This window comes from Cellulophaga baltica, from assembly GCF_900102165.1.
Classification (GTDB): domain Bacteria; phylum Bacteroidota; class Bacteroidia; order Flavobacteriales; family Flavobacteriaceae; genus Cellulophaga; species Cellulophaga baltica.
This window is the reverse complement of record NZ_FNBD01000002.1, coordinates 230686-346028: the sequence shown is the minus strand read 5'-3', so window position 1 is coordinate 346028 and position 115343 is coordinate 230686. Positions and strand designations below refer to the sequence as shown.

Genomic DNA, 115343 nt, shown 5'->3' with positions numbered 1-115343 from the left:
GCTTACGGGAAGGTATGTGAACATTTTGAATAAAATTGTTGCGAGAAGAGTTTTGACTTTTGGGATCTTAATAGCATTTTGTGTTGGGGTATTTGTTACAAACGAAGCACTACCCGCTGGTTTTATTCCAAATGAAGATCAGGGGATGATTTATGCGATAATCCAAACCCCACCAGGATCTACCCTAGAGCGAACAAATGATATTGCTAGAAAATTACAGAAGATATGTGAGGAAACAGCAGGTGTAGAATCTGTCTCTTCTTTAGCAGGATATGAAATTATGACAGAAGGGCGTGGTTCAAATGCAGGTACTTGTTTGATTAACCTTAAGCCTTGGTCTGACCGGGAGCATTCCGTACATGAAATCATGGAAGAGCTAGAAGAGGAAACTAAAAATTTGGGTGCAGTCATTGAGTACTTTGAACCACCAGCTGTACCAGGTTTTGGATCTTCAGGAGGCTTCTCAATGCGTTTGTTAGATAAAACCAATGGTACGGATTATCAAGAGTTTGATAAAATCAATAAGAATTTTATGGATGCGCTAGCTAAACGGGAAGAACTAACAGGCTTGTTTACCTTCTTTTCCGCGAATTACCCTCAGTATGAGTTAAAAATTAATAATAAAATTGCCATGCAAAAAGGGGTTTCTATTGATAAAGCAATGGAGAACTTAAACATTTTGATAGGTAGTACTTATGAACAAGGGTTTATCCGCTTCGGAAGATTTTTTAAAGTGTATACACAAGCAGCTCCAGAATACAGAGCATTACCCTCAGACCTTGAAAAATTATTTGTAAAGAATGAAGAGGGAGAAATGGTTCCGTATTCTGCATTTATGACCATGGAAAAGCGTTTGGGACCAAATGAAATTACACGTTATAACTTATATAACTCAGCATCAATAAACGGACTTCCTTCCAACGGATTTACCACTGGCGATGCTATCACTGCGATAAAAGAAGTAGCCAAAGAAACACTGCCAAGAGGCTATGATATTGCTTGGGAGGGCTTGTCGTATGATGAGGCGCAGCGAGGGAACGAATCACTTTATATTTTCATGGTAGTTCTAATCTTTGTATACTTTGTTCTTGCCGCTCAATATGAAAGTTTTTTACTTCCTTTTGCGATTATTTTATCACTTCCTGTTGGTGTTCTAGGTTCATTTGTATTATTGAAGACTATGGGGTTAGCCAATGATGTCTATGCGCAAATTGGACTTATTATGTTAGTTGGGCTTTTGGGGAAAAACGGAGTGCTTATTGTGGAGTTTGCAGTTCAGAAAAGGCGTCAAGGAAGTACAATTCTTGAGGCTGCCATTGAAGGAGCAAGAGTAAGGTTTAGACCAATTTTAATGACTTCTTTTGCTTTTATAGCAGGATTGATTCCTTTAGTTGTGGCGCATGGCGCGGGTGCAATTGGAAACAAAACTATTGGTGGTTCTGCCATGGGAGGTATGTTAATGGGGACTTTTATCGGCGTTTTAATTATCCCAGGATTATATTACATATTTGCAACTATGGCAGACGGAAGAAGTTTAATTAAAGGAGAAGCTACGGAGCCTGTTTCAGAAGAATTTATTAGAGAGAGTGAAGCCGGAGGTAAGACAAAAGCAACACTTCGAGAAGTAAAAAAATTATTGAAAAAATTAACCAAAAAAAATGAGGATGAAATTTAATAAAAGCAAGCTCATAGGCTATAGATGGTCCTCTTTGGTAGGTCTTTTAGCACTAGTAAGTGTCTATGCTTGTGTACCAACGAGAACGCTAAAAGAAGAGGATACCAGCGTTCCAGAACAGTATGCAAATCAACCTATAGATACTGTAAATACCGCTAAGATGAAATGGCGCGAATTTTTTTCAGACCCTTATCTAATTTCTTTAATAGACACAGCATTGGTGCATAACCAAGAGTTAAATATCATGCTTCAACGCGTAGATATGTCTAAAAATGAAATAAAAGCGCGAAAAGGGGAGTATTTGCCTTTTGTCAATTATTTTGGTGGTGCTGAGGTTGAAAAAGTAGGGGAGTACACGCGTAATGGCGCTGTCGAAAAAAACCTTGATATTAGAGAGGGAGAGGAGTTTCCAGAACCGTTGACCAACTATGCTTTTGGTCTAAAAGCTTCTTGGGAAATTGATGTATGGAAGAAGTTGCGCAATGCTAAAAAATCTGCTGTTTTTGAGTATTTATCTACTGTAGAAGGTAAGAATTTTATGGTGACGAGTTTGGTTTCAGAAATAGCTAATTCTTATTATGAGTTACTCGCCGTTGATAGTCAGTTGGCCATAATTGATCAGAATTTAGAGCTTCAGGAACATGCGCTTACTATGGTTAAGCTTCAAAAGCAAGCAGCAAGAGCCACAGAGTTGGCGGTCAAAAAGTTCGAGGCTGAAGTTTTAAAAAATAGAAGCCATAGATTTGAACTAAAGCAAGAGATCGTAGCGATAGAAAATAAGATTAATTTTCTGATGGGTAGATCGCCACAAACGGTAGCTCGTAGTTCTGGAGATTTTGTCACGACATCTGTTGATGCTATGTATGCAGGTGTACCTTCTCAGTTACTTTTAAATCGTACCGATGTTCGCCAAGCAGAATTAGAATTAGAGGCGGCTAAATTAAATATAAGCGTAGCAAAAGCTAATTTCTATCCTTCATTTGATATAACAGCAAGTTTAGGTTTAGAGGCTTTTAAACCGAAGTATTTAAATACAACTCCAGAATCTCTTTTGTATTCTGTTGTGGGTGATGTTGTAGGACCTTTAATTAATAGAAATGCGATTAAAGCGGCATATAAAAATGCTAATGACAAGCAGATACAAGCAGTTTTTGAATATGAAAAAGCAATCTTAAATGCCTATATAGAGGTTTCAAATGAACTTTCTAATATAGATAATTTAAAGAAAAGTTTTGATTTAAAAGTAGGCCAAGTAGATGCGTTAACAGAGTCTATTGATATTTCCATACGTTTGTTTCAGTCCGCTAGAGCAGATTATATGGAGGTGCTTTTAACGCAGCGTGATGCGCTAGAGGCTACTATTGAGCTTATTGAAACTAAAAAAGATCAATTGATTGCACAGACCACGATGTATAAAGCACTAGGTGGCGGCTGGAATTAACGCTTAAAAAATTGTTTAAATGCCGTGAAAAAGCCTGTAAAGAAATTTACAGGCTTTTGTTTTTTAGGATGCTTTTGATCCAACTGTTTTTTTTATGACACACATTATATCGTCATCAGCTAATCGTGAAGCATTTAATCTTCCAATTATAGATTCTGTTTCTAGATATTCAAATAGTGCATCAGAGACATAAGGCTTTAAGTGATTGATGTTTGTCCTATTTGATAGTATTACTTCTCCGGTATGCTTATTAATTACGCTATAATAGTAGTTAAATAATTCCATAACTTATTTTGTTTTATTTTGGATGCAACTGACATGTTTTTAGAACTATAAAACTAATAATAGATTATTTTTTAAATGAACTCAAATGCTAAAAAATAAAACTCAAATCACTTTTATAGCTTTGTTTAAGTACTTTTAGAGAGGTGATTGAAATAGTCTATTGACGTTTATTTATAAGTTACAATGTATGTTTGTTTTCCTGGTAGAATATATATCCTCATTTTTGCGTTGTACTAAAGCACTAAAATTATTTCGATTAGGGGATAATTTTATAGAACGCCGATTAAGTTAAATTAAACACTACAGTTGTAAAAAATGGAAAATTTTAAGCATATAAAAGTAACAACAACTTCTTCTCTGCAGAATGTTGAAATAGTAGAATACTTGGAACCTATTTCTGTAACTATCGTTATTGGGATGAATTTCTTTGAAGATGTACTAACAGGATTTCGGGATGTTATTGGAGGTAAGTCTAATACGTATACCAAATCATTAGAAAAGATTAATGAAGAAGCTATTATAGAACTTAAAAGACGTGCCCATTATTTAAATGCCAATTACGTTATTGGTCTCAGTATTGACAATGATGAGATTTCTGCGCAATGAAAATCAATGTTGATGGTTACAGCAATGGGTACAGCGGTAAGAGTTGCCGGAAAGGCTAAGAATATCATAAAGAATTCAACATCCATAAATTTAGAAGCTTTTGAACAATTGTCGTTAAAAGCGCAACTCCTGTAAAGTGCAGAGAAAGACGAATTGATTTTAACTGAAAACAAGTGGAATCAAATTATAGAAAATCAAGTGTCAGAATTAATTCCTTTTCTTTTGACCAAGCTCACCAATAACTTAAGCCAGTTTGATGTCAAAGAAAATATTAAGTTATTTTTTGATACGCTTGAAAGAGAAGACACGATTACCCAGATTTTTGATTTCTTAGAACGCAATGAAGATAGAGATTTGGAGTATGTACTTGAAGTAATACAAGAATTGCATATGGTAGATTATGATAAAAACTTAAAACTACTGACGAGCAAGAAGCGGTATTTAAATATTTTGGGCGCTTCCATTGCAGGAATGCATAAGAAGGCCTATTATACATCTGATCTAAAATTGATAGAAGAAACTATTTTGGTGCTCGAGGAGAAATTTCCTGTTACAGCTAGCTTTATGAGATCTAAAGAATCGTTTTCAGATAAAGAAATTGATGTTTGGAAATGTGAATGCGGCACTGAAAATAATTTGGAAAGAGAAAGCTGTAGAGCCTGCAAAACAGATATTCATGGATTAAAAGATGCTACAATTAATCTAAAGGAAATTAAAGAAAGCTTAATTTATAAATTAGCTATTTTACAGAAAAACTTTGCTCAATAAATGGTATTACAATGAAATATTTTTTAATTATAAGTCTCTTATTATCAATTTTTTCCTGCAGCAGCGAAGAAAACACTAGATCTGCTGATCCTGAAGATGACACGGGCACTCCGCTAATAAGTAGTGCTATTCCTATTTACAACCAAGCATACCAAGAAAATTTTGAAGCAGATAAGATTAGTACTATTTTAGACAATGCCAAAAATGGATACGTTTTATTAGATCCTTTTCAAGAAGAGGTAACGGATCATGTAGCTGCGATACAGGCAAACGGTAACCAAGTAGGCGCTTATATCAGTATTGGTACGGGTGAAACTTATAGAGATGACTATGAACAAATAAAGCCTTACTTAGTAGCCACTCCTTGGGGTGAATGGCCCGATGAGTTCTTTGTAAAAGAAACTACAACTGGAGTACTAGAAGTAATGAAGGCGAGAACAGATAAGATTGCTGCTTGGGGGTTTGACTGGGTAGAGTTTGATAATATGGACTGGGCTTTTGATGATGAAGCTAGAACCACTTATAAAATAACAGCATCAAAAAGTGAAGCTATTGTTTATTACCAAGAGTTATGTGCTTATGTGCATTCAAAAGGAATGAAATGTATGGCGAAAAACAGGGTAGAAGATGCGGCCGATTTTGATGGTGTCCTGTATGAATCTTATACCGATGAAAAAAATTGGTGGGATCAATCTGGAGCACAAAGCTTTTTAAATGCGGGAAAATTGGTGATTATTAATCATTACAATGAGAAATCTTGTGGAGAAGTGTATTCTGAATATAAGGGCATTTATAATGATAACCTTTCCTTTATTTGTGAGGATGCCATATTAAAAAAGTATGTTCATTATAATGAGTAGGTGAGCCTATGGTACTCCTATAAAAAAATCCCAGTAAATTTAAGTTTGCTGGGATTTTTTATAGGCTATTATGGCTAGATCTATCACCATTTACGTCAGTTTTACTATAAGTTACTACAGATGAAGTTCGTATGATTTCTAGTGATTAGCACATAAATACATGTTAATTAGGGAGTTGTATGCTGGTAAATAACATATGAGTCTCAAAATTAATAGTGCTAAATTAATATATTTATGCTAATTTGGTATATATGAAAATTGAACTATGTCCTAATTGTGGGTCAGACCATAAAATTAAAAGCGGAATTGTCAATAATAGGCAGCGGTATAAGTGTAAACAATGTAGTTATTTCTTTTCTGTAAATAAGATAGGAAAGAAGATAGATGATTATTACATAAACAAGTCGCTTCAGTTGTATTTAGAGGGATTGTCATATCGGGAGATAGAACGTATTCTTGGGGTGTCTCATGTTAGTATTATGAACTGGATCAAGAAGTATAATATTAAACGTCCTTACAATTCTAGCTACCACCCTACCTATAAAATATTAAATGCAATAGAGCTAGGTAAGTACTTTCTAAATGCTGAAAATATTAAGGGGGCAGGAGTCGTAGTAACAGAGTTAGGAGATAAATTTATGCTTATAAAATGGGAACGTTTTAAGGATTAAGTATAGCTATTTAACAAAATAATATATTATTTTTTTGTTAACAAATTGTTTTTAGGAGATTAGTGGTGCACACAAAACCAATTATTCACTTATTAATCAACGTAACAATGGGAAAACAAACACTAATATGGATAGGGGTATTTCTCGCCTCCTTTCAGATTATAAATGCCCAAGGCTCTCCTGATTATACCGGAGGTCTTAAATTTAAATTTAATGAGGATGGCTCAAAATATATGAGAGTTATTTCCTGGGCACAAGTACAAGCCAATTATAATACGGAGGATACTTTTGATGCCAATGGTAATGAGAATAGTCGTCTAAACTTCAATCTACGACGAGCACGTGTATTAATGTTTGCACAAATCAATAAAGATTTTTTAATCTTAACGCATTTTGGACTCAATAGTTTAACAAGCACTACCCTAAGTCCTACAGGAAAAGGAGATGGTTCTCAACTATTTTTTCACGGAGTTTGGGCACAATATACTATAGGCGATGATCTAACGCTAGGCGGAGGCTTGCACTATTTTAATGGTATTTCAAGATTAAATAATCAGAGTACCTTAAACATGATGACGATGGATAACCATCGTCAAGCTTGGGCAACTATTGGGTTATCAGATCAGTTTGCACGTCATTTAGGATTTTTTGCCAAAGGAAATTTTGATCGGTTGCAATACCGGGTGGCAATCAATGATGCTTCGGCCTCTTCTCTAGATTCACGAACTGCGGCGGTAAATAGTTCTGCGGTTTATAACGGGCGTGCTACTTTGGGGTCTAAAGATGCTGGTAAAGCCTATGCCGGATACTTCGATTATCATTTTTTGGATCAAGAATCTAACTTCTTGCCCTATAAAGTAGGAACGTATGTGGGAAGTAAAAAAGTGTTCAATATAGGAGCGGGCTTCTTTCTACATCCGAAGGGATCTGTTATAGACAATGGTACTATAGCCGCTCCTAATTTAGTAGGAGAAGATGTCTCAATTTTCGCGGCAGATGCTTTCTATGATGCGCCAATTGGCGAAGATGGTAGTGCGGTAACTGCTTATGCAATGTTTCAATCTAGTGATTACGGAAAAGATTATTTATTCAGTGCCTATGGCACAGGGAATATGCTTTACGGGCATGTAGGTTACGTTTTCAAAGGAGACATTACAAAGACAAGGTACCAACCTTATTTAAGCTATGGCACCCATAGTTATGATGCTGTAGAGGACAACCGAAATACCTTTGGTATTGGAGTAAATGCTTTTATGAGTGGTCACAACTCAAAATTAACTTTAGAATATCAAAATCAAAGTTTTGGCGCAGTAGATTCTAATATTATATCGCTTCAAGCGATGATTTACCTATAAAAATAAAAATTATGTCTGATAAACAAAAAAACGCAACAGCGTACTGGAAAGAAAACCTGCGGTACCTAACTATTCTATTATCCATTTGGTTTTTAGTTTCCTTCGTTTTTGGAATCTTAATGGTCGATCAATTAAACGAGATAAAAATGGGAGGCTTCAAGCTAGGGTTCTGGTTTGCACAACAAGGGTCTATTTACGTGTTTGTTGTACTCATATTCGTCTATATACGATTGATGAATAAGTTGGATAAAAAATACGGTGTTGACGAATAAACTAACTAAAAAAACAAATATATTATGGGAATACTAACTTGGACCTGGATACTCGTAGGGATCACTTTTGCACTTTATATCGGGATTGCAATTTGGGCTAGAGCAGGATCTTCAAAAGAATTTTACGTTGCAGGAGGTGGTGTGCCACCAATTATCAATGGTATGGCAACTGCAGCCGATTGGATGTCTGCAGCATCATTTATATCATTAGCAGGTATAGTCTCCTTCGGGGGCTATGATGGCTCTGTTTACCTCATGGGGTGGACCGGTGGGTATGTGCTTTTAGCTTTGCTGCTCGCGCCTTATTTAAGGAAATTTGGAAAATTTACAGTACCAGATTTTATTGGAGATCGGTATTATTCTAATGTAGCCCGTATCGTGGCTGTCATTGCGGCTTTAATAGTATCATTTACCTATGTTGCTGGTCAAATGAGAGGGGTGGGCATTGTTTTTTCAAGATATTTAGAAGTAGATATTGAGACTGGTGTTTATATTGGTATGACTATCGTACTCTTCTATGCAGTACTTGGTGGGATGAAAGGAATTACCTATACTCAAGTAGCGCAATATTGTGTTCTTATTTTTGCGTTTATGGTTCCAGCAATTTTTATTTCGTTTGAAATGACGGGAAATGCTATTCCCCAATTAGGATTTGGTGGTACAGGTGATGATGGCGCTTACCTTTTGGACAAATTAGATGGTTTACATGCAGAACTAGGTTTTAGTGAGTATACTACAGGAAGTAAATCTATGATAGATGTGTTTGCAATAACACTAGCCTTGATGGCGGGTACGGCTGGTTTACCTCATGTTATTGTCCGTTTCTTTACAGTACCTCGGGTAAAAGATGCACGGAAATCTGCAGGTTGGGCTTTATTATTTATTGCAATCATGTATACTACAATTCCGGCTGTAGCGGTGTTTGCAAGAGTTAATCTTATAGAAACAGTTAGTAATAAGCCATACGACGGATTGCCAGAATGGTTTGCAAATTGGGAGAAAACGGGACTCTTGAAATATGAGGACAAAAATAATGATGGTGTAGTTCAATATGTGGCAGATAAGAATATAAATGAACTTACTATTGACCGTGATATAATGGTACTCGCAAATCCTGAGATAGCAAAATTACCCAATTGGGTAATTGCATTGGTAGGAGCAGGAGGATTGGCTGCAGCATTATCTACAGCGGCAGGTTTATTATTAGTAATAGCATCTTCTATTTCTCATGATTTATTCAAGAAAATTTTGATGCCAACAATTAGTGAAAAAGGTGAGCTTATTGCTGCGCGTCTTGCAGCTACAGTTGCAGTAGTAATTGCAGGTTATTTTGGGATCAATCCTCCAGGATTTGTTGCTGCTGTCGTCGCATTAGCCTTTGGTCTTGCTGCCGCCTCATTCTTTCCGGCAATTGTATTAGGAATCTTCGATAAACGTATGAATAAAGAAGGGGCCATTGCAGGTATGGTAATAGGTTTGGGCTTAATGCTATTTTATATGCTGAAATTTAAATTTGGAATCTTTGATGGAGGTAAAGAAGCTGTTGATAGTTTAAAATCTAGTTGGTGGTTTGGTATATCACCTGAAGGATTTGGTACGGTCGCTATGTTCGTAAACTTTGTCTTCTCTGTTGTGATCTCGAGAATGACACCTGCGCCACCAGAAAATGTTCAGGATATTGTAGAAAATATTAGAATACCTTCTGGGGCGGGAGAGGCTTCTGGACATTAAAAATAAATACTCTTTTATGCATGAGATATCGTTTGAATAGCGGAAGGGTATTAAATTAAAATTAGTTAGTTAACCTAAAATCAGCATTGCAATTTTTGTGATGCTGATTTTTATTGATGTAATAAAATGATTTTTTTTCACTACTTTATACACGGTAAACAGCCTAGTGTATCAACTAATAACTAAACATGAAGAAACGTCATGAACAAAAACTAGTCGTCCTCTCGATTGCTTTATTTCTACTATTTAATGTACCCTTTGTCTTAATTTTTAATTTTGAAGGGGCGTTATTTGGTATTCCTACGTTTTACTTTTCAATGTTTTCTATTTGGTTACTTTCTATTGTAATTTCAGGAATTGTTCTAAAGCGATACTATGAATAATTACTTGTTAATCATTATTATCGTTGTGTATTTAGCAGTGCTGTTTTTCATTGCTTTTTTGGCGGAAAAGAAGAAAAAAAGCAAATGGGTAAACAATCCCTATGTGTACACTTTGTCTTTAGCTGTTTATTGTTCTGCTTGGACGTACTATGGCAGTATCGGGATTGCGGCCAATTCTGGAATTGATTTTCTGCCAATTTATTTAGGTCCTGTTATTGCTGCACCTTTATGGATTGTAGTGCTTCGTAAAGTAATACGAATTTCTAAGCAAAATAAAATCTCTTCCATAGCAGATTTCATTTCTCTGCGGTATGGGAATAATAGGTTTCTGGGAGCTCTAGTTACCTTGGTTTGTCTTTTTGGTACCATTCCATATATTTCGTTACAACTAAAAGCAGTTTCAGAAACCTTTGAAATTATGGGCGATAATTTTCCGCATGTTTCAACAAATATTTTTAATGATTCTACCTTTTATGTGGCGCTACTTTTAGCCATATTCGCAACGTTTTTTGGCACACAAAAAGCAGATGCGTCAGAAAAACACACTGGAATCATTGCGGCAGTAACTTTTGAATCGGTATTAAAATTAGTGTTCTTCTTAGTTATTGGTGTTTATGTAACCTTCTATTTATTTGATGGCACCACCGATATTTATACGCAAATAGCGACTAGAGCAAATTTTAAAGAACTAACCGGTCTCTCAGGATTGGAAGAAGGGTTTAATTGGTTTTTTATGATTGGATTGTCATTTATGGCCATCTTTTTATTGCCTAGACAATTTCAGGTTTCAGTATTGGAAAATACCAGAGAAAAATATTTAAAAAAAGCGATCTGGTTATTTCCACTTTACCTGCTGTTGTTTAACATATTCGTAATTTTCATTGCTTGGGCGGGAGAGATAACTTTTGGAGGCACTGCGAATTCAGAATATTACACCTTACTTTTACCTTTAAAGAATGGCAATTCATTTCTAGCCACTTTAGTATTTCTTGGAGGATTCTCTGCAGTCATTTTCATGGTGGTGGTTTCTACATTAGCACTCTCCACAATGGTGAGCAACAATTTAATTATTCCGTATGGCTTTTTAGATAAATTCATTAGAAATCAAACAGAACGGAATGCGAAGTATATTAAGAATATTCGTCGGATTTCTATTTTTACCATTATTATCATAGCGTATTTCTTTTATGTCTCTTTTTCGAGCGAATTATCGTTGTACGCCATAGGGCTAATTTCATTTGTAATTATAGGACAACTGGCGCCTTCTTTTTTTATTGGATTATTTTGGAACCGTGGTTCTTCTAAAGGGGCTGTAATAGGAATTATTGTTGGTTTTCTTATAACCGTATATACCTTAATACTTCCATTTACGATATCAGCAACGGGACGTGAGAATTTTACAGAATTAGGATTATTTGGTATTAGCGCCCTTAAGCCATATGCTCTTTTTGGAATTGATTTTTTGAGTCCGCCAGCACATGCTTTTTTTTGGAGCATGCTAGTTAATTTACTCTGCTATCTCGTGTTTTCAATTATGACGAAAGGGAATTATCGAGAGCGTAATTATGCGGAAATGTTTGTAGATAGTAACAATTTTACCGCCTTACAAGACAGTGCATTGGTTTGGAAGGGAGAAGCCTACGTAGCAGATATAAAAAATGTCCTTATTCGGTTTTTAGGAGAAACTAAAGCGGCTAGAGCCTTAAAATTATTTTTCACAAAGTATAATTTACCATTAGATACGCAATTAGCAGATGCTAGACTGATCAATTTTTCAGAAAAACTTTTGACGGGAAGTATAGGTAGTGCTTCTGCTAAAATATTAATTTCTAGTGTGGTTAAAGAAGAGCAAATAAGTTTAGTAGAGGTGCTAAAAATTTTAGAAGAATCTAAGAAGAATATCGTAAGTAATAAAATGCTTCTTGAAAAATCAGACGAGCTCTCGCAATTATCTTCAAAATTAAAAGATGTAAATGAAGAGCTTGTAGTTAAGGATAAGCAAAAAGATGAGTTTTTAGATACGGTAGCACACGAGTTAAAAACGCCTATTACAGGTATTAGAGCTGCTACAGAACTTTTAATGGATGAAGAGGATGATATGCCAAAGGAAATTAAAAAACAGTTCCTGAATAACATCCTTCAAGATTCAGATAGGCTAGGGCGACTCATTAATAATATTCTGGATTTTGAAAAGATGGAGACAGGGCGACTTAAATTAAATAAAGGTTCTCTGGATATTCAACAAACCATGAGAACGGCAGTAGAACGCACGCAACATATTGCAGCTAAAAAAGGAATCAAAATAAACATAAAAAATGTACATCGTTTTTATTTGAATTGTGATGAAGATAGAATTATTCAGGTGTTGTACAATTTGCTTTCAAATGCTTTGAAATTTTGTGAGCCAGAATCTGGACACATTGAAATAGATTATAGGCTAGGCAACGAAGTGCTTGAGATTGTGGTAAGAGACAATGGAAAGGGGATACCTCTTGAAGATATCGACTTTATTTTTGATAAATTTTATCAATCTCAACATCAAAATACTATTAAGCCAGAAGGCAGTGGATTAGGCTTAGCGATTACCCGACAAATTATAGAAAAACACGGTGGAAAAATTTGGGCCTCTAAACATATAAAAACAGGTGCAGAACTTGTTTTTACGTTGCCAATTAGTTAACTTGGTTACAGATTTTATGAAGTACAAGATTTTAATCGTCGATGACGAACCAAATATAGTAATGTCACTAGAATATGCCTTTAAAAAGCAGGATTTTGAGGTGTTTATAGCTAGGGATGGTAGTGAAGCATTAGAACTATTGAAACTTAGCACGCCAGATATTGTGTTGCTAGATATTATGATGCCAAATGTAGATGGGTATCAGACGTTAAAACATATAAAAAGTACCGCTAGTTTAGAAGCTACAAAAGTAGTTTTCTTAACAGCAAAAAATAAAGCTTCGGATATTGAAAAAGGATTAAATCTAGGAGCTGATAAATATTTAATTAAGCCTTTTTCAGTAAAAAAAATAGTCGCAGAAATTCTGCAACTTTTAACTTAAAAGCAGTCTTATAGGTCTTCTTTAAATGTTGGTTTTGTGTGCAAACAAACAATGTTTAACTAAAATTTTAAGACGTGAAGTATCAAATAAAACCACATACATCAGATATTCTTATTACGATTTATGTAGTAATCACTTTGTTCTATAGAATAAAGTTTGAAAACGAAGCAGGCGTAACGGCACTACAATCTCTTGTAATCGGTCTATGCCTTATTGCTATGCCTTGGTCTCTTATCAAACTAAAGATCCTTAATCCCAAGTGGTTCGGCCTATTTAATCCTAAAAAATCAGAGCTCTAATTTTAGGGGGAATGTGTTAGTTGTATAGCTTATTTGCTAATGCTATATGGTCAAAAAATACAATGTTTACCCCATCATCTATTTAGATCTAGTGATGAAGCCTGCTCAGGCTGTTTTATGTCAAGGAGGTTGCGTTGAACTAGACATCACCTATTATCAAAATAAAATCAATTTCCAGAATTCTAAATTCTAGAATTTTAATTAAAAATTTATCCGTCATGAGTAATTATCATATAAAACATTTAGAAGAGTATTATCAAGTTTACCGAAAGTCTGTACGTAATCCGGAATCTTTTTGGGAAGAAATAGCAGAAGAACATTTCTTATGGCGTAAGAAATGGGATACGGTGCTAAGCTGGGATTTTAAGAAACCAGAAGTAAAATGGTTTGAAGGTGCTAAATTGAATATAACCGAGAATTGTATTGATAGGCACCTAGCAACGAGAGGAGATAAAACAGCTATTCTATTTGAGCCCAATGACCCAAAAGAAGCTGCACAACATATTACGTATAAAGACTTGTATCATCGGGTCAATAAATTTGCTAATGTTTTAAAGGCGAAAGGAGTTACAAAAGGAGATCGCGTCTGTGTTTACCTGCCTATGATTCCAGAATTAGCAGTGGCTATATTGGCCTGTGCACGGATAGGCGCCATACACTCGGTGGTTTTTGCAGGCTTTTCGTCTATAGCCTTAGCAACAAGAATTAATGATGCGGATTGTAAGATGGTTATCACCTCTGATGGGTCGTACCGTGGTGCTAAATCTATTGACTTAAAAGGGATTGTAGATGAAGCTTTAGAAGATTGTAAAGGGGTTAATAAGGTATTGGTAGTAAAACGTACTAAGTCTGAAATCATGATGAAAGCAGGGCGTGATGAATGGCTTCAGCCTTTGTTGGACGATGCTTCCGATGAACTTGTGGCAACTGTTATGGATGCCGAAGATCCTTTATTTATCCTATATACTTCAGGTTCTACAGGAATGCCAAAAGGAATGGTGCATAGCACTGGAGGATATTTGGTGTATACGGCATATACCTTTAAAAATGTTTTTCAATATAGAGAGAATGATATTTACTGGTGTACAGCAGATATTGGCTGGATCACAGGGCATAGTTATATTGTGTACGGACCCTTAGCAAATGGTGCAACCACGGTAATGTTTGAAGGAGTACCTAGTTATCCTGATTATGGACGCTTTTGGGACATTGTAGAAAAGCATAAAATTACGCAATTCTATACGGCTCCTACAGCAATAAGGGCTTTGGCAAAAGAGGGGGTGACTTATATAGATACGCATGATTTGTCTTCCTTAAAAGTATTAGGTACGGTAGGAGAGCCTATAAATGAAGAGGCGTGGCATTGGTATGATGATAATGTAGGTAAAAGAAAGGCTCCAATTGTAGATACGTGGTGGCAAACAGAAACGGGAGGTATTATGATTACTCCAATTCCATTTTGTACGCCTACCAAACCAACTTACGCAACCTTACCCTTTATAGGAATTCAACCAGCACTCATGGATGAAAATGGTAAAGAAATAAAAGGAGATCAGGCGGATGGTCGTTTGTGTATAAAATTTCCTTGGCCGAGTATTGCAAGAACTATTTGGGGCAATCACCAGCGGTATAAAGACACTTATTTTTCTGCCTATGAGAATATGTATTTTACGGGAGATGGAGCTCTCAGAGATGAGGTCGGTTATTATAGAATAACAGGGCGTGTAGATGATGTTATTATTGTTTCAGGACATAATTTAGGAACAGCACCTATAGAAGATGCTATAAATGAGCATCCTACGGTTTCTGAAAGCGCCATCGTAGGATTTCCTCATGATATCAAAGGAAATGCATTATATGGATATGTAACCTTAAAAGAAACAGGAGAAAGCAGGAATCATGATAATTTAAGAAAAGAAATAAATCAAATTATAACAGAGCAAATAGGACCCATTGCCAAACTAGATAAAATTCAGTTTACAAATGGTTTACCTAAGACCCGATCTGGAAAAATTATGCGTCGTATTCTAAGAAAAATAGCGGGTAAAGACACTAGTAACTTGGGCGATACAAGCACTTTACTAAATCCGGAATGTGTTCAAGAAATCATGGACAATGTACTTTAAACATATCTAAATGTAAAAAGCCCAATAAATTTAAAATTTACTGGGCTTTTTTTTTGTGGAGCCGGGGAGAATCGAACCTTGCTCTTAAAATGCCTATTGATAGGGGTTTTCTGAGGGTTGATTTTTCATGCTCACCGAATAGGTAACTATTTATTTAAACAAACAGAAAAAATATTTCTTAAACTAGTCTCATAGTTTTCAAAGTGTTTTTTTTAACAAAATCAATCACTTTTGTTAACGAACTAATAACATACAAAAAGTTACAAATAGTAAAATATTCAGGAATATTGTCTTTATATTTTTACTATGAGTAAATAAAACCCAAATGTCAATTATCATTTCAAAAATTCAACTTAGATTTTTCCTTAATGGTGCTTTCGCATCTTTTGGCCTCTACTTTTGCATGTATGCATTTAGAAAACCTTTTACCGTCGCTACTTTTGACGGGCTATTTTTTTTGGGGATAGATTATAAGATAGTTCTGATTTTGGCTCAGGTAATTGGGTATATGTTCTCTAAATTTTTAGGGATCAAGGTGGTGTCTGGTTTAAAGCCCGCGAACCGCTCAGGTTATTTAACCTTTATGATTTTGTTTGCAGAGCTTACCCTTATTTTATTTGGTCTAGATTCAAGTCCATATAATTTTATTTTGTTCTTTTTTAACGGTCTTTCTCTTGGTATGATATGGGGTATTGTTTTCTCTTATTTGGAAGGACGGAAAATGACCGAAATTCTTAGTATCATTTTATGCTCAAGTTTTATAGTGTCTAGTGGTACTGTAAAATCTGTTGGCTTATGGCTTATGAATACTTACGAAATTTCCGAATTCTGGATGCCTGCCGTTACAGGTGGAATATTTTTAGGGCCATTTTTCGTTTGTTTGTACTTCTTAGGGAAATTACCCACTCCTACAATGGAAGATCAATTGTTGCGTAAAGAGCGTAAACCTATGACCGGGAGTGACCGTAAAAAACTATTAATTCAGTTTCTTTTCCCTATTATTATTTTAGTTATTTTCTATACAGCTCTTACAGTTTTACGTGATTTTCGAGATAATTTTTCTAGAGAATTATGGGACGGTATTGGTTATGAGGGTGATGCTTCCATATATACATTATCCGAACTTCCAATTGCTTTTTTAGTCTTACTCATTTTAGGTTTTTTTGGCATAATTAGAAGTAATTACAAGGCATTTATTGGATTTCATTATATTCTTATTTTAGCTAGTATACTGATCGGGTTTTCAACCCTATTATTTCAGCAAGGATTGCTATCGCCCATTTTGTGGATGGTTTTAATTGGTTTTGGACTTTATGCCTGTTACGTGCCCTTTAATTGTATTTTTTTCGATAGAATGATTGCAACCTTTAAAATAGAGGGTAACGCAGGCTATTTGATTTATATTGCAGATTCGTTTGGGTATTTGGGTAGTATGGTTGTTTTACTTTATAAGAATTTTGGACAATCTAATAGTTCTTGGTTGCAATTCTTTATCGTTTCAACCTACTGTATTGCTATTTTAGGATTAGGTATCTCTATGGTGTCTATGCTTTATTTTCGAAAAAAATATCGGACTATCAACTCTAGTTTTGAAATTAAAACCCCAGTAATAAATGGCTGAAATGAAATATGACCTGGTTGTTATAGGAGGTGGTGTTTTGGGAACGTTCCATGCTTATCACGCTTTAAAAAAGGGTTTAAGAGTTGCGTTGTTAGAAAAAGATGTTGTACCCCAAAGTGCTACGGTGCGTAATTTTGGTCAGGTTGTACCCTCTGGGATGAACACCAAATGGCAGGCTTACGGACGTAAAAGTTTACAGATATATAAAAAAATACATTCTAAATACGATATTACAGTTAGACAGGAAGGCTCTATTTACCTCGCTTCTAACGAGGAGGAATCTCAATTGTTAGAGGAGCTTCATAATATTAATCGAGATAATGCCTACACCTCTATCTTATTTACTAAAAAAGAATGTTTAAAACGCTATCCTGGCTTGAATGAAAACTATGTAAGGTCTGGTTTATTTTTTCCAGACGAAATAATCATTGAACCTCGTACGATGATTGTTAAGCTACATAAATACCTGATTAATAAAGGCATGGATATTTTTTATAATACTAAGGTCTTAGAGTGTAACACCTTGGTTGGTAGCGTTGGAATCCAGATTGCAGATGGGCGTCTTTTAATGTCTTCAAAAGTAATAATTTGTAATGGTAATGATTTTAAAACTCTATATCCAAAGCTTTTCGCTTCGAGTGATTTGGAAATTTCAAAACTACAAATGATGAAGACCAAGCCACAAGGAAATTATAAAATAGCGGGTTCCATACTTACGGGACTTTCTATAAGACGGTATGAGGCATTTGCAGAATGCCCTTCTTATATCAACATCAAATCAAAGGAGTCCATTGATAGTCCCGAAAAAAAGTGGGGAGTGCATATATTGTTTAAACAAGCTAAGGACGGAGGTGTTATCTTAGGAGATTCCCATGAATATGCAGATGTTGAAAACAGTGAGCAGTTAGGTTTTGACCTAAATATGGATATTGATAATTTTATAATAGAAAAATCCAAAGAGATATTTAACTTACCGACTTATGAAATAGAACACCGTTGGTACGGAATGTATTCCCAGAGTAAAAACTCAGATATTTTTGAGGCTACCATTGATAGGAATATTCATATTATTACCGGTATAGGAGGAAAAGGAATGACTGGTAGTCCAGGTTTTGCTAAACATAACATTAACCAAATATTTAATTTTTAAAATGCAAAAAATTACATTGGCCGTATTTGATATGGCAGGAACCGTTGTAAATGAAGATAACATAGTATACAAAACTTTACAAAAGGCCATTAATGAAAGCGGATATGATATTTCGTTGAATTATGTTTTGGAACATGGTGCTGGTAAAGAAAAACATCAAGCCATACAGGATATCCTAAAAGCTGAGGGCAATAAAACGGACCTTGAATTTTCTATTTCTATTTTTGAAAATTTCAAAAAACTGCTAAATCAAGCCTATGAAAACTTACATGTTACTAGTTATAGTGGTGTTGAGGAATTATTGGATTATTTAAAGAAAAATGGGGTAAAGCGAGCTTTGAATACCGGATATGATACTGATACGGCAAACTTGCTATTAGGAAAAATGGGCTGGGAGCTAGGAAGTCAATATGATGTATTAGTAACTTCAGATGATGTTACTTTGGGAAGACCCCATCCGGATATGATTTTAAAAGCAATGGAGCTTCTTGGGGTTACGGATTCGGAAATGGTTCTAAAAGCTGGTGATTCTATTATCGACATAGAAGAAGGTAAAAATGCAAAATGTGGAATTACGGTAGGGGTGACCACAGGTGCGCAAACTTTTGAACAATTGGCAAGCGCAAGACCTACTTTTGTTCTGGATGAATTGTCTAGACTTAAAGACTTGATTGCGGTAGTATAATATGGTCTAAATAAAAAAGTACAGCACCAACATCTTCGCCATGTTGGTGCTTCTATTTATAGGTACATGGGGTATTCGGCCGTCGAAGAAGATGGAATCTCCCTCCTTTAAAAGTACTTCTTCATTATCTATAATGTAATAACATTCGCCGGAGAGCATGTATTTAAATTCAAAGGCATCTGTAACGACTTTTTCTCTTTTAGAATTTGGGTGTACCTTTAACAACACTGCTTCAAAACCTAAAGAATTGACCTGTTTTCCAAAAATATAGGCGTAAGAAAAACCAACGGCATCATCTTCTTTTTCAATCGTCGTATTTTCTTCACTTCGCGAAACTATATAATTAGAACCGTTTGTTTGGGGCATACCACTAAAAAAATCGGTTACCTTTACATCCAACGAATTAATTATTTTTAGAAGAACTGGTAAGGACGGAATGGTTCTTCCGTTTTCAATTCTGGAAATAAGTCCTGCGGTTACACTAGCTCTTGTAGCAATTTCACTAATAGTTAAACTTCCGTTTTTACGAATTTCCTTGATTCGCTTTCCTATTCCAATGAGGTAATCTTCCATTAATATCAATTATCCTACAAACATAACACAAAATTAATTTGTGCGTTTAATAGCGATGATACCTTGGTTAACAGCTAGTTTTGAAATGGTTAACATAAACCTAACAATTTGCATATTTGTCAATAATAAAAATCTAACTTTTATCTAACCTTACCCCTCTATTGATAGTGATTACTTAATATAAATAGTGCAAGACATTAACTTTTCATTTAGATATTTGTTTCGTAATAATGAACCAAAGTTTACAAATACGAAAAAATGAAAAAAACACTATTTATGACGCTACTTACTTTTGTAGTAAGTCTGTTGGCACATTCCCAAACTGTTTTTACAGGAACTGTGCTCGATGAAAATGAAGTTCCATTACCTGGAGCAACAGTTATGGTAAAGGGAACAAAGAGTGGGGTTGTCACTGATTTTGATGGTAACTTCAGTGTTGAACTAAACAGTTCAGATGACATTTTAGTGGTATCTTATATTGGGTACATTAAGCAGGAGTTTGAAACTGCAAACAAGCTTAAAGGTACTATATCTCTACAGCCAGATTCTCAACAACTAGACGAGGTAGTGGTAACGGCTTTAGGTATTGAAAGGGAAAAAAAGTCTTTAGGGTATGCTTCTCAAGAATTGGATAACGATGAGGTTGTTCAAGCAAGAGAACCGAACTTATTGAATAGTATGTCGGGTAAAGTTGCTGGTCTGCAAATTACAAACAGTCCTACAGGTTTAGGTGGGTCTGCAAGAGTTTCGATACGTGGTGATGCTTCTTTGAACATTAATGGAAACTCGCCATTGTTTATTGTAGACGGTACACCTATTAGTAACGAAATTGTAGGTTCTAATGGGTCTGGAACGCAAGACGTAGATTATGGTAATGGTGCAGCGGAAATCAATCCTCAAGATATTGAGTCTATTAATGTGTTAAAGGGTCCGGCAGCGGCCGCACTCTATGGTTCAAGGGCCGCAAATGGCGCTATTATTATTACAACGAAAAAAGGTAAATCTCAAAGTAGTAAACTTGGTATATCGTTTAATACGGGTATTACTATCGAAAATGTAATGATGTTGCCAGACTGGCAAAATGAATATGGTCAAGGTAATAACCAACAGTTTTCTTTTGTAGATGGTAGTGGATCAGGTATTGCCGATGGTGTTGATGAAAGCTGGGGACCAAGATTAGATACCGGACTTATGATTGCCCAATTTGACTCTCCTAGAACAGACGGTACTCGTGGTGGTGATACTTTTATAAGTGATGCCGATATCATTCCTACTCCTTGGGTATCTCAACCTAATAATACCAAAGATTTTTTTGAAACGGGCATCACTAAAACAAATAGTATTTCTATTTCTAAAAGTGGAGATATGGGTAATATGAGGTTGTCTTTTCAAAATTTAGATCAAGAGGGTACGCTTCCGAATACAGATTTGAGAAGAAATACATTAAGTTTTTCGGGTACTATGAATGTGTCTGATAAAGTAAAGGTGAACGCCAATATAAATTATGTAAAGACCGATAGTGATAATAGACCAGCTGTTGGTTATGGTACTGAAAGTATCATGTATCTTTTTATATGGTATGGGCGTCAACTAAATACAAATAATCTTAGAGATTATTGGCAACCAGGTTTAGAGGGTGTTCAGCAGTTTAATTATAACTACAACTACCACGATAACCCATATTTTACAATGTACGAGAATACGAATGCTCAAGACAAAGACCGTATGTTCGGCAATGTGAGCTTGACGTATGACATTAACGAGAATTGGAAGTTGTTATTACGTAGTGGACGTGATTTTTATAGAGATTTTAGAGTTCGTAAAAGAGCTTTTAGTACGCAACGATTCCCTTTTGGAACCTATCAAGAAGATAATATATTCTTTGAGGAAAGTAACTCAGATTTCTTGTTGAGTTATGATAAAGATTTTGGAGAAAAATTCAATATTAATATATCTGGAGGTGGAAACCAATTACGCCAAAGTCAAGATTTCACTAAAAGTGTAGCTCCACAATTAATAAACCCTGGCGTGTATTCGTTTAATAATAGTAGACAGTCAGTTCTGGTGAGTTCTAACAATAGCGAAAAACGGATCAATAGTTTGTATGGCTATGCAAGATTTTCATATGATAATATACTGTTTATGGATGTTACTGGTAGAAATGACTGGTCGAGTACTTTACCAGAGGGTAACAATTCTTATTTCTACCCATCGGTAACATTAAGTGCAATTGCTAGTGATATGTTTACAATGCCAGAATGGGTTTCTTTTGCTAAAGTAAGAGCTGCTTATGCAGAGGTGGGTAACGATACAGACGCCTATAGGTTACGTAGTTTTTATGAAAATGAAACTGCTTTTGATAGTTCTATACCCATTTTAACTGAATCATCTTTGATACCTAATGCAGATTTAAAACCAGAAATTACAGGTTCTTATGAATTTGGCTTAGACCTTCGTTTCTTTCAAAGTAGAGTAAATCTAGATCTTACGTATTATGATAGTGCTACTAAAAACCAAATTATTAATATTAGTACAGACATTGCTAGTGGGTATAGTAGTCAGTTAATTAATGCAGGAGAGGTTCGTAATTATGGTTTTGAGGCTATAGCCAATTTTGTGCCAGTATTAACAGATAATTTTAAATGGAGCTCAACTTTCAACTTTGCAAGTAATAAGAGCGTGGTGACCGATTTAGGTGATGATATTCAATTTACTTTAACAGAAGCGAATGGGGCATATATTCAGGCTCGAGAAGGGGGATCTATCAGTGCAATTTACGGCAGAGGTTTTCAAAGAGTAGAAGATGAGGATAGCGAATATTTTGGTCAAATGATTATAAATAGTCAAGGTATTCCAGAAGAGACCGATGATTTGGTGTATCAAGGAGATTATGCTCCAGATTTTACATTAGGTATGCAAAATACCTTTAAATATAAAAATGTTGATTTAGGTTTTTTAATTGATACGAGACAAGGTGGTATTGTAGTTTCTAGAACCAAGACTATAGGTAGTACTTCTGGTCAGTTGCAAGAGACATTAGTAGGTAGAGAAACAGGAATTGTTGCAGAAGGTGTTGTAAATACAGGTACAACCGATAGTCCGGTGTATACTCCTAATACAGTAAATGTTGATGCTAGAACATTTAATTATGGATATTATCAAAGAGATAATGTAGAGGCGGCAAAATATGATGCGTCTTACACCAAATTACGTGAGGTTTCATTAGGGTATTCTTTTCCAGAGAAAATGATTCAACATTTACCTATTACCAGTGCACGTGTTTCTATTACCGGTAGAAACTTGATTTTATGGACAGATAATCCTCATTTTGATCCAGAAACGGTAGGGGTATCGGGAGGAACATTACAACCGGGTATAGAGAATATGTCATACCCAAGTTCACGTTCATTTACCTTCAATTTACAGGTTAATTTCTAAAAGGAGAAGAAACTATAAAATTCAGAAATCATGAAGAAAACACTATTAATCATATGCTCCTTAGTTCTAGCATTAAGCTGTACTGAGGATTTTGAAACAGTCAATACAAATCCTAACTATGCTACTACTGCTGAGCCAGAATTACTACTGCCAGGCGTACAAAGAGAAATGGCTTACAATTGGGGTGACCAAGGTTGGGAAGAAGGTTTTACCGTAGTACAATACGCGGCAAGACTACAATTTACTAGTGGAGATACTTATAATTGGTCTCCAACAAATGACCCTTATGATAATGCCTATGCTTCTTTACGTGATGTAGAGAATATTATAAATGCAACAATAGATAATGAAGAAGCTCAAAATTACTACGGTGTTGCCTTGGTTATGAAATCTTGGATCTATTCTTATGTTACCGATGCTTATGGAGATGTTCCTTATTCTGAAGCTACAAATGGTATTGAAGATGGAAATGTGACTCCTGTTTTTGATGCTCAAAGTGCTATTTACACAGGTATGTTGGCAGATTTAGAAACAGCCAACACCGTTTTGACCAATGCCGATAATATTTCAGGTGATATTTTTTACGATGGCGATATTGTGAAATGGAGAAAATTTGCAAATTCACTTAGACTGCGATTGTTAATGCGAATAAGTGATGTTGATAATGCAACAGCGGTTGCTGGTATGACCCAAATTACTAGTAACCCTTCTATGTATCCTATTTTTGAAAGTAATGACGATATGGCTTTAGTACAATGGAATTCTGATAACCCACAACCTAAATATGATACACGTAGTGGTAGTTTTGATGAGGTTCGTTTAAGCTTAACCTTAGAAACAAGACTAAAAGAATTGGAAGATAATAGGTTATATGTTTTTGCACAGCCGACCACCAATTCCGGAATGGGTATTTTTTCTGAAGATTTTGATGATTATGTAGGAATGCCAAACGGCTTGGATGATGAAGCAGCCTTAGGATATAGTCCAACAGGGAATACTGATGAATCTGGTTCTAATTTTATTTCAAGATTAGGTATATTATTAGCATGTTATGCCTGTAATACTACTGAGGCATCAGATACAGCTTCACAGACCATTATTATGAGTTATTCTGAATTGCAATTTATTTTAGCTGAAGCAGCAGAGAGAGGGTTTATCTCTTCTGGTGATGCAGCTACTTACTATGAAAATGGAATTAGAGCTTCCTTTGTATATTATACGGAAAGAGTTGCTGCTGGCGGATGGTCTGATATTGCTAATGCAATGCAAGCGACTGATTTGGATGCTTATGTTACTCAAGAAAAAGTAGCATATGCCGGTACTGACGATGAAAGGCTGGCTAAAATTGCGCTTCAAAAATGGATTTCACTTTTTTACACAGGTTTTGAAGGTTGGTCAGATTGGAGAAGAACTAATATGCCTGAGGTAATTCCTGGTCTAGATGCTGCTAATGACGGTTTAGTTCCGGTTCGTTTTCAATACCCTAACGATGTAAAGTCTACAAATAGCGAAAATTATAATGCAGCAGTGCAGCGCATGGGAGCCGATAATATCAATACCAAACTTTGGTGGGATGTTGATTAACCGACAAAAAATAATTGGTATCATGTTGACCATAGGAGCAATGCTCTTATGGTCTTCTTGTTCGATGGCCAGAAAAGACGCGAACAGCTCAGATCTTAATATAAATCATGTTATTGTCATAGGATTTGATGGTTTAAGCCCAGACGGATTAAAGAATGCAAATACACCAACATTTGATAGGCTTATTAAAGAAGGCTCTTCAACCATGCATGCCCGTGCAGTTTTGCCTAGTAGTTCCAGCCCAAATTGGGCATCCATGATTATGGGAGCAGGACCAGAACAGCACGGTATTACATCGAATGCTTGGGATCGCGATAATCTTACCCTACCAGCGGTTACCCAAAGTGAGCAATTTATTTTCCCTACCATTTTTCAATTAGTAGCCGATCAACGGGATTCGGCAGAGGTTGGCGCTATTTATCATTGGGGAGGATTTGGTAGGTTGTTCGAGAAGGATGCCGTGAACTACGATATACATTCTATAACCGAGGAGGAGACCGCTGTGATTGCATCGAATTATATTACGGATAAAAGGCTCGATTTTACCTTTATTCATTTTGACCACATAGATCACGCAGGTCATGAATATGGACATGGATCTCTAGCATATTATGCCTCCGTCGAGAAAGCCGATTCATTATTGGGTGAGTTAATGGAATCACTAAGTGAATCTAGAATGGCAGAAAATACCTTGGTGATTATAAGTGCAGATCACGGGGGCGTTGGTAAGGGCCATGGCGGTGAGTCGCTACAGGAAGTGGAAATTCCATTTATACTTTGGGGTAAAGGCATAAAGAAAAATTATAATATCAAGTATCCCGTATATCAATATGACAATGCAGCTACGGTTGCATTTGCCATGGATATCAAAACACCACTGGCTTGGATTGGCAAACCGGTAAAAGAGGCATTTGAAGGCACAAGTGTTGAAGATACATATCCAACTTTGGTGCAATTGAACAAACCAACTTTTGTTCCTTCTTCAAAAGGTTATGCGACTCAAGGCGGATTGTTTAATGATACTGTAGAACTAATTTTGAAGAACCCTAATAATGAGGGAGTATTAAAATATACTCTGGATGGTACTTTGCCTACGAATGAATCCAAAACTTTTGAAGCTGAAATCCCAATTACTGAAAATACAGTGGTGAATAGTGCCATTTTTAGTAATGGAAAAATGAGTAGTGGAGTAGCCGAGGGCTTTTTTAGAATCAAATCAAAATCATTGGAAAAGCCCGTTTCTGTTGAGGTCTTTTATAGGGATGATTTATCGTTTCTACCCGCATTGGGCAGTAAAAAAGCAAATGTTGAGCGTAGTACCTTTGAAATAACCTCTGAAGAAGTCAAGGAATTGATAAAGTCGAATACGGTATTCCGTTTTAAAAGTGGTCTACAGATTGAAGAAAACGGTAGCTATCAATTTTCAACTAGATCAGATGATGGTAGTCAATTGTTCATAGACGGGGAGCTGGTCGTAGATAATGATGGTGACCATGGCGTTCGGGAGAAAAGTGGTACTATAGAATTGTCTAAAGGAAAACACTTTGTTGAGGTGCTTTGGTTTAATGGTGGCGGAGACGGATGGTTAGATGTGTATGTACAAAGTGAAAAAATGCCCAAACAGATACTTTCCACGAACTTATTAAGAATGTAGTACCGTGAAGATAATAAACAGTTTGATTTTAATTTTGTTGCTTGGTATGATGACTGCTTGTCTTTCGCAAACAACGGACGAGCAGTTACCGCCATGGAAACTTGGTATGTTGGATATTCACCACATCAACACCGGTAGGGGAGATGCCGCTTTTGCCATTTTACCCGATGGCACTACCTTGTTGATCGATGCAGGTGATATGTCAGATACTCATCCGCGGACCTTATCTGTTCGGAATGCAAAACGAATGCCTAATGCTAGTAAATCTGCGGCGGGTTGGATTGTGGATTATATTGAACAATTTTTTCCGAAGGAAAATAATAAGGAATTGAACTATGCCTTGATTACGCACTACCATGATGATCATTTTGGGGAGTTGGACAGTCTTAGGCCAAAAGCAATGGAAGGAGACTTTTATCTGACGGGTATTACGGAAGTAGGTCATTTTGTTCCTATTAAAAAAATGCTCGATCGTGGCTTTTCATATCCAATTGACTTTACAAGTGAAACTATCCAAAACCAAGACCGTTTTAAAAGAGATGCTTATGGAATGATTCCTACCCTAAAAAATTACTGGAGCTTTTTGGAATATCAGCACGAAAAAATCGGATTAGTTCATGAAAAGGTCATTTCTGGTAAAAAAAATCAGATTAGCTTGGTATATAATCCGCAGACTTATCCGGATTTTTCAGTACAAAATATAGCCGTAAGCGGCACGGTTTGGACCGGAGTTCATTCCGATACCTTAGCACTATTGAAGCCAGGGGAATATCCGGGAGAAAACCCATTAAGCATTTGTTTGAAAATAAGTTATGGAGAGTTTGACTACTTTACGGGTGGCGATATTAGTGGTATAGATGAATATGGAGGTACAGATATGAATTCTGTAGAATCACAAATTGCTCCTATCATAGGTCCGGTGGATGTTGCTACATTAAATCATCATGGGAATCGTGATTCCCAAAATTTGGATTATGTACGTACAATTCGCCCACGGGTATGGATTCAACAAAATTGGTCGTCCGATCACCCCGGCGAAGAGGTACTTAGAAGAATAACCTCTGAAAAACTGTATCCTGGAGAACGGGATATTTTTTCTACCGTAATGCTACAACCACTGAAGGATGTAATTGGTGGTCGCTTAAATCAATACAAAAGTCAGAACGGACATATTGTTTTACGTGTGCATCCTAAGGGAGACTCGTTTGAGATTTATATATTGAATGACGCATCCGAAGAACGGGAAATTAAAGCTAAATATGGACCCTATGAATCAAGATAAGGACGCATTTAAAGGACATAATCAGAACAAAAGCACAGAAGGCGATATCAATGGCACTCCGGCCAGACAGGAATGGGAAGCAGGTATTACTGATGCAAAAACGAAAAAATTACTTAAAAAAGATGCCCGTTATTTCTTCCATCAAGCGTTATCCACTCCTTGTTTAGATGTGTTGGGCGATTGCAACGGAGCTTATATCGAAAATATATCTGGCAAGAAATATTTAGATTTTCATGGTAACAACGTGCATCAATTAGGGTTTTCACATCCAAAATTGGTGCAACGCTTAACAGAACAATTACAGGGTTTGACCTTTAGTACCCGACGATATACCAATGAAACCGCCATTAACTTTGCGGAGAAATTGGCGTCCTTACTTCCGTCTGATTTAAATCGGGTTTTAATGAGCCCTAACGGTAGTTCAGCCATTGGTATCGCATTAAAATTGGCGCGCGCCATCACCGGTAAATTTAAGGTAGTTTCTTTTTGGGATTCTTTCCATGGAGCGTCATTAGATGCCATAAGTGTTGGAGGGGAAGCGATATTTCGAGAATATATGGGGCCAATGATGCCTGGTGTGGAACGCATACCACCGCCGGTTACCTATCGAGGAATTTTTGAAGGGAACGAAGCCAAATGCTTGGAGCATTTGGAATATGTGTTTTCCAAAGAAGGTGATATTGGTGCTTTTATGGCAGAAACAGTCCGTAATACAGATGTACAATTACCTTCTAAGCAATTTTGGGTGTCCGCCCGTGCCCTTTGCGACAAATACGGCGTAGTTCTAATTTTAGATGAAATACCTATTGCATTGGGCCGTACCGGTAGAATGTTTGCTTTTGAGCATTATGGTATTGAACCGGATATTCTTTGTTTGGGAAAGGGATTGGGTGGAGGTATCATACCACAAGCAGCTATTGTGACACGAGACAGCTATAATAAATTCCCGGATATCTCCCTAGGCCACTATACCCATGAGAAAAGTCCTTTAGGCGCAATGGCGGGATTAACCACTTTGGAGATTTTGGAAGAAGAAAAAATTCTTCAAAAAGTAACCAGTGATTCTGTAGAGATGTGCTCGGACATGTCCGTTCTTAGGGATAAGTATGAAATTATAGGTGATATTAGAGGTAGAGGATTGCTATGGGGCATTGAATTGGTAACGAGCAGAAATACGAAGGAAAAGGCAATTAATGAGGCAGAAAAAGTCATGTACGAATGCTTAAGAAATGGATTAAGTTTTAAGGTTTCAGCAGGTAATGTGCTTCAACTGGCCCCGACCTTGACTATTTCTAAAGAGGAATTAAAACAAGCAGTCAATATTTTAGACAGGGCAATAGCCAATGTCTGTAATTAAACAGAACCAATGAGAAATAAAATTATTTTTAGTTTTTTGAGTAGTATGCTCACCACACTAGGTTTAGCCCAAGACAAGGAAACCTTATTTTTGGTACAGCCGTATTTACAAAATGCCAATCCCAATGAAATGACCATTATGTGGGAAACCACCATGGGTGAAGAAAGTATAGTAGAATATGGGGAAACCACTACGTTAGGTAAAAAGCAAAACGGTAGGGCAGAAGATGTCAATTTTACGGATACTCGTATTCATGAGGTAAATCTTACCGGTCTTAAACGGTTTACGAACTACTATTATAGGGTGCGGACAGGGAAATTGGTATCCGATATTTTTCAGTTTAAAACACCTCCCTTTGCGAGCGATCATAAGTCGTTCAATCTTTTGGCGATGAGCGATATGCAGAAGGATAATCAAAACCCCGATAAATTCATGGAAATTGTAAATAAAGGAATCATCCCGTATTTAAAACAGGAATACGGCAATAATCTGCCAGATGATTTAGCCTTGGTCATGATTCCCGGAGATTTGGTACAGCGGGGTTCTACCTACGAGCAGTGGCAAAATGATTTTTTCAGCCCTGCCCAGCAATTATTTTCAGAAGTTCCGGTGTATCCTGTACTAGGAAATCATGAGGGGAATTCCACTTTTTATTTTAAGTATTTCAGTTTACCAAAGAACGGCACACCTGCTTATGCCGAGCATTGGTGGTATAAGGATTATGGGAATACGCGTATAATCGGATTAAATTCTAACGAAGGGTACAGGGATATTGGGGAGCAATATGTTTGGCTAGAGAAAGTTTTGGAAGAAACGGCCAAAAATGAGGATATCGATTTTGTTTTCGCGCAATTGCATCATCCGCATAAATCGGAATTATGGATACCTGGAGAGGAAGCATCTACCGGAAAAGTGGTGAAAATGCTGGAAAATTTCACGACCGAGACTGGAAAGCCCAGTTTACATTTCTTCGGACATACACATGGCTATTCTCGTGGGCAATCAAAAGATCATAAACATTTATGGATCAATGTAGCGACCGCTGGTGGCGCTATTGATAATTGGGGTGAATTTGAAGGCAGGGATTATGACGAGTTTACCGTAACACAGGATGAATATGGTTTTGTAATGGTCGAAGTCGATGGTAGCAAGCAAAATCCTAAATTCACTATAAAAAGAATTAGCCGTGGTAATGAGGATATCTTCAGGGAGAACGAACAAACAGATGAAATTACCATTTACGCGAATAAGCATTCTCCAGAAGTGCCAAAGCCTATTTTTCCAATAAATGAGATTATTGATTTTGATGGAGTTTTGTTAAAGGCGAGTCCGTTTGAAAGTACATTTAATGATGCTTATCATGCGGCTTCCAACTGGCAAATTTCCACCACTGAAGATTTCTCTGCCGTAGTTCAAGATAGTTGGAAACAGTCTGAAAACTGGTATTACCTAGAAAACCGTCAAAAGGGGTATGACCTAACGGATGAGCCAACTAAAAGATTACAACCCAATACCACCTATTTTTGGAGGGTACGCTACCGTGATCAACATTTAAACTGGAGCGATTGGTCCACCATACAAACATTTAAAACTAAAAATTAGAACCTATGAAAACAGTATTAAAAATTTCACTTCTTATGCTATTGCTGACTTCGTCAGCTATAATGGCCCAACAGGACAAAAAACCAAAAATATTTTTGATCACTTTAGACGGGGTAAGGTGGCAAGACGTTTTTACGGGAATAGACACGGTGTTGTTGAACAGTCCTTATGCACAAGATAAAAATTTGCTAAAAGAAAAATTTGTAGGCAATTCAGAGGAGGAGAACAGAACCTTATTAATGCCTTTCTTTTGGAATACCATTGCCAAGGAAGGACAATTACACGGTAATAGAAATAGGGGAAGTAAAGTCAATTTGACCAATACCATGGCCTTTTCGTATCCTGGCTATAACGAGATTTTGACGGGGAAAGCGGATGATGTGAACATCAATAGCAATGACAAAATCTATAATAAGAATATCACCTTGTTGGAACTTGCAAATAATAGCAAGGAGTATAAAGGTAAGGTAGCCGCCTTTGGTAGTTGGGATGTTTTTCCTTTCATCATAAACGATAAGCGCAGTGGCGTTCCAGTAAATGCAGGATATATGGATGCCACAGGCGATTTAAATGAAAAAGAACAGTTTCTAAACGAAATTCAACGTCAAGCACCAGTAATTTGGGAGAGTGTGCGGTTAGATGTATTTACCCATCATTTTGCCAAGGAATTCATTAAAAAGAACCATCCGGAATTGGTCTATATCTCCTATGGGGAAACTGATGATTTTGCTCATGGGGGTCTATTTGATTTCTACACAAAATCAATGCGTAACACAGATGCTTTGATCGAGGATTTATGGAACTATGTACAGAACGATTCTTTTTATAAGGATAATACCTATTTTATTATTACTACCGATCACGGTAGAGGTGAGGGGACTGAAGTAGGTTCTAAATGGACAGGTCACGGAACCGATGTAGCAGGAGCGAATCAAACCTGGATCGCTATTTTAGGTCCTGATGTAAAACCTACGGGAGAGGCCAACGACGATCAACTGTATACCAATCAAATTGCACCTACGATTATGGGAATATTGAATTTGAAAGCTGACTCTAAAACGATGCCCGGAAAAGCTTTGAATTTAAAGTTTCCTTGATATTTAATTAAACTTGAATTTAATAAATGAACGCATCTTTGCCTATAGTTTGAGTTAGTTGGATAACCGGTACATTTTGTCTCATGTATCGGTTATTTTTTTGCATTTTATCCACTATTGAAATGTCCTAAGAGTTTCCTAAATATTAAATGGTTACAATAAAAACAGCTTGATTTTTAATGAATTCGAACTTCTTTGTCAATTTCTTATAAATAAACGGTTAACGTAGTGGATAAGAAGTAATATATTTTATTTTTAAGGATTCGGTTTTCGTAATTCTCTTTAATAAAAAGGTATGAAGGTCACAGAAGAAAAAATGAGTTCAAAAAAATTAGGGGTTTTTGCTATTTGGGCCATTGGCGTTGGCATGGTGATTTCTGGGGAATCCTTTGGGTGGAACTTAGGTTGGGCCATAACCGGTCCCTTATGGTTTTTTGTGCCGGTTGCGGTTGCAGCTTTGATGTATTTTGGATTGGTTCAAAATTTAATCGAATTGGCTTGTGTTTATCCAATGGCTACCGGGCCACATACCTATGTTGAAAAGGCCTTTGGTAAAAAATGGGGAAATTTTATAGGCTTGGCCATCCTGTTTGAATTTTTGTTCGCCACACCCGCAATAGCTAGTTCTTTGGGGGAATACCTCGGGTTTTTAGTATACGATTTACCTATGTCGCCTTGGATAGCCACAGGTTTTCTGTTGTTTTTTTCTATCATCAATCTTTTTGAAATGCATATTGGAGTGCGTTTTTTAGTGGTATTGACCTTATTGGCGATAGCGGAATTATTTCTTTTTCAGGGCGCTGTTTTGAGCTCTTTTAAGTTTGATAATTTTGCAAATTCAGGAGTGGGAAGTTTGGACTTGCAAGGCTTTGTTGCTGCAATTCCCTATGCGGTATGGTTGTTTTTGGCCATTGAGGGTATATCGCTAATGACCAACAATATAGACCGAATAGGATTCCGGAAAACTATAACTCGAGGCTATAATTTGGCTTTTTTTACGTTACTGACACTTGCCTTGTTGGTCCTTGTTTTAGCTGCAGGCGGGATCGATTGGAGTTTACCAGAGAGTTTAGGGATATTGGAAGAAAATCACCCTATGCCGGCTTCCATGGCTTTGATACTGGGCAAGGAAAATTTCTTGGTGCAATTGTTTACGTTTATTGGATTGTTCGGGCTCATCGCCTCCTTGCAGGGTATCGCTTTTGCGGCTACGACCCAACTGGAACCTTTGTTGCCGGTCGTAAAGAATAAAAAGATTTCAAAAAGGGTTCTAGCTTCCAGTCTGGTTTTTCTGTTTAGCTTAATAGCCATCTGGAGTAGCCAAACCGGATTTTTAATAGAAGTTTCTGTTTTTGGTGCAGTGTGTATGTATTTGGTGGTTAGTGCTTCTCTTTTGAAATTACGAAAAATGGATTCCGTAATTACATTAACAACTTCTGAAAATCTTTTATACAGACACACTGATTTTAATCCCAATTTTTCAGCCTTTAATGCCTGTGTGGCAGTTTTAATTTCCCTGATTTGTATAGGCGCATTTGCGTATTTACAATTTCAGGCTTTTATCATTTTCATTGCTTGTAGTTTGGTCTATGTATTCTTAATCCGAAGGAACTAAAATGGCATATCGATTTACATTGGGAGGCGAGAATTATCGTTTTAATGATTTGAAGTCCGTCATGGCAAAAGCAAGTTCGCACCGATCCGGGGATGTTTTGGCGGGTTTGGCGGCATCTACGAATGCAGAACGCATAGCAGCCCAGTATGTACTGAGTGAATTACCGCTAACCGTTTTTTTGAACGAAGCCATAGTTCCTTACGAAATAGATGAGGTCACCCGATTGATTTTGAACACCCACGATGCCAAAGCCTTTGAACAAATCTCCCATTTTACGGTGGGCGATTTAAGGGATTGGTTCTTACAAGATGCAACAGAAGGTCAAAATATAGCCGTAATCAAAAATGCGCTAACGCCTGAAATGGTAGCAGCAGTTTCCAAATTAATGCGAAACCAAGATTTGATTGCTGTAACCTCAAAAATTGAGGTCGTCACTAAGTTCAGAAATACTTTAGGCTTAAAGGGACATGTATCGGTACGTTTACAGCCCAATCATCCTACTGACGATTTAAAGGGGATTTTGGCCAGCACCATTGATGGTTTATTATATGGCTGTGGCGATGCGGTTATTGGCATCAATCCCGCAACGGATAGTCCAGATGTGACCATCAATCTACTCAATATGTTGGAGGATTTGCGTTTAAAATACGAGATTCCTACCCAAAGCTGTGTACTGTGCCATGTAACCTCTGCTCTTCAGATTATGGAAAAGGCCCCGGTAGATTTGGTTTTTCAGTCCATTACTGGATCACAAAAGGCGAATAGCTCTTTCGGTATCAATTTGAATATGTTGAAGGAAGCGCATGAAGCTACGTTGGCATTGGGACGAGGAACAGTAGGTAATCAATGTATGTACTTTGAAACAGGACAAGGTTCGGCCTTATCGGCAAATTCACATCATGGGGTGGATCAGCAAACGATGGAAGCCAGGGCTTATGCGGTTGCCAGACAGTTCGATCCTTTATTGGTAAATTCAGTCGTAGGTTTTATAGGTCCGGAATATTTATTCAATGGAAAGCAGATTACGCGTGCAGGATTGGAAGACCATTTTTGCGCCAAGGTGATGGGACTACCCATGGGAATGGACGTTTGTTATACCAACCATGCCGATGCGGATCAAGATGATATGGATAATTTACTTACACTTTTGGGCGTTGCTGGATGCAATTTCTTTATGGGTGTGCCGGGAACGGACGATATTATGTTGAATTATCAATCTACCTCCTTCCACGATGCCCTGTACTTGAGAAAGGTATTGGGTAAAAAACCAGCACCGGAGTTTGAAGCCTGGTTATTGAAAATGGGTATTATGGATGAAAAGGGAAGTAAACTTAATATTGGTGAAAACCATAAACTCTTAGCGAATTTATGAGTGATAAAATTGAATTACCGGACCAATGGCATAAGCTAAAGCAATTTACCAAAGCTAGGGTAGCATTGGGGAATGTGGGTACAGGTTTACCATTAACCGTAGTGCTTGCTCTCAAACATGCACATGCCTTGGCAAAGGATGCGATAGTCACCAAATTGGATATCGAGGGCCTAAAAAAAAACTGTGAGGAATTAAATATTCCTTGTCAGGTTTTTAAAAGTAAAGCCCATGATAGGTTAGAGTATTTGAAGCGCCCCGATTTAGGTCGCCGTTTGGATTTGAGTTCCAACAGTATCGATTTTGGGAAGGCGGATATCGTTTTTGTAATAACCGATGGACTTTCGGCCACGGCGGTAAACAAATATGCCTTTGAAGTTTTAGGGATTATCTTATTAGGTATAACGAAAAAATATAAAGTTGCGATTGCTTTGGTAGAACAAGGTAGGGTCGCTATTGGTGACGAGGTGGCAGAACTGTATCGAGCCGATTTTGTAGCTGTATTACTTGGGGAGCGTCCCGGACTTTCCTCACCGGAAAGTATGGGTGTCTATACTACCTATAAACCTAAACTTGGGTTAACGGATGAACGCCGTAATTGTATCTCGAACATACATTCAGATGGATTGAGCGCCATACAAGGGTCAACTTTGCTGAAGTATTTAATCGACCGCTCTTTCGCTTTACAGTTGAGTGGTGTCGACCTCAAGATTGAAATAGGGGATATTCTTGAAAATAAGAAATCGGTGTAAATTAGAAATTCACTTTAATTTCATTGACCCTGTAGATTTGGGTGCGTAAAAGATTTTGAAAAATGTGCACTATTTTTTCTTGATATTCTTCTGGGATTCTACCTCCAATGATCCAATTTTGTCGAAGGAATTTGTTACTCTCCTGATTAAATTCAGCCATTAAGCAATCCAAGGCTTCTTGACGTGTTTTATCGTTCATTTTACTGAACATGGATCGAATGTTCTCTATCATGGTTGTTTTAGTCGTAATCAAAAATAGACAAAAAAAGTTGTTCATCTGGCAATGATTTTTAAGATATGTATGAATATAATACTAACAATTTAAACTTAATTAAAAACGGTTGTGACTTTTAGATTCAATATTTGTACTCTAATAAATGAGTACTCACCAGCTTTGCTTAGGTTCATCATAGGTTATATTTAATTATCTTGTTTTATGAAATCAAAAATTCGTATGGGTCTATTTCTTTTTATTCTAGGGATGTTTACAGTTAATGCACAATCATATAAAGTGCATTCCCACAATGATTACGAGCAGGAGGTACCGTTTTGGAAAGCTTTTTCTGCGGGGGTCTCTATGGTAGAGGCCAACGTTTTTTATGATTGATGGTCAATTGATTGTCGCTCGTGAAAAGGAACATATTTTGCAGGAACGTACACTTGAGCGTTTGTATCGAGATCCGCTTAAAGAATCATTGGAACTCGGTTTAATGTTCGATAGAACATTGCAAGTATTGATAGATGTAAAATCGGATGCAACTACTTCTTTGGATGCTATTGTTCAGACTTTGGAGGATTACCAATCGATTACGGGCAATGAGAAGATTTCTTTTGTTATTTCTGGGAATAGCCCTAAACCGGCCATATATATTAATTATCCGGATTTTATCTCCTTTGATTATCAAAGTTTGGAACCAATTAACGATGTTAAGGTGCTCGATACAATTGGTTTGATAAGTTTAAGTTTCAGAAGTTTTACAGATTGGCACACCATTGTAGCTTGGGGTAAAACTGCTGAAATCGTCGAAAAATTTGTAATTAAAGGTAAAGAGTTAGCCGTTACAGGTAAACTTAGAACCCGAAACTATACTACCGATGAAGGAAGTAATCGCTATGTGACCGAAGTGGAAGCTAGAGAAATACTTTTACTAGGCACTGCAAACGGCAAGTAATTATCTTAGAATTTAAAAGGGCGACCCCGTCCCGAGTTTTCGGGGATACGCCCTTTTTTAATATTCATTATTAACCCTATAAACAGTAAACAATGACAAAGCAAAGAAACGAAATAAAAGAAGGATTACAACATTTTCATGGAACTGAAATGTTCTACCAAATCCCATTATTAAGAACACGTTTTACTGACGGATTGAAATACCTCGCAAATGTAGCAGATTGTTTTTGGCTGATTACGGACACATCAGTAATTGCAAAAAGTCTGATTAATAGAAGTGAATTTATCACCATAGACTTTAAAAGATTGTCAAAGGAAAAGCAAGAAATTTCGGGTTATGAAGCTGAAATTATTTATACCGATGGAAACAATACTATTTTAGAAAAACACCAATATAGCACAACTGATTTTCCACTCGATGAACTGCGTTTATTTTTTGTAAATGATACACTAATGTTACCTAGCGAATATTAAAAAAGTTGGTCATGGTATATCTCAATTTTACAGACCTAAACGAAGAAGCTTAAAACCGAATTTTAACAGCTTCTAAAAAAGATGTGGAACAAAAATTTGGCGATAGTCTTCGAAAATACGTAACTGAAAATTACACTTGTTGGAAACGATGATTGAAGAAGAGGCGATGCGAAATTTATACTCTTATAAATTCATTTTCAATATTTAATTTTTTTGAAATAAGAAACAAGCACCTCTAAATTTTAGAGGTGTTTTTTTATATATTCAATTCCAGTTCAATAAAAAAACGTATCTTTATTTCGCTGAAATTCAGCATACAAATTAAAGTAGGGTTATCCACTTTTCGACTTTCGCCGATAACCGTACCCATCGAAAAATAACATATCGGAAAATTATTTTCCTAAAATGGCAATTGGCTTTTGAGCCAGATTGTATGAAATTTTGTTCGCCTGGGGCGAACGAAAAGGAGTAGCAAGAGGGTAACACGCTACGCGATGTTTAGAGCTCCTTTTTGTTTTTAAAACACTGATTAACAGTAGTTTGAAAATAGTGTAATTTATTACCCTGCTGCAATTTGCGACAAAAGCCTTGTAAACGCCCATTTTTAGGAAAGAATTTGCGACAAATCGGCGAATTATGGACTCATTTATCGGAATTAGATTTAAAAAGGAAACCGCCAAGCGTTTCCAGCAATTTTCAAGAACACATTTCAAATCACATAGCGAGGCAATGGCAACAATGCTCGATTTTTTCTTCTACAACGAGATTTCACCAAAGGAAAAATTAGGTCCGACAGGGCGAACCATCGAAGCTAAACTCTTGAAAAGAATCAATGCGGTTATTGCCATTATGCGCGATATGGAGAAAACCCAAACCAAGCCAACTGTCGCCATGATAGAATCACTTTTTCAAACCGAGATACTTACAAAAAAACCGTTGATTCTAGAGAAGAAATTTCAAGAGGAAAAAAAGGCAGTCCGCTTTCAAGAAAAGCAAAATCCCAACCCTGAAGTTTAAATTTTTGCGCTATGTACATCACCATAACACCCCAAAAATTAGGCGGCAGCTATTCACAAAGTTCAGCAGATTTTGTGGGCTATCTGGAGAAGGAAAATCAAAACTTAGAACAAGAAGAAATGGAACACTTTTTTAACCAATATGGCGATGAAATTTCAGCCGAAGAAGTGGTAAAAGATATCGATGGAAATGGGGCAAAACTCAAAAAAACCGAACCGAAGTTTTATTCCATTACCGTGAGTCCTTCTAAATATGAATTGAACAGATTACAGAACAGCAGTGAAGATTTAAAAAAGTACACACGTGAGCTGATGAAGGATTACGTGGCGTCTTTCAATCGTGAAATCAACGGACGACTAGTGAACATCAATGATATAAAATACTATGCAAAAATAGAACACCAGCGAACCTTCAAAGGCACGGATAGAGAGGTTAAAGAAAATCAACCCTATGCCACCAAAATCCTTCAACTCAAATCCGAAATCCGAAATATCCAGGAGGGGAGAAGCGGTGGAAATATTAAAGAAATGAAAATCCAAATTGAAAGATTAGAAAAGGAAGCACCGCATCAGGAAAATAATAAACGAATCGTACAAGGAATGCCAAAGGCAGGTAACCAGAGCCATATTCATATCATCGTGAGTCGGAAGGATGCTTCGAATACCTTTAGTCTTTCACCAGGAAGTAAACACAAAGCCTCAGAAGTGGAGATGCATGGTAAAAACGTAAAGCGTGGTTTTAATCGGGATCAATTTTTTGAGAAGGCAGAGAAAACCTTTGATAAAACTTTTGACTACCAAAGAAACTTTGCGGAAACCTATACCGCGCGAAAGGAGTTTATAAAAAATCCAAAAGTCTATTTCACATCCCTTATGAAATTACCCACCAATGAAAAAGCTTTGGCGTTCAAAATAATGGGCAAAGCGGGCATTCCAATGGTACCGAGTATACCTGTTACACAAGCACAACTGGCCATGAAATTAGTAAAAAGGCTTAGAAGGGGAGTGGAAGTGGCCATAAAATCGAGTTCCATCGGAATCTAATTTAGAAATATGCCACTAGACAATCTTTTAACGGTGCTTTTGATTATTGGTTTGACCAGTACGGTTTTCTATGGAATGTTTCGCATAACGAAATATGCTTTCGCCATTAACGCCATGCTTTTAGCCCTATTGGTCTTTTATATACCTACGGAATCAGCGTTAGTTTTACGATTACTCTATTTGGGTTGTCCATTGATGCTATTAAATATTGGGCTGTATGTTTTTATGCATAAAACCGAAAATCCAAAAAATGGCAATACCAAATATCAGGTCAACTTTGCGACGACCAAAGGAAACTTCAAATTGGAGAACATTAAACGTGGTGCATCGGTCATAGGTTCTGCAGGAAGTGGCAAGACCGAAAGCGTAGTTTATGGATTTTTGAAGCACTTTCAGAAAGAAGGATTTTGTGGCATTATTCATGATTACAAAGATTTTGAATTGACTGAAATGGCGTATCCACTTTTTAAAGATGGGGATATCCCTTTTAAGGTCATTTCCTTCGATAAAATTATTCATCGAGTAAATCCTATTGCTCCTCTGTATTTAGAGAACGAGGAGAGTGTAAACGAGGTTTCTCGGGTATTGATTGAAAACCTTTTAGAGCAAAGAGAATCTGGAACAACCGGAACATCTAAATTTTTTAATGATGCTGCTGAAGGTTTAATTGGTGGTTTGATTTGGAAACTAAAAACTACCTATCCACAGTTCTGTACCTTGCCACATTTAATAGCCATTTATCAATATTTGGACACGAACAGCCTTATTCAGTTTTTGGAAACGAATACGACCTCAAGAGCTATGGCAGATGCTTTTATTAGTGGAAAGGATTCTGAGCGACAAACGGCAGGTGTAAAGAGTACCTTGGCCAATGCGCTTAAACGCATTAGTACACAACGAATCTTCATGGCTTTGTCGGAAGATGAAGTGCCTTTAAACATCAATCATAAAGACAATCCTACGGTAATTTCAATTGTCAACAACCCGAAATTTGAAACTTCGTATTCGCCTGTCATTGCAACCATTTATGTAATGCAAGACAAGATTCAAAACGATATGATGTATGGTGATAAAGCAAGTAAGGCGATATTGAGCAACCTTTCTTATCAGTTTTTCGGAAAAGTCAATGACCCTGACACCGCTAAATATTATGAACGATTTTTTGAGATTATCAAAGACCCCACTAAAAGCGTGAGTCGAGGATACAATTTAGATTTTGATACACGGGTAACTACTGGAGAAAAAGAGATTCCTAAGATTAGAGCTGATGTGTTCTTTCGCTTAAAGCAAGGTGAGTTTATTACCTATGCCGATGGAAAGGATAAAAAGGTACAATTTAAGTTACAGAATATTAAAAGAGAGCTTCCTAATAAAATTAGGCAGTTTTCCCGGGCGGATTTGGAAGCCAATTTTGAGCGAATTTATGAGGAAGCAAAGTCAATATTCACTGCGTAATGCGCTAAAAAGAAGGATATAATGGACAAGGGTCATAAGAGAAGTTATGCTATTTTAAAAAATCACATATTTAAAGTGAATAGTAAAAAAACATTTCTAGTTTTTGTAATTTTGCTTTAAACTAATACCATGAGTACATCAGAATTAAATAAAACTAAAAAGGAGCTGGTAGGCTGGATTCAGTCTTTGGAGGATGATTCGATTTTAGGATTACTTAGTTCCCTAAAATTATCAAGTGAGGGAAAATCTAAGGACTGGTGGCAAGAAATCACTGAAAGTGAGAGAGTCAATATTCTTAGTGGTATAAGAGATTATCAACAAGGGGAAACTATGAAGTCCAGTGAGTTCTGGAATGAATTATCAAATGGATAAATCGTATCAGGTGGAATGGACAAGGCGTTCTTTGCTTAACGCCATTGCCATTAAAAAGTATTTATTGTCAAAATTTTCAAAGAAAGAGCTTTCTAATTTTGAAAGTGTACTTGGACAATTTGAAATGGCAGTTTCTAATTTTCCTACCTTATATACCGAATCTAAAAGTCAAAATAATTTAAGAAAAGCTATTATTCATACAAACACTACCGTTTATTACATTCTTCAAAAGAACAAAGTGACGGTCATTGCCATGAAAGATAACAGGCAAATTAAAGCTGGCAAATAATGGCATTTCGATAGTAAAACTATATTGGAGTGCTATTAATAGCCAATTAATTTGAAAAACTCGGAAAGTTTTATATTTCTCGCTTCGCAGATTTTGATTAATGTTTCCACTGGAATACGATACTCTTTCTCTCCTTTAATTTTACGAATTGTACTTTCATCAATATCATGCGTAATAGTGAAAGAGTTTTGAGACTTTCCTTCTTTTAGCCAAGAGTGCAACCATTCCATTGTAATATAGCTACATATTTGATTATTGATACTTTTCAAGTAAGCAAAATTGAAAATCCCAAAGGTATTTAGAAATCTTTATCTATCTCAAAATTGAAATCAAATAAATCCCTAGGAGGTATTTGGAATCCTTTTGCTAATTCATATATGGTTGATAATTGAATATTAACTTCTCCTTTTTCATATTTAGCAATATCACTATAATCTAAATTACATCTTTGAGAAAGTTGCCTTAAACTTAAGCTTCTCATTTTACGTAGCTCTTTAATTCTTTTACCAAATAAAAGTTGAAATTGAACTTTGTTTGTTTGATTAACCATAGATAAGCAAATTGGTTAAATTCTAAAAAAATATTGTGGGCTTATTAACCCACAATTCATTTTTTATTATTATATTAGCTCCAGTAATATTAAATTTGCGATTCTTCAAATAAAATATTGAAGCATTCGCTTTGAATCTCGTATCAGAAAACTGGTAATTTTATAGGAACGAGAGGATGAGTAAGATGCTCACGTCTTAGGGCGTGGGCTCACTTATTGTTCCTCGGTATACCAGTACCTCTGATACAGTAAGCTGAGTTCCATGCCTTTATAATTTTCAAAGGTTTTATACTCACTATTTTCTCAGCATTGTTTTTTGAAGTATTGCATGTATCACTTTTAAGCAAAAAAGCGAATGCAAAACACGGTTTGTACATCATTACAAAGAGGTTCATTTCCCTATTTCTATAGGCTGTCCTTGACTGTGTTCGACATTCTTTTTAAGAAAAAGCCTAAAAACCCGATATAACCATTTTATTATGGGAGTAACGCACAGCCAATTTTCGGATAACGTAATACTCTTTTTCTCCCATAATCAACGATTCCAGATTTAATTGAATCCGAACAAATCTATCACTAAGCTAAAGGCTTCACTGCTCTTGTAGCCCTAAACTTCTTGTTTGCTAAAGGAATCAATTTTTCCTAACAAATAGCAGGTTTAAGGAGCATAAGCATGAAAGCTAATTTAGAAATATACACTAAACACCTCAATGCCTATGGTATAAACCAAAAAAAAAACAAACATCTAAAAACCTCCTAGCCAACTTTCACAGGGTCTCTAGGAGGTTATTACTCAATTATTAACCAATTATAACTCAAAAATATGAAAAATAGATTAGTTTTTAAGGCCAGGCGTATAATTCCTACGATATGTTTGCTTTATATGTTCTTAGGAGGTTTACCAATTTCTGCCTTTGCAATATCGTTCAAGAATAACTTAACTGCAGTAGAGACTTGGCAACAAACAACAGTTACAGGAGAAATTACGGATACTTATGGCGTTCCCTTAGCTGGAGTAGCCATCTTCGTAAAAGGAAGTCAGACAGGAGTCGTCTCTAATTTAGAAGGTAATTTCAGTATTGCTACCAATACCAATGATGTTTTAGTTTTTTCTGCGTTGGGTTATGTTTCCCAAAATATAGTCATACAGCAACAAACTGTCCTGCGCGTTCAATTAATTGAGGATGTTACTCAATTAGCGGGAATTACACTTAATGCTGGATACTATACCGTAAAGGAAAAGGAGCGTACGGGAAATATAGCCAAATTAAGCGCTAAGACTATTGAGAAGCAACCCGTGAATAATCCCTTATCGGCTATGCAAGGTCATTTATCAGGAGTCAATATTGTTCAAAATACCGGAGTGCCTGGAGGAGGGATTAGTATTGAAATCAGAGGGCGTAACTTTATTAATGGAGCAACAGAACCACTATATATTGTGGATGGTGTTCCTTATGGTTCTGAATCATTGGCGTCGGGAAGTTTATCTGTTGATATAAACGGAGGTAATATTAGTCCCTTAAATGCTATGAACCCCAATGATATTGAAAGTATTGAAGTATTGAAAGATGCCGATGCGACGGCTATTTATGGATCGCGTGCAGCTAATGGTGTAGTGCTAATCACTACCAAGAAAGGACAAGCAGGAAAGACTAAATACAGCGTAAATATGAGTTCTACACTCGGCGCGGTATCACGTTTTTTAGATCTTATGAATACGGAACAATACCTAGAAGTGCGCAGAGAAGGTATCACTAACGATGGCTTTGGTAGCTTTTTAAACAATGCTGCTTTTGATTTTGTTTGGCCCGATGTGAAAACTTGGGATCAAAATCGCTATACAGACTGGCAAGAAGAATTAATTGGAGGAACTTCCTACCGAAATCAGCTCCAATTGGCTATATCAGGAGGAAGTGAGCAGACTCAATTTTTAATGAGTAGTGCTTATCAGAATGAAACTACAGTTTTTCCTGGGGATGCAGCCTATGGAAAAGTGACGGTAAATACGAATATCAACCACCAGTCTAAAGATACCCGATTTAAAATTAACTTTTCTTCGATATATTCTCGAGAAACGAATAACCTACCAAGAACTGACCTGACAAATAAGGCTTATACCTTAGAGCCAAATGCGCCTTCATTATATGATGAAAATGGAAATCTAAATTGGGAAAATAACACCTTCGACAATCCACTTGCTTTATTAGCGGAACAGTATCAAGTGGATATCAATACGCTTATTGCAAATACTCTTCTATCTTATAAGCTATTCAAAAACATAGAGCTAAAGACTAGTTTGGGTTTTACGACCTATGATCTCGATGCCGATCGAATACTACCCAGTACTGCAAGAAATCCTAGATTTGGTTTTACACCAGAAAGTTATTCTTCTCTTAGTACCAATAGTGGTTCAAGACAGTCGTGGATCATAGAACCGCAATTACATTGGAAACAAGAATGGAATAAGTTTGCCATTAGTGCATTGCTCGGTACCACGTTCCAAAATCAAGCATCAGATCAATTGGTTCTCAGAGGAACGGGATTTCCAAATAACAGTTTAATTAGAAATTTATCAGCAGCCAATCGTATTGAAGTGATTGAAGATAGCGATAGTAACTATAAATATCATGCCTTATTTGGTCGAATTAATTTGAATTGGCAGGGTAAATACATCGTCAATTTGACAGGGCGGCGCGATGGTTCTTCTCGATTTGGACCAGGCAAGCAATTTGGAAATTTTGGAGCACTGGGATTCGCATGGCTATTTTCAGAAGAATCATTATTTAAACAAAGCTCGTTTTTGAGTTTTGGTAAATTTCGAGGTAGTTATGGTACCACAGGAAGTGATAATATAGGAGATTATCAGTATTTAAATACCTATAGTGTTACAGGTTCCGATTATGATGGAGTTACTACGATAGCACCTTCTAGAATATTCAATCCACTTTTTGGTTGGGAAGCAAACAAAAAGCTGGAAGTAGCCATCGAACTTGGGTTCTTCAAGGACAGACTTTTATTCAACAGCTCATGGTATCAAAACAGATCTTCCAATCAACTTGTCGGAATTCCTTTAGCTGCGACTACTGGCTTTAGTAGTCTTACCGGCAATTTTGATGCTACCGTAGAGAATACAGGGTTTGAGTTTGACCTACGAAGCACAAACATTAAAAACGATAATTTTAAATGGGATACTAATTTTAATATAACACTTCCCAAAAATCGATTGGTAAAATTTCCTGAATTAGAGACTTCTACCTTCGCTAACCGCTACATCATTGGGGAGCCAATATCGATCATTCGATTATTTAAATCTTTAGGAGTAAATCCCAATACAGGAATTTATGAGTTCGAGGACGTTAATGGTGATGGTGTAATTACCACTTTAGACGATAGGCAATCCATTGAAGATCTATCGCCTAATTTTTTTGGAGGGATAGGGAATACCTTTAGTTATAAAAATTTTACACTCGATTTATTTTTTCAATTTAAAAAGCAAAAGGCTTTTAATAGCTTCACAACTCAGACTTCTCCTGGTTCCCGGAGAAATGGTTCTGTGAATTTGTTGGATAGGTGGCAAGAAATAGGGGATGAGGTTAGTATAACAAAAGCAACTGCAAGTCTAGACTTTACAAATGCTGCTTCGCGCGAGAATCAGAGATTTAGTACAGCCGCAGTTTCAGATGCTTCCTTTATTCGATTGAGAAACATTTCACTTTCCTATAACATTCCAACAAATGATGCGCATGGACTAAATATAAATATGTATGTACAGGGTCAGAATCTGCTTACCATTACAAATTTTGATGGTCCTGATCCAGAACAGTCTTCCTTACTTATTTTGCCTCCACTTCGCCAAATTACCTTAGGGCTTCAAATAGGATTTTAAAACTAAAAAATTATAAAAATGAAACAAAAAATAAAACAAACAAGATCCAATATTTGGAACATGAGTAGTGTAAATACTGAATTTATTCGATGGAAATTGATGGGCTTTTTAGGCCTGTGTTTAAGCTTTTATTCTTGCACCGATTTTGTGGAGGTGGATCCTCCAAAAAACAACTTGAGTACAAAAACAGTATTCGATGATGCCGCTACTGTAAAATCGGCATTGGCAAATATCTATTTAAAAATGCGTGATGAAAGTTTGGTTTCTGGGAATAATGGGTTAAGTACTTTAATGGGTATTTATACCGATGAATTAGACTACTACCTTTTTGATACCGCCAATAATCAATTGTATCAGCACAATGTGTTAGCATCTAATAGCACAACAAATAGCTGGTGGACTAATGCTTACTCTATTTTATATGCAGCTAATGATATTATAACAGAAGTTGAAAATTCCAAGTTACTTAGTGCCGATGAGAAAGCTGAATTTAATGGTCAAGCCCTTTTTGTTAGAGCATATATACATAGCTTGTTGGCATCGCTATACGGAGATGTTCCTTATATCACAACAACAAACTATTTAGAGAATAATACGGTGTCACGCACCCCCATTGGTCTGGTTTATGAAAATATCATAAATGATTTGAAAGCAGCTGTAAATCTCCTAAAAAATGAGGATGTAACAGGAGAAAAGGTGATACCCAATAAGGCAGTTGCTAATGCGTTGTTAGCCCGTATGTATTTATATACTGAAAACTGGGAAATGGCGGAAAGTACTGCTAGTATCTTGATAAATACATTTTCGTTAGAACCGGATGTTACTAAGGTATTTCTAAAATCTGCTGCGAGTACATTGTGGCAATTTAAGCCTAATGGGATTTCTATTTTAAATACTTATGAAGCTAACCAATTTGTGATAAGATTTATTCCTGGACAAGCTTTTGCACTACATGAAGAACTCTTAGGTTCTTTTGAACCTGGTGATCTCAGACGCTTGAATTGGGTAGGGAGTACTACAAGTGCTGATGGTCTTACCACGCTTCACTATGCCAACAAATACAAATCCATATTTAATGCTACGGTATCTTTAGAGTATTCCATTCTCTTTAGATTGGAAGAACAATACCTTATTCGTGCAGAAGCACAAGCTCAATTAAATAATCTTTTAGGGAGTCAAACAGATTTAAATACGATACGAAATAGGGCAGGGCTTGACGATACGGTCGCTGCTACTAAAGAGGAACTCATAAGCGCTATTTTGCAAGAACGTTTTCTAGAATTTTTTACAGAACAAGGTCATCGCTGGTTTGATTTAAAGCGCACGGGAGAAGCTGAAAACACACTATCAACCATAAAATCTAATTGGAAAAATACGGATATTTTATTACCTATTCCAGATGCAGAAATAGCGGTAAACCCCAATCTAAAACCTCAAAATGTGGGCTATTAATGGAAGCTCATTTGACTTTGAAAAAAAATCAATTATGAGCTACAAAAGAGGAGCCTATAGATACATTTTTCTAATCCTATTTCAAATACTAGGGGGTGGGAGAATAGTAAGTCAAGAAGTGCATTCCAATCGAATGTCAACAATAGGTACCCACCTGCAAGAACAACCGTTTTTAAAAACATATCTGGAAGGAGCGAAGTTATTTTTACAAATTCCCGATGGCATGTTAAATGAGCAAATGCTTCTTGTTCGCCACAATGATGGGTATAAAGTAGTATCCAAGCATGTTGTTTGGACTAAATTTCAAAATTACATTTTATTGGAAACAGTACGTGTAGCATCTTTGAGTGGTGTAAAAATCCCAATCTCAAATAATCCAGCGAGTACGAGCAGTATTTTGGCAAAATTTCCAATTATTAATGATAAGGCCGATCCCCAAACTTCCCTGATCGAGATTTCAGGGTTGCTATTGACTGATCAAATTGACTGGTACAGAAGTAGTCATGAGTCTATTATAAATGATTTAACTTTTGTGAAAAAAGTAAAAAACCTTTCCAATGAAGTTTTAATACAAACCATTTGGGGTGTGGTTAAAGAGCAGTCTAGAATAACTATTCCTGTTGATTTTAGTTTTTTTCGCTTACCAGAAACTATGACCTCACGAAAATTTGATTATCGAATGGGATTTAGAACAGAAAATTATGAAGGAGGTTTGAGCAATAAAACCAGTAATAGTCTTGCGAGCATTACCAGATGGAGATTAGAAAAAAAACATCCAGATAAAGTCTTGAGTGAACCTATAAAACCTATTGTATTTAATTTGTCTCCTGAGATCCCTGAAAAATGGTGGCCTTATTTGCGAAAAGGCATTCTCGCATGGCTTCCTGCTTTTGAGGCAGCAGGATTTAAAAATGCAATAGTCGTTAACAATCCTTCTAGGGAGAACATTTTGAATACTGAATTCAATAGTGTAAATCACTCTTTAGTGCATTGGGGAAATTTTAGAAATGTGAGAGGTTATGAGAGTGGGGGCGGGGCCTCGGTGAATTACGTTATTGATGAACGCTCTGGTGAAATTCTGAAATCTGATATTTTAATGGGTTCAACTTTACAATATCTAATGGATAGTTATTTTATTCGGTGCGCAGCCTCCGATACAAGAGCTCAGCAATATCCATTCTCTGATGAGTTAATAGGGGAACTACTTCAGTCTTTAGTGGGGCATGAAGCAGGTCATTCCTTTGGACTTGTAGATGGTCATTATGGAGAATATGCATATCCCTTTGAAAATATGCGCAATAAGGAATGGTTACAACTAATGGGTCATACGCCAAGTATTATGACTTACGCAAGACATAATAATTTGGTGCAACCAGAAGATGGTATTCCCCCATCCTTATTCATTCAAAAAGTAGGCCCAACGGATTCCTATAGTATTCGTTGGGCCTATACCCCCTTCGAGACTAAAGCTATCGATTTGAATGATAGCGATTTTTTAGAGCGAATTATTAGAGAACAGGATACTGTACCGTGGTATAGACGTAGTATTTCCTTCGCAGAAATAATAGGGCCCGGTGCAACCAATGAAGTAGTTGAGAGCAATGATCCTGTAAGAAGTACAGCTTTAGCCTTGAAAAACTTGGAAAGGACAATGGCGCTAATCCCTAAAGTCAATAAGTTTCAAAATGATTATCAATTAGCAGAACGCTTATATGATAAAGGGCTAGATCTATGGCAAAATCAAATGCGACAAGTGTTATCCTTGATTGGGGGATTTGATATACGCTATAAGGTGCAGGCACAAGATGGTACAATGTACACACCAATTCCATTAGAGGAGCAATATAAGGCCTTAGATTATTTTCTTCTTCATGCCTTTAATCCTCCTAAATGGTTAGCATATCCTGATTGGAAAATTGGACTTGATTATTCTACTTATCCAGATAGACTTACAGAATTACAAATAAATCTTCTTGCCGACTTATTGTCAGCCATGCGAATGAAAAGATTGGAGTATACCGAAGAAAATTTGCAACAGCTAATGCTTTCCGAAAAGGTGATATCACAAATACAGGCAGGTTTATTTTCTGAATTAAAAGAAGGAAATAGGGAAATAGAAAGAAGAAGACAAGAACTTCAACAATTTTATTTGGAACGTATGCTATTCGGAATAGAATATAAAGGATTGCAAAGTATGGGCGATGCAAAACGTTCGGTGTATTCTCAGAAAACTAAAAGTATTTTTAGATATGAATTAGGTGAGTTACAACAATTAATTGTTGAGACATTAGAAATCCAGGAAAATAATAAAGGACACCTTCTCTTATTGTTAAAAACATTAAGCAAACTAGAGTAAGGTTATGACAACTTTATTAGAAGATTTTGAGTTTTAGAAGTAGGTTTTTTTTGAAACTTAATATAGTTGAATTAGTCAAAAAAAGGTGTCCATTTTTTGGACACCTTTTTAGATGAAAAGCGTTCGAGAGATTAATTTCTAATGAACAACTTAATACTCAGACCTTCATCGGCATAGATTGGAAATTCACCGTACATACATTCGATGGTGCCTGTCTGAGGACAATCAGATCCTCCTGGTACAGGTTGAGCTCCTAAAACAGGATGATCGTAATAGGCAGGTGAAGCTACTTCTTCTGATGTCGTAGCGAAGGATAGGCTTATGGCCATTAGAATGGCAAAAGCAGGTAAAATGATTTTAAAAAATGATTTTTTCATGATTTTGTAATTTAAAATTAACGACCTACTCTATGTACAGGTTTTCGGTCTTCCCCTGATACTGCACAGTAATTTTTTAAGAATCAATAGTATTTTGTTTTTTAAAAAGTAATATTCCAAGTATAGCAAGCCCTATAAAAAGAATATTAAACAATAGATGCTCATTCCAGCTAAGGGTAGTTATAACGCCCCCACAAGCACAGGGGATAGCATTGCTAAAGTTTAGAACTCCAAGGATATAAATCGTAAAAAGTACCATCATTGAAAAGCTGAGGTATAGAGCACTTAAGATATACTTTGGAAAAAGAAATAAACCAGCTAGGATGTACTCCGTCAAAGGAATCATCCATACTAATAAGGTAGAATAATTTGACGCAAAAGGAGATTTACTTAATTGAATTTCAAACTCTTGATAAATAAGTAGTTTGCTTGTAGCAGCATACACCCATAGCGCTAGGAACAAAAAACATATTATTTTTAGTACTATATGATAGCGAAAAATAGGAGTAGCCATATCTTTTGATTTGATATGGTAAAGTTCACTACTAAAATTTATTTATTAGGGATAAGTGATTGATTGAAAAGGATTATCTAATAAATAGGGATGAATTCAATATTATTCTTCTGTATTAGTTGATTTTTTTCGAAGTTCACTAGGAGCATATCCATATTTTTTTTTGAACGCCCTTGAAAAATGAGAGCTACTTTTAAAGCCATTTAGATGGGCTATGGATTTTAAAGATTGGTCTGTAAATTGAATCATCATTTGAGCTTTTCTAAAGCGTTCGTTCATTAAAAAACGATGTACAGAGTTTCCATATAATTCTCTGAATCCGTATTTCAATTTAAATTCATTTGTTCCAAGTTGTAGGGCAAATTCTCTTAAGGAAGGGAAGTCAGATTCGAGGTTAGTGAGTATGATATCACGGCCTTTGCGAATTTTACGTATATCCTCAAAACTCAATTTTATTTTTGCTTTTTTAGATTCTGTATTTTCTTGATCAATATATTGTGTTACACTTTTTTTTAGTTCTTTATCTGATGTATCTTGTTGATTGGAATTATGAATGACAGTGATAAGAATTTTAGAGGTTTTACCATGTATACCTTTAAAGGAGGAAACATAAGCTGTTTTCGGAATTTTCAAATCTGACTTCGACTTAAACCTTAGCTCTATAGAAGTATCTGATGACTTTTTACGGATCAGCTCTTCTTGTAAATCCCTCCATTTTTCTTGCGACTGATGATCCAAAAAATAGATAAACTGTTGTCCAATAATTTCATTCATAAGTACAGAAAGAAGGTTACAGGATTGTTGATTAGCCATTTCAATGTAGCCATGTTCATCCAAGATAAAACTCATTTGAACAATATTAATCCTAGGACTATTTATATTTGCAAATCCTTGATGATGAATGGTTTCTTGAATTTCTTCCGCCAACATATTTAGCGAAATACTGATAGCCTCCAAATTGTCATTTTTAGCATAGCGTTCCAAGCGATAAAAGAAATTACCTGACGCCATTTCTAATAGCATAGCGGTAATATTTTTTATTCTTGCTTTTTTACTCAGACTCACAATGACTATTTTAAAACTTATAACTAGAAATTTCCCTAGGACGAATCAAATAAACTTTTTTAGAAATGTTAGCGCTTCATCCATACTTTCACATGATTTATTTGGGATAGGTGGGTTGCTTGTTCGAATATAGAAGTCCCACATTATTTTTGAAACCGGAGGATCTACTATTACCGCTAAGGCCTTAATAAGCGTTGATCCCTCCAGAGCTAAATATGATCTAGCCGCTTTGTTTATTTCTTTAATACCTCTGACATCACACAGTATGGGAAGGGATTGTCCTTCTTGCAAAGTCAAACGGTCTTTGACAATTTGAATAGCAGCGTTTAGATCAATACTAGTTCCTTGATGGTATATAATGTGTAATACATCATCATGAAATCTAAAAGAGGTGTAATCATTTTCAAAATAATTTCGCATAAAATAGAAAACTGGTAAGGTTTATAAATTTACAAAATAATCAATAGTATAATAACATAAGCACGCTTAGAGCTATGTATATATGGTTATTTGCTTATCTATTTAGGATTAAAACTTGACTTTAAAGGATTTTGAATTAGGAATGTTAATTAAATTCTTACAAATGATGGTAAATTATATGACTAAAATTAATAAGTCATGGCAAAAATTCAACACAACAATTTTTTAGACTCAGTTAATGAGGTATTTACAGATGCAGAAAGGGAAGGAGTTCTTCATTTATATGCTGAAGGGGATAGTTTTAATGGAAGAACTATTGGGGTAAAAAACAAGAAGTTATTCCATTTTGGAACGACTGGATATTTGGGTTTAGAACAGGATTCAAGGTTAAAAGAAGCTGCAGTTGAGGCCATTATGAGGTATGGCACCCAATTTCCCTTATCTAAGTCCTACATTTCTAATCCCTTATACCGTCAATTGGAAGAAAAGGTAACTGCAATGTATCAAAACCCTATTATTATCACCAAAAACAGCACCTTAGGACATATGGGCGTTATTCCTAGTGCTGTAGATGATCGAGACGCTATTATACTTGATCATCAGGTGCATTGGAGCGTGCAAAGTGCAGCTAAAGTTTTAAAGAATAGAAGCGTAGCAATTGATATGATACGACATAATGATCTGAATATGTTGGAAGATAAAATCAAATCAAAATTGGATAAGCACAAAAAAATATGGTACATGGCAGATGGTATTTATTCTATGTTTGGAGATTATGCGCCCATGAATGATTTAAAAACTCTTTGTACAAAGTATCCTCAACTACATTTATATATCGATGATGTTCATGGCATGAGCTGGATTGGTAAAAACGGAACGGGATATGCGCTGAACGAGCTTCAAGAGCTTTCAGAGAATGTGTTACTCTTTGGAACGCTAAGTAAAACGTTTGGCGCAAGTGGTGCTGTTTTGGCATGCTCTAATAAAAAAATGTACCACAAAATTAAAAAATTTGGTGGTCCTTTAACATTTTCAGCGCAGTTGGAGCCTGCTTCAGTTGCTGCAGCAAGCGCTTCAGCAGATATTCATTTATCACCTGAAATATATGAACTTCAAGATGAATTAGAAAGCAGAACGCAATACTTTAATAGCTTACTAGAAGAAACAGAGCTACCCTTAGTGGATAAAAATAATTCTCCTGTTTTCTATATTGGAACGGGTATGCCAAAAACAGGCTACAACTTTGTCAATCGAATAATGGAGGAAGGATATTACGTAAACTTAGGATTATTTCCTGCAGTACCTGTTAAAAATACAGGCGTACGTATCACCATTTCAATGCATAACCAAAAGGAAGAAATTAAAGGTTTAGTAGAAGCTATGAAATATCATTTTCCAAAGGCTTTGGAGGAAACTTTTACCAATCCTACTCGCGTTTTTAAAGCTTTCAAATTAGAAATCAACCGACCTTTAGAAAAGCCAAAACAACAATCCTTCCATGTTGAAATAAAAGATTCAATACAGCAAATAGATAAGGGTATATGGAATAAATGTTTTAGGCATCAAGGTGTTTTTGATTGGGACGGACTTAAATTTCAAGAGGAAGTCTTTATAAATAATCAGCAGATAGAGCATAATTGGATTTTCAAGTATGTTATCATTTATGATGATAACCAGCATCCCATAGTAGCGGCATATCTCACTATAGCACTTTGGAAGGACGATATGTTGTCTAAAGAGAGTGCCTCAAAGGGGATTGAAGAGAAAAGGAAAACAAATCCTTACTATCTTACAACGAACGTATTAAGTTTGGGTTCCCTTTTTACGGAAGGAGAGCATCTATATGTAAACGAAAAGCATCCCTTAAGAAAAGAAGCTCTAGATGCTTTTGTACAAAAACTTGAACAGCTTGAACAAGAGTTCAGCACTAAAATGACCGTGCTTCGAGACTTTAAAAGAAATGAACCTTCATACACCTATTTTCAAGGTCAAGGTTTTGTAAGAATACAAATGCCAAGTGCCTGTACTATTGATTTAGTTACACAGGATTCCATGGCCAATTATGTCTCAAAATTATCATCAAGAAACAGACAACATGTTCGAAAAGAAATTCTAGCAGTACAGCCTTTATTACAAGTTAAAGTTGAAACATCCACTTCTCAAAAGCAACTGGAGCAAATGACTCAGTTATTTTTAAATGTTCATCAAAACAATATAGGACTTAATACTTTTACATTTCCCAAAAAACTCTTTCAAACTATGTCGGAGCACTCTTGTTGGGAATTTATTACTGTTCATTTATCAGAAGCTCATGATCTTCTAATAGGTGTAATGTTTTGCTATAAAAATGGAAATCATACCTATGTTCCAGCCTTTGTAGGATTGGACTATGACTATGTAAACAAATATCATACCTACCGCCAATTACTTTTTCAAACTATAAAGAGGGCCCTGGAACTAAAAATGACCAAAATTGATTTGGGAATGACAGCATCTTTTGAAAAAAGAAAGCTAGGGGCTATCATTGAAGAAAAGTTTGCCTACCTACAAACTGGGGATAATTATACTTTGGAACTCTTGGATATTTTAGAATAAGAAAGAAGGGTTAATTGAGTATGCATTAAAAGTGAAATTCCAACAATTGATATTAGATTTTGAAACAAAGTTAAAAACTTTGGAGGCTCGTCATGAACATGTTTTATTCAAGGCAGAAAAAGGTATTGCCCATACGGAAAAATGTATCAAAGTTCTTAGAGAAAGGGTTTTAGAGAAAGGGTTTTTTTCAAAAGCGGAAGAAATCATATTTTTTAAACATATAAAGCCTCAATTTTTTAGTAAACTTATTTATTATGTAAAGTTGTATAATATTGAAAGTAAAAGGCCAAGAAATGGCATTAAATATCAAATTAAGTATTTAAAACATCAAATAAACAAACTTCAGATATTCTTCAATGAGAATTTGGAATTCTATTACTACTACCGACGAGGAGCAACCACGCTAGACGAACATTACTTTATTCGTGGAAAATCTAACATGAGATCTCCAACACAACTAATTCATTTTTTTTCCGATCAGGAGTTCTCAACTTCTCGAGATTCCGCAGTTTCTACTATCATGGCCTTTGAAATGCTCATTGTATATTTAGAGCAAGAAATCGAAAAACTTGAAAGCCTTAGTAAGGCTTCAAAATCAGTACTTTCAAATCATCATTCTAAATTAACTTGGACTGGAAATAAAACGGAACTAATAGAATTAATTTATGCGCTTCAAAGTAGTGGAAGAATTAATAGTGGTAATGCAGATATTAAAGAAATGGCAATCTTATTTGAAAAGATATTCCATTTAGATTTAGGCAATTACTACCATACTTTTACTGAGATCCGTGCCCGTAAATCAAGTAAAACCAAATTTTTAGACCGATTAAAAGAAGGCCTAAACCACCGATTTCATGAACTAGATGAGTAATTCATAGCTGAACCCAAGTTGGGCCTTTCGAAAACATGGCTTTTTAGCATATTTCAAAATTATATTTGAGGCAAATAATACCTTATTTGATCCTTTGAAAAGTAATTTCAATGTTAATTTTGAATAAAAAAATCACCCAACTTGGGGTGAACTATGGATTTTGTTTTGAAAGTGTTTTCCAATTTTGTCTCACGAAAGTCAAATCAAGTTAGAGGCTATCAATTAAAATGGAAAACGATAGTCTCTTTCTTTTAAAACCCGTTTAATTATGCCGACAACAATTATTACCTCAGATGATCTTCGAGAATTTAAAATGGAATTACTCGATGACATTAAAAATCTGCTTTCAAAACAAGCCAATGGAAGTTTAAAAAAATATTTAAAATCTTCCGAAGTCATGGAAATACTGCAAGTAAGTCCAAGCACGCTTCAAACCCTTCGAATTAATGGTACTTTGCCCTATACCAAAGTAGGTGGAATCTTATATTATGACTCGGAAGAAATACATAAAGTAATGACTGCTAACCGCGTGCACAATAGCATAAACTCGTAAATCATGAATTATATAAAGCTACTCAACGCGGCTTTTTTAAAATTCTATTCTGATGATCGCCTAAATCCTTCTCACATAAGCTTATATATGGCCTTATTTCAAGAATGGAACAGTAGCCGTTTCGCTGATGATTTTTTTGTAAGCCGAAGGGATATCATGCAAGCTTCTAAAATAGGCTCAAAATCTACTTACCATAGATGTGTTACGGATCTGCATTCCTGGAATTACCTTACCTATTATCCTTCTAATAATCCCTATAAAGGAAGCAAAATAAAGATGTCCCTTATTGAGACAAGTGATGAACCGGTTACGGGACGGTACAATCCCAAATTAGAACAGGTTGCGGAACAGTACCGTCCCGGAAATGAACCGATAACGGGACAGTACCATCCCATATTGGAACAAGTAGTGGACTCACACCGTCCCATCAGTGGACAAGCATTGGTATCTTATATAAACAATACTAAACAATTAAAACATAATAAAACACCAAAGGGCTGTCAGGCCGTTTTTGATTTTTTTATTGAAAATAGTTTTTCTGCTGATGAAGGAAAAAAATTCTTCGAATATTATGAAACTCGGAATTGGCAAACAAGCAATGGAAAAGAAATTCGAGATTGGCGTTCGTTAGCGACCAATTGGATGGAAAGAGCTGCGGTATTCAACGAAGAAAAGAAAACAAACAACAATGCACTGTCCCAAATCAAGGACAACTTGCGAACCACTAAAAGCAAAGACTATGGACAACCCCTCTAAAATTACCGAAGGTGCAATGGAATATTCTCTTGGGGAGTTTGATGGAAATAGCGTATTCTATGATTTTGAAAAGATCCTGATTTATTTGAATGCAAAAGGAAGAATGCTTTTTGGTCGGCAATTCAGAATCTACGATGAAGACCTAGTGATCATTCGTAAACTTTGCCACTATTTCATAAAAGATTTAGAAAATTGTAAAAAGCACGATATAGACCCTGACAAGGGCATTTTGCTTTCTGGTCCTGTAGGTTGCGGTAAAACAACCTTAATGAAACTTTTGAGACATATTGCGCCAACACAACGCCCCTACGATATTATTCCATGCAGAAATATCACCTTCAGTTTTAATCATCTTGGATTTAAAACCATTGAGGATTATGGGAACACAAAATCTTTCTGTTTTGATGATTTAGGCATTGAGCATCCTGGTCGATTCTATGGCAAGAATCTCAATGTGATGGGAGAAGTTTTATTATCTCGATATGAACTTTACATTCAATCCAAACATAAAATAAAAACACATGCTACCACTAATCTTAGTGCCGATGAATTGGAAAAACAATATGGGAATCGTGTACGAAGTAGAATGCGAGAACTGTTTAATTTGGTGGCTTTTGATAAGGGGGCTGAGGATAAAAGAATTTAAAAATGTTTATTATAATACACAATAACAACTTTTTTGTTATATTTGTGTATTATAATAAACAATATTATGATTGATGCTATTACAATTAAGGATGTCAAATTGCAATTAGGAGAGCTTTGCAAGCAGAAAAGACGAAGTTATGAATTATCTCAAGAAGATCTAGCTGAAGTATTGGATATCTCTCGATATACTATCCAAAAATTTGAGAATGGTAAAAATGCAACATTAGATACCGTATTAAAAATTGCAAATCATTTCGATTTATTGAACAATTTATATCAAGCCTTAAAAGATATTGAAAAGTCTAACGATATAAACTCATTATACTAAAAGATGGCTAAAAATAATATCATAGAAGTCATATTGTTTGGTTTAGAAATAGGAAAACTGGGCTATGATATAGATAAAAGGTCATCCTTTTTTCAATTCAACCCTGAATTTTTAGATTCAAACCAATACATCAGGATTTTCCCCTACATCTTTAAGCGAATAAAAGCAGTACAAGTATTTAATAAATTTGAAGGAGAAACCTTTAGAGGTTTACCACCAATGATTGCCGATTCTTTACCGGATATGTTTGGGAATATCATCTTTAAGGAATGGTTTGAATCTAAAAATAAAGAATTCAAAAAAATCACACCATTAGAGCAGCTTACATATGTGTCAAATCGTGGAATGGGTGCGTTGGAATATCATCCTACAGCTGAAATACCGAAGTCATCAACAATTAATATCAACGAAATTGTTGAGGTATTAAATAAAGTGCTGGATTTAAAAAATGAAACAGCTGCAGAATCATTAAATGATGCAGCGTTATTAAATATTTTCAAAATAGGAACCTCTGCTGGTGGCGCCCGCCCTAAAATTTTAATCTCTGAACATAAAAAGACTGGTAAAATTATTCCTGGAGATATAGAATATTCTAATTTATACAATCACTATTTAGTTAAATTAAGTCTGAATGAAGACTGGGGCTATAACAAAGAAAAGGTAGAATATGCTTACTATTTAATGGCGCGAGAATTAGGAATCCAAATGATGCCTTCAAAGTTGATAGAAAACAAGCATTTTGCAACCTTACGTTACGATAGACAAAATGGAGAAAAGCAGCATGTATTGACGGCATCTGGCTTAACAGGTTGGGATTTTAAAAAACTAGATAATGCCAGTTATGAAAATTTATTCAAGCTAGCTTTGGACCTTAAAGTTCCTCATAAGGATCTACAAGAAATGTTTAAGCGAATGGTATTTAATCTCATCTTCGCTAATATAGACGACCATTTAAAGAACCATAGCTTTATATACAAAAAAGAAACGGATTCTTGGAATTTAGCACCAGCTTATGATTTAACATATCCATTAAATATCAATTTTAATTACAATAACATTTCTAGGGCTTTATCTATCAATAACAAAAGGGCAGATATTTCTTTAGAAGATATAATGATAATTGCAGAAACCTTTGCAATAAAAAACCCAAAAGGAATTGTCAAGGATGTGCAAAATGTAATGAATAGTTGGGATGGATTTGCAGAGGAGTTGGAAATACCAATAAAAATAAGAACTGGAATAAGAAAAGAGTTCAATAAATTAATATAAGATTTAGAATTGACAAAACCAGTAATTGACTTATTTGCGGGACTGAGAGGATTAGGAGAGGAATTTTCAAATGTTCCTTCTGCTAAAAGACGCGTATTCGACATTGGTTAATCTGTAGAAATGGATAACAATGTTCATAAAAGAATATAAGGATAATATCTTTCATTGTCCAGCAGTTTTTATCATTGAGAATGTAAAAGGACTATTAACCACTACAGTATATGGTGAAAAAATATTTGACTTAATAAAAGAGACCTAAGAGACCCTTCAATAGTATTTTCTAAGGCGACTTACCTACAAAATTTATTCCCTTACTTCATACCCTATAGAGTTGGATTATGAAGGGCTGTCCGTTTATAATAGTGATTCTGGCTGCGGAATTAGAATCGAAAATTACGGTGTTCCTCAATAAAGGCGTAGAATCATTTTACTAAGTATTTGAGAGGATATTGGAATTATACCCGACATTCAAGTTAAGCATGATGATTTATTAAAGTTGAAAGAAGTAATGGGTGAAGTTTTATTATCTCGCTATGAACTTTACATTCAATCCAAACATAAAATAAAAACACTTGCCACCACTAATCTTAGTGCTGATGAGTTGGAAAAACAATATGGCAATCGTGTCAGTAGTAGAATGCGAGAACTGTTTAATTTGATTGCTTTTGATAAAGAAGCTTGGGATAAAAGGAAGTAGTAAATTATTCTTCCCAAATAATGCTAAAAGCCTTTCCCTTATATGTTATGCAGTGTTCAAAGAACTTTCTTTGTATGTCGTCATCCTTTACATAATTGAAAATATCAACAGCCCAAATTTCTTCTTTTTTAAATAGACTATCGGTAATATTTAAAAAATATTCTCCCATCACTGTATTTGGAGCTACCTTGTTTTCGTACAATAAGTATTGATAAGGAAATTGTTCACTACAATATTTCCAACATATTTTACCATTTTCCCCGTAGATAATCATTATATCGTGATTCCCAATATCAGCAAATCTAAATGCACAAGCTGTTCTGCTAACGCTGTACTCATCTTTCAAAAAGTCTATCAATCCAATACTAAACTTTTTGCGATAAAAGTCTTTCGAAAACCTTTCTTGGGGCATCAACAAACAAGATGCAAAAAAATCTGCTTCCCGCTCAATTTGATCAAACTGCTTTTGGTTTGTTATTGATGGATGGGGTTTTAACAATCCCTTTTTCAACCCAATTCTATGGGAGTCTATATAGTAGTGTCCAAGCTCGTGAGCCAATGTGAACCGTCCTCTTGCGGAATCAGGTCTATTTCCTAAGTCTGTATTTATATGGATATAGAACTTCCCATTGTCGTAAAAGGTCATTCCATCAAAATTATTCTTGCCGTAACTATCATAAAATACAGACAATTCTTCGTCCTCTAATATTTTCTCAAGTGGCGTAATCTTCTCTGGATACTCCAATGCAATATTTTCTGCTAGTTCCTTTATACTTGGTCTATTCCGAATCACTAGAATCTTTGTTGTGCTTTTTTCTCATTTTATCAATAATATCTTGTGGCAAATCATTATTCCCTTTTCTGGCGACCATTCTTAGACCTTCTATTTCCTCCTCAACATCATTTCCAAACATTGTAATAACCTTTGGTTCTCTATGAAACGTATTATTAATTATGGCAATTGGATCAATCAATTTATCATCCAGTTTATAGTTATAATCTTCAAATAATTTATTGAACCTATCAAGTTCAAGTTCATTACTAGGAAATAGGAAACCTGTTGAACCTAACCAACTGTCCAATTGAGCAATCTCGATTAGTTCTATTTTCTTAGACTTGGCCATTCAAAAAAATGTTTAAATAGTTAGTAACGTGTCTGTGTGCATCTCCGTAGTAGGTGTTCACAGACTTTTGAGTTAAAGAGAGTTTTTCTCTCAACAATTTGGTGATTGGTCTTGGTACCTTTTTACCTTCCTTTATGTAAGCCCTATAAGTAAAGTAAATAATTCGATGCTTCTCTGATAATTGTGTAAGAGCTCTTTCTATCGTCTTCAGTTTCTCGTTAATGACCCTCTTTGCCTCAGAATCTGGCGTATCGAACCTATCCAATAATTCATCAGCGTTAGAGACTAAGCTTAAATCTTCTTCCTCAGTTGGCTCGGCACAACTATTCTGTTCACCATATTTTATTATTTGCGTGTATAAAATTCGATACATCCATAGAAGTATTCCTTTATCCAAATCTTTGGCATTGGACTTCTCCTTATCAAATGTGGGATACTTCCATACCCTAGCAAAAGTACAGTTCGCTATTTCCAAAGCAACCACTTCACTATATCCATATTTATTGCAGTAAATCTCAGACTTGCGTTTTAAATCCTTACCAAAACGATAGCAGAATTGCACAAAAGCCAATTGAGCTTCAGTAGGAAATCCTTCTTTAAAAGAAATGTACTCCAGCAGTTCAATGCTAGGCATTTTCTCAAAATCTATCTCTTGATTCGTATCTGTATTCATCTATATACCAAAACGGATATATCTATTAAGGTATATGAGTGTATGGCACACACAAACCTCGGTTTAAATAAATTAAAGTGCTAGTAAATAATTAATGGGGAGATTCAAATATAACGAAAATCCTTACCATACAAAAATAAAAATTATGGCAAAAGATTCATCTGGTAAAAAGTTCAATAGAATACCTGAACACAAAAGAAAAGTTGACGGTAAAACCATAACCGTCAAAGAACACATTAGAAGCAATAGAAAAGACAGCAAAGGAAAGTAAAGAGCGGAACTCCACAGCTCAGAATGGAGATTGTTAAACTCAAAATTGTAAAAAAAGATGGCTACAAATCCACCAAAAGACAATTCAAGAAAAGGTGCTGTTAGAGATCGTTCCCAGACCTACAACCCAAAAACTGACACTTGGGTAAAACGTGATTCCAACACTGGTAGGTTTATGGACGGAAAGACTTCTAGCAATACTCCTTTCAAGGGCGTAAGAAAAGAAAAATAAGCTCACTCCCCAGGGCTTGACGTTGGGGCATTATATAATTTAAAATTCTTTTATGAATTCTATAAATCTTTCAGACAGAGGGTTAAGTATTTGCCATAAGAATAATTGTGTGAACATTAAGGGCAATTTGGCTAAAGCAATTGCTTTTGGGCTTGCAACAATTATTGTTATAGGTGGTATAGCTGCAATTTTGAAGCAACCTAACTGATAATGTAATTATGGTGGCTTTATATTGATTGAGTCACCATAATTAATATGAGTCAACTTTTTTGCACAATAAAAGTAGTTGTTGGCTTTAGAAATTTATTAAAACTCTTAAATAAAAAATTATGAATGAATCGTACAAAAATGAAATCAACGAGATACTAGAAATTCTCGGAGAGAATCTGGACATTTCTGAAAGTCAATACAAAGCCGCTGTAAAAAGTTATGAAGCTGTTGGGAATTGGCTCTCTAAAGAAGGTTCCATATTATACCCATACTCCCCAAGAATAATTCCCCAAGGATCGTTTATGCTTGGCACTATCACTAGGCCTATAAACGACGAGGACGACATAGACATCGACCTCGTTTGCAAATTGAATGGGAAGCCATCCCATTGGACTCAAAAACATTTGAAAGTTGCAGTTGGTGACAGGCTCAAAGAGCATTCAGTCTACAAAGAAATGCTGGAAAGTCTAGACGGGGGAAGAAGATGCTGGACGCTCGAATATTCTGATGAAGCCAACTATCATTTAGATGTTCTACCATCTATTTCCGATAAAAACTTTACTGTTTTGCTTAGTGAATCTTTCAATAATTATCAGAATCTAGACACCGATAAATTGGCAATCCGGATAACAGATAAAGAAGACCTTTTTTATTCCTTGATGACCGATACTGAATGGTGGAGGAAATGCAATCCGTTTGGCTACGCCAAATGGTTTTTTCAAAAGGCCATATACAGTTCAAAACGAATGTTCGCACTTAGCGAATCCGTTGATCCAGTACGACCATTTCAAAAAGAGAAAATGCCACTGCAAAGGGTAGTTCAACTTTTAAAGCGACATAGGGATATAATGTTTTCTTCTGACGAATTTGATAGTGAAAACAAACCCATTTCCATTATAATTACCACTTTAGCAAGTAGAGCATACGATAAAAGCGAAAATATTGTTGATGCTTATGTCAATATTGTAAGTAAAATGCGTAGTTATATTGAAACCAAGTACAACGCTAAAACTGGAAAATATGAAAGATGGGTAAGTAACCCTATAAATAACGAAGAAAATTTTGCTGATAAATGGACTGATGTAGTTCAAAAAGAAGAATATTTCTATGCTTGGTTGGATAAATTAGAAGAAGATCTAGCTACAATTCAATATGGTCAAAATAAAGGTCTTTTCAGTTTGAATGAATCATTATCGGCACAATATGGTAATAGGGTCGTCAATAAGGCGTTTGCTGAGTATGGCGAAAAAAACAAGATTTTGCGTGAGAATGGACTAAGAAAAATGGCAGTTGGGACAGGAATGCTAGGGAGTATCGGTAAGTCAATACCCAACCATAACTTCGAGGGTAATAAATAAAAAATGAGTAGTAGGTATTTCAAGTCGAATGGCAAAAGAACTCTTAAAGGGTTACTCTCTTCCGAACATCTTAAAAAGATCAAAGTAGATTTTCCAGAAGTTAGAGTTGTCAAAAACACTTGGAATAGCTTTCAAATTATTTTAGAACTCCAACCTACGACAATAAGTGAAAAATATCAGCTTATGGTTATCTATGAACAAAACAGATGGGTTAAAGTTTTTGTGGTGAATAAGGAATTAAGGATTGCCGCGAATAGGTCAAAGCTACCACACGTTTATAACAGTAAGGAGCAACAGCTTTGCTTGTACTCGCCCAGCAAAAAGGAATGGGACGGATTTAGCTGCATTGTAGACACAATCATTCCTTGGGCAAGTGAGTGGCTTTACTATTATGAATTGTGGCTATCTGAAGGCAAATGGTACGGTGGCGGCCACAATGAATACCCCAATGAGGATAATACAGAAATATTAAAAAATGAATAAGAAAAAGTTTAAAATATTATCGATTGACGGAGGTGGGATAAAAGGAGTCTTCCCAGCAATGTTTTTGATGCTTTTAGAGGACGAGCTAAAAAATCGTTCGGATGGCAAAACCAAAATCTATCAACATTTTGACCTGATAACAGGTACATCTACCGGTGGTATTATTGCTATTGCTTTGGCATTAGGCATTTCTGCAAAGGAAATCTATAATTTATATTTGGACAATGCAAAAGAAATATTTGGCAATAAAAAACCTTTCTTTTTTGGGCAAATCCGAAATTCGGCTCACGAGCGGAATTTTCTTGAAACGTTAGTTCGTAATAAATTCAAAGAAGTAAACAGTGGAAATGACCCAAGGTTAAAAGACTGTAAAACTGACATCTGTATTCCTATATACGATTTGATTCAAGGTAATCCCAGTGTGCTTAAAACTAAGTATCATCCAGCATTTGAACGGGATTATCACATTCCTGCATACCAAGCAGCAATGGCCACTTCTGCCGCTCCTACATATTTCGACCCCTACACATCTGATTATATCGATTTGAATGGAACCAAAAAAGATTTTTCAAACAAAGTTGATGGCGGTGTGATGGCCAATAATCCGACATTGGTTGCTTTATTAGAAGCTACTAAGGCTTTTAAAGTTGAGATGTCACAACTGGAAATACTCTCTTTGGGTACGGGCTATAAAAAATTTACAGATGGTAATTCTAGGAAAAAGTGGGGGCTTTATTATTGGATGAGAAAAGATAAACGCCAGAGGCTTATTGATTTATTTATGCAAAGTCAATCTCAACTCGTTGCAAACTATATTAGTCTTCTGTATCAGGGAATTGATAAAAGAGAAAAAGACAATCCTAATTTTGTCTATGATAGAATTGATGTTCAGCTTAACGAGGATAACTTTATTGATATGGACGAAAGCGATAAAGCCAAAATTAAAAACTTCGCTGAGTTGGCATCAATCGAGTTCCAACATAATAGGAGTTCAATTATTAAAAAACACTTTTATTAGGCTAGAATTTTGTAGTCTATATTTTTTTAATGGAAAGTAGCAATTCATTTAAAAGGCTAAGCAAGAGCCGCCTCATAATAATGAAAACTTTTTTGAATAATTCTTTCATCTTTTTTGATGTAATTGATGTTTAATGAGGTAAGCCAATATTTTATTCTGATTTGAATAAGTTAAATAGCGTGATTCATCTTCATTGGATAGAAACCCCAATTCTACCAATACCAAAGGACAATAACCAACAATTTCCCGCAACACCTGAAAATTCGCAAACTTCACACCCCTACTTTCAAACCCTAATTGCTTTTTAATCTGGTTCTGCAATTGATAGGCAAACCAAACAGACTCCTTTGAATTTCTAGATTCGTTCCTGCCAACATATACCTCAATCCCTCTAGCATTCGGATTATGAGAATGATTACAGTGCAAGGAAATAAACAAATCAGCATTAAGTGCCTTGGCCAGTTTAGTCCTATCCGATAAGGAAATAAGCGTGTCGCTATAACGGGTCAAGTAAATATACAATGGTGTTTCTGAATTTTTATTAAGTCTTAAAATTTCCAAGGCAATATCCAATACCACATCTTTTTCCTTAATGCCATTTATGCCGATGGCACCGGAATCTTTTCCTCCATGCCCAACATCAATCACGATTCGTTTTTGAGCATCAATTTCTTGCCCAAAAATGACACACATTTTCAAGAGCAAAATCACAAAACTGACGTTTTTGAGCAGATTTTTCATTTTCAATTTTTGAGTTATTAACACCTTCATACAAAAATCCCATAGAATTTGATATCAAATAGTGGCAAAGAAATTCAAACAGAATTAAATGATATTTTATTCACAATTATTTGATAATCAATTATTTGTGAACAAATATATGTAAATTTCGAATAACGAAAACACATCAAAATTTTAAACTTTTCCGTTATGAAAAAATCAATCTATTTAGCCACTTTCCTTTTACTGGTTTCATCTTCGTTATTTGCTCAAATTGGAGGTATCGAAGATTCCGTTAACGATGTTTCGGATACCATAAGAACCATCTTCCCTATTATTCTCGGGGTCATCTTCCTCATCGGTTTCCTTTTTAATGCAGGACATTTCTTTGGCGAGAATGCCGACCTAAAAAAAGGGATAACAAGGGTTCTTGTCTTCGTCCTTATTGCAGGTGCAGTTGTCGGCATATTTACATATCTGATTTCAATCGTAGTCTAACCCTCTAAGAGGGATTTATTTTCTAAACAATATGAAAAAGTTCGAGCCTTATAAAAACATTAGGAAAAAGGCAGTCATTTTTGGGCTGCCCATTTCCCTGTTTGCCCTGATGATGATGTCCATACTCGCTTCGCTAATGGTTATCATCTTCTCGTTCAGTTTTGGAATAATTATAGGTGTTGCCATTTTCAACGCTGCTTTATACATCGCGCTCACGAGAATTAGCAATAATCCACAACTGTTTCAGGTGGCAAAAGTATTCCCACAAATTATAAGTAATAAACAAAACTCTGGCTTCGATTATGAACAAGATTAACCTTTCAGCATATCAACCTATAGCAGATATTCAGGATAATATTGTGTTTGCCAATAATGGCAATGTGGTTTTGTGCTATAAAGGGAATCTACCGGAAATCTATTCGCTTTCTGAAAATGATTTTGAGGATATGCACGGTGCTTGGTTTCAAGCCTTAAAATCATTACCAGTTGGTACAGTAGTTCATAAACAGGATATATACCTGAAGAAAACCTACACATCGGAACAATTACCAAATAGTACCTTTTTAGAAAAAGCCACGCACGAGCATTTTAAAGGTCGCGGACATATAGAACATAAGTGTTACCTGTTTTTTACTTTGACAAAGAACAAGGCACTCAACAACTCAAAATATGTGAATCCGTTTCGTAACGTTTCAAAAGGAATCGTGCAGGAACTAGATGATAACGTACAACGGTTCGTCAACTCGGTTAGCGATTCGGTTTCCTTCATCAATAACAGTCGTAAAATGGAATTCCTTCCGATGGATGCAAAGGAAATCCAACATTTAACCAAGAGCTATTTCAATGGCTTCAATGATGGGTTTGATACCGATATCATACTAGATAAAAAAAGCGTCACTATTGGCGAAAACCATTTTGATGCCCTTGCCATCAATAGCGAACTGTGCTTTGGCGAAAGTGTACAGAGTAGCAAGACCAATGAGAAATTCACATCTGACGATTTTGTGTTTCATCAAGGGTTTATTGATGGCTTAGGGCTTACGCTTAATGAGAATCACATAGTCAATCAAATTCTATATCTAGACGACAAACAAAAGTGGCGCAAGCTGCTTGATAAGAAAATCGAGGAATTGAACAAGAGTTCCAATTTCGGTTCACAGAATAAAGTGGTACTTGGGAAGATTCAGCACATTCTCGACCAAATCAACGCAGATGATAATGCACGAATAATCCGTGGTCATCTAAACATTGTCTATTGGTCTCGGGAAGCCCGAGAACTAGAAAAGATTACTTCTAAAATAAAGACTGTATTTAAAGAGCTAGATATTATACCCTATTACCCTAGAGGGGAAGAACGTAAGAATTATATATTGAATAGTTACTACTGCTTCTCTTCAAATTTCTCGAATAACGATTTATATGTGACAGATTTAAAACACGCACTTTGCTTGTTTATCAATAACACCAATTACAAATCGGATGCTACCGGCATCATCTTTAATGACCGTGAACATAATATTCCAGTTTTAAAAGATGTTTGGGACGAACGGAAGAAACGTATCAAGGCACGAAACTTTGCCATTTTCGCACCAACAGGTGAGGGAAAATCCTTTTTGGCCAACAATATTCTGCGTCAATATTTTGAAAGTGGTGTCCGTTTGGTCATCATCGACTTGGGTGGTTCATACACCAAATTTGCAAAACTATATCCTGAGAAATATACCGTACTCCGTTATGAAAGCGGAAAGAACTTAGGTATCAATCCTTTTTACATCAGCGATGTAAAAGATTTGACACCGGAACGGTTGGAAGACTTGTCCGTTTTCCTATTTGAACTGTTCGCTTCAGATTTAAAAGTGACCAAGGCACAGTCTGTTTCTGTCAAGAAAATACTGAAACATTATTACGATAGTACATCGGAAAATCACTCATTGGATGGTTTTTACAGCTTTATAGAAATAAACCAAAAAGACCTTCTAAACACTCTAAAAATCCATCCCGACTACTTCAACGTCACAAGCTTTTTGCACGTAATGTCCGAATATGTCGGCGATGGTCTATACAGCTTCTTGTTTGAGGTAAGCGAAGACCAGACCTATAAGATTGAGGACAAACGATTGATTGTTTTTGAACTGGATGAAGTAAAGGACAATAAGGAAATCCTGTCTGTGATGTTGAAACTGATTAAGTCCGCTATCCAAAGAACCATTTGGAAAAACAGAGCTGAAAAAGGCATTATCCTGTTCGATGAGTTTGCCAAACAACTGAAGTTTGATAATGTTTTGGAAAGTGTGGAATTCTATTATCAAGCCATTCGTAAACAAAACGGTGCGATTGGGATTATTCTACAATCCATAAATCAGCTTCCGAACAATTCTACTTCTGCGAGTATTCTTGAAAACACACAGGTTATATATAGCCTAAACAATGAAAAAGGCTATGACGAATTAGTCAAAAGACTCAACTTATCTAGCCACGATTTGAACCAATTAAAGTCCATCAAAAACAACCTTTCTGGACCACGTAAGTACACCGAAATGTTTATTAAAATAGGAAAAGAAAGTAACATTTTCAGGCTAGAAGTTCCAAAGGAAGTCTATGCAGCTTACTTGACCGATGGACAGGAAAATGAAGACATAATGAAGCTCTACAACGAGCATCATAATATGGAAAAAGCAATAATTCAATTCACATCTAAAACATAATAATATGAAAACAAAAATCTTAGTACTCGCAATGGCATTACTGTTCAGCTTAAATATCAAAGCACAGGGAATGCCCACTTATGACAATACAAATTTTGTCAGTTTGATAAAACAACTTGTAGAATCTGGAAAGCAGACGGCTCAAATGATTAAGTCAGTGCAGTTCTTAAAAGATGCAAAGGAAAGCATTGAGAAAGTGTCAAGTGTGGTGCAACAACTTAGAGCGGTTCAGGAAATTGCACAAAATAATCAACGCCTTATAAATGTAATGCAAAACGATTTACAGGATATTTTAAACTCGCCTTACATCAAACCAGAGGAAGTCACACGAGTTGCGGAATCCTTTAGTGCCATCATTGAAAATTCTTTAGACACCATGGATTTCATTGATGAAATTTTATCGAGTGACTATTTAAAAATGACGGATGCTGAGCGTGCTGAAATATTGAAAGAAAAAGAATTGGAATCCAAAGAAATGGTGTCCATTATCACTACCAAAACAAAGCGCTACAGGGATATTATTTCTTTTAGAGAAATGCAAGATAAAATCAATAATCGCGAAACAAATTATTAATAAATGACAGCAACCATATTTTTAGGGATTGGACTGGAATACATCGATGCGGTGTTTCAAACCATACAGAACAGCAGCTTCTCGCAATACACTATTGCTGGAATGAAAACGCTTGCTGTATTGTTCTTTCTGGTCAATATTCTTAAAAAGTATAACGAAGGTATTGCGGACAAAGACGGTTACACTTGGGGATTAAGTCCTGGGGAACTCACGAAGAATTTTGTAGTTGTTCTTCTGGTCATATTTTCGACACAAGTACTCGGCTTCTTCGATAGCATCTTGGTTTCTATAGAAGCACAATATCGTGGTACAGCACCTGCTTTATTGCCTTTACAGATGCAAGATATTCCTATTGAAGAAGATGTGAGTATAATAGAAGTAGCACAAGCGGCTATGACACTATTATACGAAGCTCTGGTAACACCACTTTACGGATTCAAAATATTTGCATTTATCATAAGCCTCTTTCTTTGGATTTTGGATTTATTTATCTACCCATTATTCCTTGCAGAACGCTACTTTTTATTGGGCATAATGCAAGCTTTCTTTCCGTTGGTTATAAGCTTAGCCGTTTTTGAAAAGTTCCGTTCTCTGGCCTATAATTTCTTTAAGCTGTATGCTGCAGTTTATATGCTTGTACCGGCCTTCTTTTTAGTAAATGTATTTGTAAATGCGCTCTACACTGAAATAAATACCAACTTCTGGATCAACCTTTTTGGTACTGACTTTGGCCAAGGATTTTTTGCACCTGTGGTTCAGCTTGGGTCGGTTGGTTTCATTGTTTTTCTGAAATTCAAATTATATAAACGCGCTACATCTTTCACGCTCAGATTGTTTACTAGCTAATTCCAATGAAAATGAAAACACCTTATAAAAATATTTATTCAGTCTTAAAATTGAACAGGTTTATCGTGTTAGCAGTTGTCATTTTTGCAATGTTATCCAGCACTTTTTCAGTATGGATGGCTTTTACTACGAATAAAAATGCGCTCAATAGTGCATTTGCCATTAATACCGATGGCAGCATTATTCCATTAAAATTGGTCACCCAAAAAGCGAATTTCAAGGTAGAAGCTTTAGCGCATTTAGACCTTTTTCACAACTACTTCTATAACATTGACGCCAGTAATTATGAACGGAACTTGGAAAAGGCGCTATGGTTGGGCAATAGTTCTGTAGACAACCTCTATCGCCAGAAAAAAGCAGATGGTGTCTATAATCGATTATTACAGTATTCCTTAGTTCAAAAGGTATTAAGTATCGATTCAAGAATAAATGAAACTAATGGCTCGTATAGTTTTATAACCACTACCCAATTTGAAATCAATAGAGGTTCTGTCATCGACACCTATGAATTGGTTTCCTCAGGTAGCCTAATTGTGGTAGACCGAAACTTTCCTAATAATCCACATGGACTATTGATTACCGATTTCTTCGAGAACACTTTAAAAAAATTAAACAATGAAAGCCCATAATGGGCATTTAAAAGCCCACTCTTATGAAATGAGCTTAAACGGTTTTAGATACCTATCTAAAAGTTGAAAAGCGAATTACATATGACCATTAAAAAACAATTAAAAAGCATCAGATGAAAATAGAAAAGAATAAAATAGTATTTGCAGCAGTATTGGCTGTGATTTTCATATTCCTGATTTCATATTCCGTGTTGGTAATGGGCGATGATGAAAGTGAAAATGAAAACCTTGAACAGACCCTGATACCCGATTTAGAAGAAAATCAAAAGGAATATGATTCTAAACTGGATGCCATCAATGATTTGAAAGAAGTGCGTGAGAATAACGCACCTAGCATTTATGATGAAAAACTGATTGATTCCTTAGGGTATTATGATCCAGATTTGCCGGAACGTGAAAAAGAGCGCATCGTGGACAGTATTTATTCTGCAGGAAGAATTCAATATTCAGAAAAGAAATACCAAAACTTCGGACAAAAGAAAACAACCCTTAAGATTATCCCGAAAATTGATTCCCTAGATATCCAGAGAGAACAGAAAATTCAGGCGAAAGAATTGGGACTAGAACATCAGTTGTTCTTTGCAGCTTCTCCTAAATCCAATGAAATTTCCAATGTTGGCACTATAGATAAAACCATTTATGCCGTGGTTGATGGCGACCAGACCGTGAAAGCGAATTCGAGGTTGCGAATGCGCCTGACCAAAGCGGCAACCATAAACAATAAAAAGATACCTAAGAATACCTTTGTTTTTGGTTTTGTAAGATTTCAGCCTAATCGTGTCTTGATCCAAATTGAAAATATCAGCCATAATCCTTCCAAGTTAAAAGCATTCGATTTGCAGGATGGAAGTGAAGGCATCTATATCGAAAACAACTTTCGGGCAGAAGCTACTAATGAAGTTCTTGACGAGCTAATTGGTGATATCAATATCCCAAGTGTTCCACAAGTTGGCGGAATTACAAAAATACTCAAACGTAATAACCGAAACGTAAAAGTGACGGTGCTAAACAATTACAGCCTTATTCTAAAAGCCGATAATCATCAATAACTAAAAGATACTATCATGAAAACTTATATTATAGCCATAATGGCTTTTTGTACAAACCACATTATGGGGCAACAGCCACTCGATACCATTTACGCCAACGATACTAAAAACGTAGCCCTATTTTTTCCAGAACCCATACGACAAGGAATAACGGGTTCGGATAATTTTGTCTTTACTTATAATCGAGAAAGAGAACAGTATTTTGGACTGCTACAAGCGAAGCCTGGAAAAGAAAGCAATCTATTGGTAATCAATAATAATGGTTCTATTTTTTCATATATCGTACGATATAAAGCACAACTTTCAAAGTTGAACTATTTCATTCCTTTATCAAATAGTATTGGGAACGAAAGGCCAAATGTGACCGATCCGATTCAGGTTGAAACCTCTAAAAAAAGTATAGATAACAGAACATATTATTATCAAAAATTCTGCTCATACCTTTTGGACAGAACGCAGCATATTGGTCGGATTAATCATCAAAACGAAGGTGTTATTCTAAGTGTTGAGAATATTGTATTTGATAAAGAAGAACTTTACTTCGTTATTCAGATTGAGAATAATTCTACGTTGGATTACGATTTGAATTTCTTAAACCTTTCAGTCGAAACAAGACAAAAAGGAAAAAAGAAATCGCTGCAGCGCTTGTATCAAGAACCTATTTACACGCACAATCTGCCTAGTAAAGTAAAAGAAAATGAAATAGTACGATTCGTTTACGTGTTGCCCAAATTTTCATTGTCCAATGAGCGTAGGGCAATTTTAGAATTGAACGAAAAAGTTGGCGAGCGCAATATTGAATTGAAAATATCGCATCGATTTATTAATAATCCTAAGTAAGAATATTTGAAAAGGATAGTCATTAACTCTCGAATAGCTGTATGCAAATCTTCTTTAGAAGAAATATGAATATCTGAGTTCATCGCACTTTTTTTACTTCATTTTAATTTTAAGTAGCATTTGATTCCCATCTAAATGCTCCATCCATCAATTCCATTTCACTTCTTTTTAAACCTATTTTTGCCTCGTTATGTTTCCAATTTTTGACCACCTCTAGAACTTCAGAAAGTATAGTTTTCATTTCACTTTCGCTTAAGCGAAAATACACTAACAAAGGTTGGTTTTTTTAAAGCTGCCCAATCTGCAAATACATAATATGTCAAATTTATTTTCACCATCTTTCTTATAATAAATCAAGGTCTTGTAGTTTTCTTCCAAATTCATCATCCACAGCAAGCTTTTTAAAATCATCTTCCAAATTCAGAACTCTGAATACATTAAAATAGGAACCAATGGCAACCGTAGGGTCACCCTTTTCTATTCTGTAAAGAGTAGACCTATTAATACCAGCACGCTCGGAAACCGTATTGGTTGTAAGTTTTCTCCGCTTTCGCCCCAACTTTATGTTTTCGCCCAACTGCTCAAATACTTTCTGATACTTCGGTAGGAGAATTACTTTTTTAGAGTTCATAATAGTGTATAATTACCGCAAATTTGCCATTATTGTGGATAATATGCAACATTTTTGTTCTGTATGCAATCTAGAAGAGAATTAAACAAACAATATCGTTACGCAAAAAAGTTATATTACAAGACAGTTAATACATTCAATGGTTCAATAGTCATTGGTGAAGCTTTATTAATAAAAAGTATTGTTAATGGATTCCACATATGATATTAAAGAAAGATCAGTTACTCAACGGCTGGCTGTTTTTTTAAGCCAAATTTTCAAGTTTTTTCCTTAAAACACCCATATCTTCTTTGATTTTAGAATTAATAACTTGTGCATAATGTTGGGTAGTCCGCAAATTTTTATGCCCTAACATTTTGCCTACGGTTTCAATAGGGACGCCATTAGAAAGTGTCACTGTTGTAGCAAAGGTATGGCGAGCTAAATGTGTTGTTAAATTTTTTGTAATACCGCAAAGGTCAGCAATCTCTTTTAAATAAGCGTTCGACTTCTGATTACTTAAGACTGGTAAGACACATTCCTTATTTACTACTTTTGGATGATCTTTATATTTTTCCAAAATATGAAGCGCATTTGGGAGTAGCGGAATACTAAATTTAGCATTGGTTTTCGTGCGTTTTGCTTCAATCCAAAGATTACCGTCTACGTTTCTGACTAAATTATCATGATTCAATTTCTGAACATCGATATAAGCTAATCCTGTATAGCAACAGAAAACGAACATATCACGAACTAAATCAATCCGTGGCCAGTTAATTTCAAGATTAATCAACCTTTTTAATTCTTCAGAAGTTAGGAATTCACGATCAACCCATTTAAACTTAACCTTGTAATTATAAAAAGGATCTCTTTCTATCCAGCCGTTGGCAACTCCCAATCTTATTATTTTTTTGAAGTTGTTGATATATTTTAAGGCACTGTTATGATTACAGTTTTTTATAATTTTCATAAAGTATTCAAAACGCGTAACAAACTTTAAGTCTATATCCTGTATAGGTAAGTCCTCTTTTTTGTATTCAGATCTTATAAATTCTGAAATATGGTTTCTTGTAGTGAAATAACGCTTCCATGTGCCAATAGCAAACTCTTTATCTACTAATTTTTTCATTTGGCGATTATGCTCATCAAAAACTACTAAAAGCATTTTAACCTCTCTATCCTTGCCTTGATAAATGTTTTTAATGTCTACGGCTGTAAATGGTTTTCCTTCTTCAATTAAAATATTATAAATTCGATTTACCTTATTGCGAACAGTATTCAAATACTGATTTAAAGTTATCGAATCCATTCCAGTACCGCGCATTTTTGAGGTCTTAGCACTCCATTTTTCAGGATCTATCTTGCGTGAAATACTTAATTCGCTCCTCTTTCCATTTACCGTTAAGCGCAAGTATATTGGGACTTTTACGCCTTTTTCGTGATGTTTTCCTTTGAGGTAAAATAGTTGTGAAAAAGAATTACTCATTTTTAGTACCTTTTTAATTCCCAATAAAGATATATAAAAGAAAAATAATATTTATATAATTAACATATAATCAGATGATTACATGGAAATCGGTGAGTAAAAAATAATAAATTAATACTCACCGATTAAGTCTCCTTTTAGATGGTATTATTTAATGGTTAACAATACTATTTAAAATGAAAAACCCTGTAAATCATATGATTACAGGGTTTTTAGTTTTAATTGAATCAATCTAGTGGAGCCGGGGAGAATCGAACTCCCGTCCAAACAAGCAATTACAATGCTTTCTTCATGCTTAGTTTTCAATTGATTTTCGATGCACAACCGACTGAAAACCGCCTATTGTACACTTAGCTTCTAAAATTTTTGTGATACTACCAAAGCAATAGTACCCTTGTGTTGACATTTCTGGTGCTCCTAATAGAATCGCCGCCAACAAGGGCTATTCCGGAACATCTCGCTTCTCTACCTAGTAGAGACGAGGCTAATCTTACTATAATTCAGATTAAGCGGCAAGAGCGTAATTATTTTCGCCAATTAAAAGTGTGGAAAATGTGATTAACGAGCTGTAGCCCAGCGCTCGGCATGCTTACATCCCAATTGGTCTCGCTGTCAAAACCAGGCGGCCCCTTGGAAAATTTTCAATGAACTAATCCGCTTTCAAAAGAAATTTCTTTTTTCTAGCGGATGGCAAAGGTAGTTCAAAAACTATTCCAAAAAAAGTTTTGCTTGTCATCTTGTCATATGTTACATTTACAACTATTGAATCGGTATAAGTTATAAAATTGTATTTATGAAATTCGGAATCATTAGAGAACGTAAAAATCCGCCAGATAGAAGAGTCGTGCTATCTCCTGACGCATGTCAAAAATTACGAACAAAGTATCCTGAGGCAGAGATAGCGGTCGAATCTTCTGCTATCCGAACGTATGCAGATGAAGATTATGAAAAAGCGGGACTTAGTTTAAGTGCAGATATGAACGAGTGTGATGTTCTTTTAGGGGTTAAAGAAGTGCCGATAGAAGATTTAATTCCGAATAAAAAATACTTTTTCTTTTCCCATACGATAAAAAAGCAACCTTATAATAGAGAACTGTTACGAGCTTTTTTAGATAAAAATATAGAAATGTATGACCATGAAGTCATTACCAATGAAAAGGGACAACGTTTGGTTGCTTTTGGTAGGTATGCCGGGATTGTAGGTGCGTATAATGGTTTTAGAGCCTACGGACTTAAGTATGATTTGTACGATTTACCCAAAGCAGAGACACTCATAGATCAACAAGCATTAATTGATGCGTTGAATAATATTAAACTACCAGCGATAAAAATACTTTTAACGGGTAAAGGCAGAGTAGGCAATGGAGCAAAAGAAATGTTAGATGCTATGGGGCTTAAAAAAGTAACGGTGGCAAATTACTTGTCTACCTCTTTTGAAGAACCTGTATACTGTCAGATTGACGCTTCAGAATATAATAAGCGAAAAGATGGTGTTCGTGGTAATAAGGCTGAGTTTTTTAAGAACCCTGAACTGTATCAAACTAATTTTGTTCGTTTTACAAAGGTGACTGATTTTTTCATTGCGGGTCATTTTTATGGTACGGGGGCCCCTTATCTTTTTACGAGAGAAGATGCAAAACATGAAGATTTTAGTATAAAGGTTGTGGCAGATGTAAGTTGTGATATTGATGGACCCGTGGCAACGACCATCAGACCTTCAACCATTGCAGATCCAATATATGGGTATGATCCTTTGACGGAAAAGGAGGTAGATTTTAAATCGACAAAGGCTATTGCTGTTATGGCGGTAGATAATTTGCCGTGTGAATTGCCAAGAGATGCTAGTGAAGGTTTCGGAGATGCTTTTCTAAAAAATGTTATTCCCGCATTTTTTAACAACGATAAAAATGGCGTATTAGAGCGTGCAAGAATGACACAAAATGGAAAGCTAACAGAGCGTTATGCCTATTTGCAAGATTATGTAGATGGAAAAGAGTAGCGGTATCTGATAAAATTTATAGCTATTGTTTAAAATGGGAGGTGGAGAAAGTTAATTTTTTTTACCTCCCATTTTATATACATTTGATTTTTTGATATCTATAAAAGTTACCGCAAGTACTCCCAACGTATAAGCTACTAAATCCTGAATACTAAAGCTATTGCCAAAAATTAAGTTGGCCCATTTATTTTGATCTAAGTTTAGAAGCTGTAAAAATGTGGTGCGTTGCAGAAACTCAACCGAATAAGAGAGAACTAATGTTATAACGGCAATTGATAATGGATTGGTTTTTATAAAGCTTCTGAGAAAACAATAGATAAGTATGACCACGAGAAAATCGCCCACAGTATGTCTTATGAAACCGGTTTTTAAATAGTAAGCAATAGCAATTTCAAGAGCTAAAATTGTGCTAAAGGCAATAAAGTGAATGTTATTAAAAGTGAACTTCATGACGCTTATTTTATAATTGTTTTTTAAAAAAAATAGTTGAAATAAATTGTCTTTGTTTCAAGATAGAGAACCGGGGGAATGAGGATTAAAAACCGTGCATGAATTAGATGTAGAGGTAGATTATGCCTATTGTCAAATTAATAATGATGATCAGAAGCGTACTAATGTTTTCTTCGTAATATTTGTAATTTATTAGGGTGTTAAAAAAAGCAGTGATTAACAGAATTACATTCATTAGACCAGCAATTACAGCAATAATAATTTTCACCATTAAAATGGCGTCCACGGCCAAATTAATTAAAAATAAAATTGTATTGATAAGAGAAGAATAGTAGGTGATTCTTACTACAGTACTATTAATTTTAAGGTTGAAATAAGACATCATTTTAATGGTAGATTAAGGAGTAAATGGAATATTCTTGCCAGCTTTTTTCTTTCTCTTGCTGTATAAAGCGAGAATATTTAGTAGTAATGCTAGCTTCAAATGCCGTTTCTTTTTTCTCTTCGCTATACTTTTTTAATTGAATACTGTTGGTGTCGCCTAAGTCAATAAGGTATTGAATATCTACATTTTCAATATTCTTTAAATTGTAATAGGTTATAGATTTATCCCAAGGAATTGTGGCGCTTACAAATAGCACTGCAAAAATAACAGCAACGTTTGATCGTATTAAATAGATGAAACTTTTGGTTTTTGATACTTTCAAGTAGGTAGTACATAAACCTGCTAGGATACATAGTAAGTATACAAAAACGCCAATTCTTTTATACGTTAATCCTAAAGTGACCACGTACATGTAATTTTTATACCACGTAAATAAGATCAGTATAAGGTTCATGGCAATCCAGCTATAGCATAAAATCTTAATATTCTGGCTTTTAGTGTAAAAATTAAGATCACCTCTAAAAAAATATAATATAATAGCAATAGCGCAGATAATTGACAATAATAGGGCGTAGACTCCTTGATGTACAGATTTTGAATATTCAGAATTTGTGCTGGTGTTAGCGTCTATTAAATAGATGAAATCAGTTATTAGAAAGATAAAAAGTAGACCATTTAATGCTATAAATATAATACTGCCAAGGGTGTACTCTTCGGCTAGTTTTTTACTTTGTTCCAATGAGAAACTTGGCGTGGACCTTTTCAGTGAATTGTCTTGTTCGGTATCTAAAGTTATAAGGGTCTCTGGGTAATAAGGCCTTAAAATATGTAAGAATATAAAGTATCCAAACACCGTAAATAGAAGCCATGGAAAGCTTAAGAAATCAAAATTTATTGCAGAAATAAGACTTCTGAAAACAGGATTAGACTTTTGATATAATAAAGAGAATAGTATAATTAATCCTATCGTGATACTCAGAGCTTTAAGGATAGTTTTAGTTTTAGAAGATAGGGTAGTACTTTTATGTCCCTCTTTTTTTAAAGAACTATTTAATTGATGAATAGAAGCTAATACCATGTTGGTGAGCCCTATGAACCAACTTAAATACAAGGAGTTTTTGGGAGCAATAGTTTTTCCTATATAAATTAGAAAGGCTAGAGCATGAATAAAAATCTTGAAATTTGTAGGATCTAGGAAGACCATTAATGCAGTAAACAGATAGGCAAGTGCATATTTTATAGTTTCTTTTTGCCCTTTATGCTCAAGGAGCACGAGAGTGATAGTTACTAAAGAAAGAATCACAAGGTTAATTCCCATAGTCTTGCTATAAAGTAGTAAACTAAACATTAAAGAGGCTAGAATTGATTTGATATGGATGTTCATAATATAATTTTTAGTGTATACAGAAGGCTGTTCTGATGTTGTGAATTGGTAGATGTACTAATTTTTGAAAATCTATTTGATAAAACTTAGAGGAGCTCTTGCCTCTCTTGTATTCATGGAGGAACCTTTTGTAATGAGAGCAGTAAAAAAGGGTGCCAATGGTGAGTACGGAAAAAAGATATAAACTCCTTTTTCCATTACCCCATAAAAAATATTGCATACTAATCTCTTCTGGAACTGTGGTTCCTATGTTTGTTAGTACATGGTAAATATCATGACTTTCTAATTTAGGTTGTAATTCAAAGCCGTGCTTGGTTAAAAAGTGGTGCAATTCTGCACCTAAAGAGCTGGGAGGTAAGGCTACTAATTCTTTCACAGTAACCGTCCATGGCTTATTTTTTTTAAAATACTTCTGATATGGTTTTTTGCTAATTTCATAAAGCTGTTCAAAAATAAATGCTTTCATAATTCAGGTATTAAAAGTACTTTGAATTTCAAAGTAAATAGATAAAAAAATAGATTAGAATTTCTTGATTAAAATTTCTAGTGCATCAATGTGCTTTTTAAATGCTGCTTTTCCCAAAGCAGTAGCAGAATATCTGGTATTTGGCTTTCTTCCTATAAATCGTTTCTCTACCATGATATAATCTTCTTTTTCCAAAGCTTTGGCGTGACTGGCTAAATTTCCGTCTGTAACATCAAGCAATTCTTTAAACATATTAAAATCAGCATATTCATTCACCATGAGTATACTCATCATGCCTAATCTGATGCGATGATCAAATGTCTTATTTATGTTATTTATAAGTCCCAAATCTAGTGTCTATCGTATTTGTAATACATAACTATTCCGTAAAGGATATGAAGAAATCCAAATCCTAAGGCCCAAAAATACAAACCATAACCTATATATTGTGTAGCTATTAAGCCAATAGTAATATTAGCTAGCCCTAAATAACGCACGTCTCCCAAAGTGTACTTACTTGCATTTAAACAAGCTAGACCATAAAATATTAAGGTAGCAGGAGCAATAAGCCCCATAGTCTGATTTTGTAGTAAAATGAAGCAGAAAAGACCTCCGGTAATAAGCGGCACCATAAAGTTAAAAAGCAAACGCTTAGAAGTCCTGTTCCATATTTTTTCTCCACTCTTTTTTGACTTTTTTCGTGTGAGTACTATTCCTGTAACGATGGAGGCGATCATTACAATCAAGGCAATCACCATTAACTGTTCGGGAGCACCAATACTTAAGAACAGCCTCTGACTATAGGTAGAAGTATTTTGAATGTCTGTAATAATTTTATGGGCAAAATAGGCACCAATTAAAGAATAGACTCCGGCTAATATTCCAGATAAACCACTAAGCGAAATAAAACGTGATGATTTATTCATCAAATTTTTGATTTCATGCAGGTCGTCTAAATAGTTTTTTGATTCCATCTTAAAGTACTTTGAAATACAAAGTAACTATAAATATTTTAATCTTCCTATGTTTATTTTAGAATTTTTACTGCTTATTATAATTGAAGTGAGAAGTTTAGATTGTTTTTCTTTTCAATAAAGGCTTTATGGCTACAAATGAAATCCACATAAAACCTCCGAAAATTAGTGTCCACATCCATGTTTCTTTCATGAATAGGGTATGGAAGATGCCGTAGAATAGAATATCAGGTCTAGAAATAATATCCCAAGAATTAAAGCGTAAGAATCTACCTAGGAATATTCCGAATCCACCTAGTAGACAAATGCTAAATATAACAAAATGGGTAATTTTGGTGCTGTACTTATGAGTTAGCAGATGAAATATATCTAACAAAGAAATAACACCCATGAGTAAGCCATTTACGGCAAAAATTAATATGAGTAGAAAATCAAACACCTGAATCCCATAATCATTATCGACATGTTTTAGGTCGGTAATAATGTAGGGGCTATTCGGGATGAATAAAAGCCAAAGAATAATGAAAAGTGCGCTAAGAAATTTAGACGTACTTATTTTTTGACTATATCGTAAAGTTTTAGAGAAAACTACGGGTAGAAAAGCTAAAAATAGATTCCAAAGTAGAAAAGTAAAAAATATTGTTCCCGTATATACTATTCTTCCAAGTAATGTTATCGTACCTAGTATGGTTAGGATCACTAAGATTTTATAGCGTCTATGTTTTTTTATATGTTGGATTATTTCTGTCAATTTTCGGTATAATCTAGTTTAGGTTAAAAACGAAGAATCCTCATTTTTGTTGCACTTTGCTATTGATCTCTCCAATTGTTGAGTAACGGAGGAAGTAGGCAATAAATGAAATTATTTTGAGTTTTTAATAACAAACTTAAAAACTACATAATGAAAAAATTATTTTGGTCCCTTATTTTAGTATTTACAGTCATGAGTTGTTCTAGTGATAAAGATGATTCTAGTACGGATAATATCAGTGATCAGACCCTTACTGGGACAGTAGAAGGGAAAGCTTTTACGGTACAGGGAGGTAAGGCTTTTTTTAGATCAAGTACGAGTACAGAAGAAATTACCATTTACCTAACCAATGAAAATTTTGGTTGCGATTCAGATATCTTTGATTATACGTTAACGGTGAATACTTCTGTTCCTAATATGGTAGGGGTATATACAGACGTTAACATTGTAACTCAAGATGGGAACAACACACCATTTAATAATTTAACAGAAACTATAGTAGAGATTACTGCTGTATCTGACACCGAAATTTCAGGAAAGATGAAACTCAACAAAGAAGGTTCAGAGGCGTTTCCTGAAAGTATTTTTGAAGGTGCTTTTACGGTTTCAATTTGTGAGTAAAGTACTTTACAAATAGCAAATACTAATAGAGGGAAAACAATTTGTTTTCCCTCTATTGTTTTATTTAAGGCCATTCACTGTTTTTCGAATAGCGACCAAATTGGTAAGAAGTTTTTCTAAATGATCTAAATGTAACATGTTGGCACCATCACTTTTTGCAATAGATGGGTCATAATGCGTTTCCATGAAAATACCATCTGCACCGGTAACGATACCTGCACGAGCTATTGTCTCAATCATATCAGGTCTGCCACCGGTAACACCGCTAGTTTGATTAGGTTGTTGTAAGGAATGGGTAACATCTAAAACCACAGGAGCGTATGCTTTCATGGTAGGAATACCTCTAAAATCTACAATCATATCTTTATAGCCAAACATAGTACCACGATCTGTAATAACCACTTGCTCATTGCCAGAATCGGTTACCTTGGTTACTGCATGTTGCATACTTTCCGGACTCATAAATTGCCCTTTTTTTAAATTTACAACTTTTCCTGTATTTGCAGCAGCCACTACTAAATCTGTTTGACGTACTAAAAAAGCTGGGATTTGTAAGACGTCTACATATGCCGCAGCCATAGCAGCATCTGTTACCTCATGAATATCCGTTACGGTAGGAACTTTGAAAGTCTCAGATACTTTTCTCAAAATTTTCAGTGCTTTTTCGTCTCCAATTCCAGAGAAGGAATCTACGCGGCTACGGTTCGCTTTTTTGAAGCTTCCCTTAAAAATATAAGGAATTTGAAGCTTATCTGTAACTTCAACAATACGCTCTGCAATACGCAGCGCCATATCTTCGCCTTCAATAGCACAGGGGCCACATAAAAGGAAGAAATTACCACTATTAGTGTGTTTTATTTGAGGTATCTTATCTAGATTCATTGGTACATATAATTAAGACTACAAAGATAATAGAATTTAGGTCGAATTACTATAGCTAGAACATGCTCAAAATCAGTCAAATAAAAAAATCACAACTTTCAGTTACACTTCAAAAAATAGCAGTACCTTTGCGCAAAATTTAGCAGGGAATAGTTCCTTTAATAAAGTATTTATGTCAGCAACAAAAAATATTGCCATTATTGCCCATGTCGATCACGGTAAGACTACCTTGGTAGATAAGATTATGTATCACTGTCAGTTGTTTAGAGAAAATCAAAACACAGGTGATTTAATATTAGATAATAACGATTTAGAAAGAGAAAGAGGTATTACCATTACTTCTAAAAACGTTTCAGTAGTATATAAAGGTACTAAGATTAATATTATTGACACTCCTGGTCACGCCGATTTTGGTGGTGAAGTAGAGCGTGTATTAAACATGGCAGATGGTGTTTTATTGTTGGTAGATGCTTTTGAAGGCCCAATGCCACAAACACGTTTTGTATTACAGAAAGCAATTGACTTAGGTCTTAAGCCTTGCGTGGTGGTTAATAAAGTAGATAAAGAAAACTGTACTCCTGAAGAAGTTCATGAGAAAGTTTTTGATTTAATGTTTGAATTAGGTGCAGAAGAATGGCAGCTAGATTTTCCTACAGTTTACGGTTCAGCTAAGAATAACTGGATGAGTGAAGATTGGAAAAAACAAACAGAAAATATAGAGCCATTGTTAGATATGGTTATAGAGCATGTTCCAACTTTTGAACCAAAAGAAGGAAATACTCAAATGTTAATTACATCTTTAGATTTCTCTTCTTTTACAGGTCGTATTGCGATTGGTAGATTGTTAAGAGGTGGTTTAAAAGAAGGGCAACAAGTTTCTTTGGTAAAAAGAGATGGTTCTATTGTAAAGACAAAAATTAAAGAACTTTATACATTCGAAGGTTTAGGAAGACTTAGAGTAGAAGAAGTTAAAACTGGTGATATTTGTGCCATTGTAGGTCTAGAAGGTTTTGAAATTGGTGATACTGTTGCTGATATTGAAAATCCTGAAGGGTTAAAAACAATTGCTATTGATGAACCAACAATGAGTATGTTGTTTACCATTAACGATTCTCCATTCTTTGGTAAGGATGGTAAATTTGTTACTTCTCGTCATATTAAAGATCGTTTATCTCGTGAGTTAGAAAAAAACTTAGCATTACGTGTTAATGATACTAATAGTGCAGATAAATTTTTAGTATTTGGTAGAGGTGTATTACACTTATCAGTACTTATTGAAACTATGCGTCGTGAAGGGTATGAATTACAAATTGGTCAACCACAAGTAATTATCAAGGAAATTGATGGTGTTAAATGTGAGCCTGTAGAGCAATTAACAATTGATTTACCAGAAGAAGTTTCAGGTAGAGCAGTAGAAATGGTATCTATGCGTAAAGGTGAAATGACGAGTATGGAAGCAAAAGGAAACCGTATGGTTTGTGAGTTTTTAATTCCTTCTCGTGGTATTATCGGTTTAAGAAACCAATTATTAACGGCAACTGCTGGTGAGGCTATTATGTCACACCGTTTCTTAGAGTATCAACCAATGAGAGGTGATATTCCTCAAAGACAAAATGGTTCTCTAGTTTCTATGGAAATGGGAAAATCTATTCCTTATTCTATTGATAAATTACAAGATAGAGGTAAGTTTTTTGTGGAGCCAGGAGAAGATATCTACGAAGGTCAAGTTATCGGAGAAAATTCTAGAGGTGATGATATGACAGTAAACATTACAAAAACTAAAAAAATGTCTAACGTACGTTCTTCTGGAGCAGATGATAAAGCAAAAATTGTACCTGCAATTAAGTTTTCATTAGAAGAAGCTCTAGAGTATATTCAAAAAGATGAATATGTTGAGGTAACTCCTAAGTATATTCGTTTAAGAAAAATATACTTAACGGAAAACGAACGTAAGCGTAACAAAATAGCTTAATATTTTAAGCATACTTTTAAATATAAACCCAAGATGAAAATCTTGGGTTTTTTTATGTAAGGAATTTATAAAAAAATCGACTATCCAATTTAACTTTTAAAATACATCAATGAAATTAGGATTAAATATAGCACTTGTTGCACTATTGTTGTTAATTGGATCATGTAAAGAGCAGCCTAAAAAAATGGAAGCTGTTGCAACGGAAGAGGTTCAGGAACCTGCTTATCATATTCCAGAAACTTGGGTAGCCAATAGAGTAGCAAAAGCAAAAGAAAGATTGAATGCTACAGATGCAGGTAAAATTGTTTGGAGCGCAATGGAGGCTCATGGTGGTTTGGATACATGGTATTCTAATGGTTATTTATCTTTTAGGTTTGATTACCAACCGTTAGATGGTTCTACCCGCAGAAACTCTTATCAGACCATCGATACGTGGAATAATAAGGCTAGGCACACCAGTTATACCGATAGTACGGCAATTTTTGGTTGGGATGGTAAAGAGGCTTGGGTGAAAGCTAAAGACAGTACTGCTTTTGAGTATGATACTAGATTTTGGGCCTTAACACCATTGTACCTCGCCGGACACCCATTTATTTTGGATGGTGAAGGGGTAAGTTTAGAACTATTACCAGAGAAAGAATACAAGGGTAAATTACAAGATGTTGTAAAAGTTACCTTCGGAGAAAATGTAGGAGATGCGCCAGATGATTTTTATATTTTATACTTTGATAAGGATACGCACATAAATAGTGCTACTAGGTACATTGTATCGTACCCGCAGTACTTTCCAAAAGGAGGTCATGCTCCAGAAAAAATTATGGAGATTGTAGGTCAAAAAGAAACGAACGGAATTCTTCTTCCAACAGGTTTAAAAACACATTGGTTGGATAAAAATGAAGAGATGGGAGAATACATTACAAAAATTGATATCAGTGATGTTACGTTTGTAGTAGAGGTTCCTGAAGATTATTTTTCGAAGCCAGAAGGTGCTACCGTTGTGCCTGCACAATAAGAAATTTGATTTAAGCTAATAAAAGAAAGCCTCTAATTTTTATAATTAGAGGCTTTTTTATGTTTAATAGACACTTGCTATCGTTTCTTTTTATAGGCTGCGGTAGCGGCACCAATTATTCCAGCATAATTTTGTAGCTCTGCAGGTATTACGCGGGTGTCAATAGTGATATGTTTTTCAAATTCGTCAAAGTATTTTGAGGTTCCACCGCCTATGATTATCAAGTCAGGAGAAACTATTAATTCAACATATTCTAAAAACTTATTGAATCGTTTTCCCCATTTTTTATAACTCAGTTTTTCTTTTTCCTTTACAGAGGCAGCTGCATAGTGTTCAAATTTAGCATGCTTTTTATAAGGAATTTGGCCTAATTCAAAATTAGGTAGAAGCTCTCCATTAAAAAATGCACCACTTCCTAATCCGGTACCAATAGTAATCATCAATACCAATCCTTTTTCACCTTTTCCTATTCCATAATTCATGGTGGCATAGCCCGCGGCATCCGCATCATTAATTACCGTAACAGGTAATCCTGTGAAATCACTGAAAAGTTCCTCCGCATTTACACCTAGCCATTTTTTACTTAGATTACCGTGAGCCTTACAAACACCATTTTTAATAATGGTAGGAAAACCACAACCAATAGGACCTTGATAATTAAAATGTTTTACAATTTTTGCAAATACTTCAGCGATCTCTTCTGGCTTTCCTGATTTAGGAGTTTCTATTCTAAAGCGCTCCGTAAGAAGTTCACCAGTTACTGTATTCACGAGTGCCCCTTTTATTCCTGAGCCTCCAATATCAATTCCTAATAAAGTCATTTGTGTGTTTTAATGGTATAGTAAAACAAAAGTAGCGAAAAATTAGTATGCGTTGTTGGCTTTTTATTTACTGCAGTAATTCTTGGTGGTGTAAATAATCAAAAATAATTTTGTCTACTTCAGAGACCAGTTCTTTGTCTTTGTAATTGAGCCAAATTATTTCTTCTATTTCAGAAGCGGCTTTTAACTCCCCAGTGTATTCCGCAAAATAACATGTCATCCGAACTAAAGTACCTGGTTTATGGCTGTCTGCTTGTGCTTCAAACACCCCTAGAAAGTTCAAGGTTTTTACTAGTAAATCTACCTCTAATTCCTCTTTGATTTCTCGAAGAAGTGCAGCATGATCTGTTTCATTGAGTTCCTTTTTGCCTCCAGGGATGTAATACGTACTTCTCCCAATACTACGAGTGCTTAAGATTTTTTTATCCTTTAGATGAATCCAAGCTATTTTATCTATAATCTGCTCAGTGGGTTCAATATAGTAATCAATAGAGTTTAAGGAATGATCAGGATCTAGCTTATCTAAAATGGTGTCTATAAGTTTTCCAAAACCGGTAAGCGTTCCTAATTGTTTGTTTCTGCCAAGAGCACTAGATATCGTTTCATCCCTATTTCCAAATTTATAGCCTAGTGGGGTTATCCATAGCGCATTAATCAAATGTTGCATGGCAACATTTCCTAATTGATCAATAGAGATGGCAACTTTAAGGCAGTATTCACCAACTCCTTTAAAACCTTTTCTATACAGATTTTGAAAAATTCCATATACAAAACCTAAGGGCAATGTTATGATAGATAAAATGATAGAAACCAAAAATAAAATAATCCCTATAAACGGTTTTATTTTTTTATCGGGCTTAAAATTTTCTTTTTTTAGAATCATTATCAGGTACTAGATGGGGTTAAGTAATGGGTGGTTCAGGCTTTAGGTAGCCCTCTGTTTTATCATTTATAATGATACATTAATTTTATCAAAGGTATTTCTGGTGTTAGTTTTTAATTGTTTAAACAGCTTTTTGAACCACCTCAAAAACTTTGTTACCATCACATTTAAGAGTTTTAGAAGGGTATTTCAAAATCAAAGCATAATCATGTGTAGCCATCAAAATGGTACGGCCTGTTTTGTTAATCTCTTGTAAAACTTTCATCACCTCTACACTAGTTTGTGGGTCAAGATTTCCAGTAGGTTCATCGGCTAAAATTAGTTCTGGATCATTTAGTAATGCTCTAGCTATGGCTATACGCTGCTGTTCACCACCAGAAAGTTCATGAGGAAATTTAAAGCCTTTAGTTTTCATGCCTACTTTGTCTAAAACAGTTTCTACTTGCGTGTCCATCTTAGATTTGTCTTTCCATCCTGTAGCTTTTAAAACAAATAGTAAGTTATTATTTATCGTACGGTCTGGAAGTAATTTAAAATCTTGAAAAACAATACCAAGTTTACGCCTTAAAAAAGGAATGTCATTTTCTTTTAATTTCCTCAAATCAAAATCTACAATGCTCCCAGTACCATGGTTTAAAGGTAGATCTCCATAGAGTGTTTTCATGAAACTACTTTTGCCACTTCCTGTTTTTCCAATGAGATAAATAAATTCACCTTGTTTTATTTCAAGATTAATATCATTTAAAACCAAATTTTCTTTTTGGAAAACAGAAACATCCTTTAGGTGTAATATACTCTCAGCCATACTTTTTAATATTGTTATAAAAGTAATAAGATATCATAGATATTAATGTGGACTATTAAAAAAAATACGCAAGAAGATGATTTTTCTATGTTTTTACCTGTATATGAATAAGTTAGTAAGTAATTTTGTTAAAACTGTAGGAAAAATAGCTAACTTAGGAGGAAATAATAACCATTAAACCTTTGAACTTTAATACATGGAAGTCAACCACCATAATAGAAGTGTTCAAGATTTACATCAAGAAATAGCACAACTAAGAGAGCAAAATAAGAAACTTCTTTTATTTCATTCTTCAAAACAAGAAATTCAGAGATCTTACGATGAATTATTGTTAAAGTTGAATACGGAAAGCGAAACCTACACCCATACCATTTTGGATAATATGGGCGATTCTGTTTTTGTAAAAGATGAAAAAAGCAGATTGCTTTTGGTCAACAATGCATTTTGTGAAATGTTCGGAATGTCTAGAAAGGATATTATAGGAAAAACACTAGCGGAAGATGTTGCAGAACATGAAAAAGAAGCTTTTCTTAAAATAGATAGTGAGGTTTTGAAAAGCGGAATTGAAAACATCAATGAAGAAACCCTAACGATAAATGGTGGAGAGCAGCGGGTTATTTCTACCAGGAAATCTAGATTCATTGATGCATCTGGAGAAAAATATATTATAGGTGCTATTCGGGATATTACCGTGAATAAAAATGCAGAAAAAGCATTATTAAGAAGTGAAAGTGAATTAAGAGAATTAAATATTACTAAGGATAAGCTTTTTTCAATTATCGGGCATGACTTAAGGAGTCCGTTTAATAATATTCTTACATTATCAAATCTCATGGAAGATGCGATTGAAGAGGGAAAAGTTTCGTTGCTAGCAGAGTATGTAGGGTTAATCAAAACCACATCTACATCAACACTAAGTTTGCTTGAGAATTTATTGACCTGGTCTAAGTCACAAAAAGACAAAGCTAATTTGCAAAAGGATAAATTGAATATTAAGGACTTACTTGATGAGGTGCAAGAATTTATTCAACATATGGCAACAACTAAAAACATCATAATAAAAGAACCATTTTTAGATACTGTTGAAGTTTTTTCGGATGAAAAAATGCTTAAAACTATTTTAAGGAACCTATTATCCAATGCCGTAAAGTTTACAAAATCTGGGGGGAGTATTCATGTTTCTGTTACAAAGAATGAAAGTGTCTTAGAATTTAAAGTTTCTGATACGGGCATAGGAATGTGTGAAAAAACAGCCAAAAAATTATTTGATGCCGAGACCAATAAATCATGTCGCGGTACCGCAAATGAAATGGGTTCTGGATTTGGATTGGTTCTGTGTAAAGAATTTGTGGAAAAATTAGGAGGTAAAATTTGGGTAGAAAGTGAAATGGGGAAGGGAAGCGATTTTAAATTTTGGTTACCATTATTGGTTTGATTTATCTCTGATGAAAGAGGGCTTTATTTCTGCTATTTATTATTTTTTCTGAGTTCATTTTGAATTAAAATTAAAAGTATCTTCGTTCTCATATACTTTAGGTACACTTTTTGTCGTTGTATCTTATAAACAAAGGTATTTCTTAATTGTTGGAGAACATTATGCAGAAGAAAAAAACCGCGTTATTGCTTAGTTTTATTGGAGCTTTGCATCTTTTAGGCGCTCAAGAATCAAAAATCTACACCCATGATCAAAAAGAGTATCAACAGGCGTTGACACTCTATAATAACGAACAATTTCAAGCTGCTCAGGCAATTTTTGAAAAGGTGAAATATAGTACAAAAGATCCGGAAACCGAAGCTAATAGTACATATTACGTTGCAAATGCTGCGGTACGACTAAATCAATTAGGTGCTGATAGGTTAATGGAAGATTTTGTAGAAAAATATCCAACCTCTACAAAAAGAAATTCAGCCTATTCCGATGTGGCAGAATACTATTTTGAAACAGGAAAATATCCTTACGCTTTAAAGTGGTATAAAAGAGTTGATCAGAATTCCTTATCGCAAAGCGAAAAAGATAAATTTAACTTTAACTATGGTTATGCTTTATTTTCTTCCAAAAACCCAAAGGAGGCAGAAACCTATTTTAATAAAGTTTCTAATTCTCCGGTATATGGTTCTCAGGCTAAGTATTACTTGGGGTATATTGCCTACCAGCAAGATGATTATGCAGGAGCCAATCAGCGCTTTGATCAAATTACGGATCAAAAAGTATTAGAAGAAAAATTATCCTACTATCAGGCAGATTTGAATTTCAAATTAGGAAAGTTTGAAGAAGCTATCGCATTGGCTAAACAGCAAATGCAAAGAGCAGACCGTCAAGAAAAGTCAGAATTGAGTAAAATTATAGGAGAGAGCTATTTCAACCTTAATCAATATGAAAATGCTGTTCCATATTTATTAGACTATCAAGGAAAAAGCGGAAAGTTTAGTAATACGGATTATTATTTCTTAGGATATAGTTATTATAAGCAAGGAGATTATACCAATGCTATTCAGCAATTTAATAAGATTATAGGAGGAGCAAATAGCGTTTCTCAAAATGCTTATTATCATTTAGCGGAATGTTACTTAAAGCTAGATAAGAAATCTGAGGCATTAAATGCTTTTAGAAATGCCTCTCAAATGGAATTTGTTCCTGAAATACAGAAAGATGCTTTTTTAAACTATGCAAGATTAAGTTATGAAATAGGGAATGCTTATGAAAACGTTCCTAATGTCCTGACCAATTATTTAGAGAAGTATCCAAAAGATGAGCATACAGTAGAGATTCAAGAACTACTAGTAGATTCTTATATTACGTCTCGAAATTTTGCTGGAGCCATGGAGCTTTTAGAAAAAAATAAATCTTACGCTAGCAAAGCTACCTATCAAAAGGTTGCTTTTTATAGAGGGGTAGAGTTATTTACTACTACGGATTATGCAGGTGCAATTGTGGTATTCAAAAAATCATTAGATAACGCTGAAGATCCTAAATTTAAAGCGAGGGCTAGTTATTGGAAAGCAGAAGCAGAATATAACATTAACTTATTTCGAGAGGCGTTGAACAGCTTTTCAGATTTTCAGAAAAACCCTCATGCTAAGTCTACACCAGATTATGCAGATTTTAATTATAGTTTAGGATATACTAATTTCAAATTGAAAGAGTATACCAATGCAGCAGCAAATTTTGCGTCGTATGTGGGTACAAGCACAGAGGTAAATAAAAAGCATGATGCTTATTTGAGATTAGGAGATAGTTATTTTGCTTCTAGTAAATATTGGCCAGCAATTGAAGCGTACAACCAAGCACTAGAAGGTGAAGGAAGTGAGAAAGATTATGCGGCTTTTCAAAAAGCATTGAGTTATGGCTTTATAGATAGAGTGCCTACTAAAATGGAAGAATTAAATGCTTTTATAGGTAGGTATCCTAAGTCTACGTTGAAAGATGATGTTCTTTTTGAGTTGGGTAATTCTTATGTGAGAGCAAATAAAGAAGAAGAAGGACTTAAAGTATATGACAAATTAGTCAGTGAATATAAAGGCAGTTCACTAGTGCCACAAGCTATTGTACGCCAAGGATTGGTGTATTATAATTCTAACAGAAGTGAACAGGCATTGACAAAGTTTAAAACTGTAGTGCGTGATTATCCTAACACGCAAGAAGCTGTACAAGCGGTAACTACCGCAAAGCTTATTTATGTAGATTTAGGAAGAGTAAGTGAGTATGCTCAATGGGTACGAGGATTAGATTTCGTAGATGTTACAGATGCAGAACTAGACAATGCAACATTTCAATCTGCAGATCAAAAATATATAGAAGGTAATACAGATCAGGCATTAAAGGGGTATCAAGCTTATCTAAAAGAATTTCCTAAAGGTTTACATACTTTAAAAGCTAGCTTTAATCTAGCGCAGTTATATTTTAGCCAGGGCGATAAAGATAAAGCGCTAGGACATTATAAAAATGTAGTAGATAGAGGAGCAACAGAGTTTGGAGAGCAATCTTTAACAAGGGTCTGTGAAATTTATATTGGCAAGGGTAATTATACAGCTGCATTACCATATCTAGAAAAATTAGAGGCAACAGCTAATATTCAACAGAACATCACCTTTGCACAGTCTAATTTAATGAAGGGATATTTTGCACAAAAAGAATACGCGAAAACAATTTCTTATGCGGAAAAAGTATTGGCATCTTCTAAAATAGACGACCGTATAAAAAGTGATGCACATACAATGATAGCGCGTTCTGCCATTAGAACAAATAATGAGGAGAGAGCAAAGCAAGCATACGCTCAAGTATTGACCATTGCTACAGGAGAATTGGCAGCAGAAGCCTTGTATTATGATGCGTATTTTAAAAATAAGGCAGATGATTTTGAAACCTCTAACGTTTCTGTTCAAAAATTAGCGAAAGATTATTCGGCCTATAAAGAATGGGGCGGAAAGGGATTAATTATTATGGCTAAGAATTTTGATGCCTTAGGAGATGCATACCAAGCAACATATATTTTAGATAGTGTGGTGGCTAACTTTTCCCAGTATTCAGAAGTAGTTGCCGAAGCAAAGTCGGAAGCCTTCCGTATCAAATCTAAAGAAGCAAAAAGCAATTCCTCTGTAAATCCAGAAAACTAATTATCAAGTTGCAAAAGAGACACTATATGCACAAGTTCATAAAAATAAGCACACTTCTTTTTTTAGGCGTTTTTCAATCTATAACGGCTCAAGAGAAAGATAAGGATAGTATAGGAACAGAAACAGTAACGGTTGTAAAAGCTTATAAGCCTACCGTTTCCGATGCCTTTAAAATCAAATCTGTTCCGCAGATTAATGATTCTATTGTTTTAAAGAAAAAGCCCATAGTTTACAGTATAAATTCTGTTCCTGTGGCGTCTACATTTACTCCGGCAAAAGGTAAGGCGGCAACAGTAGATAAGGTTCCACCTCCAATTTTGTATAATTCATATGCATCACTTGGATTTGGTACTTATGATAATGTCTTAGCAGATTTCTACACGAGTAGAACAATCAGTAGAGATGAGCGTTTAGATGTTGGATTAACACATCATTCTTCTAGAGGAGACCTAGATAGTATTGCTTTAAAAAATGCATTTTATGATACCAAATTGGTAGCGGCATATTCTAAAGGTGATTCAGACTTAAATTGGGGGGCTAACCTAGGCTTACAGCATCAATTATATAATTGGTATGGAGTACCGGTTGGTGCTTATAGTGATGAAATAATAAATGGTATAGATGCTAAGCAGAATTATTTCAATGCAGAAATTTCTGGATATGTAAACATGGATAATGCGTATTTAGAAAGAGGAGAAGCACTTATTCGTCGCTTTTGGGATGCTACAAAATCAGGGGAGAATAGAGCTATGCTAAAAGGTGTTGCTCAATTTCCGATAGGCGATGAAAATATCCGGATTAAAGGAAAGTTAGATTACTTGGGCGGCGTGTTTAAGAATGCTAGCTTAAACAGTACGGTAAATACACCAGAAATTAATTATAGCTTATTTCAAGTAGGAGTAGGTCCAAGTATAGAAATTCTTAGAGATGATTTAACCTTGAATTTAGGGGTGAATCTTGTCTTTGGATTAGATTCTGAAAATAGCGATAGTAATTTTTACATCTATCCAGATATCACTGCTAGTTACCGTGTTCTTGATGAAACTGTTATTGCCTATGGAGGTATCCAAGGAGAATTAATTCAGAACTCCTATTATGATTATGTAGAAAGCAACCCATTCGTATCTCCTACACTAACAGTGCAACCAACAGATCAAAAATATAACGCTTACGCAGGGATCAAAGGTCAGTTATTGCCAAGTTTAAGCTATAACTTAAAAGCTTCTTATAAGACAGAAAATAAGAAACCCCTATATAAGTGGAATCCAGAAAATACATTTCGTGATGACGAAAAAGGGTATTATTACAACAATTCTTTTGATGTATTTTATGACGACGTAAAAACATTAGGCATTTTTGCTGAGCTGAATGTGGATATAAAAAGAAATTTTTCTTTGGGTTTAAATGCTGAAGCTTATACCTATTCGACAGAAACAGATAATCCAGCATGGAATTTACCTAAGGTAACAAGTTCTGTATTTCTAGATTATCAAATAGACAAACAATGGTATATGGGAGCGACCTTGTTTTATGTGGGCGAGCGCCAGGATTTACAGGCATCTGTGGTACAAAATGCAAACCCAGTAGATTTTCCATCCACGATAGTTACCCTAAATAGTTATTGGGATACCAATGCACACGTAGGATACAGATTTAATGAGCAGTTATCAGTGTTTGTAAAAGCAAATAATATAGCAAATTCGAACTATATGAGATGGGCAAATTACCCAGTTCAAGGCTTTCAGCTTTTAGCAGGTGCTACCTATAAGTTTGATTTTTAAATAATTATAATTATATTCGTAGGAAATAGTAAATGTATCCTACAAAAATTTGTAGCTGAAAACATATTTTTTAGCACAATTAAAAGTCATTTGTAGAATTCTACGAGTGACTTTTTTTATTTGACAGATATTTTTTTATTCATAAATATTTTAGAAATGAAAACGTTCCCCCCAATCATGTTTTTGTTTTTTATGCTATGTACTTTAGTGGTAAAAAGCCAGAACTTAGTAAAAAATCCAAGTTTTGAATCTAATTATAAATGTCCAGAAAAATTTGGTTCCTTAGATATTGATGCTAAAAATTGGCATAAGCCCACATTAGGGACTACAGATTACTTCAATACCTGTAGTAAAGAATTACCAGTAACTGATAATTTTATTGGCTCTCAATTGCCCTTTGATGGAAATGCATATGCTGGAATGTATTTATATGCTCCTAATGATTACCGAGAATATATTACGGCAGAATTAGAAACCCCTTTGGAGAAAGACAAACTGTATAAGGTTTCTTTTATGGTGAGCTTAGCAGATGATGTAGAGTTTGCTATCAAAGAGTTCGATGTGCTATTATCTCCATCGGTTTTTGAATTGAATACCTCAAAACATTTAGATATTAGGTACTTTTCGCGGTCAGCTCAGGTTAATTTTAAGCGCATGCAATCTCATGAGTATTTAGATAATACAGATTCATGGGTAGAGATATCTGCCAACATTATGGCTAAAGGAGATGAGCAGTTTCTAACTATCGGAAATTTTAGTAATAATAAAGATACATTTACACAAGTAGTTAAGAAAACTTCACGTAAATCTGCGTATTATTTTATAGATATGGTGTCTGTTGAGATGATACCTAGTTATACGCCTAATCAGTTATATGTTATAGAAGAATTGCTTTTTGATTTTGACGAAACTAGTATAGAAATAGCGTACAATAAGCAGTTGTCAGATTTAGTAATTTATTTAAAAAGTAATCCTAAATTAAACGTTTACTTGTATGGTCATACAGACGCTATGGGATCTGTAGCCTATAATGATGAGTTATCTGAAAAAAGAGCTGCAACTGTAGCTAAATTTTTAGAAAAATCTGGATTAAGTAAAAATAGGATTTCTTGGAAAGGTTTTGGTTTAAAAAAACCCGTAGTAAGTAATGAAAAAGAAGATGTTCGGTTTAAAAATAGGAGAGTAGAATTTCTACTGGCAGAACCACAAAGTACTTATGCTAAGAATCTGTATGAAGACGGTCAGTAATTTTAATATTTCTTTGTTAAAATCTACAAGATAATATACTTAACTTTCACGACTAATCTAATGTGTAATATACCTTATTTAGTTGCTGTCTGAACGTATGAATCCAAAAACCAAAAGAAAAAAACAAGCCAAAATATTGCGAATATTTAGAAAAATTCACCGGTTAATGGGGGCTTTTTTATTCTTTTTTTTCTTCTTTATTTCGGTTTCGGGGCTCTTACTAGGTTGGAAAAAAAATAGTGCAGGCGTTCTTCTTGCCGAAACCCAAATAGGGTCTAGCTCAGAATTTTCTGAATGGTTGCCATTAGGTGTGCTTTACGAAAAAGCAGCCAGAGTAATTAAAGATTCTGTCGCGAAAAATACACCATTAGCTTTAGATCGTGTAGACATCCGAAAAGATAAAGGGGTGATTAAGTTTATCTATGAAGACTATTACGGTTTACAATTAGACGGCGCTACAGGACAGTTACTAGAATTTGGCAAACGCCAATCAGATTTTGTAGAGAACATACATGACGGTTCTGTCTTAGATATTTATTTTAACACTTCAGGAAGTCCTATTAAAATACTGTATACAACAGTGATGAGCATTGCTTTATTGTTTTTTACCATCACGGGTTTTTGGCTTTGGTATGGTCCAAAACGCATGCGTAAATCCGCTTAATTTTTTTTATGTTCCATACGTAAGATTGATGTAATATCAATTGTTTTTTAGTCTACATTTACCTCCTAAATTTTTAACCTTAATGTCTATTATTAAGAAAGTTAGAGCGGTAGATAATCTGTACGCTGGTCTGGATAAAGAAATTGCTTCTTTTCAGGAGAAAACTTCCTTGCATTGCAAGGCTGGTTGTGGTAAATGTTGTACGCATGCCGAAGTAGATGCGTCTCCATTAGAATTTCTTCCTTGGGCATATCATTTATTTGTTAATGGCTTGGCAGGGGAAACTTTAGATACTTTAAAGGCAGGTTCAAGTGCAGTATGCCATATATACCAACCACTTTCGTTAGTGGATAAAAACAATGGTAATGGTAAATGTAGTGACTATATCTACAGAGGTCTTATCTGTAGGTTATTTGGCTATGGTGCCAATCGTGATAAATTTGGTGAAATGCGTTTGGCAACTTGTAAAATAATTAAAGAAGAGCAGGCTCAGAATTTTGATGAAGCAAGAATAAGCATGCAAAAAGGCTTGTATGTTCCGGTTTTTACGGATTACTATATGAAACTTTCTCAAATAGACTTTATTCTAGGCAACCAAATAGTTCCTATAAACAGAGCTTTAATCTTAGCGATAGAGGAGGTATTACAATACTACGCCTACCGCCCATTTCCTAGAGGATTTAAAGATTGTGCTTAATTCTTTAAATCTATTTCTTTTAAATTTTGAATTCTATTACGTTCTAAGAAAGCATCAATACTTTCAAAATGTTCGATAACACGTTTGTCTTTAAATTCAAATACTTTCTGAGAAAGTCCTTGTAAAAAGTCACGGTCATGAGATACTAGAATTAATGTACCATCAAAATCTAATAAAGCTTCTTTTAGAACATCCTTAGATTTCAAATCTAAGTGGTTCGTAGGCTCATCCAGAATTAACAAGTTTACGGGTTCTAATAATAATTTAACCATTGCTAATCTTGTTTTTTCTCCTCCAGAGAGTACGCTTACTTTCTTTTCAACATCTTCTCCTCCAAACATGAACCTTCCTAAGATGTTTTTCATTTGTGTTCGGATGTCTCCTTTAGCAACTTCATCTACCGTTTGAAAAACGGTTAGGTTTTGATCTAATAATGATGCTTGGTTCTGAGCAAAATACCCCACTTTTACATTGTGTCCTAATTGGCACTCTCCTTCAAAATCTATTTCACCCATAATCGCTTTGATCATGGTAGATTTACCTTCACCGTTTCTTCCTACAAAAGAAACTTTTTCTCCACGAGAAATACTCATGTTAGCATCTTTAAACACTACATGTTCTCCGTAAGTTTTGGTCAATGCATTTACGGTAACAGGGTAATCACCAGAACGCTGTGCAGGAGGAAATCTCAAGCGTAATGAAGCATTGTCTATTTCATCAATTTCGATAATTTCTAATTTTTCCAACATGCGCTCTCTAGAAGTAACTTGGTTGGTTTTAGAATACGTGCCTTTAAAACGATCAATAAATGCTTGGTTGTCTGCAATAAATTTTTGTTGCTCTTGGAACGCTTTTATTTGATGGCTTCTGCGGTCTTCTCGCAATTGTAGGTAGTGAGAGTAGTTTGCTTTATAATCGTAAATGCGCCCCATAGTTACCTCAATGGTTCTATTGGTGATGTTATCAATAAAAGTTTTATCGTGAGATATAACCACAACGGCTTTTGCCTTATTTAAAAGAAAATCTTCTAACCATATGACAGATTCTATGTCTACATGGTTGGTAGGCTCATCTAATAAAATAAGATCTGGCTTTTGTAATAATATTTTAGTCAACTCAATACGCATACGCCAACCACCACTAAATTCGCTCGTTTGACGGTGAAAATCTTCACGTTTAAACCCAAGTCCGGCTAAAGCTTTTTCAACCTCTGCTTCATAGTTAATTTCTTCTAAGGCGTAATATTTTTCACCTAAATCAGATACTTTCTGAATGAGCTTCATGTATTCGTCAGACTCGTAATCTGTTCTAGTTTCTAGCGCAGTATTTAATTCAGCCATTTCTTTTTGCATGGTGAATACTTGAGCGAAAGCCTTAGATGCTTCCTCAAAAACAGTACAATTATCTTCTGTCAATAAATGTTGTGGTAAATAAGCAATGACGGCTTCTTTAGGGTAGCGTATATTGCCAAGTGTTGCTTTTTGTACTCCGGCAATAATTTTCATCATGGTAGATTTTCCAGCACCATTCTTTCCCATTAAAGCAATTTTATCCGTTTCATTAATTACAAATGAAACGTCACTAAAAAGGGTGTCGCCACTAAACTCTACTGCAATATTATCTACCGAAATCATACATTATATTTTGAAGCTGCAAAACTAGTTAAAAGCTAGATAATTGCAGCTACCTTTTTTGTAAGCGCTAGCGTTATTTTTCTTCTAGTTTTAATATGGATGTTGTATACGCTCTAATTTGCAGGCATAAATCGCCATTTGCTATAAGAGATTCCCCGTAACTGGGGAATATTTCTTTGAGCTTATTTTGCCATGCTGCTGTTTTCATTTGAATAGGGAAGCATTCTTCCAATACGTTTAACATAATGGAAACTGCTGTTGATGCTCCAGGGGAAGCCCCTAGTAGAGCGGCTAGTGTTTTGTCTGTGCTACTTACAATTTCGGATCCAAATTTTAATACCCCACCTTCTTTTTTATCTTTTTTGATAATTTGCACCCGTTGCCCCGCAGTAATTAATTCCCAATCTTCAATTTTAGCTTCAGGATAATATTTTAATAAAGCTTCAAAACGCTCTTCTGGAGACTGTACCACTTGCTCAATAAGGTATTTTGTTAAGGAGATGTTTTTTAGTCCAGCAGATAATAAAGGAAATATATTGTGGGCATCTATAGATAGTGGGAGATCAAAATAAGATCCGTTTTTTAAAAATTTTGTCGAGAAGCCGGCATAAGGGCCAAATAATAAAGAACGCTCGCCATTTAGCATTCGCGTATCTAAATGTGGCACAGACATAGGAGGGGAACCTTCTTCGGCTTTGCCATAAACTTTAGCTTCGTGTAATTTTGCAACCTCAGGATTATTGCATTTTAGAAACTGACCGCTGACAGGAAAACCACCAAAACCTTCACCTTCGGGAATTCCAGATTTCTCTAGAAGTTTTAGCGCACCCCCACCAGCACCAATAAATACAAAGTTGGTGTTAATTGTTTTCTCTTGATCTGCATGTAAATCAGTTACTTCAATAGTCCAAGAACCATCTTTTTTTTGTTCAATATCTTCTACTTGATGGCCTAAATGAATGGTAACGCCATCACATGTTTCTAAATAAGAAATCATTTTACGGGTAATAGCTCCAAAATTAACATCCGTACCTATAGGCATTCTGGTAGCTGCAATTTTTTCATCGGCAGTTCTTCCCTTCATCATCAAAGGTATCCATTGCTTAATTTCTTCAAAATCGGTACTGAATTTCATCGCCTTGAAAATATCATACTTTGTCAAGGCTTCGTGCCTTTTTTTTAGGAATTTTATATTTGCATCACCCCAAACAAAACTCATATGATCAATATCATTGATAAATGGAGTATCTGCTTGTATCAGATTGTTTTTTACGAGATATGCCCAAAACTGTTTAGACATTTCAAACTGTTCACTTATTTTTAATGCTTTAGAAATATCAATATCCCCAGCATCATTTTCGGGGGTGTAATTTAATTCACAAAAAGCAGAATGTCCTGTTCCTGCATTATTCCAGGCATCTGAACTTTCTGCACCTACGGCATCTAGCCTTTCATAGATACTAATAATAGCATCAGGAATAAGTTGTTTCAATAGTACGCCTAATGTGGCGCTCATGATTCCGGCTCCAATTAAGGTAAAGTTATTTTTTGTGTTCATAGGTAGTGTTTATTGCATTTAAAGTTAAGAAATGGAAAGCAACTTTTAATAGTAACAGTAGAATCATTCTTATAGTATGAGCTATTCGCTTTCTTTTTGGTTAAACAAAAGTGCTTGTTTTTATAGAAAATTGTACTTTCAGGGTCAGAATAAATAATCTAATGCACGCTATCATGAAAAACCTTTGTATTACTTTTTTTACACTATTAATTGTGAGTTGTACTCCGTCTAAAGAACAAGTAGATTTAATCGTTTTAAATGGAAACGTTTATACCGTTGATGACTCTTTTTCTAAGACAGAAGCATTTGCTGTAAAAGAGGGGAAATTTATTTTCATTGGGACTAATAAAGAAGTGCAGGAATTTTACGAAGCAAAAAACATAGTAGACGCGGGAGGAAAAACTGTTGTTCCTGGATTGATAGATGCACATTGTCACTTTTACAGGTTAGGAGAAAACCAACAAGCTGTAGACTTAGTGGGGACATCGAGTTTTTCTGAAGTGTTAGAACGTGTTCAAGCGTTTCAAACAGAAAATAAAAAGGAGTTTATCTATGGTCGTGGCTGGGATCAGAATGATTGGGAGGTAAAAGAGTTTCCAACAAAAAAGGAGGTAGATGAATTGTATCCTGATACTCCAATTGCTATAGAACGTATTGATGGGCATGCATATTTGGTAAACCAGAAAGCTTTGGATTTGGCGGGTATAACAAATGAAACAGTTGCTGTAGGAGGCGAGATAGTTAAAATTAATGGCGCATTAACAGGAGTGCTTGTAGACGGTCCAATGGGCTTAATTGATGCAATTATTCCCAAACCTTCGAAAAAAACCATGATTGCTGCATTGAAAGATGCAGAACGTATTGCTTTTGAAAACGGACTTACCACTGTGAATGATGCCGGCTTGCCTAGAGAAGTTATTGAGTTAATTGATAGCCTTCAGCAATCAGGCGATTTAAAAATTCGTTTATATGTGATGATTGCCAACTATCCGGAGAATTTAGATTATTATTTAACTAAAGGGATTTTAAAAACAGACCGATTAAATGTTAGATCTGTAAAAGTATATGGCGATGGCGCTTTAGGGTCTAGAGGTGCGGTAATGAAAACACCTTATTCAGATAAAGAGCATCATTTTGGAGCAATGGTTACTCCAGTAGATGAGATAGAAAGCTTGGCGCATAGAATAGCTGCTACTGAATTTCAAATGAATACGCATGCTATTGGTGATTCTGCCAATATTGTGGTGTTAAGAGCTTACAAAAACGCCCTGAAAGGTAAGGAAGACCGGCGTTGGAAAGTAGAACATGCGCAGATATTAAGTACACCAGACTTTGATTATTTTGAAGATGGAATTATCCCTTCGGTACAGCCCACGCACGCAACAAGTGATATGTATTGGGCAGAAGATAGAATAGGGGCAGACCGCATGCCTGGGGCTTATGCCTTCAAAACGCTTTTAGATAAAGCAGGTATGGTAGCGCTAGGTACCGACTTTCCTGTGGAGCAAGTTAGTCCGTTTTATACCTTCTATGCCGCGGTGGCTCGTAAAGATTTGAAAGGGTATCCTGAAGAAGGTTTTCAAATGAATAATGCTCTGACAAGAGAAGAGGCATTAAAAGGAATGACCATCTGGGCTGCTTACAGTAATTTTGAAGAAGACGAGAAAGGAAGCATTGAAGTGGGGAAAATGGCAGATTTTGTTATCCTAGATAAAGATATTATGACGGTTCCTGAAGAGGAGACGCCGAACATTAAGCCAGAACAAGTTTTTATTTCAGGAGAGAAAATGAACTAGGTGTTTTTGTTGTTAAACAATTGGGCATACTTTGTGCTGTTCCTGTAGACATCTTCAGATAAACCCTTAAGCCAGGTGAGTTGGTTGGTGACCAAATGCGCTTCTTGTAATTGTAAGCGCATTTCTAAATCTATCTTGTGCTGACCTTCTTTTATTTGTTGGTCTCTTTGGTTGGATAGTGTCGTAAATGAACTTTTTAAGGCCTCTTCTGCGGTTTCAATTTTTTTATGCTCCTTAATTACAGCTGTTTTATTTTCAGATAAGAGGGTTTCTGCATTTTCCAATTGGTTTTCTATATGGGAAATAAAAGCGTCAAAATTTTCACTAGACGCCGTAGTGGTATGATTTTGAATAAAACTACCCATAGAGGCTAATGCCGATAAGAAGGTATTGTTTAATGAGACAAATTCATAAATAAGTTGCATCTCTTTTTGTTTAGATTTGGGGTCTTGAGTCATGCGTTGAAAAGCAGCATTTAAATTGCTAATAGCTAAGAATGCTTCCTTACGAGCTACTTTGTAATCTAAGTTTTTAATTTCTTTCGTGTGGTAAATTTTGCTGACAGCGGCCAAATACGCTTTATTTTTCTGAATGGAATTTATAATCACGGGACTCAAATTCATAAACTCCCACGAAGGCCATAGGGTGTAATTAGCAATCACAGCAAGTAAGGCTCCAATAAAAGTATCAAGCACGCGAAATTTAACCACCACTAGGCTATTAGGTTCCAACAGTGCATATACAAATATCACATTTATAGTAATAAATGCAGCGGCAGAGCGATAACTTTGCTGTATTAAGGAAAACGCAATAACTAATGATACGGCAGCTAGAACCATATATACCATAGTATTACTAGTTATAAAGATAATGGCTAGCGCAAATAGAGCGCCTATGATAGTTCCTATAATTCTATTGATGGCTCTTTCTTTGGTCAAGCCATAGCTTGGCCTCATTAAAACAATTAAAGTAAGCACTATCCAATACGGATTTTTTATTCCGATGAGCGTACCAAAAGTAAAACCAAAAACAATGGCGATAGTTAGCCTAAGTGCATGGCGGAATATGGGCGACTTAAAAGTGAAATGTTGCGCAATAATTTGAAGACTATATTCCTGTGTGGTTATAAATTGAGTAGCTTCTTTATCTTTAAATGATATTTTATCTTTGGTAACATTGTTCATTACCCTTCTTATGGCACGTATTTTTGTTACTTGCTGTTGTTGGTAATCTTGAAGGTTTCTAAGGGTTATGATTCCTTCTCGGCCAGCAGGGAGTTCTACTGACGCAATGTAGTTTTGAATGGTTTTTTCAATTACGGCAAGTCCGTCTAAAAGTTCGTTCTTATTTTGAACTTTTTTCTTATTCATTAATATTTTTGACAATACCTGCAGGTGATTGCCCATGGTGGTATTCAGCGTTTTAAATTCTTTCAGAACAGAACGGTCTTTAAAAATGACATCTATTTTAGAATAATCTAAGGTATTGGCTAAGGCTAGTTCTAAAATATCAATCAATGAAATAAAAATTAAAACTCTTTTTTCATCAAAATGAGATCTTCCTATTTGTTTTCTTTCGCTTAAAAGAAGTTCTCTTAAAATTTCGTGCTTCTCATTAAGCTCTGTTTGTAGTTTTAAAGTTTTTATTAATAGCTGATCTCTTTTTTCTTTTTCTATTAATAATTTACCCCTAACTTTTAGATAGCTGCCGGTAATGTGTAAAGTTTCTGAAAGTAATTGATCTTCATCTTTTTTAGGTGCTATCCAATGAGATAGGCATAATACTAAGAGAAACCAGAGTCCGCCGATACCAATAAGACCCACATAGGTCCAGATACCAATAGTGGTATTTCTACTCACGAGACTCAAGACAATGGCTAGTAAGCCGCAAAAGGCAATCAAAGACCCGCGAAAACCATACGCCGAGATTAAGGAAATAAAAAAAGATAAGATGGCTATGGTAAGGAGTAAAACTGCAAAATTCTGCTTGGCGTATGATACAATTAATGTTACAGCCATAGTGAGCACAATACTAATAAGTGTACTATAGATTTTTCGTCTTAAAGTACCGGGAATATTACCAGGAATATTGAGAAATACGCCTATAGCTATAGGAATGGCATAAGAAATATGGCCAAAAAAGTTGAAAATGATTAGAGGTGTTATTACGGCCACCGTCTGCAGCACTCCTTTGTAAAAATTGGAACTTTTAAGAAATAATAGAATGTCTTTTAGAAATTCCTTAACCATACATCAAAGATAGTTTGTATTTGTTATGATATATGGAAGATACTGCGAAAAATTAGGAAAAAAAATAAGCCTGAAGTAAAAACTTCAGGCGCTATAGTGTCAATCGTAATTTGAAAATTACATAGTAGCTGCAACTGGTACGGCAACTCTAACAGTTCCCCATCCAATAACTAAATCAGCACTTTTATCACCTTCTTTAAATGCCATAGAAAAAGCATCTAAAGATTCGGTACCCTTGCTAACTGCTCCTTTTACACGAACAACATCTGCGCTTTCATCATAAGAATAAGCACCCCATTGGTTTAATTTACTGTTTAAAATAACAGTCCATTCATTAGCACCAGGGATGGTAAATAAAGAATACGTTCCGGCTTTTACTGCAGATCCACCAAAAGTTACATCTGTATAAAAAGTTACTTCCACAGCTTCATTCGCACCAGTTCTCCATACGGCACCAGCAGGAGCTAATTCTGCAATAGAACGCCCTTTTAATTGTGGTCTGCTATAGCTAACTTTAGCTACCTTCTCAGATACTTTGTAACTTGTAGGGTACGCAGCTACATCCATCGGACTCTTGTCTAATCCGCTAAATTTTTGAGCACTTGCTGTAGTGCTAAATACTAAACATACTACTACGGCTGTAAGGGTAAGAATTTTTTTCATAATCATAAGGTTTTAATTTGAAACATATACTAGAGTATATCTCTTAGTAATGGGGTACTAAAGTCGGGCAATTTTTCTAAACTTACAAAAAAAGAGAAATTAGAGTTGAAAATTCTGTTATAGTTTCATTTTAGTATTATTTTATAACTTAAAGTTTCATATTGTTACCTTTTTTTAATTTATGGTTTTTTTATTAAACCAATTCATGCATCTTTGCTTTAAAATTGCTTATAATATAGAATAATATGTGTGGAATAGTATGTGCATTTGATGTAAAAGAGAGTACTGAGGACTTAAGGCCACAGTTACTAGAGATGTCTAAAAAGATTAGACATAGAGGACCGGACTGGAGTGGAATATTTGCTAATGATAAAGCAATATTAGCGCACGAGCGTTTGTCTATTGTAGACCCAGCTTCTGGAAAGCAACCTTTATTCAGTAAAGATAATAAGTTGGTACTTGCTGCTAATGGCGAGATATATAATCATAGAGAGTTAAGAAAGCAGTTTGTAGGGAAGTATGATTTCCAAACAGAATCTGATTGTGAAGTAATATTGGCCTTATACCAAGAAAAAGGTGTGAGCTTTCTTGATGAAATGAACGGAATTTTTGGTTTTGCCATATACGATGCTGAAAAAGATGAATATTTTATCGCTAGAGATCATATGGGGATCATTCCTTTATATATGGGCTGGGATAAAAATGGTACTTTTTACGTAGCCTCTGAGCTAAAAGCCTTAGAAGGTATTTGTACTAAAATAGAACTTTTTCCTCCAGGGAACTATATGCATAGTTCTGATGGAGAGTTAAAGCAATGGTATACGCGTGATTGGATGGAATATGATGCGGTTAAGGATAACGAGACTAGCATAAAGGAAATTAAAGAAGCTTTAGAAGCAGCGGTGCATAGACAATTAATGTCTGATGTACCTTACGGGGTGTTACTTTCAGGAGGTTTAGATTCTTCGGTAACTTCTGCAATTGCTAAGAAATATGCTCAAAAAAGAATAGAGTCTGATGACGTTGCGGATGCTTGGTACCCACAATTGCACTCTTTTTCTGTAGGACTAGAAGGTTCTCCAGATTTAGCGGCGGCACAAAAAGTTGCGGATCATATTAAAACCATACATCATGAAATAAAATTCACGATTCAAGAAGGCTTGGATGCTATTAAAGACGTGGTGTATAACTTAGAAACATATGATGTAACTACTATTAGAGCTTCTACTCCTATGTACTTAATGTCTAGGGTTATTAAATCTATGGGGGTCAAAATGGTATTATCCGGAGAAGGGGCAGATGAATTGTTCGGAGGGTATTTATATTTTCATAAAGCACCAAATGCTAAAGAGTTTCACGAAGAAACTGTTCGTAAACTAAGCAAGCTTCATATGTATGATTGTTTGCGTGCGAACAAATCATTAGCTGCTTGGGGTATAGAAGGTCGTGTTCCTTTCTTAGATAAAGAATTTATGGATGTTGCGATGCGTATTAACCCTCAAGATAAAATGATTAACGGAGAGCGCATGGAGAAGTGGGTTGTTCGTAAAGCTTTTGAAGATATGATTCCAGAAAGTGTAGCTTGGAGACAAAAAGAACAGTTCTCTGATGGCGTAGGGTATAGCTGGATTGATACTTTGAAAGAAGTAGTAGCCGAGGAAGTTTCTGATGAACAATTGGCAAATGCTAAATTCAGATTCCCGTTACAGACACCAACATCAAAGGAAGAATTTTATTACCGTGCAATTTTTGAATCACATTTCCCTTCAGATGCTGCGGCGCTTTGTGTGCCACAAGAGGCTTCTGTAGCGTGTAGTACTAAAATTGCATTAGAATGGGATGAAGCGTTCAAGAATATGAACGATCCATCTGGTAGAGCAGTAGCCAACGTGCATTCAGATGCTTACGTAAAAGCTTAAATATTGTAAATAAGAATTACCACTGTTTTCAGTTTTAATTATAATTAGTCGAAAAGAAGCACCCTATTAGGGTGCTTCTTTAGTATTGAAAACTACTGATTTTTTCAAAAGGAGTCGCCTAGCGCATTTTCCACAATTATTGTTGATAACTTACTGTTGTCATTTTGTTATAAAACCCTATTTCCATTGCGTATTGCTTATATTTGTAAGATTGCTAAATTTATATTGAAACCATTAATTTATGAGCGAAGAAGCAAATAAAGACGAGCAAAAAAAGAATAATTACTCAGCGGATAGTATTCAGGCCCTAGAGGGTATGGAACATGTACGTATGCGTCCTTCCATGTATATTGGAGATGTAGGAGTTAGAGGTTTACATCACTTGGTATACGAGGTTGTAGATAACTCTATTGATGAAGCAATGGGTGGACATTGTGATACGATAAGTGTTGCAATTAATGAAGATAACTCTATTACGGTTAGAGATAACGGTCGTGGTATTCCGGTAGATATTCACAAGAAAGAAGGCGTATCGGCATTACAAGTTGTAATGACCAAGATTGGTGCTGGTGGTAAGTTTGATAAAGATTCTTATAAAGTATCTGGTGGTTTACACGGGGTAGGTGTATCGTGTGTGAATGCATTATCTACACATTTAAAGGCTACCGTATTCCGTAATGGTACTATTTACGAACAAGAATACGAAAAAGGAAAAGCACTTTACCCGGTAAAAAGTATTGGAGAAACAGAGATTAGAGGTACAGAAGTTACCTTCTATCCAGATGAAACTATCTTTACGCAGACTACAGAGTTTAGCTATGAAACGCTTTCCAATAGAATGCGTGAGCTTTCTTACTTGAACAAGGGTGTTGCTATTACAATGACAGATAAGCGTCAGAAAGATAAAGACAGTCCTAGTGGTTTCCTAGAAGAGCGTTTCTTTTCAGAAGAAGGGCTAAAAGAATTTATAAAATTCCTAGACGGAAATCGTGAGCCATTAATTAATGGCGTGATTTCTATGGAAGGTGAGAAAAATGGTATTCCTGTTGAGGTAGCGATGGTCTACAATACATCGTATACAGAGAATCTGCATTCTTATGTGAATAATATTAACACTCATGAGGGTGGAACACACTTATCTGGTTTTAGAAGAGGATTAACAAGTACTTTAAAAAAGTATGCGGATGCTTCTGGAATGTTAGATAAATTGAAGTTCGAGATTCAAGGAGATGATTTTAGAGAGGGATTAACAGCAATTATATCTGTAAAAGTTGGTGAGCCACAATTTGAGGGTCAGACGAAAACTAAATTAGGAAACCGTGAGGTTTCTGCTGCGGTTAGTCAGGCGGTTTCAGAAATGTTATCAGATTACTTAGAAGAAAATCCTGATGATGCTAAAGTGATTGTACAGAAAGTTGTTCTTGCTGCTACTGCACGTCATGCCGCTACCAAAGCGCGTGAAATGGTACAGCGTAAAACAGTAATGAGTATTGGTGGTTTACCTGGTAAACTATCAGATTGTTCTGATCAAGACCCTGTAAATTGCGAAGTATTCCTAGTAGAGGGAGATTCGGCGGGTGGTACGGCTAAACAAGGTCGTGACCGTATGTTTCAGGCTATTCTGCCGTTAAGAGGTAAGATTCTTAATGTGGAAAAAGCAATGACGCACAAGGTTTTTGAAAATGAAGAAATTAAAAACATCTATACTGCCTTAGGGGTTACTATAGGTACTGAAGAAGATAGTAAGGCGCTTAACTTAGACAAGCTTCGTTACCATAAGGTAGTGATTATGTGTGATGCGGATGTCGATGGTAGCCATATTGAAACTCTTATTTTAACATTCTTCTTTAGATATATGCGAGAGTTGATAGAAGGTGGTCATGTTTACATTGCTACACCTCCATTATACTTAGTTAAAAAAGGAACTAAAAAACGTTACGCTTGGAATGATAAAGAGCGTGATGAGATAGCAGAAAGCTTTAATGGTAGTGTTGGTATACAACGTTACAAAGGTCTTGGAGAAATGAACGCAGAACAACTGTGGGATACAACCATGAATCCGGAGTTTAGAACATTAAGACAAGTAACTATTGATAATGCGACAGAAACAGATCGTGTTTTCTCTATGTTGATGGGCGATGAGGTTCCACCAAGAAGAGAATTTATAGAGAAAAATGCTGTATATGCGAACATTGATGCATAGAAAACAGTAATTACACAACAAAAACTCGCACTTAAAGTGCGAGTTTTTTAGTTTTAGGGCAAATACAAAAAATCATGAAACATATTTTTCTATTTGTCAGTTTTATTATGTGTGCAACAGGAGCAGCACAATCTAATTTTAATGATATTTTTGCTGCAGGAGTTGCAGATGCAGAACGTTTTACAAATGCCTATATGGCGCCACTATCAGAAGGTATGGTGTATAGCATTTCTAACGGATGGTATAATTCTGGAGAAGCTAAGCCGCTTGGTGGTTTTGAGATTTCAATAATAGGAAACATGGCTTCTTTTAAAAATAAAGAAGATAAAAAGACTTTCGTATTAAATACTGCGGATTATGATAATTTACAGTTTGTAGATGGGAGTGTTTCTAAAATAGTCTCTTCAGGCCTTGGGGATTTAGAAGGAATCAGAGTGTTTGTAGAAGGAGAGATTGCTCCGGGAGTAACAAGTAGAGAAGAGTTTGAGTTGCCAACAGGTTTGGCCTCCGAAAACATTAACTTTGTTCCTTCCGCATTTTTACAAGTTAGTGTAGGTCTAATTAAAGGTACTGAGATTAAAGCTCGTTTTCTTCCTAAGATAAATACCGATGATGTGGCTGTAGGTTTTTATGGTGTTGGTTTGCAACATGAATTCACAAGCTTATTACCAGCAGAGAAAATTTGGCCAGTAGCTATATCAGGAGTTATAGGGTACACACATTTAACAGGGACGTATAACTTTACAGATACGGATCTTATTGCAGGAGATAATCAGGAGATTGATGCAAAAATAAATTCATGGAATTTTCAAGCAGTAGTTTCTACAAAATTACCAATTATTAATTTTTATGGTGGTTTAGGGTATATCTCAGGGAATTCTAAGACAGATGTTCTAGGTACATATATTGTACAGCAAGGACCCTTTCAGCAAACTATTGAAGATCCATTTACTTTAACTAAAAAAGTTTCGGGAGCTACAGCAAACATAGGTACAAAATTAAAACTTGGTTTTTTTAGGTTGCATGCAGATTATACGATCGCGCAATTTAATAGTTTATCTGTAGGAGTGAACTTTGGGTTTAGGTAAGTAAAAGAAAATTAAAATATATAAATAAGGGTTGTCTATATACTATAGGCGACCCTTATTTTTTTTATTGGTTTTGTGGTGGTATTTCCTTTATGAGCGTAAAAGTGTCCTAAGAATTAATGCTTTAAAATTAAGTGGTAAATCTTATTATTTATATTCTATTTTTTCTTATTTTAGTAGGAAAATATGTACTAATTATTTATATTTTCATATAGCTGTAGCGTTGTGAATATCGTATGTATTAATTTATTACGATCAATATGTGGAAAAAAGTTCTTAAAATATTTGCGATCTTATACTTTCCTATATTACTTCTAACCTTTGTATTAATTTTTTACCAGAAAGAAGAGCAGCTTTCGGGTTTGGTTCAGGTGGAGGAAAGAGGAGCTGCCTATAAAAAGAATTATTTATTAGACTTGTATACTTCCTTAGTATTCAGTACCCAATATTGGAGTGAAATTGATTATCCTGTGGCTTTTGACCCCATGAGAGACCATTCTGGGTTTATTGATAGTTATATTGAAATTATTAATGGGTTTCAAGATTATGATCAATTTCGTTTTTTAGACCTTAAAGGAAAAGAATTTTTTCGGTACCAAAGGGAAGATGATAAAAATATGGTGTTTGGGCCGTTGCAGAATAAAGAAAACAGGTCCTATGTTCAAAGTGGTTTAGCGCTTAAACGCGGTGAAATATTTCTATCAGCTATTGACTTGAATAGAGAGAATGGTGTTTTAGAAACCCCTTACAAGCCGGTTGTTCGTGGGGTGGCACCCATCTTTAATACTTTAAATGAGAAAATTGGTATTGTGGTGATTAATTACAGAATGAGCCGAATTTTAAATCAATTAAAAGCGCAAATCACCAACGGTAATTTTTATTTAACAGATGCCAATTTCAATATCATCACTTCCAATACAAGGCCTTATGATTTAGGGTATGAGATTCAAAAATCAGGAAAAGCCTTACTAGAGAATTATAGTTTAACTCATTTACCCTTAAAAAAAGCCATTGATACAAATTTTGTAGATCAAGGGAGTGTGTATACTTTTAAAGTTTTTGATTTTAAAAAAGACTTCATTTCAAAAGAAGGAATTTTCAGTACAATTCCAATTATTATTACCCCCACAGATTGGGTTATTGTTCAAGAAATCTCACCAGAATTTCTAGGTACTTGGTTTTTGCCTCTATATAAAGATTTCCTTATTTTTAATTTTTTTGCTGTTATAGTGCTACTTATTCTTTCATATTATATTATTAAGTCCAGGCAGCAACAAGAGCAGTTTTATGTGGCCCTTGAAGCTAAAAATAAAGCATTATTGGGGAGTAAAGCGCAATTAGAAAAAAATAACTACCAAATACAAGATATTAATAAAAGTCTTTCAATTAAAAATGATCAGCTAAAGGAGTTTAATTATTTAGTGTCACATAATTTAAGGTCTCCGGTGACTAGTTTGTCTGTTATTATAGATATGCTGAAAGAAGAGAAAGAGCCGGATAAAATTAAAGCGTTACTGCCTAAAATGGCTACTGTTTCCAATAGTATTTATGAATTAACAGAAGATATTAGGGCGTATATGGCCATACTCGATCAAAATGAAATCAAGGTTGAATTTTTGAATGTTTCTAAATTGATAGCGCTGGTTAAAAATGAATTTTCAGACTTAATGCTCGGTGAACAAAATCTTAAGGTGCTTGTTGATTTTAAGGAATGGGAAGCGGTAAGTTTTTCAAAGTTGTACTTAAAGAGTATTCTTCAAAATTTCATTTCAAATGCAATAAAGTATCGAGATACAGAAAAAAGTGAATCCTATGTGCTATTTGAAGGTAAGATAGAAAATGGATCCAAGGTTTTGTATGTTAGAGATAATGGTGTCGGTATTAATTTAGAACGTCATGGCGCTAATGTATTTAAGCTCTATAAGCGTTTTCATAGAAATATATCAGGAAAAGGGGTAGGGCTGTTTCTAGTAAAATCACAACTAGAGGCATTAAATGCTCAAATAAGTGTAGATAGCAAAGAAGGGCTCGGTACTTCTTTTAAAATTAATTTTTAAGCAATGAAAAAAGGAAACATTTTATTGGTAGATGATGATGAAATTTATCTGTATTTGGTAAAAAAAATACTCAGTAAAATTTCTGAACGAATAGCGATAAGTTCTTTTACGGATGGGGAGCAGGCAATTAATTTCATCACGAACCAAACAGAGGTTCATCAGGAAGTTCCGGAAGTTATTCTATTGGATGTAAATATGCCATTCTTAGATGGCTGGGGTTTTTTAGTAGAATTTAAAAAGTTGAAGCCTAAATTAGAAAAATCGATTAGAATTTACTTGGTAACTTCTTCTGCTTTACCTTCAGATAAGCAAAAAGCCAAGGAGTTTCAAGAATTAACGGGTTATTTTGTTAAGCCGATTACAGAGGATAACCTAAAAAATATTCTCACAGAAGTATATGAAACCAATTTCTAAAAAGATAATAATTTCCTCTAATATTAGGGACTGATTTGCTAAATAGGGGAAAGAAAATTATATACATAAGCTAGCGTTAAAACCAGCTTATGCATGTATTTTAAGTTTACTGTCTCTCCGCCAGAATAGCACCGTCTGTTTCTTGTAATGTAGATTGTACTAATATTACAATATCATCTGGCATGTCTGTTCCTGGATATGAAATGGTATATGTTTCGTCGGTTTTCTTCCAACTAAAATCAGTTTGTACCGTAAGACCTTTGTTTTCGTATTGGTGATACCTTCCTAAGTAAGCATCATTAAAAATCCATTCAGATTCTGTCTTAATAATTTTTTGATTTACGGAATTGCTTTCAATGGTATTGGTCCATATGCCAATAACGGGATCATTGTTAACAGTTGTTTTAGAGCAACTTGCAAAAAGTAACATAGCACAAAGCGCTATGAAAGGGGAGTGCTTTTTCATAGTAAGTAGGTTTAATTTGGGACGATAAACATACTAAAGATGACTGGTTTTTTTTTATTTTTTTCGACCAACGGTAAAATTTTGTAGGAAAATTCGTCAAGTTGCACTTTTCTTTAACATTTGTAAGTCGGTTTTTAAGTAAAAAAACTAACAAAATTCAATTTTAAAAGTCAATGTTTAGGCTATATTTTCTATTAAATTTCAGTATTTTTGGAGCAATTAAATCAATATAAAAAAAATAAAATGAAAGTTACAGTCGTAGGAGCAGGTGCTGTTGGTGCAAGTTGTGCTGAGTACATCGCCATAAAGAATTTTGCATCAGAAGTAGTATTGTTAGATATTAAAGAAGGATTTGCAGAAGGTAAAGCAATGGATTTAATGCAAACAGCTTCTTTAAATGGTTTCGATACAAAAATAACTGGTATTACTAATGATTATTCTGCAACAGCAGGTAGTGATGTTGCGGTAATTACTTCAGGGATTCCTCGTAAGCCAGGAATGACTAGAGAAGAATTAATAGGGATCAATGCAGGTATAGTTAAGACGGTTTCTTCTAATCTTATTAAATATTCACCAAACGTTATCCTTATTGTTGTTAGTAATCCAATGGATACCATGACATATTTGGTACACAAAACTACAGGATTGGCTAAAAATAAGATTATTGGTATGGGCGGTGCTTTAGATAGTGCTCGTTTCAAATATAGATTAGCAGAAGCATTAGAATCACCTATTTCTGATGTAGACGGAATGGTAATTGGTGGTCATAGTGATACAGGTATGGTGCCATTAACAGGCCATGCAACACGTAATAGTATCAAAGTTTCAGAGTTTTTATCTGAAGAAAGACTAACTCAAGTAGCAGAAGACACTAAGGTAGGTGGGGCTACTTTAACTAAATTATTAGGAACTAGTGCATGGTATGCACCAGGAGCAGCTGTTTCTAGTATGGTTCAGGCAATTGCTTGTGATCAAAAGAAAATGTTCCCATGTTCTGCTTATTTAGAAGGGGAATATGATTTATCTGACCTTTGTATTGGAGTTCCGGTAATTTTAGGAAAAGATGGTATTGAGAAAATAGTAAATATTCCTTTAAGTGATGCAGATAAAGCTAAAATGCAAGAAAGTGCAGTAGGCGTTAAGAAGACTAACGATTTATTAGAGCTATAATTTGCGCTAGTAATTGAATAAAACAAGGGCAGTTGTCGGTTTGATAACTGCCCTTGTTTATAAAAGCAAAAAATATTGTCAATTCCTTACTTAAATGATATATTTGCACGCTTACAAAAAAAAAACCAGAAATTAATATAGTAACTAATGCAGAATAAAGGACTTATAAAGCTTTTCGCTTTTTTGTTTGGATTGGTAAGTATTTATCAATTGTCTTACACGTTCATAACGAACAATGTTGAAAAGAAAGCAGCAACCTATGCTACTAACAGTATTTCTAGTACTGAAACTGATTATTTAGATCAAAGAAAAGATTTAGAGGTCAAGTACTTAGACTCTATCGGAGAAGAATCTATAATGGGATTTACATCCTATAATGATGCTAAAAAGAAAGAGCTAAATAAAGGATTGGATTTAAAAGGAGGTATAAATGTTACTCTTCAAATATCTGTAAAAGATATTTTAAAAGGCTTAGCAAATAATACAACAAATGCTAAATTCAACAAAGCAATAGCAAACGCAGATGCAGCTTCAAAAAGCAGTAGCGATACGTATGTTGATTTATTTTTTCAGGAATTTGATAAAATAGCAGATACAGACGGGGATGTGAAATTAGCATCTCCTGAAATTTTCGCTAACAAGAGCCTAAGCGATGTTATTAATTTTCAAATGACCGATGATCAGGTGAAGCCTATCATCAGAACTAAAATAGATGAATCTATTATTTCAGCATTTGAAGTACTAAGAGAACGTATTGATGGTTTTGGGGTTACACAACCTAACATCCAAAGAGAAGGAACATCAGGTCGTATTTTAGTAGAATTACCTGGAGCAAAAGATATCGCTCGTGCTCAAGAATTACTTTCTAGTACGGCGCAATTGGAGTTTTGGGAAACGTACAGACCAGATAATCAAAACTTG

104 protein-coding genes, 1 other RNA gene and 2 pseudogenes (2 of these 107 only partly in view) are annotated in these 115343 nt (G+C 35.3%); 77 read left to right on the top strand and 30 right to left on the bottom strand.

Annotated features, from left to right (window positions below; all coding sequences use genetic code 11):
- From BLQ19_RS04600 to BLQ19_RS04515, 17 genes are all read left to right on the top strand, one after another.
- Positions 1-1675: the 3' portion of an efflux RND transporter permease subunit gene (locus BLQ19_RS04600; RefSeq protein WP_074537556.1), read on the top strand. The gene continues 1571 nt to the left of window position 1, outside the view; 1675 of the gene's 3246 nt are visible here — the last part of the coding sequence; its start codon lies off the left edge, out of view; its stop codon occupies positions 1673-1675.
- A complete protein-coding gene (locus tag BLQ19_RS04595) occupies positions 1665-3116 on the top strand; it encodes a TolC family protein (protein ID WP_074537555.1) in 1452 nt (483 codons plus the stop codon). Before BLQ19_RS04600 ends, BLQ19_RS04595 begins: the two co-directional genes overlap by 11 nt.
- Before the next feature lie 600 nt (positions 3117-3716).
- Positions 3717-4007: a YbjQ family protein gene (locus BLQ19_RS04585; protein WP_083332188.1), complete on the top strand. Its 291-nt coding sequence runs from the start codon at positions 3717-3719 to the stop codon at positions 4005-4007.
- 12 nt (positions 4008-4019) lie between these two features.
- Positions 4020-4142 (top strand): hypothetical protein, encoded by a 123-nt coding sequence (locus tag BLQ19_RS21715; RefSeq protein WP_302846549.1) that lies wholly within the window; start codon positions 4020-4022, stop codon positions 4140-4142.
- A gap of 18 nt (positions 4143-4160) precedes the next feature.
- Positions 4161-4775, top strand: coding sequence for a hypothetical protein (locus BLQ19_RS04580; RefSeq protein ID WP_074537553.1), 615 nt, complete (start codon positions 4161-4163; stop codon positions 4773-4775).
- An 11-nt stretch (positions 4776-4786) separates the two neighbouring features.
- Positions 4787-5635 carry an endo alpha-1,4 polygalactosaminidase gene (locus BLQ19_RS04575; protein WP_074537552.1) on the top strand — a complete coding sequence of 283 codons (849 nt, stop codon included), beginning with the start codon at positions 4787-4789 and terminating at the stop codon, positions 5633-5635.
- Positions 5636-5886: 251 nt separating this feature from the next.
- Entirely contained in the window at positions 5887-6306 is a 420-nt protein-coding gene (locus BLQ19_RS04570; protein WP_074537551.1) for a transposase-like zinc-binding domain-containing protein, read from the top strand.
- Between the two features lie 107 nt (positions 6307-6413).
- Positions 6414-7661: a hypothetical protein gene (locus BLQ19_RS04565; RefSeq protein ID WP_034667418.1), complete on the top strand. Its 1248-nt coding sequence runs from the start codon at positions 6414-6416 to the stop codon at positions 7659-7661.
- 11 nt (positions 7662-7672) lie between these two features.
- On the top strand, positions 7673-7933 hold the full coding sequence (locus BLQ19_RS04560; protein ID WP_029445393.1) for a DUF4212 domain-containing protein: 261 nt from the start codon (positions 7673-7675) through the stop codon (positions 7931-7933).
- Positions 7934-7957: 24 nt separating this feature from the next.
- On the top strand, positions 7958-9664 hold the full coding sequence (locus BLQ19_RS04555) for a sodium:solute symporter family protein (protein WP_074537550.1): 1707 nt from the start codon (positions 7958-7960) through the stop codon (positions 9662-9664).
- A 188-nt stretch (positions 9665-9852) separates the two neighbouring features.
- Positions 9853-10047: a hypothetical protein gene (locus tag BLQ19_RS04550; RefSeq protein ID WP_024479430.1), complete on the top strand. Its 195-nt coding sequence runs from the start codon at positions 9853-9855 to the stop codon at positions 10045-10047.
- Positions 10040-12727 carry a sensor histidine kinase gene (locus BLQ19_RS04545; RefSeq protein ID WP_074537549.1) on the top strand — a complete coding sequence of 896 codons (2688 nt, stop codon included), beginning with the start codon at positions 10040-10042 and terminating at the stop codon, positions 12725-12727. Before BLQ19_RS04550 ends, BLQ19_RS04545 begins: the two co-directional genes overlap by 8 nt.
- A gap of 16 nt (positions 12728-12743) precedes the next feature.
- The gene (locus BLQ19_RS04540) at positions 12744-13109 is read left to right on the top strand and encodes a response regulator transcription factor (protein ID WP_074537698.1); all 366 of its coding nucleotides are present in this window, start codon (positions 12744-12746) and stop codon (positions 13107-13109) included.
- A 517-nt stretch (positions 13110-13626) separates the two neighbouring features.
- On the top strand, positions 13627-15534 hold the full coding sequence (acs, locus tag BLQ19_RS04530; protein WP_074537548.1) for an acetate--CoA ligase: 1908 nt from the start codon (positions 13627-13629) through the stop codon (positions 15532-15534).
- Between the two features lie 325 nt (positions 15535-15859).
- A complete protein-coding gene (locus tag BLQ19_RS04525; protein ID WP_074537547.1) occupies positions 15860-17155 on the top strand; it encodes a DUF5690 family protein in 1296 nt (431 codons plus the stop codon).
- Complete coding sequence (locus tag BLQ19_RS04520) at positions 17148-18305, top strand: TIGR03364 family FAD-dependent oxidoreductase (protein ID WP_074537546.1); 1158 nt, start codon at positions 17148-17150, stop codon at positions 18303-18305. Before BLQ19_RS04525 ends, BLQ19_RS04520 begins: the two co-directional genes overlap by 8 nt.
- Before the next feature lies 1 nt (position 18306).
- The gene (locus tag BLQ19_RS04515) at positions 18307-18990 is read left to right on the top strand and encodes a phosphonatase-like hydrolase (protein WP_074537697.1); all 684 of its coding nucleotides are present in this window, start codon (positions 18307-18309) and stop codon (positions 18988-18990) included.
- Positions 18991-18996: 6 nt separating this feature from the next.
- On the opposite strand, the gene BLQ19_RS04510 is transcribed toward BLQ19_RS04515, so the two are convergent.
- On the bottom strand, positions 18997-19563 hold the full coding sequence (locus BLQ19_RS04510) for a helix-turn-helix domain-containing protein (protein ID WP_074537545.1): 567 nt from the start codon (positions 19561-19563) through the stop codon (positions 18997-18999).
- 258 nt (positions 19564-19821) lie between these two features.
- On the opposite strand from BLQ19_RS04510, the gene BLQ19_RS04505 reads away from it, so the two are divergent.
- The 18 genes and pseudogenes from BLQ19_RS04505 to BLQ19_RS04415 all read left to right on the top strand — a co-directional run bounded on the left by BLQ19_RS04505 (position 19822) and on the right by BLQ19_RS04415 (position 41134).
- Complete coding sequence (locus tag BLQ19_RS04505) at positions 19822-23001, top strand: SusC/RagA family TonB-linked outer membrane protein (RefSeq protein WP_074537544.1); 3180 nt, start codon at positions 19822-19824, stop codon at positions 22999-23001.
- Positions 23002-23031: 30 nt separating this feature from the next.
- Entirely contained in the window at positions 23032-24585 is a 1554-nt protein-coding gene (locus BLQ19_RS04500; protein ID WP_074537543.1) for a SusD/RagB family nutrient-binding outer membrane lipoprotein, read from the top strand.
- The gene (locus BLQ19_RS04495; RefSeq protein ID WP_217637572.1) at positions 24575-26239 is read left to right on the top strand and encodes an alkaline phosphatase family protein; all 1665 of its coding nucleotides are present in this window, start codon (positions 24575-24577) and stop codon (positions 26237-26239) included. Before BLQ19_RS04500 ends, BLQ19_RS04495 begins: the two co-directional genes overlap by 11 nt.
- A 46-nt stretch (positions 26240-26285) precedes the next feature.
- Positions 26286-27521, top strand: coding sequence for a ComEC/Rec2 family competence protein (locus BLQ19_RS04490; protein ID WP_074537542.1), 1236 nt, complete (start codon positions 26286-26288; stop codon positions 27519-27521).
- A complete protein-coding gene (gene pbfA, locus BLQ19_RS04485; protein WP_074537541.1) occupies positions 27499-28878 on the top strand; it encodes a (R)-1-hydroxy-2-aminoethylphosphonate ammonia-lyase in 1380 nt (459 codons plus the stop codon). Before BLQ19_RS04490 ends, pbfA begins: the two co-directional genes overlap by 23 nt.
- A gap of 9 nt (positions 28879-28887) precedes the next feature.
- Positions 28888-30480 carry a purple acid phosphatase family protein gene (locus BLQ19_RS04480; RefSeq protein ID WP_074537540.1) on the top strand — a complete coding sequence of 531 codons (1593 nt, stop codon included), beginning with the start codon at positions 28888-28890 and terminating at the stop codon, positions 30478-30480.
- A gap of 5 nt (positions 30481-30485) precedes the next feature.
- On the top strand, positions 30486-31577 hold the full coding sequence (locus tag BLQ19_RS04475; protein WP_074537539.1) for a sulfatase-like hydrolase/transferase: 1092 nt from the start codon (positions 30486-30488) through the stop codon (positions 31575-31577).
- 295 nt (positions 31578-31872) lie between these two features.
- Entirely contained in the window at positions 31873-33192 is a 1320-nt protein-coding gene (locus BLQ19_RS04470; RefSeq protein WP_074537538.1) for an amino acid permease, read from the top strand.
- Position 33193: 1 nt separating this feature from the next.
- Entirely contained in the window at positions 33194-34564 is a 1371-nt protein-coding gene (locus BLQ19_RS04465; RefSeq protein WP_074537537.1) for an ethanolamine ammonia-lyase subunit EutB, read from the top strand.
- Complete coding sequence (gene eutC / locus BLQ19_RS04460; protein WP_074537536.1) at positions 34561-35313, top strand: ethanolamine ammonia-lyase subunit EutC; 753 nt, start codon at positions 34561-34563, stop codon at positions 35311-35313. Before BLQ19_RS04465 ends, eutC begins: the two co-directional genes overlap by 4 nt.
- 436 nt (positions 35314-35749) lie before the next feature.
- The gene (locus BLQ19_RS21190) at positions 35750-35920 is read left to right on the top strand and encodes a hypothetical protein (RefSeq protein ID WP_175444395.1); all 171 of its coding nucleotides are present in this window, start codon (positions 35750-35752) and stop codon (positions 35918-35920) included.
- A 370-nt stretch (positions 35921-36290) separates the two neighbouring features.
- A pseudogene (locus BLQ19_RS21490) lies at positions 36291-36485 on the top strand (single-stranded DNA-binding protein); the annotation flags it as partial.
- A 92-nt stretch (positions 36486-36577) separates the two neighbouring features.
- Positions 36578-36958, top strand: coding sequence for a DUF6876 family protein (locus BLQ19_RS04445; protein ID WP_074537534.1), 381 nt, complete (start codon positions 36578-36580; stop codon positions 36956-36958).
- 636 nt (positions 36959-37594) lie between these two features.
- Positions 37595-37975: a BfmA/BtgA family mobilization protein gene (locus BLQ19_RS04435; protein ID WP_074537533.1), complete on the top strand. Its 381-nt coding sequence runs from the start codon at positions 37595-37597 to the stop codon at positions 37973-37975.
- An 11-nt stretch (positions 37976-37986) separates the two neighbouring features.
- On the top strand, positions 37987-39018 hold the full coding sequence (gene mobB / locus BLQ19_RS04430) for a MobB family relaxase (protein WP_074537532.1): 1032 nt from the start codon (positions 37987-37989) through the stop codon (positions 39016-39018).
- Between the two features lie 9 nt (positions 39019-39027).
- On the top strand, positions 39028-40473 hold the full coding sequence (locus BLQ19_RS04425) for a type IV secretory system conjugative DNA transfer family protein (protein ID WP_074537531.1): 1446 nt from the start codon (positions 39028-39030) through the stop codon (positions 40471-40473).
- 129 nt (positions 40474-40602) lie between these two features.
- A complete protein-coding gene (locus BLQ19_RS04420; RefSeq protein WP_074537530.1) occupies positions 40603-40845 on the top strand; it encodes a hypothetical protein in 243 nt (80 codons plus the stop codon).
- The gene (locus BLQ19_RS04415) at positions 40826-41134 is read left to right on the top strand and encodes a hypothetical protein (RefSeq protein WP_074537529.1); all 309 of its coding nucleotides are present in this window, start codon (positions 40826-40828) and stop codon (positions 41132-41134) included. The genes BLQ19_RS04420 and BLQ19_RS04415 overlap by 20 nt, the downstream gene beginning before the upstream one ends.
- Positions 41135-41169: 35 nt before the next feature.
- Here BLQ19_RS04415 and BLQ19_RS04410 read toward each other — a convergent pair whose 3' ends face one another.
- Positions 41170-41364, bottom strand: coding sequence for a helix-turn-helix domain-containing protein (locus BLQ19_RS04410; RefSeq protein ID WP_074537528.1), 195 nt, complete (start codon positions 41362-41364; stop codon positions 41170-41172).
- Between the two features lie 68 nt (positions 41365-41432).
- The gene (locus tag BLQ19_RS04405; RefSeq protein WP_074537527.1) at positions 41433-41684 is read right to left on the bottom strand and encodes a helix-turn-helix domain-containing protein; all 252 of its coding nucleotides are present in this window, start codon (positions 41682-41684) and stop codon (positions 41433-41435) included.
- Between the two features lie 823 nt (positions 41685-42507).
- Between BLQ19_RS04405 and BLQ19_RS04395 the strand changes: the two genes are divergently transcribed.
- Genes BLQ19_RS04395 through BLQ19_RS04385 form a run of 3 tightly spaced genes read left to right on the top strand, consistent with a single transcriptional unit; the run spans position 42508 to position 49378 of the window.
- The gene (locus BLQ19_RS04395; protein WP_074537525.1) at positions 42508-45570 is read left to right on the top strand and encodes a SusC/RagA family TonB-linked outer membrane protein; all 3063 of its coding nucleotides are present in this window, start codon (positions 42508-42510) and stop codon (positions 45568-45570) included.
- Between the two features lie 18 nt (positions 45571-45588).
- On the top strand, positions 45589-47022 hold the full coding sequence (locus BLQ19_RS04390; RefSeq protein ID WP_083332186.1) for a RagB/SusD family nutrient uptake outer membrane protein: 1434 nt from the start codon (positions 45589-45591) through the stop codon (positions 47020-47022).
- 34 nt (positions 47023-47056) lie between these two features.
- Positions 47057-49378, top strand: a complete 2322-nt coding sequence (locus BLQ19_RS04385) for a zinc-dependent metalloprotease (RefSeq protein ID WP_175444394.1) — start codon at positions 47057-47059, stop codon at positions 49376-49378.
- A 131-nt stretch (positions 49379-49509) separates the two neighbouring features.
- Here BLQ19_RS04385 and BLQ19_RS04380 read toward each other — a convergent pair whose 3' ends face one another.
- The 4 genes from BLQ19_RS04380 to BLQ19_RS04365 form a co-directional block, all read right to left on the bottom strand.
- Entirely contained in the window at positions 49510-49755 is a 246-nt protein-coding gene (locus tag BLQ19_RS04380) for a DUF6520 family protein (protein ID WP_074537523.1), read from the bottom strand.
- 76 nt (positions 49756-49831) lie between these two features.
- Complete coding sequence (locus BLQ19_RS04375) at positions 49832-50269, bottom strand: MauE/DoxX family redox-associated membrane protein (RefSeq protein WP_074537522.1); 438 nt, start codon at positions 50267-50269, stop codon at positions 49832-49834.
- 102 nt (positions 50270-50371) lie between these two features.
- Positions 50372-51334: a helix-turn-helix domain-containing protein gene (locus BLQ19_RS04370; RefSeq protein WP_074537521.1), complete on the bottom strand. Its 963-nt coding sequence runs from the start codon at positions 51332-51334 to the stop codon at positions 50372-50374.
- A 45-nt stretch (positions 51335-51379) separates the two neighbouring features.
- Positions 51380-51754, bottom strand: coding sequence for a DUF7793 family protein (locus tag BLQ19_RS04365; protein WP_074537520.1), 375 nt, complete (start codon positions 51752-51754; stop codon positions 51380-51382).
- A 198-nt stretch (positions 51755-51952) separates the two neighbouring features.
- On the opposite strand from BLQ19_RS04365, the gene BLQ19_RS04360 reads away from it, so the two are divergent.
- The 8 genes and pseudogenes from BLQ19_RS04360 to BLQ19_RS04325 all read left to right on the top strand — a co-directional run.
- Positions 51953-54349 (top strand): bifunctional aminotransferase class I/II-fold pyridoxal phosphate-dependent enzyme/GNAT family N-acetyltransferase, encoded by a 2397-nt coding sequence (locus BLQ19_RS04360; protein ID WP_074537519.1) that lies wholly within the window; start codon positions 51953-51955, stop codon positions 54347-54349.
- Positions 54350-54395: 46 nt separating this feature from the next.
- On the top strand, positions 54396-55220 hold the full coding sequence (locus tag BLQ19_RS04355; protein WP_254788235.1) for an RteC domain-containing protein: 825 nt from the start codon (positions 54396-54398) through the stop codon (positions 55218-55220).
- 268 nt (positions 55221-55488) lie between these two features.
- Positions 55489-55773 carry a helix-turn-helix domain-containing protein gene (locus tag BLQ19_RS04350; RefSeq protein WP_074537517.1) on the top strand — a complete coding sequence of 95 codons (285 nt, stop codon included), beginning with the start codon at positions 55489-55491 and terminating at the stop codon, positions 55771-55773.
- A gap of 3 nt (positions 55774-55776) precedes the next feature.
- Complete coding sequence (locus tag BLQ19_RS04345; protein ID WP_074537516.1) at positions 55777-56529, top strand: hypothetical protein; 753 nt, start codon at positions 55777-55779, stop codon at positions 56527-56529.
- A complete protein-coding gene (locus tag BLQ19_RS04340) occupies positions 56513-57175 on the top strand; it encodes a P-loop NTPase family protein (RefSeq protein WP_074537515.1) in 663 nt (220 codons plus the stop codon). The genes BLQ19_RS04345 and BLQ19_RS04340 overlap by 17 nt, the downstream gene beginning before the upstream one ends.
- Before the next feature lie 42 nt (positions 57176-57217).
- The gene (locus tag BLQ19_RS04335) at positions 57218-57505 is read left to right on the top strand and encodes a helix-turn-helix domain-containing protein (protein WP_254788232.1); all 288 of its coding nucleotides are present in this window, start codon (positions 57218-57220) and stop codon (positions 57503-57505) included.
- Positions 57506-57508: 3 nt separating this feature from the next.
- Complete coding sequence (locus BLQ19_RS04330; protein WP_074537513.1) at positions 57509-58774, top strand: type II toxin-antitoxin system HipA family toxin; 1266 nt, start codon at positions 57509-57511, stop codon at positions 58772-58774.
- 502 nt (positions 58775-59276) lie between these two features.
- A pseudogene (locus BLQ19_RS04325) lies at positions 59277-59471 on the top strand (ATPase); the annotation flags it as partial.
- 4 nt (positions 59472-59475) lie between these two features.
- Here the strand turns inward: BLQ19_RS04325 and BLQ19_RS04320 are convergent.
- Genes BLQ19_RS04320 through BLQ19_RS04310 form a run of 3 tightly spaced genes read right to left on the bottom strand, consistent with a single transcriptional unit; the run spans position 59476 to position 61268 of the window.
- Positions 59476-60264, bottom strand: a complete 789-nt coding sequence (locus BLQ19_RS04320) for an ImmA/IrrE family metallo-endopeptidase (protein WP_254788228.1) — start codon at positions 60262-60264, stop codon at positions 59476-59478.
- On the bottom strand, positions 60251-60595 hold the full coding sequence (locus BLQ19_RS04315; RefSeq protein ID WP_074537511.1) for a hypothetical protein: 345 nt from the start codon (positions 60593-60595) through the stop codon (positions 60251-60253). The genes BLQ19_RS04320 and BLQ19_RS04315 overlap by 14 nt, the downstream gene beginning before the upstream one ends.
- On the bottom strand, positions 60582-61268 hold the full coding sequence (locus BLQ19_RS04310) for an RNA polymerase sigma factor (protein WP_074537510.1): 687 nt from the start codon (positions 61266-61268) through the stop codon (positions 60582-60584). The genes BLQ19_RS04315 and BLQ19_RS04310 overlap by 14 nt, the downstream gene beginning before the upstream one ends.
- 145 nt (positions 61269-61413) lie before the next feature.
- Here BLQ19_RS04310 and BLQ19_RS21710 point away from each other — a divergent pair, with 145 nt between their 5' ends.
- From BLQ19_RS21710 to BLQ19_RS04295, 5 genes are all read left to right on the top strand, one after another.
- A complete protein-coding gene (locus BLQ19_RS21710) occupies positions 61414-61539 on the top strand; it encodes a hypothetical protein (protein ID WP_302846548.1) in 126 nt (41 codons plus the stop codon).
- A gap of 57 nt (positions 61540-61596) precedes the next feature.
- Positions 61597-61770 (top strand): hypothetical protein, encoded by a 174-nt coding sequence (locus tag BLQ19_RS21185; protein ID WP_175444393.1) that lies wholly within the window; start codon positions 61597-61599, stop codon positions 61768-61770.
- Between the two features lie 329 nt (positions 61771-62099).
- Positions 62100-63338, top strand: a complete 1239-nt coding sequence (locus BLQ19_RS04305; RefSeq protein ID WP_083332185.1) for a nucleotidyltransferase domain-containing protein — start codon at positions 62100-62102, stop codon at positions 63336-63338.
- A 3-nt stretch (positions 63339-63341) separates the two neighbouring features.
- On the top strand, positions 63342-63821 hold the full coding sequence (locus BLQ19_RS04300; protein WP_074537508.1) for a type II CBASS E2 protein: 480 nt from the start codon (positions 63342-63344) through the stop codon (positions 63819-63821).
- Positions 63814-64839 (top strand): CBASS cGAMP-activated phospholipase, encoded by a 1026-nt coding sequence (locus tag BLQ19_RS04295; protein WP_074537507.1) that lies wholly within the window; start codon positions 63814-63816, stop codon positions 64837-64839. The genes BLQ19_RS04300 and BLQ19_RS04295 overlap by 8 nt, the downstream gene beginning before the upstream one ends.
- A gap of 105 nt (positions 64840-64944) precedes the next feature.
- Here BLQ19_RS04295 and BLQ19_RS04290 read toward each other — a convergent pair whose 3' ends face one another.
- A complete protein-coding gene (locus BLQ19_RS04290) occupies positions 64945-65580 on the bottom strand; it encodes an N-acetylmuramoyl-L-alanine amidase family protein (RefSeq protein ID WP_074537694.1) in 636 nt (211 codons plus the stop codon).
- 189 nt (positions 65581-65769) lie between these two features.
- Here BLQ19_RS04290 and BLQ19_RS04285 point away from each other — a divergent pair, with 189 nt between their 5' ends.
- The 8 genes from BLQ19_RS04285 (at position 65770) to BLQ19_RS04250 (ending at position 72700) form a co-directional block, all read left to right on the top strand.
- Positions 65770-66057, top strand: a complete 288-nt coding sequence (locus tag BLQ19_RS04285) for a hypothetical protein (protein ID WP_074537506.1) — start codon at positions 65770-65772, stop codon at positions 66055-66057.
- A gap of 31 nt (positions 66058-66088) precedes the next feature.
- The gene (locus BLQ19_RS04280) at positions 66089-66373 is read left to right on the top strand and encodes a hypothetical protein (RefSeq protein WP_074537505.1); all 285 of its coding nucleotides are present in this window, start codon (positions 66089-66091) and stop codon (positions 66371-66373) included.
- Entirely contained in the window at positions 66360-68762 is a 2403-nt protein-coding gene (locus BLQ19_RS04275; RefSeq protein ID WP_074537504.1) for a TraG family conjugative transposon ATPase, read from the top strand. The genes BLQ19_RS04280 and BLQ19_RS04275 overlap by 14 nt, the downstream gene beginning before the upstream one ends.
- A 4-nt stretch (positions 68763-68766) precedes the next feature.
- On the top strand, positions 68767-69336 hold the full coding sequence (locus BLQ19_RS04270) for a conjugal transfer protein (protein WP_074537503.1): 570 nt from the start codon (positions 68767-68769) through the stop codon (positions 69334-69336).
- Between the two features lie 3 nt (positions 69337-69339).
- Entirely contained in the window at positions 69340-70182 is an 843-nt protein-coding gene (locus BLQ19_RS04265) for a hypothetical protein (protein WP_074537502.1), read from the top strand.
- An 11-nt stretch (positions 70183-70193) separates the two neighbouring features.
- Entirely contained in the window at positions 70194-70811 is a 618-nt protein-coding gene (locus BLQ19_RS04260; protein ID WP_074537693.1) for a conjugal transfer protein TraK, read from the top strand.
- Positions 70812-70924: 113 nt separating this feature from the next.
- Positions 70925-71860, top strand: coding sequence for a conjugative transposon protein TraM (gene traM, locus BLQ19_RS04255; protein WP_074537501.1), 936 nt, complete (start codon positions 70925-70927; stop codon positions 71858-71860).
- A 39-nt stretch (positions 71861-71899) separates the two neighbouring features.
- Positions 71900-72700 carry a DUF4138 domain-containing protein gene (locus BLQ19_RS04250; RefSeq protein WP_074537692.1) on the top strand — a complete coding sequence of 267 codons (801 nt, stop codon included), beginning with the start codon at positions 71900-71902 and terminating at the stop codon, positions 72698-72700.
- A 109-nt stretch (positions 72701-72809) separates the two neighbouring features.
- Here BLQ19_RS04250 and BLQ19_RS21705 read toward each other — a convergent pair whose 3' ends face one another.
- From BLQ19_RS21705 to ssrA, 4 genes are all read right to left on the bottom strand, one after another.
- Positions 72810-72941, bottom strand: a complete 132-nt coding sequence (locus BLQ19_RS21705) for a hypothetical protein (RefSeq protein WP_302846547.1) — start codon at positions 72939-72941, stop codon at positions 72810-72812.
- A gap of 102 nt (positions 72942-73043) precedes the next feature.
- The gene (locus BLQ19_RS04245) at positions 73044-73331 is read right to left on the bottom strand and encodes a helix-turn-helix domain-containing protein (protein WP_074537500.1); all 288 of its coding nucleotides are present in this window, start codon (positions 73329-73331) and stop codon (positions 73044-73046) included.
- 244 nt (positions 73332-73575) lie between these two features.
- Complete coding sequence (locus BLQ19_RS04240) at positions 73576-74796, bottom strand: site-specific integrase (RefSeq protein ID WP_074537499.1); 1221 nt, start codon at positions 74794-74796, stop codon at positions 73576-73578.
- Between the two features lie 233 nt (positions 74797-75029).
- Positions 75030-75426: a transfer-messenger RNA gene (gene ssrA / locus BLQ19_RS04235) on the bottom strand.
- A 163-nt stretch (positions 75427-75589) separates the two neighbouring features.
- Here ssrA and BLQ19_RS04230 point away from each other — a divergent pair.
- Positions 75590-76795 (top strand): NAD(P)-dependent oxidoreductase, encoded by a 1206-nt coding sequence (locus tag BLQ19_RS04230; protein ID WP_074537498.1) that lies wholly within the window; start codon positions 75590-75592, stop codon positions 76793-76795.
- Positions 76796-76846: 51 nt separating this feature from the next.
- Here the strand turns inward: BLQ19_RS04230 and BLQ19_RS04225 are convergent, their stop codons facing one another.
- The 6 genes from BLQ19_RS04225 to BLQ19_RS04195 all read right to left on the bottom strand — a co-directional run bounded on the left by BLQ19_RS04225 (position 76847) and on the right by BLQ19_RS04195 (position 81205).
- A complete protein-coding gene (locus tag BLQ19_RS04225) occupies positions 76847-77245 on the bottom strand; it encodes a ribosomal maturation YjgA family protein (RefSeq protein WP_074537497.1) in 399 nt (132 codons plus the stop codon).
- 386 nt (positions 77246-77631) lie between these two features.
- Positions 77632-79014 (bottom strand): DUF4153 domain-containing protein, encoded by a 1383-nt coding sequence (locus BLQ19_RS04215; RefSeq protein ID WP_083332183.1) that lies wholly within the window; start codon positions 79012-79014, stop codon positions 77632-77634.
- A gap of 10 nt (positions 79015-79024) precedes the next feature.
- Positions 79025-79480: a Coq4 family protein gene (locus BLQ19_RS04210; protein ID WP_074537495.1), complete on the bottom strand. Its 456-nt coding sequence runs from the start codon at positions 79478-79480 to the stop codon at positions 79025-79027.
- A gap of 54 nt (positions 79481-79534) precedes the next feature.
- A complete protein-coding gene (locus BLQ19_RS04205; protein WP_254788225.1) occupies positions 79535-79774 on the bottom strand; it encodes a winged helix-turn-helix domain-containing protein in 240 nt (79 codons plus the stop codon).
- Between the two features lie 56 nt (positions 79775-79830).
- On the bottom strand, positions 79831-80454 hold the full coding sequence (locus BLQ19_RS04200) for a hypothetical protein (protein WP_074537494.1): 624 nt from the start codon (positions 80452-80454) through the stop codon (positions 79831-79833).
- Between the two features lie 97 nt (positions 80455-80551).
- Positions 80552-81205 carry a DUF1361 domain-containing protein gene (locus tag BLQ19_RS04195; protein WP_083332182.1) on the bottom strand — a complete coding sequence of 218 codons (654 nt, stop codon included), beginning with the start codon at positions 81203-81205 and terminating at the stop codon, positions 80552-80554.
- Positions 81206-81355: 150 nt separating this feature from the next.
- On the opposite strand from BLQ19_RS04195, the gene BLQ19_RS04190 reads away from it, so the two are divergent.
- Positions 81356-81826, top strand: a complete 471-nt coding sequence (locus tag BLQ19_RS04190; protein ID WP_025614085.1) for a hypothetical protein — start codon at positions 81356-81358, stop codon at positions 81824-81826.
- Between the two features lie 60 nt (positions 81827-81886).
- Here BLQ19_RS04190 and kdsA read toward each other — a convergent pair whose 3' ends face one another.
- Positions 81887-82708: a 3-deoxy-8-phosphooctulonate synthase gene (gene kdsA / locus BLQ19_RS04185; RefSeq protein WP_025614086.1), complete on the bottom strand. Its 822-nt coding sequence runs from the start codon at positions 82706-82708 to the stop codon at positions 81887-81889.
- Between the two features lie 172 nt (positions 82709-82880).
- Between kdsA and typA the strand changes: the two genes are divergently transcribed.
- Together typA and BLQ19_RS04175 are read left to right on the top strand one after the other, a co-directional pair.
- Positions 82881-84680, top strand: coding sequence for a translational GTPase TypA (typA, locus tag BLQ19_RS04180; protein ID WP_024479456.1), 1800 nt, complete (start codon positions 82881-82883; stop codon positions 84678-84680).
- 109 nt (positions 84681-84789) lie between these two features.
- Positions 84790-85692 (top strand): LolA-like protein, encoded by a 903-nt coding sequence (locus tag BLQ19_RS04175; protein ID WP_074537493.1) that lies wholly within the window; start codon positions 84790-84792, stop codon positions 85690-85692.
- 77 nt (positions 85693-85769) lie between these two features.
- On the opposite strand, the gene ppgK is transcribed toward BLQ19_RS04175, so the two are convergent.
- The 3 genes from ppgK to BLQ19_RS04160 form a co-directional block, all read right to left on the bottom strand.
- Complete coding sequence (gene ppgK / locus BLQ19_RS04170) at positions 85770-86513, bottom strand: polyphosphate--glucose phosphotransferase (protein ID WP_029445408.1); 744 nt, start codon at positions 86511-86513, stop codon at positions 85770-85772.
- Positions 86514-86580: 67 nt separating this feature from the next.
- Positions 86581-87396, bottom strand: coding sequence for an NUDIX hydrolase (locus tag BLQ19_RS21755; RefSeq protein WP_367888683.1), 816 nt, complete (start codon positions 87394-87396; stop codon positions 86581-86583).
- 121 nt (positions 87397-87517) lie between these two features.
- Positions 87518-88201, bottom strand: a complete 684-nt coding sequence (locus BLQ19_RS04160) for a cell division ATP-binding protein FtsE (RefSeq protein ID WP_024479460.1) — start codon at positions 88199-88201, stop codon at positions 87518-87520.
- Between the two features lie 196 nt (positions 88202-88397).
- Here BLQ19_RS04160 and BLQ19_RS04155 point away from each other — a divergent pair, with 196 nt between their 5' ends.
- From BLQ19_RS04155 to BLQ19_RS04130, 6 genes are all read left to right on the top strand, one after another.
- The gene (locus BLQ19_RS04155) at positions 88398-89636 is read left to right on the top strand and encodes a PAS domain-containing sensor histidine kinase (RefSeq protein WP_074537492.1); all 1239 of its coding nucleotides are present in this window, start codon (positions 88398-88400) and stop codon (positions 89634-89636) included.
- Positions 89637-89797: 161 nt separating this feature from the next.
- Positions 89798-92815 (top strand): tetratricopeptide repeat protein, encoded by a 3018-nt coding sequence (locus BLQ19_RS04150; protein WP_074537491.1) that lies wholly within the window; start codon positions 89798-89800, stop codon positions 92813-92815.
- A gap of 26 nt (positions 92816-92841) precedes the next feature.
- Complete coding sequence (locus BLQ19_RS04145) at positions 92842-94596, top strand: TonB-dependent receptor (protein WP_029448063.1); 1755 nt, start codon at positions 92842-92844, stop codon at positions 94594-94596.
- A 156-nt stretch (positions 94597-94752) separates the two neighbouring features.
- Positions 94753-95844 (top strand): OmpA family protein, encoded by a 1092-nt coding sequence (locus BLQ19_RS04140; protein WP_139150194.1) that lies wholly within the window; start codon positions 94753-94755, stop codon positions 95842-95844.
- 97 nt (positions 95845-95941) lie between these two features.
- Positions 95942-96508 (top strand): PepSY domain-containing protein, encoded by a 567-nt coding sequence (locus BLQ19_RS04135; protein ID WP_074537489.1) that lies wholly within the window; start codon positions 95942-95944, stop codon positions 96506-96508.
- Positions 96509-96590: 82 nt separating this feature from the next.
- On the top strand, positions 96591-97205 hold the full coding sequence (locus tag BLQ19_RS04130; protein ID WP_025614095.1) for a Fe-S-cluster oxidoreductase: 615 nt from the start codon (positions 96591-96593) through the stop codon (positions 97203-97205).
- Here BLQ19_RS04130 and BLQ19_RS04125 read toward each other — a convergent pair.
- Together BLQ19_RS04125 and mqo are read right to left on the bottom strand one after the other, a co-directional pair.
- Positions 97202-98839, bottom strand: coding sequence for an ABC-F family ATP-binding cassette domain-containing protein (locus BLQ19_RS04125; protein ID WP_074537488.1), 1638 nt, complete (start codon positions 98837-98839; stop codon positions 97202-97204). The genes BLQ19_RS04130 and BLQ19_RS04125 overlap by 4 nt on opposite strands.
- 73 nt (positions 98840-98912) lie before the next feature.
- Positions 98913-100397, bottom strand: coding sequence for a malate dehydrogenase (quinone) (mqo, locus tag BLQ19_RS04120; protein ID WP_074537487.1), 1485 nt, complete (start codon positions 100395-100397; stop codon positions 98913-98915).
- A 173-nt stretch (positions 100398-100570) separates the two neighbouring features.
- Here mqo and BLQ19_RS04115 point away from each other — a divergent pair, with 173 nt between their 5' ends.
- Positions 100571-102193, top strand: coding sequence for an amidohydrolase (locus BLQ19_RS04115; RefSeq protein WP_074537689.1), 1623 nt, complete (start codon positions 100571-100573; stop codon positions 102191-102193).
- Here BLQ19_RS04115 and BLQ19_RS04110 read toward each other — a convergent pair.
- Together BLQ19_RS04110 and BLQ19_RS04105 are read right to left on the bottom strand one after the other, a co-directional pair.
- Positions 102190-104442: an FUSC family protein gene (locus tag BLQ19_RS04110; protein WP_074537486.1), complete on the bottom strand. Its 2253-nt coding sequence runs from the start codon at positions 104440-104442 to the stop codon at positions 102190-102192. The two genes, BLQ19_RS04115 and BLQ19_RS04110, sit on opposite strands and share 4 nt — an antisense overlap.
- A 117-nt stretch (positions 104443-104559) precedes the next feature.
- Positions 104560-105105: a DUF2911 domain-containing protein gene (locus BLQ19_RS04105; protein WP_025614100.1), complete on the bottom strand. Its 546-nt coding sequence runs from the start codon at positions 105103-105105 to the stop codon at positions 104560-104562.
- 245 nt (positions 105106-105350) lie between these two features.
- Here BLQ19_RS04105 and asnB point away from each other — a divergent pair, with 245 nt between their 5' ends.
- From asnB to BLQ19_RS04080, 5 genes are all read left to right on the top strand, one after another.
- Entirely contained in the window at positions 105351-107024 is a 1674-nt protein-coding gene (gene asnB / locus BLQ19_RS04100) for an asparagine synthase B (RefSeq protein ID WP_074537485.1), read from the top strand.
- Positions 107025-107265: 241 nt separating this feature from the next.
- A complete protein-coding gene (gene gyrB, locus BLQ19_RS04095; protein WP_024479473.1) occupies positions 107266-109227 on the top strand; it encodes a DNA topoisomerase (ATP-hydrolyzing) subunit B in 1962 nt (653 codons plus the stop codon).
- Between the two features lie 74 nt (positions 109228-109301).
- The gene (locus BLQ19_RS04090) at positions 109302-110315 is read left to right on the top strand and encodes a DUF6588 family protein (RefSeq protein WP_074537484.1); all 1014 of its coding nucleotides are present in this window, start codon (positions 109302-109304) and stop codon (positions 110313-110315) included.
- Positions 110316-110575: 260 nt separating this feature from the next.
- On the top strand, positions 110576-112372 hold the full coding sequence (locus BLQ19_RS04085) for a sensor histidine kinase (RefSeq protein WP_074537483.1): 1797 nt from the start codon (positions 110576-110578) through the stop codon (positions 112370-112372).
- Between the two features lie 3 nt (positions 112373-112375).
- Complete coding sequence (locus BLQ19_RS04080) at positions 112376-112786, top strand: response regulator (protein ID WP_074537482.1); 411 nt, start codon at positions 112376-112378, stop codon at positions 112784-112786.
- A gap of 106 nt (positions 112787-112892) precedes the next feature.
- On the opposite strand, the gene BLQ19_RS04075 is transcribed toward BLQ19_RS04080, so the two are convergent.
- Positions 112893-113252: a hypothetical protein gene (locus BLQ19_RS04075; protein ID WP_024479477.1), complete on the bottom strand. Its 360-nt coding sequence runs from the start codon at positions 113250-113252 to the stop codon at positions 112893-112895.
- 243 nt (positions 113253-113495) lie between these two features.
- Between BLQ19_RS04075 and BLQ19_RS04070 the strand changes: the two genes are divergently transcribed.
- Positions 113496-114422 carry a malate dehydrogenase gene (locus BLQ19_RS04070; protein ID WP_074537481.1) on the top strand — a complete coding sequence of 309 codons (927 nt, stop codon included), beginning with the start codon at positions 113496-113498 and terminating at the stop codon, positions 114420-114422.
- A 147-nt stretch (positions 114423-114569) separates the two neighbouring features.
- Positions 114570-115343: the 5' portion of a protein translocase subunit SecDF gene (secDF, locus tag BLQ19_RS04065; RefSeq protein ID WP_074537480.1), read on the top strand. Its footprint extends 2220 nt past the window's final position; the window shows 774 of its 2994 coding nt (coding positions 1-774); the start codon lies at positions 114570-114572; its stop codon lies beyond the right edge, outside the window.

What these genes read in the sequence shown, in the direction of transcription:
- BLQ19_RS04595 (WP_074537555.1), top strand. Translation starts at nt 1,665, where the DNA reads ATGAAATTTAATAAAAGCAAGCTCATAGGCTATAGATGGTCCTCTTTG.
- BLQ19_RS04585 (WP_083332188.1), top strand. Translation starts at nt 3,717, where the DNA reads ATGGAAAATTTTAAGCATATAAAAGTAACAACAACTTCTTCTCTGCAG.
- BLQ19_RS21715 (WP_302846549.1), top strand. Translation starts at nt 4,020, where the DNA reads ATGGTTACAGCAATGGGTACAGCGGTAAGAGTTGCCGGAAAGGCTAAG.
- BLQ19_RS04575 (WP_074537552.1), top strand. Translation starts at nt 4,787, where the DNA reads ATGAAATATTTTTTAATTATAAGTCTCTTATTATCAATTTTTTCCTGC.
- BLQ19_RS04570 (WP_074537551.1), top strand. Translation starts at nt 5,887, where the DNA reads ATGAAAATTGAACTATGTCCTAATTGTGGGTCAGACCATAAAATTAAA.
- BLQ19_RS04565 (WP_034667418.1), top strand. Translation starts at nt 6,414, where the DNA reads ATGGGAAAACAAACACTAATATGGATAGGGGTATTTCTCGCCTCCTTT.
- BLQ19_RS04560 (WP_029445393.1), top strand. Translation starts at nt 7,673, where the DNA reads ATGTCTGATAAACAAAAAAACGCAACAGCGTACTGGAAAGAAAACCTG.
- BLQ19_RS04555 (WP_074537550.1), top strand. Translation starts at nt 7,958, where the DNA reads ATGGGAATACTAACTTGGACCTGGATACTCGTAGGGATCACTTTTGCA.
- BLQ19_RS04550 (WP_024479430.1), top strand. Translation starts at nt 9,853, where the DNA reads ATGAAGAAACGTCATGAACAAAAACTAGTCGTCCTCTCGATTGCTTTA.
- BLQ19_RS04545 (WP_074537549.1), top strand. Translation starts at nt 10,040, where the DNA reads ATGAATAATTACTTGTTAATCATTATTATCGTTGTGTATTTAGCAGTG.
- BLQ19_RS04540 (WP_074537698.1), top strand. Translation starts at nt 12,744, where the DNA reads ATGAAGTACAAGATTTTAATCGTCGATGACGAACCAAATATAGTAATG.
- acs (WP_074537548.1), top strand. Translation starts at nt 13,627, where the DNA reads ATGAGTAATTATCATATAAAACATTTAGAAGAGTATTATCAAGTTTAC.
- BLQ19_RS04525 (WP_074537547.1), top strand. Translation starts at nt 15,860, where the DNA reads ATGTCAATTATCATTTCAAAAATTCAACTTAGATTTTTCCTTAATGGT.
- BLQ19_RS04520 (WP_074537546.1), top strand. Translation starts at nt 17,148, where the DNA reads ATGGCTGAAATGAAATATGACCTGGTTGTTATAGGAGGTGGTGTTTTG.
- BLQ19_RS04515 (WP_074537697.1), top strand. Translation starts at nt 18,307, where the DNA reads ATGCAAAAAATTACATTGGCCGTATTTGATATGGCAGGAACCGTTGTA.
- BLQ19_RS04510 (WP_074537545.1), bottom strand. Translation starts at nt 19,563, where the DNA reads ATGGAAGATTACCTCATTGGAATAGGAAAGCGAATCAAGGAAATTCGT.
- BLQ19_RS04505 (WP_074537544.1), top strand. Translation starts at nt 19,822, where the DNA reads ATGAAAAAAACACTATTTATGACGCTACTTACTTTTGTAGTAAGTCTG.
- BLQ19_RS04500 (WP_074537543.1), top strand. Translation starts at nt 23,032, where the DNA reads ATGAAGAAAACACTATTAATCATATGCTCCTTAGTTCTAGCATTAAGC.
- BLQ19_RS04495 (WP_217637572.1), top strand. Translation starts at nt 24,575, where the DNA reads ATGTTGATTAACCGACAAAAAATAATTGGTATCATGTTGACCATAGGA.
- BLQ19_RS04490 (WP_074537542.1), top strand. Translation starts at nt 26,286, where the DNA reads ATGATGACTGCTTGTCTTTCGCAAACAACGGACGAGCAGTTACCGCCA.
- pbfA (WP_074537541.1), top strand. Translation starts at nt 27,499, where the DNA reads ATGGACCCTATGAATCAAGATAAGGACGCATTTAAAGGACATAATCAG.
- BLQ19_RS04480 (WP_074537540.1), top strand. Translation starts at nt 28,888, where the DNA reads ATGAGAAATAAAATTATTTTTAGTTTTTTGAGTAGTATGCTCACCACA.
- BLQ19_RS04475 (WP_074537539.1), top strand. Translation starts at nt 30,486, where the DNA reads ATGAAAACAGTATTAAAAATTTCACTTCTTATGCTATTGCTGACTTCG.
- BLQ19_RS04470 (WP_074537538.1), top strand. Translation starts at nt 31,873, where the DNA reads ATGAAGGTCACAGAAGAAAAAATGAGTTCAAAAAAATTAGGGGTTTTT.
- BLQ19_RS04465 (WP_074537537.1), top strand. Translation starts at nt 33,194, where the DNA reads ATGGCATATCGATTTACATTGGGAGGCGAGAATTATCGTTTTAATGAT.
- eutC (WP_074537536.1), top strand. Translation starts at nt 34,561, where the DNA reads ATGAGTGATAAAATTGAATTACCGGACCAATGGCATAAGCTAAAGCAA.
- BLQ19_RS21190 (WP_175444395.1), top strand. Translation starts at nt 35,750, where the DNA reads ATGAAATCAAAAATTCGTATGGGTCTATTTCTTTTTATTCTAGGGATG.
- BLQ19_RS04445 (WP_074537534.1), top strand. Translation starts at nt 36,578, where the DNA reads ATGACAAAGCAAAGAAACGAAATAAAAGAAGGATTACAACATTTTCAT.
- BLQ19_RS04435 (WP_074537533.1), top strand. Translation starts at nt 37,595, where the DNA reads ATGGACTCATTTATCGGAATTAGATTTAAAAAGGAAACCGCCAAGCGT.
- mobB (WP_074537532.1), top strand. Translation starts at nt 37,987, where the DNA reads ATGTACATCACCATAACACCCCAAAAATTAGGCGGCAGCTATTCACAA.
- BLQ19_RS04425 (WP_074537531.1), top strand. Translation starts at nt 39,028, where the DNA reads ATGCCACTAGACAATCTTTTAACGGTGCTTTTGATTATTGGTTTGACC.
- BLQ19_RS04420 (WP_074537530.1), top strand. Translation starts at nt 40,603, where the DNA reads ATGAGTACATCAGAATTAAATAAAACTAAAAAGGAGCTGGTAGGCTGG.
- BLQ19_RS04415 (WP_074537529.1), top strand. Translation starts at nt 40,826, where the DNA reads ATGAATTATCAAATGGATAAATCGTATCAGGTGGAATGGACAAGGCGT.
- BLQ19_RS04410 (WP_074537528.1), bottom strand. Translation starts at nt 41,364, where the DNA reads ATGGAATGGTTGCACTCTTGGCTAAAAGAAGGAAAGTCTCAAAACTCT.
- BLQ19_RS04405 (WP_074537527.1), bottom strand. Translation starts at nt 41,684, where the DNA reads ATGGTTAATCAAACAAACAAAGTTCAATTTCAACTTTTATTTGGTAAA.
- BLQ19_RS04395 (WP_074537525.1), top strand. Translation starts at nt 42,508, where the DNA reads ATGAAAAATAGATTAGTTTTTAAGGCCAGGCGTATAATTCCTACGATA.
- BLQ19_RS04390 (WP_083332186.1), top strand. Translation starts at nt 45,589, where the DNA reads ATGAAACAAAAAATAAAACAAACAAGATCCAATATTTGGAACATGAGT.
- BLQ19_RS04385 (WP_175444394.1), top strand. Translation starts at nt 47,057, where the DNA reads ATGAGCTACAAAAGAGGAGCCTATAGATACATTTTTCTAATCCTATTT.
- BLQ19_RS04380 (WP_074537523.1), bottom strand. Translation starts at nt 49,755, where the DNA reads ATGAAAAAATCATTTTTTAAAATCATTTTACCTGCTTTTGCCATTCTA.
- BLQ19_RS04375 (WP_074537522.1), bottom strand. Translation starts at nt 50,269, where the DNA reads ATGGCTACTCCTATTTTTCGCTATCATATAGTACTAAAAATAATATGT.
- BLQ19_RS04365 (WP_074537520.1), bottom strand. Translation starts at nt 51,754, where the DNA reads ATGCGAAATTATTTTGAAAATGATTACACCTCTTTTAGATTTCATGAT.
- BLQ19_RS04360 (WP_074537519.1), top strand. Translation starts at nt 51,953, where the DNA reads ATGGCAAAAATTCAACACAACAATTTTTTAGACTCAGTTAATGAGGTA.
- BLQ19_RS04350 (WP_074537517.1), top strand. Translation starts at nt 55,489, where the DNA reads ATGCCGACAACAATTATTACCTCAGATGATCTTCGAGAATTTAAAATG.
- BLQ19_RS04345 (WP_074537516.1), top strand. Translation starts at nt 55,777, where the DNA reads ATGAATTATATAAAGCTACTCAACGCGGCTTTTTTAAAATTCTATTCT.
- BLQ19_RS04340 (WP_074537515.1), top strand. Translation starts at nt 56,513, where the DNA reads ATGGACAACCCCTCTAAAATTACCGAAGGTGCAATGGAATATTCTCTT.
- BLQ19_RS04330 (WP_074537513.1), top strand. Translation starts at nt 57,509, where the DNA reads ATGGCTAAAAATAATATCATAGAAGTCATATTGTTTGGTTTAGAAATA.
- BLQ19_RS04315 (WP_074537511.1), bottom strand. Translation starts at nt 60,595, where the DNA reads ATGGCCAAGTCTAAGAAAATAGAACTAATCGAGATTGCTCAATTGGAC.
- BLQ19_RS04310 (WP_074537510.1), bottom strand. Translation starts at nt 61,268, where the DNA reads ATGAATACAGATACGAATCAAGAGATAGATTTTGAGAAAATGCCTAGC.
- BLQ19_RS21710 (WP_302846548.1), top strand. Translation starts at nt 61,414, where the DNA reads ATGGCAAAAGATTCATCTGGTAAAAAGTTCAATAGAATACCTGAACAC.
- BLQ19_RS21185 (WP_175444393.1), top strand. Translation starts at nt 61,597, where the DNA reads ATGGCTACAAATCCACCAAAAGACAATTCAAGAAAAGGTGCTGTTAGA.
- BLQ19_RS04305 (WP_083332185.1), top strand. Translation starts at nt 62,100, where the DNA reads ATGAATGAATCGTACAAAAATGAAATCAACGAGATACTAGAAATTCTC.
- BLQ19_RS04300 (WP_074537508.1), top strand. Translation starts at nt 63,342, where the DNA reads ATGAGTAGTAGGTATTTCAAGTCGAATGGCAAAAGAACTCTTAAAGGG.
- BLQ19_RS04295 (WP_074537507.1), top strand. Translation starts at nt 63,814, where the DNA reads ATGAATAAGAAAAAGTTTAAAATATTATCGATTGACGGAGGTGGGATA.
- BLQ19_RS04290 (WP_074537694.1), bottom strand. Translation starts at nt 65,580, where the DNA reads ATGAAAAATCTGCTCAAAAACGTCAGTTTTGTGATTTTGCTCTTGAAA.
- BLQ19_RS04285 (WP_074537506.1), top strand. Translation starts at nt 65,770, where the DNA reads ATGAAAAAATCAATCTATTTAGCCACTTTCCTTTTACTGGTTTCATCT.
- BLQ19_RS04280 (WP_074537505.1), top strand. Translation starts at nt 66,089, where the DNA reads ATGAAAAAGTTCGAGCCTTATAAAAACATTAGGAAAAAGGCAGTCATT.
- BLQ19_RS04275 (WP_074537504.1), top strand. Translation starts at nt 66,360, where the DNA reads ATGAACAAGATTAACCTTTCAGCATATCAACCTATAGCAGATATTCAG.
- BLQ19_RS04270 (WP_074537503.1), top strand. Translation starts at nt 68,767, where the DNA reads ATGAAAACAAAAATCTTAGTACTCGCAATGGCATTACTGTTCAGCTTA.
- BLQ19_RS04265 (WP_074537502.1), top strand. Translation starts at nt 69,340, where the DNA reads ATGACAGCAACCATATTTTTAGGGATTGGACTGGAATACATCGATGCG.
- BLQ19_RS04260 (WP_074537693.1), top strand. Translation starts at nt 70,194, where the DNA reads ATGAAAACACCTTATAAAAATATTTATTCAGTCTTAAAATTGAACAGG.
- traM (WP_074537501.1), top strand. Translation starts at nt 70,925, where the DNA reads ATGAAAATAGAAAAGAATAAAATAGTATTTGCAGCAGTATTGGCTGTG.
- BLQ19_RS04250 (WP_074537692.1), top strand. Translation starts at nt 71,900, where the DNA reads ATGGCTTTTTGTACAAACCACATTATGGGGCAACAGCCACTCGATACC.
- BLQ19_RS21705 (WP_302846547.1), bottom strand. Translation starts at nt 72,941, where the DNA reads ATGAAAACTATACTTTCTGAAGTTCTAGAGGTGGTCAAAAATTGGAAA.
- BLQ19_RS04245 (WP_074537500.1), bottom strand. Translation starts at nt 73,331, where the DNA reads ATGAACTCTAAAAAAGTAATTCTCCTACCGAAGTATCAGAAAGTATTT.
- BLQ19_RS04240 (WP_074537499.1), bottom strand. Translation starts at nt 74,796, where the DNA reads ATGAGTAATTCTTTTTCACAACTATTTTACCTCAAAGGAAAACATCAC.
- BLQ19_RS04230 (WP_074537498.1), top strand. Translation starts at nt 75,590, where the DNA reads ATGAAATTCGGAATCATTAGAGAACGTAAAAATCCGCCAGATAGAAGA.
- BLQ19_RS04225 (WP_074537497.1), bottom strand. Translation starts at nt 77,245, where the DNA reads ATGAAGTTCACTTTTAATAACATTCACTTTATTGCCTTTAGCACAATT.
- BLQ19_RS04215 (WP_083332183.1), bottom strand. Translation starts at nt 79,014, where the DNA reads ATGAACATCCATATCAAATCAATTCTAGCCTCTTTAATGTTTAGTTTA.
- BLQ19_RS04210 (WP_074537495.1), bottom strand. Translation starts at nt 79,480, where the DNA reads ATGAAAGCATTTATTTTTGAACAGCTTTATGAAATTAGCAAAAAACCA.
- BLQ19_RS04205 (WP_254788225.1), bottom strand. Translation starts at nt 79,774, where the DNA reads ATGATGAGTATACTCATGGTGAATGAATATGCTGATTTTAATATGTTT.
- BLQ19_RS04200 (WP_074537494.1), bottom strand. Translation starts at nt 80,454, where the DNA reads ATGGAATCAAAAAACTATTTAGACGACCTGCATGAAATCAAAAATTTG.
- BLQ19_RS04190 (WP_025614085.1), top strand. Translation starts at nt 81,356, where the DNA reads ATGAAAAAATTATTTTGGTCCCTTATTTTAGTATTTACAGTCATGAGT.
- kdsA (WP_025614086.1), bottom strand. Translation starts at nt 82,708, where the DNA reads ATGAATCTAGATAAGATACCTCAAATAAAACACACTAATAGTGGTAAT.
- typA (WP_024479456.1), top strand. Translation starts at nt 82,881, where the DNA reads ATGTCAGCAACAAAAAATATTGCCATTATTGCCCATGTCGATCACGGT.
- BLQ19_RS04175 (WP_074537493.1), top strand. Translation starts at nt 84,790, where the DNA reads ATGAAATTAGGATTAAATATAGCACTTGTTGCACTATTGTTGTTAATT.
- ppgK (WP_029445408.1), bottom strand. Translation starts at nt 86,513, where the DNA reads ATGACTTTATTAGGAATTGATATTGGAGGCTCAGGAATAAAAGGGGCA.
- BLQ19_RS21755 (WP_367888683.1), bottom strand. Translation starts at nt 87,396, where the DNA reads ATGATTCTAAAAAAAGAAAATTTTAAGCCCGATAAAAAAATAAAACCG.
- BLQ19_RS04160 (WP_024479460.1), bottom strand. Translation starts at nt 88,201, where the DNA reads ATGGCTGAGAGTATATTACACCTAAAGGATGTTTCTGTTTTCCAAAAA.
- BLQ19_RS04155 (WP_074537492.1), top strand. Translation starts at nt 88,398, where the DNA reads ATGGAAGTCAACCACCATAATAGAAGTGTTCAAGATTTACATCAAGAA.
- BLQ19_RS04150 (WP_074537491.1), top strand. Translation starts at nt 89,798, where the DNA reads ATGCAGAAGAAAAAAACCGCGTTATTGCTTAGTTTTATTGGAGCTTTG.
- BLQ19_RS04145 (WP_029448063.1), top strand. Translation starts at nt 92,842, where the DNA reads ATGCACAAGTTCATAAAAATAAGCACACTTCTTTTTTTAGGCGTTTTT.
- BLQ19_RS04140 (WP_139150194.1), top strand. Translation starts at nt 94,753, where the DNA reads ATGAAAACGTTCCCCCCAATCATGTTTTTGTTTTTTATGCTATGTACT.
- BLQ19_RS04135 (WP_074537489.1), top strand. Translation starts at nt 95,942, where the DNA reads ATGAATCCAAAAACCAAAAGAAAAAAACAAGCCAAAATATTGCGAATA.
- BLQ19_RS04130 (WP_025614095.1), top strand. Translation starts at nt 96,591, where the DNA reads ATGTCTATTATTAAGAAAGTTAGAGCGGTAGATAATCTGTACGCTGGT.
- BLQ19_RS04125 (WP_074537488.1), bottom strand. Translation starts at nt 98,839, where the DNA reads ATGATTTCGGTAGATAATATTGCAGTAGAGTTTAGTGGCGACACCCTT.
- mqo (WP_074537487.1), bottom strand. Translation starts at nt 100,397, where the DNA reads ATGAACACAAAAAATAACTTTACCTTAATTGGAGCCGGAATCATGAGC.
- BLQ19_RS04115 (WP_074537689.1), top strand. Translation starts at nt 100,571, where the DNA reads ATGAAAAACCTTTGTATTACTTTTTTTACACTATTAATTGTGAGTTGT.
- BLQ19_RS04110 (WP_074537486.1), bottom strand. Translation starts at nt 104,442, where the DNA reads ATGGTTAAGGAATTTCTAAAAGACATTCTATTATTTCTTAAAAGTTCC.
- BLQ19_RS04105 (WP_025614100.1), bottom strand. Translation starts at nt 105,105, where the DNA reads ATGAAAAAAATTCTTACCCTTACAGCCGTAGTAGTATGTTTAGTATTT.
- asnB (WP_074537485.1), top strand. Translation starts at nt 105,351, where the DNA reads ATGTGTGGAATAGTATGTGCATTTGATGTAAAAGAGAGTACTGAGGAC.
- gyrB (WP_024479473.1), top strand. Translation starts at nt 107,266, where the DNA reads ATGAGCGAAGAAGCAAATAAAGACGAGCAAAAAAAGAATAATTACTCA.
- BLQ19_RS04090 (WP_074537484.1), top strand. Translation starts at nt 109,302, where the DNA reads ATGAAACATATTTTTCTATTTGTCAGTTTTATTATGTGTGCAACAGGA.
- BLQ19_RS04085 (WP_074537483.1), top strand. Translation starts at nt 110,576, where the DNA reads ATGTGGAAAAAAGTTCTTAAAATATTTGCGATCTTATACTTTCCTATA.
- BLQ19_RS04080 (WP_074537482.1), top strand. Translation starts at nt 112,376, where the DNA reads ATGAAAAAAGGAAACATTTTATTGGTAGATGATGATGAAATTTATCTG.
- BLQ19_RS04075 (WP_024479477.1), bottom strand. Translation starts at nt 113,252, where the DNA reads ATGAAAAAGCACTCCCCTTTCATAGCGCTTTGTGCTATGTTACTTTTT.
- BLQ19_RS04070 (WP_074537481.1), top strand. Translation starts at nt 113,496, where the DNA reads ATGAAAGTTACAGTCGTAGGAGCAGGTGCTGTTGGTGCAAGTTGTGCT.